78 protein-coding genes and 1 pseudogene are annotated in these 91,306 nt (G+C 68.5%); 61 read left to right on the top strand and 18 right to left on the bottom strand.

Going from position 1 to position 91,306, the window contains the following annotated elements; translation table 11 throughout:
• Positions 1-288 precede the first annotated feature (288 nt).
• Positions 289-1,113: a helix-turn-helix domain-containing protein gene (locus JWP60_RS19040; protein WP_299794901.1), complete on the bottom strand. Its 825-nt coding sequence runs from the start codon at positions 1,111-1,113 to the stop codon at positions 289-291.
• Positions 1,114-1,255: 142 nt separating this feature from the next.
• Between JWP60_RS19040 and JWP60_RS19035 the strand changes: the two genes are divergently transcribed.
• Genes JWP60_RS19035 through JWP60_RS19025 form a run of 3 tightly spaced genes read left to right on the top strand, consistent with a single transcriptional unit; the run spans position 1,256 to position 5,140 of the window.
• Positions 1,256-2,233 (top strand): tripartite tricarboxylate transporter substrate binding protein, encoded by a 978-nt coding sequence (locus JWP60_RS19035; protein WP_299794899.1) that lies wholly within the window; start codon positions 1,256-1,258, stop codon positions 2,231-2,233.
• A gap of 22 nt (positions 2,234-2,255) precedes the next feature.
• Positions 2,256-3,047, top strand: coding sequence for an enoyl-CoA hydratase/isomerase family protein (locus JWP60_RS19030; RefSeq protein WP_299794897.1), 792 nt, complete (start codon positions 2,256-2,258; stop codon positions 3,045-3,047).
• Positions 3,048-3,052: 5 nt separating this feature from the next.
• Complete coding sequence (locus JWP60_RS19025) at positions 3,053-5,140, top strand: acetate--CoA ligase family protein (RefSeq protein ID WP_299794896.1); 2,088 nt, start codon at positions 3,053-3,055, stop codon at positions 5,138-5,140.
• A gap of 98 nt (positions 5,141-5,238) precedes the next feature.
• On the opposite strand, the gene JWP60_RS19020 is transcribed toward JWP60_RS19025, so the two are convergent.
• Positions 5,239-6,132: an amino acid ABC transporter substrate-binding protein gene (locus JWP60_RS19020; RefSeq protein WP_299794894.1), complete on the bottom strand. Its 894-nt coding sequence runs from the start codon at positions 6,130-6,132 to the stop codon at positions 5,239-5,241.
• A 175-nt stretch (positions 6,133-6,307) separates the two neighbouring features.
• On the opposite strand from JWP60_RS19020, the gene JWP60_RS19015 reads away from it, so the two are divergent.
• Positions 6,308-6,793, top strand: a complete 486-nt coding sequence (locus JWP60_RS19015) for a tetratricopeptide repeat protein (protein ID WP_299794892.1) — start codon at positions 6,308-6,310, stop codon at positions 6,791-6,793.
• Between the two features lie 9 nt (positions 6,794-6,802).
• Here the strand turns inward: JWP60_RS19015 and JWP60_RS19010 are convergent, their stop codons facing one another.
• The 4 genes from JWP60_RS19010 to JWP60_RS18995 form a co-directional block, all read right to left on the bottom strand.
• Positions 6,803-7,186 (bottom strand): surface-adhesin E family protein, encoded by a 384-nt coding sequence (locus JWP60_RS19010; protein WP_299794890.1) that lies wholly within the window; start codon positions 7,184-7,186, stop codon positions 6,803-6,805.
• 73 nt (positions 7,187-7,259) lie between these two features.
• Positions 7,260-9,932 (bottom strand): cytochrome c peroxidase, encoded by a 2,673-nt coding sequence (locus JWP60_RS19005; protein WP_299794888.1) that lies wholly within the window; start codon positions 9,930-9,932, stop codon positions 7,260-7,262.
• A gap of 15 nt (positions 9,933-9,947) precedes the next feature.
• A complete protein-coding gene (locus JWP60_RS19000; RefSeq protein WP_299794886.1) occupies positions 9,948-12,194 on the bottom strand; it encodes a hypothetical protein in 2,247 nt (748 codons plus the stop codon).
• Positions 12,195-12,520: 326 nt separating this feature from the next.
• A complete protein-coding gene (locus JWP60_RS18995) occupies positions 12,521-12,829 on the bottom strand; it encodes a DciA family protein (RefSeq protein WP_299794913.1) in 309 nt (102 codons plus the stop codon).
• A 27-nt stretch (positions 12,830-12,856) separates the two neighbouring features.
• On the opposite strand from JWP60_RS18995, the gene JWP60_RS18990 reads away from it, so the two are divergent.
• The 3 genes from JWP60_RS18990 (at position 12,857) to cqsA (ending at position 18,175) form a co-directional block, all read left to right on the top strand.
• Positions 12,857-13,813, top strand: a complete 957-nt coding sequence (locus JWP60_RS18990; protein WP_299794884.1) for a M23 family metallopeptidase — start codon at positions 12,857-12,859, stop codon at positions 13,811-13,813.
• Between the two features lie 182 nt (positions 13,814-13,995).
• Entirely contained in the window at positions 13,996-16,791 is a 2,796-nt protein-coding gene (gene secA / locus JWP60_RS18985; RefSeq protein ID WP_299794882.1) for a preprotein translocase subunit SecA, read from the top strand.
• A 130-nt stretch (positions 16,792-16,921) separates the two neighbouring features.
• Positions 16,922-18,175 carry an alpha-hydroxyketone-type quorum-sensing autoinducer synthase gene (gene cqsA, locus JWP60_RS18980; protein WP_299794880.1) on the top strand — a complete coding sequence of 418 codons (1,254 nt, stop codon included), beginning with the start codon at positions 16,922-16,924 and terminating at the stop codon, positions 18,173-18,175.
• 166 nt (positions 18,176-18,341) lie between these two features.
• Here the strand turns inward: cqsA and JWP60_RS18975 are convergent, their stop codons facing one another.
• Both JWP60_RS18975 and JWP60_RS18970 read right to left on the bottom strand, forming a co-directional pair.
• Positions 18,342-19,316, bottom strand: a complete 975-nt coding sequence (locus tag JWP60_RS18975) for a response regulator (RefSeq protein WP_299794878.1) — start codon at positions 19,314-19,316, stop codon at positions 18,342-18,344.
• Positions 19,317-19,331: 15 nt separating this feature from the next.
• On the bottom strand, positions 19,332-20,660 hold the full coding sequence (locus tag JWP60_RS18970) for a HAMP domain-containing sensor histidine kinase (protein WP_299794876.1): 1,329 nt from the start codon (positions 20,658-20,660) through the stop codon (positions 19,332-19,334).
• 57 nt (positions 20,661-20,717) lie between these two features.
• Between JWP60_RS18970 and JWP60_RS18965 the strand changes: the two genes are divergently transcribed.
• From JWP60_RS18965 to JWP60_RS18955, 3 genes are read left to right on the top strand one after another with little or no spacing between them, the layout of a single operon-like run.
• The gene (locus JWP60_RS18965; protein ID WP_299794874.1) at positions 20,718-21,386 is read left to right on the top strand and encodes a LuxR family transcriptional regulator; all 669 of its coding nucleotides are present in this window, start codon (positions 20,718-20,720) and stop codon (positions 21,384-21,386) included.
• Positions 21,387-21,430: 44 nt separating this feature from the next.
• On the top strand, positions 21,431-22,363 hold the full coding sequence (locus JWP60_RS18960) for a hypothetical protein (protein WP_299794872.1): 933 nt from the start codon (positions 21,431-21,433) through the stop codon (positions 22,361-22,363).
• Positions 22,364-22,375: 12 nt separating this feature from the next.
• A complete protein-coding gene (locus tag JWP60_RS18955) occupies positions 22,376-23,149 on the top strand; it encodes a type III pantothenate kinase (RefSeq protein ID WP_299794870.1) in 774 nt (257 codons plus the stop codon).
• Positions 23,150-23,246: 97 nt separating this feature from the next.
• Here JWP60_RS18955 and JWP60_RS18950 read toward each other — a convergent pair whose 3' ends face one another.
• Positions 23,247-24,344 carry a M14 family metallopeptidase gene (locus JWP60_RS18950; protein ID WP_299794868.1) on the bottom strand — a complete coding sequence of 366 codons (1,098 nt, stop codon included), beginning with the start codon at positions 24,342-24,344 and terminating at the stop codon, positions 23,247-23,249.
• Positions 24,341-25,537, bottom strand: a complete 1,197-nt coding sequence (locus JWP60_RS18945) for a M20 aminoacylase family protein (RefSeq protein WP_299794866.1) — start codon at positions 25,535-25,537, stop codon at positions 24,341-24,343. Before JWP60_RS18945 ends, JWP60_RS18950 begins: the two co-directional genes overlap by 4 nt.
• Positions 25,538-25,621: 84 nt before the next feature.
• Between JWP60_RS18945 and argE the strand changes: the two genes are divergently transcribed.
• On the top strand, positions 25,622-26,788 hold the full coding sequence (gene argE, locus JWP60_RS18940; RefSeq protein WP_299794864.1) for an acetylornithine deacetylase: 1,167 nt from the start codon (positions 25,622-25,624) through the stop codon (positions 26,786-26,788).
• A gap of 6 nt (positions 26,789-26,794) precedes the next feature.
• Here argE and JWP60_RS18935 read toward each other — a convergent pair whose 3' ends face one another.
• The gene (locus tag JWP60_RS18935) at positions 26,795-27,925 is read right to left on the bottom strand and encodes an ABC transporter substrate-binding protein (protein ID WP_299794861.1); all 1,131 of its coding nucleotides are present in this window, start codon (positions 27,923-27,925) and stop codon (positions 26,795-26,797) included.
• Positions 27,926-28,062: 137 nt separating this feature from the next.
• On the opposite strand from JWP60_RS18935, the gene JWP60_RS18930 reads away from it, so the two are divergent.
• From JWP60_RS18930 to JWP60_RS18920, 3 genes and pseudogenes are all read left to right on the top strand, one after another.
• On the top strand, positions 28,063-30,126 hold the full coding sequence (locus JWP60_RS18930) for a molybdopterin oxidoreductase family protein (RefSeq protein WP_299794860.1): 2,064 nt from the start codon (positions 28,063-28,065) through the stop codon (positions 30,124-30,126).
• A gap of 17 nt (positions 30,127-30,143) precedes the next feature.
• Positions 30,144-31,220, top strand: a complete 1,077-nt coding sequence (locus tag JWP60_RS18925; protein WP_299794911.1) for an aminopeptidase — start codon at positions 30,144-30,146, stop codon at positions 31,218-31,220.
• Positions 31,213-31,482, top strand: a pseudogene (locus tag JWP60_RS18920) (polyhydroxyalkanoic acid system family protein); the annotation flags it as partial. The gene JWP60_RS18925 and the pseudogene JWP60_RS18920, both read left to right, overlap by 8 nt.
• Before the next feature lie 161 nt (positions 31,483-31,643).
• Here JWP60_RS18920 and JWP60_RS18915 read toward each other — a convergent pair.
• The 3 genes from JWP60_RS18915 to JWP60_RS18905 all read right to left on the bottom strand — a co-directional run bounded on the left by JWP60_RS18915 (position 31,644) and on the right by JWP60_RS18905 (position 33,272).
• Complete coding sequence (locus JWP60_RS18915; RefSeq protein WP_299794858.1) at positions 31,644-31,898, bottom strand: acyl-CoA-binding protein; 255 nt, start codon at positions 31,896-31,898, stop codon at positions 31,644-31,646.
• A gap of 79 nt (positions 31,899-31,977) precedes the next feature.
• Positions 31,978-32,439 (bottom strand): hemerythrin domain-containing protein, encoded by a 462-nt coding sequence (locus tag JWP60_RS18910; protein ID WP_299794856.1) that lies wholly within the window; start codon positions 32,437-32,439, stop codon positions 31,978-31,980.
• Between the two features lie 59 nt (positions 32,440-32,498).
• Positions 32,499-33,272, bottom strand: a complete 774-nt coding sequence (locus tag JWP60_RS18905) for a hypothetical protein (RefSeq protein ID WP_299794854.1) — start codon at positions 33,270-33,272, stop codon at positions 32,499-32,501.
• Between the two features lie 133 nt (positions 33,273-33,405).
• On the opposite strand from JWP60_RS18905, the gene rfbB reads away from it, so the two are divergent.
• The 35 genes from rfbB (at position 33,406) to JWP60_RS18725 (ending at position 73,979) form a co-directional block, all read left to right on the top strand.
• Complete coding sequence (gene rfbB / locus JWP60_RS18900) at positions 33,406-34,470, top strand: dTDP-glucose 4,6-dehydratase (protein ID WP_299794852.1); 1,065 nt, start codon at positions 33,406-33,408, stop codon at positions 34,468-34,470.
• Between the two features lies 1 nt (position 34,471).
• Positions 34,472-35,377 (top strand): dTDP-4-dehydrorhamnose reductase, encoded by a 906-nt coding sequence (gene rfbD, locus JWP60_RS18895; protein WP_299794850.1) that lies wholly within the window; start codon positions 34,472-34,474, stop codon positions 35,375-35,377.
• A complete protein-coding gene (rfbA, locus tag JWP60_RS18890; protein WP_299794848.1) occupies positions 35,374-36,261 on the top strand; it encodes a glucose-1-phosphate thymidylyltransferase RfbA in 888 nt (295 codons plus the stop codon). The genes rfbD and rfbA overlap by 4 nt, the downstream gene beginning before the upstream one ends.
• Positions 36,262-36,307: 46 nt before the next feature.
• Positions 36,308-36,856: a dTDP-4-dehydrorhamnose 3,5-epimerase gene (rfbC, locus tag JWP60_RS18885; protein ID WP_299794846.1), complete on the top strand. Its 549-nt coding sequence runs from the start codon at positions 36,308-36,310 to the stop codon at positions 36,854-36,856.
• Positions 36,853-37,725 (top strand): ABC transporter permease, encoded by an 873-nt coding sequence (locus tag JWP60_RS18880; protein WP_299794844.1) that lies wholly within the window; start codon positions 36,853-36,855, stop codon positions 37,723-37,725. Before rfbC ends, JWP60_RS18880 begins: the two co-directional genes overlap by 4 nt.
• A 76-nt stretch (positions 37,726-37,801) precedes the next feature.
• A complete protein-coding gene (locus JWP60_RS18875) occupies positions 37,802-39,133 on the top strand; it encodes an ABC transporter ATP-binding protein (protein WP_299794909.1) in 1,332 nt (443 codons plus the stop codon).
• Positions 39,133-39,720, top strand: coding sequence for an acyltransferase (locus JWP60_RS18870; protein ID WP_299794842.1), 588 nt, complete (start codon positions 39,133-39,135; stop codon positions 39,718-39,720). Before JWP60_RS18875 ends, JWP60_RS18870 begins: the two co-directional genes overlap by 1 nt.
• Positions 39,720-41,945: a carbamoyltransferase C-terminal domain-containing protein gene (locus JWP60_RS18865; protein ID WP_299794840.1), complete on the top strand. Its 2,226-nt coding sequence runs from the start codon at positions 39,720-39,722 to the stop codon at positions 41,943-41,945. Before JWP60_RS18870 ends, JWP60_RS18865 begins: the two co-directional genes overlap by 1 nt.
• Before the next feature lies 1 nt (position 41,946).
• On the top strand, positions 41,947-42,903 hold the full coding sequence (locus JWP60_RS18860) for a glycosyltransferase family 2 protein (protein ID WP_299794839.1): 957 nt from the start codon (positions 41,947-41,949) through the stop codon (positions 42,901-42,903).
• 109 nt (positions 42,904-43,012) lie between these two features.
• Positions 43,013-43,369: an EamA family transporter gene (locus JWP60_RS18855; protein WP_299794837.1), complete on the top strand. Its 357-nt coding sequence runs from the start codon at positions 43,013-43,015 to the stop codon at positions 43,367-43,369.
• A 23-nt stretch (positions 43,370-43,392) separates the two neighbouring features.
• Positions 43,393-44,931 (top strand): bifunctional glycosyltransferase/class I SAM-dependent methyltransferase, encoded by a 1,539-nt coding sequence (locus JWP60_RS18850; protein ID WP_299794835.1) that lies wholly within the window; start codon positions 43,393-43,395, stop codon positions 44,929-44,931.
• An 80-nt stretch (positions 44,932-45,011) separates the two neighbouring features.
• Complete coding sequence (locus JWP60_RS18845) at positions 45,012-46,670, top strand: hypothetical protein (protein ID WP_299794833.1); 1,659 nt, start codon at positions 45,012-45,014, stop codon at positions 46,668-46,670.
• 191 nt (positions 46,671-46,861) lie between these two features.
• Positions 46,862-47,554, top strand: coding sequence for an NAD-dependent epimerase/dehydratase family protein (locus JWP60_RS18840; RefSeq protein ID WP_299794831.1), 693 nt, complete (start codon positions 46,862-46,864; stop codon positions 47,552-47,554).
• Positions 47,535-48,509 carry a glycosyltransferase family 2 protein gene (locus JWP60_RS18835; protein ID WP_299794829.1) on the top strand — a complete coding sequence of 325 codons (975 nt, stop codon included), beginning with the start codon at positions 47,535-47,537 and terminating at the stop codon, positions 48,507-48,509. The genes JWP60_RS18840 and JWP60_RS18835 overlap by 20 nt, the downstream gene beginning before the upstream one ends.
• The gene (locus JWP60_RS18830) at positions 48,506-48,892 is read left to right on the top strand and encodes a GtrA family protein (protein ID WP_299794827.1); all 387 of its coding nucleotides are present in this window, start codon (positions 48,506-48,508) and stop codon (positions 48,890-48,892) included. Before JWP60_RS18835 ends, JWP60_RS18830 begins: the two co-directional genes overlap by 4 nt.
• A gap of 36 nt (positions 48,893-48,928) precedes the next feature.
• Entirely contained in the window at positions 48,929-50,302 is a 1,374-nt protein-coding gene (locus JWP60_RS18825) for an NAD(P)/FAD-dependent oxidoreductase (protein WP_299794825.1), read from the top strand.
• A gap of 4 nt (positions 50,303-50,306) precedes the next feature.
• Positions 50,307-52,031 carry a hypothetical protein gene (locus JWP60_RS18820; RefSeq protein WP_299794823.1) on the top strand — a complete coding sequence of 575 codons (1,725 nt, stop codon included), beginning with the start codon at positions 50,307-50,309 and terminating at the stop codon, positions 52,029-52,031.
• Positions 52,028-53,728 (top strand): hypothetical protein, encoded by a 1,701-nt coding sequence (locus tag JWP60_RS18815; RefSeq protein WP_299794821.1) that lies wholly within the window; start codon positions 52,028-52,030, stop codon positions 53,726-53,728. The genes JWP60_RS18820 and JWP60_RS18815 overlap by 4 nt, the downstream gene beginning before the upstream one ends.
• Before the next feature lie 7 nt (positions 53,729-53,735).
• Positions 53,736-57,269 (top strand): glycosyltransferase, encoded by a 3,534-nt coding sequence (locus tag JWP60_RS26790; RefSeq protein ID WP_363320908.1) that lies wholly within the window; start codon positions 53,736-53,738, stop codon positions 57,267-57,269.
• A 4-nt stretch (positions 57,270-57,273) separates the two neighbouring features.
• Complete coding sequence (locus tag JWP60_RS18800; RefSeq protein WP_299794819.1) at positions 57,274-59,604, top strand: hypothetical protein; 2,331 nt, start codon at positions 57,274-57,276, stop codon at positions 59,602-59,604.
• The gene (locus JWP60_RS18795; RefSeq protein WP_299794817.1) at positions 59,601-60,542 is read left to right on the top strand and encodes an NAD-dependent epimerase/dehydratase family protein; all 942 of its coding nucleotides are present in this window, start codon (positions 59,601-59,603) and stop codon (positions 60,540-60,542) included. The genes JWP60_RS18800 and JWP60_RS18795 overlap by 4 nt, the downstream gene beginning before the upstream one ends.
• Entirely contained in the window at positions 60,539-61,864 is a 1,326-nt protein-coding gene (locus tag JWP60_RS18790; RefSeq protein WP_299794815.1) for an NAD(P)/FAD-dependent oxidoreductase, read from the top strand. Before JWP60_RS18795 ends, JWP60_RS18790 begins: the two co-directional genes overlap by 4 nt.
• 5 nt (positions 61,865-61,869) lie before the next feature.
• Positions 61,870-62,259: a GtrA family protein gene (locus JWP60_RS18785; RefSeq protein WP_299794813.1), complete on the top strand. Its 390-nt coding sequence runs from the start codon at positions 61,870-61,872 to the stop codon at positions 62,257-62,259.
• A 1-nt stretch (position 62,260) separates the two neighbouring features.
• The gene (locus tag JWP60_RS18780) at positions 62,261-63,256 is read left to right on the top strand and encodes a lysylphosphatidylglycerol synthase transmembrane domain-containing protein (RefSeq protein ID WP_299794811.1); all 996 of its coding nucleotides are present in this window, start codon (positions 62,261-62,263) and stop codon (positions 63,254-63,256) included.
• Positions 63,249-64,709, top strand: a complete 1,461-nt coding sequence (locus JWP60_RS18775) for a UbiA family prenyltransferase (protein ID WP_299794809.1) — start codon at positions 63,249-63,251, stop codon at positions 64,707-64,709. The genes JWP60_RS18780 and JWP60_RS18775 overlap by 8 nt, the downstream gene beginning before the upstream one ends.
• A complete protein-coding gene (locus JWP60_RS18770; RefSeq protein ID WP_299794807.1) occupies positions 64,694-66,016 on the top strand; it encodes an FAD-binding oxidoreductase in 1,323 nt (440 codons plus the stop codon). Before JWP60_RS18775 ends, JWP60_RS18770 begins: the two co-directional genes overlap by 16 nt.
• A complete protein-coding gene (locus JWP60_RS18765; protein ID WP_299794805.1) occupies positions 66,013-66,753 on the top strand; it encodes an SDR family NAD(P)-dependent oxidoreductase in 741 nt (246 codons plus the stop codon). The genes JWP60_RS18770 and JWP60_RS18765 overlap by 4 nt, the downstream gene beginning before the upstream one ends.
• A 3-nt stretch (positions 66,754-66,756) precedes the next feature.
• A complete protein-coding gene (locus JWP60_RS18760; protein ID WP_299794804.1) occupies positions 66,757-67,716 on the top strand; it encodes a glycosyltransferase in 960 nt (319 codons plus the stop codon).
• Between the two features lie 61 nt (positions 67,717-67,777).
• A complete protein-coding gene (locus tag JWP60_RS18755) occupies positions 67,778-68,890 on the top strand; it encodes a glycosyltransferase (protein ID WP_299794803.1) in 1,113 nt (370 codons plus the stop codon).
• Between the two features lie 52 nt (positions 68,891-68,942).
• Positions 68,943-69,833: an acetylglutamate kinase gene (gene argB / locus JWP60_RS18750; RefSeq protein ID WP_299794802.1), complete on the top strand. Its 891-nt coding sequence runs from the start codon at positions 68,943-68,945 to the stop codon at positions 69,831-69,833.
• Between the two features lie 3 nt (positions 69,834-69,836).
• The gene (locus tag JWP60_RS18745; protein WP_299794801.1) at positions 69,837-70,538 is read left to right on the top strand and encodes a response regulator transcription factor; all 702 of its coding nucleotides are present in this window, start codon (positions 69,837-69,839) and stop codon (positions 70,536-70,538) included.
• A gap of 95 nt (positions 70,539-70,633) precedes the next feature.
• Positions 70,634-71,968, top strand: a complete 1,335-nt coding sequence (locus JWP60_RS18740; protein WP_299794905.1) for a sensor histidine kinase N-terminal domain-containing protein — start codon at positions 70,634-70,636, stop codon at positions 71,966-71,968.
• A 99-nt stretch (positions 71,969-72,067) separates the two neighbouring features.
• Positions 72,068-72,706 carry a nucleoid occlusion factor SlmA gene (slmA, locus tag JWP60_RS18735; protein WP_299794800.1) on the top strand — a complete coding sequence of 213 codons (639 nt, stop codon included), beginning with the start codon at positions 72,068-72,070 and terminating at the stop codon, positions 72,704-72,706.
• 127 nt (positions 72,707-72,833) lie between these two features.
• The gene (pdeM, locus tag JWP60_RS18730) at positions 72,834-73,520 is read left to right on the top strand and encodes a ligase-associated DNA damage response endonuclease PdeM (protein WP_299794799.1); all 687 of its coding nucleotides are present in this window, start codon (positions 72,834-72,836) and stop codon (positions 73,518-73,520) included.
• A 105-nt stretch (positions 73,521-73,625) separates the two neighbouring features.
• Positions 73,626-73,979, top strand: a complete 354-nt coding sequence (locus JWP60_RS18725) for a hypothetical protein (protein ID WP_299794798.1) — start codon at positions 73,626-73,628, stop codon at positions 73,977-73,979.
• Between the two features lie 140 nt (positions 73,980-74,119).
• Here JWP60_RS18725 and JWP60_RS18720 read toward each other — a convergent pair whose 3' ends face one another.
• Together JWP60_RS18720 and JWP60_RS18715 are read right to left on the bottom strand one after the other, a co-directional pair.
• A complete protein-coding gene (locus JWP60_RS18720) occupies positions 74,120-75,178 on the bottom strand; it encodes a malate/lactate/ureidoglycolate dehydrogenase (RefSeq protein ID WP_299794797.1) in 1,059 nt (352 codons plus the stop codon).
• A 127-nt stretch (positions 75,179-75,305) separates the two neighbouring features.
• A complete protein-coding gene (locus JWP60_RS18715; protein WP_299794796.1) occupies positions 75,306-76,832 on the bottom strand; it encodes an altronate dehydratase family protein in 1,527 nt (508 codons plus the stop codon).
• Between the two features lie 146 nt (positions 76,833-76,978).
• On the opposite strand from JWP60_RS18715, the gene JWP60_RS18710 reads away from it, so the two are divergent.
• From JWP60_RS18710 to JWP60_RS18700, 3 genes are read left to right on the top strand one after another with little or no spacing between them, the layout of a single operon-like run.
• A complete protein-coding gene (locus JWP60_RS18710) occupies positions 76,979-77,725 on the top strand; it encodes an SDR family oxidoreductase (protein ID WP_299794795.1) in 747 nt (248 codons plus the stop codon).
• The gene (locus tag JWP60_RS18705) at positions 77,722-78,462 is read left to right on the top strand and encodes an SDR family NAD(P)-dependent oxidoreductase (protein ID WP_299794794.1); all 741 of its coding nucleotides are present in this window, start codon (positions 77,722-77,724) and stop codon (positions 78,460-78,462) included. The genes JWP60_RS18710 and JWP60_RS18705 overlap by 4 nt, the downstream gene beginning before the upstream one ends.
• A 19-nt stretch (positions 78,463-78,481) precedes the next feature.
• Positions 78,482-79,333: a fumarylacetoacetate hydrolase family protein gene (locus JWP60_RS18700; protein WP_299794793.1), complete on the top strand. Its 852-nt coding sequence runs from the start codon at positions 78,482-78,484 to the stop codon at positions 79,331-79,333.
• A gap of 163 nt (positions 79,334-79,496) precedes the next feature.
• Here the strand turns inward: JWP60_RS18700 and JWP60_RS18695 are convergent, their stop codons facing one another.
• Together JWP60_RS18695 and JWP60_RS18690 are read right to left on the bottom strand one after the other, a co-directional pair.
• Complete coding sequence (locus JWP60_RS18695) at positions 79,497-80,309, bottom strand: amidohydrolase family protein (protein WP_299794792.1); 813 nt, start codon at positions 80,307-80,309, stop codon at positions 79,497-79,499.
• 5 nt (positions 80,310-80,314) lie between these two features.
• Positions 80,315-81,295, bottom strand: a complete 981-nt coding sequence (locus JWP60_RS18690; RefSeq protein WP_299794791.1) for a tripartite tricarboxylate transporter substrate binding protein — start codon at positions 81,293-81,295, stop codon at positions 80,315-80,317.
• Between the two features lie 472 nt (positions 81,296-81,767).
• On the opposite strand from JWP60_RS18690, the gene JWP60_RS18685 reads away from it, so the two are divergent.
• The 9 genes from JWP60_RS18685 to JWP60_RS18645 form a co-directional block, all read left to right on the top strand.
• Entirely contained in the window at positions 81,768-82,466 is a 699-nt protein-coding gene (locus JWP60_RS18685; RefSeq protein WP_299794790.1) for a TetR/AcrR family transcriptional regulator, read from the top strand.
• A gap of 6 nt (positions 82,467-82,472) precedes the next feature.
• Positions 82,473-84,269 carry an acyl-CoA dehydrogenase C-terminal domain-containing protein gene (locus tag JWP60_RS18680; RefSeq protein ID WP_299794789.1) on the top strand — a complete coding sequence of 599 codons (1,797 nt, stop codon included), beginning with the start codon at positions 82,473-82,475 and terminating at the stop codon, positions 84,267-84,269.
• Between the two features lie 110 nt (positions 84,270-84,379).
• Positions 84,380-84,796 carry a DUF2147 domain-containing protein gene (locus JWP60_RS18675; RefSeq protein WP_299794787.1) on the top strand — a complete coding sequence of 139 codons (417 nt, stop codon included), beginning with the start codon at positions 84,380-84,382 and terminating at the stop codon, positions 84,794-84,796.
• A 69-nt stretch (positions 84,797-84,865) separates the two neighbouring features.
• A complete protein-coding gene (locus JWP60_RS18670) occupies positions 84,866-87,268 on the top strand; it encodes a 3-hydroxyacyl-CoA dehydrogenase/enoyl-CoA hydratase family protein (RefSeq protein WP_299794903.1) in 2,403 nt (800 codons plus the stop codon).
• A gap of 57 nt (positions 87,269-87,325) precedes the next feature.
• On the top strand, positions 87,326-87,742 hold the full coding sequence (locus JWP60_RS18665) for an endonuclease domain-containing protein (RefSeq protein ID WP_299794785.1): 417 nt from the start codon (positions 87,326-87,328) through the stop codon (positions 87,740-87,742).
• Positions 87,739-88,944 carry an acetyl-CoA C-acyltransferase gene (locus JWP60_RS18660; protein ID WP_299794783.1) on the top strand — a complete coding sequence of 402 codons (1,206 nt, stop codon included), beginning with the start codon at positions 87,739-87,741 and terminating at the stop codon, positions 88,942-88,944. Before JWP60_RS18665 ends, JWP60_RS18660 begins: the two co-directional genes overlap by 4 nt.
• A gap of 145 nt (positions 88,945-89,089) precedes the next feature.
• Positions 89,090-89,899 (top strand): thioesterase family protein, encoded by an 810-nt coding sequence (locus JWP60_RS18655; protein WP_299794781.1) that lies wholly within the window; start codon positions 89,090-89,092, stop codon positions 89,897-89,899.
• Between the two features lie 4 nt (positions 89,900-89,903).
• Positions 89,904-90,641, top strand: coding sequence for an SDR family oxidoreductase (locus tag JWP60_RS18650; protein WP_299794779.1), 738 nt, complete (start codon positions 89,904-89,906; stop codon positions 90,639-90,641).
• Between the two features lie 94 nt (positions 90,642-90,735).
• Positions 90,736-91,306 (top strand): enoyl-CoA hydratase (locus tag JWP60_RS18645; protein ID WP_299794777.1); only part of this gene is annotated, 571 nt, incomplete at its 3' end.

The raw sequence follows: 91,306 nt of genomic DNA, 5'->3' as shown, positions 1-91,306 counted from the left end.
GCGTCGACAGCCTGGTGCACTGCCTGGCGGCACAGTTCGGCCTGGCGCATCCCACGCTGCGCGAGACGGTGCGGCTGGTCGATGCGCGGCTGGAGCGCAATCGCATGGAGCAGGAGGCGGTCGCGGCTTGACGTGACTCCGTAGGCTGGGCTGCCGAAGGCACCCCAGCGATCGCGCGCGCAATGCTGGGGTGCCTTCGGCAGCCCAGCCTACAACGGCGACGTTCGTGGGATGGGTTGCCGCAGGCACGCCACCGTTTCGCCGCACGCAATGGAGCCGGCCACCCCTTCAATCCCCACCTGTCCTTCGCAACTCCACCTCGATCCGCCGCGCCATCGCCAGCAGCACCGGCGCCAGCTCGCCCACCACCTGATCGAGCGGCTCGCCGGTCGAGACGCTCACGTTCACCACCAGCGGCATGCTGCTGCCCCGCAGGTTCGTTGCCAGCGCAACGACCTCCGGCTGCCACGACGCGACGCAGTAACCCTCCGCCTGCATCTGCTCCATCGCCTGCCGGATCTGCGCCGACAGCGCCGGCCATTGCGCGCCGCGCCGCCGCTTGAACAGCGCCAGCAAGGCCTTTCTTCGCGCTTCCGGCGCGCCGTACAGGTAGGCCCGCCCGAGCGAGGTCAGTTCGATCGGCACGCGCTGCCCCGAGACCACCTTGCGCAGCGCGGCGCGGCGGTTGTAGCGGATCGACTCCAGGTACACCATCTCGTCGCGGTCGGGCGCCGCCAGGCCCACGTTGACGCGGCTGGTCTCCGCCACCTGCCGCATGATGGGCGCGGCCAGTGCCAGCTCCGCACACCCTGAGCGCATCGCGTGCGCCAGGCTCAGCACACCTGGCGCGAGGCGGCAGGCGCGCGACTTCGCGTCGACCTGCAGCATGCCGGCGCCGACCAGCGTCTGGGTGAGCCGGCTCACGGTGGCGCGCGAGAGGCCAGTGCGCTCGGCCAGCTCCGCGTTCCCGAGCAGCGCAGTGCCGGGCCGGAAGGCCCGCAGCAACTCGATGCCGCGCTCCAGCGATCGATTCACGGGTGAACGGCCCGGCTTGGGCTCGGCCACGGTCGCGCCATGATTGCGCGCAGCCGCGCCGTCCGCAGTGGCTTTCATGGGCGCAGTGTAGAGCGGCGATTCCACTGCTTGGAATTCACCCGATGCGGGTTCGCCGCGCCGGGCCTAATCTCGGGCTGCGGCGTGGCGCATGCCCCGCCCATCGCAACACCAGCCCGTTCCGAGGCAGGAGACAAATCCCATGAGCTTTCGCATTCCTTCCCTTGCGCGCCGCCTTGCCGGCGCCTTCGCGCTTGCGGCCTTTGCTGCCGGCGCCGCCGTGGCCGCGTACCCGGAGCATCCGGTGCGCCTGGTCGTGCCCTTCGCGCCCGGTGGCGGCACCGACCTGATCGCGCGCACTCTCGGCATCGGCATGTCGCAGGCGCTCGGCCAGCCGGTGATCGTCGATAACAAGCCGGGCGCCGGCACGATCATCGGCACCGATGCGGTGGCCAAGAGCCCGGCCGACGGCTACACCCTGGTGGTCGCGTCGTTCGCCCATGCGGTCAATCCCAGCCTCATGCCCAAGCTGCCCTATGCCACCGGGAAAGCCTTCGCGCCGGTGATGCTGATCGGCCGCGGCCCCAACGTGCTGGTGGTGCGCGCGGACAGCCCGTTCAAGAGCGTCAAGGACATCCTCGAGGCGGCCCGCGCCAGGCCCGACAAGCTGACCTACGCGTCGCAGGGCAATGGCACCTCGGCCCATCTCGCGGGCGAGATGTTCGACAACCTGGCCAAGGTCAAGATGGTCCATGTCCCCTACAAGGGCGCGGGCCCGGCCCTCACCGACGTGCTGGGCGGCCAGGTGGACATGATGTTCGCGACCGCTTCCGCGGTGTCGGCGCTGGTCGAAAGCGGCCGCCTGCGCGCGCTGGCGGTGACGTCGCCGCAGCCGTCCGCGGCATTCAAGGGCGTGCCGCCGGTGGCCGAGAGCGTGCCGGGCTACGCGGTGGAAAGCTGGTACGGCCTGTACGCACCCGCGGGCACGCCGCCGGACATCGTCGCCAGGCTGAATGCGGCGGCGAAGAAGGCGGCGCAGTCGCCCGAGTTCCGCCAGAAGATCGAACAGGAAGGCCTGGCGGTGAGCGCCGGCTCGCCCCAGGAACTGGATGCCTACGTGCGCGGCGAAGAAGTTCGCTGGCGCAAGGTGGTCAAGGAAAACAACGTCAAGGCCGAATGAGCGCACGCGCAAGGAGCACACCATGAACGACTCGCTGATCCAGTTGCAGGTGGAGGCAGGCATCGCCACGCTCACCTTGAACCGCCCCGACAAGCGCAATGCGATGAGCGACGACATGCGTACGCAATTCATCGCAGCGCTGGAACGCGTCGCGGGCGACCAGGCCATCCGGGCCCTGGTGCTCACGGGCGCCGGCAAGGGCTTCTGCGCCGGCGGCGACATCGCGGGCATGGAGCGCCGGCTGAATGCCCCGGCCGGCGAAGTCGCGTTCAACGGCTGGCACCGCCAGCAGCGCGTGCATCACACCCAGGCCTTGCTGCACACCATGCCCAAGCCGGTGATCGCCGCCGTCAACGGTGCGGCGTCCGGGCTGGGCGCGGACACGGCGCTCGCCTGCGACTTCATCATTGCCAGCGAATGGGCCAGCTTCACCTGGTCGTACATCCACCGCGGCATCATTCCCGATGGCGGCGGCATGTACTTTCTGCCGCGCCGCATCGGCCTGCCCAAGGCCAAGGAACTGATCTTCACCGGACGCAAGGTGGACATCGACGAGGCGCTGGCTCTCGGTATCGTCGACCGCAGGAGCGGCGCGGACACGCTGGTGCGCGATGCGCAGGCCTGGGCTGCCGAATTGAGCAAGGGCTCGGCGACGGCGCTTGCCCTCGGCAAAGCGATCCTGGACCAGACCTTCGAACTGTCGGCGCAGCAGGTGTTCGCGCAGGGCAGCCAGGCGCAGGGCATCTGCTACACGAGCACGGAACATCGCGAGTCCGTCATGGCGTTCCTCGCCAAGGCCTCGGCCAGCCGGTGAACGCCATGGACGCGATCTCCCGTCTCCTGAAGCCGCGCAGCGTGGCCGTCATCGGCGCTTCCGGCGACCCGGCAAAGACCGCCGGCCGGCCGGTGGCCTACCTGTTGAAGCACGCCTTCGCGGGCGCGATCTATCCGGTCAATCCCAAGCTGGATCGCATCGCCGGCCTGGCCTGCTATCCCGATCTCGCCTCGCTGCCTGCGGTGCCCGACGTCGGCATCGTGCTGCTCGGGGCCGAGCGGGCGCACCTGGCCGTGCGCGAGCTCGCTGCGCGGGGCGCGGCCGCCGCCATCGTGCTGGCCAGCGGCTACAGCGAGACCGGCGAAGAGGGCGCGCGCCGGCAGGCGCAGCTCAAGGAAGCCGCCGGTGCCATGCGCATCCTCGGGCCCAACACGATCGGCCTGGTGAACCTCACGGACCACATCGTGCTGTCCGCCAGCGGCGCCCTGGAGATGAATCGCTTCCCGGTGGGCGGCATCGGCGTGGTGTCGCAAAGCGGGGGCATCCTGGGCTCGCTGCTGTCGCGCGCTGCTGCACGCGGCATCGGCTTGTCCAAGCTGATCTCGACCAGCAACGAGGTCGATCTCGAGCTGTCGGACTTTGTCTCCGCCCTGGCCGACGACGAGGCGACGCGTGTGATCGCGCTGTATGTCGAAGCGATCCGGCATCCGGACAAGTTCCGGGCCGCCGCGCTGAAAGCCGCGCGCGCCGGCAAGCCCATCGTTGCCTTCAAGATCGGTCGCTCGGAAGCGGGGGCCCAGGCCGCCGTCTCGCACACCGGTGCCATGGCGGGCGCCGATCGCATGTACGACGCGCTGTTTCGCCAGACCGGCGTGATCCGGGCGCAGAGTTTTGGCGATCTGCTGGACATCCCCGCGGCGCTCGTGGGTGGACGCAAGCTGCGCGGCAATCGCGTTGCCGTGCTGACTTCCACCGGCGGTGCCGGGACGCTGGTGTCCGACAGCCTCGGCGTGAGCGGCTTCGCCACGCCCCCGCCCGATCCCGCAACGGCGGCAGCCCTGCGCGCCTTGCAGACGGGCGATCACGCGGCGCTCGATCGCAACCCCATCGACGTGACGCTCGCGGGCCTGCAGCCGCAACTGCTGCGCGGCGCGATCGAGGTGCTGCTGGCCAGTCCCACCTACGACGCGCTCGCGATCATCGTCGGCTCTTCGGGCGTGGCGCAGCCGGAGTTGATGGCCGATGCGATCCGGCAGTGCCTGCCCCTGTCGGACAAGCCGGTGGTGGCCTACGTGAGCCCCCATGCGCCCGAAGCGACCGCGCTGCTCACCGAGCGGGGTGTGCCGGCGTTTGCCGCGGCCGAGAGCTGCACCGCGGCGCTGGCGGGGATGCTGCACGCCAGCCGCTGGCAGCCGCAGGAGCAGGACGCGGCCGTCGTGGCGAGCGTCGCGGTGGACGACCTCCCCTGCGGCTCGCTCGACGAAGCCCAGGCCAAGCAACTGTTCGCGCGCTTCGGCGTGCCCTGCGCGCGCGAGCGCATCGTGCAGACGGCCGATGAAGCGCAGCGCGCGGCGCGCGAGCTGGGCGGCCGCGTGGTGCTGAAGATCCTCTCGCGCGAGATCACGCACAAGAGCGATGTCGGCGGGGTCGCGGTGAACCTCGCCGCGGAAGAAGTCGGCTTGCGTCTGTCAGCGATGGCGGACGCGGTGGCGGCGAAGGCGCACGTGCGACCCGAGCGCTTCCTCGTGCAGGAGATGGTGGCCGGCGGCACGGAACTGATCCTCGGCATGCATCGCGATGCCTTGGGCACGGCCATCCTCCTCGGCATGGGCGGTGTCACGGCGGAACTGTTCCAGGACACCACGATGCGCCTGCTGCCGCCGCAAGGCGGATTGAGCCGCGCCGACGCGCTTTCGATGGCGCAGGAACTCAAGACCTGGCCGCTGCTGGATGGCTTCCGCGGCCGGGCGAAGGCGGATGTGGAGGCGCTCGTGAGCGCGATCGTCGCCTTCTCGCGCATGGCGGCGCAACTTGGCGATCGCCTGCTGGAGGCCGAGATCAATCCGCTGTTCGTGCTGCCGGCGGGTCAGGGCGTGCGGGCGGCCGATGGGGTGGCGGTGCTGGCGGGGTGACTGTGAACGGGATGTCATCCCGGGCTTGACCCGGGATCCACGACGGCGCCTGCACGAGCGCCGCATGGATTGCGGTTCAGGCCCGCAATGACAGCGCCTCAAAGTGCTGGCTTGTCCGACATCGCCTTGATGTTCTCCTGCAGCTCCTTGCTCATGGGCGCGTTCAGGTTGACCCCCTTGGGCGGGATCGGCGACTGGAACCACTTGCGATAGAGCTGCTCGAATTCGCCGCTCTTCATCAGGCCCACGATGGTGTCGTCCACCACCTTCTTGAAGCCCGGGTCGTCCTTGCGGAACATGATGGCGTACGGTTCCACTTGCAGCGGCTCGCCCACCACCGCCAGCGAAGCAGGGTTGGCGGCGGCGGCGCGCAGCCCGTACAGCAGGATGTCGTCCATGCCGAAGGCATCGGCGCGGCCGCCTTCGACCAGCAGCGCGGACTCGGAGTGGTCCTTGGCGGTGGAGAGTTCGAAGCCGAGTTCCTGGCGCTGGTTGGCGGCGCGCAGCACCTGGAAGTTGGTGGTGCCCGCGGTCGTCACCACGCGCTTGCCCTTCAGGTCGGTCAGCGACTTGATGCCGGAGTCGGACTTCACCAGGAAGCGCGTGCCGGTGTAGAAGTAATTGATCGCGAACGCAACCTGCTTGGCGCGGTCCGAATTGTTGGTCGTGGAGCCGCACTCGATGTCGACCGTGCCGTTCTGCACCAGCGGGATGCGGTTCTGCGAGGTGACGGGCACGGTGGCGACCTTCAGGTCCGAGCGGCCGGTCGCCTTCTTCACGTTCTCGACGATGCGCTGGCAGATCTCCCATCCGAAGCCGACCGGCTGTCCCTCCGCACCCAGGTACGAGAAGGGGATCGACGACTCTCGGTGGGCCACGGTGATCGTGCCCTGGCTCTTGACCTTGTCGAGCGTGGCCGGCACCTGCGCGAGTGCACCGAAAGAGAGCAGCAGGCCGCCGGCGGCAACGATGCGGAAGGGGGAAAACGCCATCAAGGGGACTCCTCGTCATAGGGACGGGCCATCCTAGCAAGGATGGTGCTCGGTCCGGACAGTGGTTGCCATGGCACCCGGCACTTTGGTGCCTGCAAACCAAGGGCCACAGGGAGTACGCTGGTCCCGGCGCTGCTCCGCCAGCGCCGGTCCGTCACTCCAACGAGGAGCAGCCATGAAGCATTCCCTGATCGCATTCGTCTGCAGCGCCGTCCTGGCCTGGCCGCTGGGCGCATCGGCCGCGGGAGGCGGCGGCGACGAACCGTCGACCTTGAAGAACCAGGACCCGGAATACGTGGCCGCGATGGACGCGGTGGCGCACAAGGACTGGCAACTGGTGGTCGACCGAATGGGCTCGTACATCAAGCGCAAGCCGGAAGACGCCAACGCCTGGAACGAGCTGGGCCACGCGTATCGGCTCACCGGCCGCATCGACGTGGCACTCGACGCCTATGGCAAGGCGCTGAAGATCGATCCCAAGCACCGCGGGGTGCACGAGTACCTGGGCGAGGCCTACCTGCAGAAGGGCGACCTGCCCCGCGCCGAGGAAGAGCTCAAGGTCCTCGACCAGCTGTGCTTCTTCCCCTGCGAGCAGTACCGCGACCTGAAGCGCAGCATAGGCGACTACAAGAAGAAGACCTCGGCGAGCTCCGGCTCCTGAACCCGGGGCTTACCGGCACGCCAGGTTGTAGGCATCGGCACGGGCGGAGCCGGCGGCGATGTCCTGCCATTCGCCATCGACGGTCATGATGTCGAGCGCGCGGCCCGCACCCATCTGCCCTTCGAAAGGCTGCAGCGTGATGATGCGGGTGCGGGCGCCTGCGCAGTCGTACGCCCGCTGGGTCATGGACGAACGGAACAGCGAGTCACTCACGGTGGTCGCGACCCGCTTGAAATCGTTCAACTCGGAGACGGTGACCAGGTCCCCCGTGCGCACCAGCGTCGCCGGGTCCAGGTAGGCGACGGCTTCGGTGTCGTCCGATACCTGCTGCCAGTCGGCCATGGCCGTGCCGCTCAGGATCGCGAGCAAGAGCGCGATTGCATGTCTTTTCATGGTTGCTCCAATGCTTCAAGAGTGAGGGAGCCACGCCCCGCGGGGCGTGGTCGCATCGTCATGTCGCTGCACCTTACGGGAGCAGCCCGCCAGGAAGCTGGACGCTGGTCGTCGAGGCGAGTCCGGGCGGCAAGTCCGGGGACTGCTTCGCCAGGCCGGGCGGCAAGGCCCCGGCCTTCTTGGCCAACCCGGGCGGCAGGAGACTCGGCGGCGTGAAGCCCGGGGGCAGCGGGATTTCCGCCGGCCACACGAACGCCGAAGGCCAGTCGACCAACGCCGCCGGCAGGCTGGTCTCGCCGTGCGGGAGCTGGTTCACCCCCTGCGGGATCTTTACCACCTGGATCGTGCCGGCCGGCTCGAACGAGGTGCCCACGTCACTGACCATGCAAGACCCCGCGCCCAGGCCGCCGGCGCCGACGTCGGGCAGATCCACGAACACGTCGATGCCCTTGGTGTCGCCCTTGCGGGTGAGCATCAAGGTGCTGTCGCCGAGGTGTCCGTTGGTGACGCGCAGGCCGGGATGGTCGAACGGCGCCTTCTGGCAGGCGACCCGCCGGTCCGTCAGCGCGCCGCGCAGGAACGCGACGAGGTCCGCCTTTTCCGCGTCGCTCAGGCCGAGCGGATGGATCGCCGGGTGCACGTTCGACAGACCGCCATCGGGAGCGACGCTGGCAGGCAGGCCCGTCGTGTCGTTGCTGTCCGGTCCGCGCCGGTCGCCGCCGCGGTTGTAGAACTCCACCACCTGCTCCAGCGTGAAGCGGCTGCCGTTGTGGAAGTACGGCTGCGTGAGCGCCACGTTGCGCAAGGACGGCGTCTTGAGGGCCCCGTCGACCGCGACGCTGGCCTTCGCCGGGTCTGGCGTCGTCCGGCATTGGTGGCCATCGCTGAGGATCGAGAACAGGCAGGCATCGACCGTGAAAGTGTCCGGCGTCGGCTTGCCGCGCAGCCGGCCGAGCCACTCCCGCGAGAAGGACAGCGGATTGCCGAACGGGTCGGAGCCGCCCACACCCACGTCCTCCGCGGCCGGCCGCACGCCGATGTTGTAGAAGCCCGAGTCGTACAGGCCCAGCCTGCCAGCGCCCGTGAACATCTGCTCCAGCAGGTTGGTCTCGCCCCGCACCGGCTGCAAGCGGCTGGCAGCGGAGGTGAATTCGGCCCCCCGGTGGCATGACGCGCAATTCGCCTTGCTGCCGCGGAACAGCGCGAGCCCGCGGATCTCCTGGGCGGAGAGCGCATTCGCATTCGGCGGACTGCCGGACCAGCCGATGAACCTGTCGATCGGCGCCTCGTCCGAGACCAGGGTGGACTCGTACAGCATGATCGCCAGGCCCCAGTACAGCGAGAAGTTCGTCTCCATCTGCGTGAAGCCGGCGTACGTGCCCGCCGCGTTCCACCATTGGGGCTGGAAGGCCACCTTGATCATGTCGGCATAGCTGCCCGTCAGCCCGGCGCCGGACGCGTGCCGCAGCGGGCCCAGCACCGAGTCGTCGACGCTGACCTTCTGCCCCGCCAGCGCCCGCATGGGCACCATCTTGCGTCCGAGTTGCAGGAAGGTCTTGCTGCCGCACGACATCTCGAAGTCGCTGAGCGCCGGTCCGACCGCTTGCGACGCGAGGCTCGCATTGGGCAGATGGATCGCGACCCAGCCCGCCGTGCCATCGCCCAGCGACTGCAGCACCTTGGCGCCCGGATCGCGATCGCCAAACGGGTTGACCCCATTGAACGAGTTGTTGGCGCGCCCGTCCCAGAAGTTGCGGTAGTTGTACGCGGCGTTGATCACGGTGGGCGTGTTGCGCGGCTCCACCCGGCGGGTCAGCGCGCCATGGACGCTGAACTCGTCGATCGGCCGGTTCGCGCAGATCTCGTCGCCGGTGGGCGTGAGCGAGCCGAACGGGCCGGAGAACGTGCCCGGTGACCCGACCACGTCGTTGCTGTCGAAGGTGACCAGCGAGTTGCGGTCGAACGCATTCTGCAGGCGATGGGTCGGGAAGTCCTCCGGCTTGACCGTGTAGTTGGGTCCGGTGCCGCCGGTGAAGGCCTTGTTGAACGCGTTGTCGTTGCCGCGCTGGCCCGGGTTGAACCCGTTGCGCAAGCGACTGTCCGCGCCGGCGGCGAAGTGGCAACTGGCGCACGCCTGGCCGTCGCTGCCGGCCCGGGCGTCCCAGAACAGGGCCTTGCCCAGGGCGATGGCCTTGCCCTTGTCACGCACGAAGGTCTCGATGCCTTCCGAGGGCGGCACCGGCACCGACTTGAGCGAGACCAGCGGCGGCACGAGATCGACGGTGCCGATCGCCACCTTCACCGCGGGCGTCGCGGGCTGGCCATTGACGGTGGCATTGGACGCCACGCCTTGCAGCTGCACCGTCCACTCGCCCGAGTCCGAGACGATGGGCTTGCCGATGACCATGCCGGTGGGCGCGCCGAGGATCGCGTCGAGCGAGACGGTGAACGGCTGGTCGCCCTTGGCGTCCACCGTGAGACCGGGCACCGTGGGAGCGCCCGGCAAGGCCTGCGTGGGATCGAAGGCCGGTGCCAGGTTCGCCGGCACCGTGAGGATCGGATCGGGATCCGGATTCTCCACGAGTGCGTCGATGCCCGCCCGTCCCGGTCCGCGCGCGGCGACCGGCGCGGTGCCGATCAACATTGCGAGGAAGAGGGCGAGCGCGCGTTGCCAGGGGCGCAGCCGCGCACTGCGCGCAGGGTCCCGTGGGCCGGCTGCGGAGCCGGCGCCTTGTTGGTGTGCCATGGCGGTGTCTCCTTCTTACTGGCAGGTGACACGCTTGGTCGGCGCGCAAGGCAGCGCCAGGATGGCGGCGGTCGAAGTCGTGCCACCCAGGCTCGATCGGATGAAGATCTCGTTGGGCGGAACCAGGCTGGGTTGGCCGCTGCCATTGCCCGTCGGATCGACGATGAACCCGGGCGCGAGCAGTTGCCAGCACGGCGACGACGTGGGACACACGGCCGGTGCGATCGGCGTGGCCCCGCCGAGCACCATGCTCGCGACGATGGGATTGCTGGTGCTGCCCGGCACGCCAGGAGACAGGTTGGTGTTGACCAGCGTCGCCTGCACGAACATGCCGGCGGGCGCCGGGTCGGCCGAAGAAGTCACGATCAGGTTGATCTTGCCCTTGTTCTGGCGGTTGTCCCAGGTGGAGGTGGTGACCGTCAGCACGTCGGGCGTGCCGACCACGGGCGGGAACACGCGGGTGCTCACCGCGCGCGCCGTGGGGCACAGCGAGCTGCGGAAGATCGGGTCGTCCATCGGCGGCGCCCAGGGGGTGGGATCGAGCTGGCCGGCGACGGGCGAGCCGGTGCCCGGGCCATCCACCGGGCCGGAGCCGCAGAACAGGAAGGGCAAGTCCTGCAGGTTGTTGGATACCAGCGCCTCGCCCAGCTGCAGGTTCTCCGCGAAGATGAACTGGAAGTTCGGCAACAGGTACTGGCCGGCCTGCAGGCCGTTGCCCGCCCGCACGGTGGTTCGGTTTTCCGGCGTGCAGGGTGAGCCGCCACCGGAGGTCAAGTTGCACATCGAGCGGCTCACGGCGCGGTAGTTGCGCGTGGGCGGCAGGAAGGCGCCGTTGTTGTTGGCGGGGGTCCGGAAGCGTCCGATCAGCGGCGTCGCGATCGGGCTCTGGGTGCCGAGCAGACGCTCGGTCACCGCGCCGGTCACGGGATCCTGGTCCAGCGCGAACAGGTCCACGTAGCTGAAAGCGTCGGTCGCGAAGCCGACGAACTTGACGCGGCCGGTAGCCTCCTGCGATACGCCGGCGACCGGACGCGCGTCGGTGCCGGCGAGCACCTCCTCGACGAAGGTGTACGAGGGCCAGGTGGTGGGGTAGGTATAGATCCCGACATTCGCCGCGATCGTGTGCGCCGACAGGTAGACCCCGTTGGCGTCGCTCTTGAGCGTGCCGTTGAAGATGATGTTGTCGCCGATCTCCAGGGGCACCTGCTTCATCGGGTCCCTCGGGCAGGTCGGGTCCGGACCGGGGCAGGTGACGCCGGCGGGCGCGGTTGCGTCAGGCGGATCCATGAGGTAGCTGGTGCAGTAACCCACGGCCGGATTCGCAAAGGGGCCATAACCGAACTCCGAGAAGTCCCGGCAGTTGTGCGCCAGGGGCCGGTTCGATTGCGGACATTCCGGATCCACCGCCCCGGCGCTGAAGGGGTTCACCCGGGGAACGCACATCGGGTAGCCGGTGGCGGCGTGGATCGTCGGGTTGTCGGTGTCCGGCGTGAAGCGCGGATCGAAGCCCACCTCCTCGACGCAGTTGGTGCGGCCGCTGCAGCCGCCCGGTCCGGCGTGCGCCAGGCCGTAGCGCCCGAGGGTGTCGTTGATGCGCACGCGCGTGACGCCCGCGGGCGTCGGGCTCGGGCAGCCGAAGGGCGCGACCGTCGGATCCACCGGCATGCCGCCCACCTGCATTTCACCGGTCGAATAATCGATGCAGCTGATCCTGCCCTGGCCGGCATTGAGCGCATGCTGCGAGATGAAGACCAGGCCGGCGATGTATTGCTGGTTCACCACGTTGCCCACCACGTGGATTTCGTACGAGGGCAGCGAGCCGCTGTACGGGGTGCCGGGCGTGGGCGCCGTCAGCAGGCCTGGCTGCGTCGCCGGCACCGTGGCACCGGGGACCGCGCCGATGCGGTCGTTCAGGGCCAGGCCGGTCTGCCCGGGCGGCACGATGTCGGTGGGCACCAGCGGGTTGCCGGCCGTGCGGAACAGGTCCGCCCAGGTCAGCGTGAAGGCCGGCATCTGCAGGATCGTGTTGCAGGGAATGACGATCCGGTGGCTGTTGACGGTGACCGTGCCACCGGCCAGCCGCGGATCCGTCGCCTTGCAGATCGCGCCGCCGGTGTCGAGCGTGGCCTCCTGGATGAAACCGGTGATGTCGAACTGCGCGGGCACGAGCGGCACCGCAGGAATCGCCGGAGCGATGAACGGATCGGCCTGCGCGCGAGCGTGCTGCGCCGCCCCGATCCAGAGCGTCGCTGTCAGCGACACGGCGACGGCCCATCGCCCTGTGGAAAGCCACTTCGAAGAAACACCCACGTAGCGCATGGTCCCCTCCAGAAAAAAACAAACGCACACCTAAGTTGCACGTCGTGTGCCACCTGCTAACAATTGCTGGACAGACGGCGAACGAAGGTGCCGCCCCAGAGGGAACGAAGGTCGAGACGGCGGACGGACGTTCGGGGGATGAAGCGGGGGAAACGGGCCGTATTCCCCGGCTTCGGGGGGATTGCCCCGGGGGCGGACCGTGCATTGCGGCGCTTGCCGGGCGCTATCAGGACAACCGGCGCCCGCAGCGGGATCAGCGGCCGCTGCGCTTACTTCTGGAGGCTTCCAAGCTTCAAGCGGATCGCGGTAACCTCATAACCGCGACTGTTGAGCTTCTGGAGCAGCACCGGCAACAGCTGCCTGAGCTTTGCGGCCGCGGCGCTGCTGTTTACCAACAGGCACCAGGAGGTCCCCTCGATGGGACCCGGGCGGATGGACGAACGCAGCGCCAGGGGGATGGACGACTCGATCGCCTTCAGGCGTTCGCCGGATTCGCGGGCCAGCTGAGTCAGCCGGGCCAGCGTCGGCGATTCCTCCGCGGCTTGGTGCAGGGGCACCGCGTGGTGGCGACGGGTCAGGGACAAAAGAAGGACGAGGGGAGAACGATGCAATTCATTATCACGGATGCCGGGCTGGCCAGGACCCGCGCGATTCATCTCAGTGGCACCCGCATGCTGCTGGCCATGATGACCCTGTCGCTGCTGCTGATGGCGATGGCCGCGGGCCTCTATCACTGGGTGTTCCTCAAGGGCGCGCGCGAGGGCTGGCCGGTGATCGGCAGCCTGGTGCGCCTGGTGGTGCACGACGAATTCGAGCAGCGCGATCGCTTCATGCGCGAGAACATCGACGCCATGGCCCGCAAGCTGGGCGCCATGCAGGCCCGCATGCTGCAGCTCGATGCGCTGGGCGAGCGGGTGGGCGGCCTGGCCGGCGTCAACACCAATGACCTGAAGACCGGCGACGGCCGCGGCGGCGTCCTGGTACAGGCGCGGCCGCTGTCGCTGCAGGAATTGCAGGCGACGGTCAGCGATCTCGACCAGATCACCGGCGAGCGCACCGACCTGCTCACGCTGATGGAGTCCCGCCTGATCGACGCGCGCCTGAAGAAGATGATGATCCCGACCCAAGCGCCGATTCCCTCCGCGCACATCGGCTCGCCGTTCGGCTGGCGCATCGATCCCTTCACCGGCCGCCAGGCCCTGCACACCGGCCTGGACTTCCAGGCGCAGGTCGGCACGACCATCCAGGCGGCTGCCGGGGGCGTGGTGGTCACCGCGCAGAGCCATCCCGACTACGGCAACATGGTCGAAGTCGATCATGGCAACAACCTGGTCACCCGCTACGCCCATGCCTCGCGCCTGCTGGTGAAGCAGGGCGACCTGGTCAGGCGCGGCCAGGCCCTGGCGCTGGTCGGCACCACCGGCCGCTCCACCGGCCCGCACCTGCATTTCGAGGTGCTGGTGCAGGGCGTGCAGCAGGATCCGCGCCGGTTCCTGGAGGCGGCGCAGGGCAGCGCGCCCGTGGTGGCGCAGGCCGCGCCGGCAGCCGCCCGCCCGCACTGAGGGTCGGGCCTCCGGATGGGGGCTGTCACCGCCGGCGGCTGCACAGTTAAAATCGCAGGTTTTGGCCGTCGTGGGTCGGGCCTTGCGGAAGGCGCCTGGCGGCTCCACCTGATCCTGCTGAACAACAAAAGGACTGCGCTGTCCGGTTTGCCTTCGGGCCGGCCGCGAAGACACCCGCGCCCATGGCCAACAACTTCCTGACCAAAATCTTCGGCTCCCGCAACGACCGGCTGCTCAAGCAGTACCGGCGGACCGTGGAGCAGATCAACGCTTTCGAGCCGAAGCTGGAACCGCTCTCCGACGAACAGCTGCGCGCCAAGACCGAGGAGTTCCGCGAGCGCCTGGCCAAGGGCGAGACGCTGGACGACCTGCTGCCCGAAGCGTTTGCCGTCGTGCGCGAGGGCTCCAAGCGCGTCATGAAGATGCGCCACTTCGACGTGCAGATGATGGGCGGCATCGCGCTGCACCAGGGCAAGATCGCCGAGATGGGCACGGGCGAGGGCAAGACCCTGACGGCGACGCTGCCGGTGTACCTGAATTCGCTCTCGGGCAAGGGCGTGCACGTGGTCACGGTCAACGACTACCTGGCCAATCGCGACGCGATGTGGATGGCCAGGCTGTACAACTTCCTGGGGCTGTCGGTGGGCGTGAACCTGCCGCAGATGCCGCGCGAGCAGAAGCAGCAGGCCTACGGTTCCGACATCACGTACGGCACCAACAACGAATACGGCTTCGACTACCTGCGCGACAACATGGTGTACGAGACCGGCGACCGCGTGCAGCGCAGCCTGAACTACGCCATCGTCGACGAGGTCGACTCGATCCTGATCGACGAGGCGCGCACGCCGCTGATCATCAGCGGCCAGGCGGAAGACCACACCGACCTGTACCTGCAGATCAACAAGGTCGTGCCCCTGCTCACCAAGCAGGAAGGCGAGGCCGATCCGCGCACCGGCGAGGGCGTCACCAAGCCGGGCGACTTCACGGTGGACGAGAAGACGCGCCAGGTCTTCCTCACCGAGGGTGGCCACGAGAACGCCGAGCGCATCCTCGCCAACCTGGGGCTGATCCCCGAAGGCGCGACGCTGTACGACCCGGCCAACATCCAGCTGATGCACCACCTGAACGCGGCGCTGCGGGCCAACCACCTGTACCACCGCGACCAGCACTACGTGGTGCAGGACAACGAGATCGTCATCGTCGACGAATTCACCGGCCGCCTGATGCAGGGCCGCCGCTGGAGCGAGGGCCTGCACCAGGCCGTGGAAGCCAAGGAAGGCGTGCAGATCCAGCCGGAAAACCAGACGCTGGCCTCGATCACCTTCCAGAACTACTTCCGCCTGTACGGCAAGCTCTCCGGCATGACCGGCACGGCCGACACGGAAGCGTACGAATTCCAGGAGATCTACGGCCTCGAGACCGTGGTGATCCCGCCCAACCGCCCGAGCAAGCGCGACGACCAGCTCGATCGCGTCTACAAGACCTCGCGCGAGAAGTACGAGGCGGCGATCCACGACATCCGCGAATGCTACGACCGTGGCCAGCCGGTGCTGGTGGGCACCACCTCGATCGAGAACTCGGAAATCATCGCGCAGCTGCTGGAGAAGGCGGCCCTGCCGCACCAGGTGCTCAATGCCAAGCAGCACGCGCGCGAGGCGGACATCGTGGCGCAGGCCGGCCGGCCGAAGATGGTGACCATCGCCACCAACATGGCAGGCCGCGGCACCGACATCGTGCTGGGCGGCAACGTCGAGAAAGCCGTGGAGGCCATCGAGCTCGATGAGACCATCGATCCGGCCGCCAAGCAGATCCGCATCGCCGAACTGCGCAAGCAATGGGAGCAGGATCACCAGCAGGTGGTGACGCTCGGCGGCCTGCGCATCATCGCCACGGAGCGGCACGAAAGCCGCCGGATCGACAACCAGCTGCGCGGCCGCTCGGGCCGGCAAGGCGACCCGGGCTCTTCGCGCTTCTACCTGTCGCTGGACGATCCGCTGATGCGCATCTTCGCGGGCGACCGCGTGCGTTCCATCATGGAGCGCCTGAAGATGCCCGATGGCGAGGCCATCGAAGCGGGCATCGTCACGCGCTCCATCGAGAGCGCGCAGCGCAAGGTGGAAGGCCGCAACTTCGACGTGCGCAAGCAGTTGCTGGAGTACGACGACGTCTCCAACGACCAGCGCAGGGTGATCTACCAGCAGCGCAACGACATCCTCGACGCGCAGGCGCTGGGCGCCCAGATCCAGGCGCTGCGCGAAGGCTGCTTCGAGGACCTGGTGCACCAGTACGTGCCGCCGGAGTCGGTGGAAGAGCAATGGGACCTGCCCGGTCTGGAGAAGACGCTGGCCGAGGACTGGGGCATCGCCCTGCCGCTCACGCAGATCGTCGAATCGTCGGCGGCCATCACCGACGAGGACATCGTCGAGAAGGTGGTCGCGGCCGCCAACGAAGCCTTCGACGCGAAGGTGGAGATGATCGGCGAAGCCAACTTCACGCACTTCGAGCGCATGGTGCTGCTGCAGACCATCGACTCGCACTGGCGCGAGCACCTGGCCGCGCTCGACTACCTGCGCCAGGGCATCCACCTGCGCGGCTACGCGCAGAAGCAGCCGAAGCAGGAATACAAGCGCGAGGCCTTCGAGCTGTTCGGGCAGATGCTCGATGCCGTCAAGAACGAAGTGACGCGCGTGCTGATGACCGTGAAGGTGCAGTCCAGCGACCAGATCGAACAGGCCGCCGACGACCTCGAGCAGCGCGCCGAGCGCATCGCCAACGTCACCTACACCGCGCCGACGGACAGCGGCGAAGTGCAGAGCGTGCTCGATGAAGCCACGGCCGTGGCGCAGCGCCCGCAGGGTGCAGCCACCGCCGCGGGCTTCGCAGCCGCGGCCGGCGGCATGCCCCGCGTGGGCCGCAACGATCCCTGCCCCTGCGGCAGCGGCAAGAAATACAAGCAATGCCACGGGCAATTGACCTGAGCAGCAGGCGCGGCTAAGCCGCTGGAGTAACGTTCTGTAAGCACCCTGTCATTGTTGACAGGGGTGCTGGCGCTCAAGCGGGCGTCTTTGCCTCCAATGGAAGACTTCTGAAAACAACAGGGAGTTCTCCATGGGCGTCGTTGCCAATAAATTCACCAATTCGCCCCCCATCCCTGCCGCGGAACCGGGCCTGTCCTCCCACCTGCGCAAGCGCATCGAAACGCAATTCCGCGAGCGCTGGGAAAACGAGTGGGGCCGCAAGTTCGTCACGCACGGACGCGCACCGGGGACCGATGCCGTGCGCCTGGACGGCAACGATTACCTCTCGGTCACCGGCCGCCCCGAGATCCTGCAGGCGCAGCTCGATGCGCTGCGCCACAACCGCGAGTTCATCGTGCAGTCCGGCGTGTTCCAGCTCGATGGCAGTCCCACGTCTCGTTTCGAGGCGGCGCTGGCCGAGTACGTGGGCAAGCAGGGCGCGCTGCTGTGCCAGTCCGGCTACACCGCGAACCTCGGGCTGATCCAGGTGATCGCCGATGCGCAGACGCCGGTGTACCTCGATAGCCTGGCGCACATGTCGCTGTGGGAAGGCGTGCGGGCCGCCGGTGCGCCGGCGCATGCGTTCCGCCACAACGACCCCGACCACCTGGCCAAGATGGCCAGTCGCCACGGCCCCGGGCTGGTGATCGTCGACTCGGTCTACAGCACGACCGGTGCGCTGTGTCCGCTGGAGCAGATCGTGGAAGTGGCCGAGGCGCAGGGCTGCATGATCCTGGTGGACGAGTCGCACTCGCTGGGCACGCACGGGCCGCAGGGACGGGGCTTGTGTGCCGAACTCGGGCTCACGCATCGGGTGCACTTCATCACGGCGAGCCTGGCGAAGGCCTTTGCCGGGCGGGCAGGCTTCTTCACCATGCCCGACGAACTGCGGCCTTACCTGATGTGCCACAGCTATCCGAGCATCTTCAGCTCCTGCCTGCTGCCGCACGAGATCGCGGGCCTGGCGGCCACGCTGGAGGCGGTGCGCGAAAGCGATGCGGCGCGTGTTTCCCTGCGCCGCCACACGCAGCGCATGCGGCAGTCCCTGAGCGACCTGGGCTATCCGATCCATCACGGCAGCGAGCAGATCATCTCGCTGGAGGCGGGGCCGGAAGTGGATACGCTGGCGTTGCGCGATGCGATCGAGGCCCGCGGCTTGTTCGGGGCGGTCTTCTGCGCCCCGGCCACCAGCCGCAACCGCTCGATGGTGCGCCTGACGCTCAATGCCTCGTTGACCGACGCCGAAATGAGCCACGTCGAAGCGGTGGCGCAGGAAGTTGCGCCGCTGGTGAAGCCGTGGGAATGGCCGATCGCGAAGCGTCAGCGGGCGAAGGGGGCTGAGTGAGGCTGGAGGCGGTACAGACCGTCTTTGAACGCAGAAAGCGCAGAAGTGACGCAGAAGACGCAGAAAAAGACAGAAAAACCATCAAGGGATCCTTGGGCTTTTCTGCGACTTCTGCGCAACTTCCGCGTCTTCTGCGTTCAGAGAAGACCTTTCCGCACCAGCGATGTCAATCCTGCACGTGCCGTTTCGGCTGCCTGGCCAGCCACTTGCCGTAGCTGTTGTCCGGGTCCGGGCCGCTGGGGGTTTCGACCGGGAAGAGCGCGCCCAGCAGCGTGCCCTCGCCCACCGGGAAGGCATTGACCAAGGCAATCGGCTGCGTCGACGACAGCGCCTGGCGCAGTTCGATGTCGGCCAGCTTGGCGCCGCTGCGGATCTCCTCGACGCCGGCCGACCCCACGTTTGCGACCTCCGCCAGTTCCGCCAGTGCATGCAGGCCCTGGCGCGTCTCGAGCTGCAGCCAGCCGATGCGGCCCTGTGCGTCCATGCCCAGCACGCCGAAGGGAGCGCCGATCACCACGTGCTCCACCCAGTTCTTCGCGCAGAAATTCGTGAGCCACGCGTCGACGCCCGGTGCGCGCAGCAGCGTGCTCTGCTCGGGATTGAGCGTCGAGCGCCAGATCTGCGCATGCCGCGCATGCGACGTGAACAGCAGCTGCTCCACCGCTTCGATCAGGCGGCGCGAGATGTCCTGCGTCTGCTTGGGAATGAACTGGTCGATCAGCCCGCGGTTGAACGCGCGCACCGCCACCTGCTCGTCGGCCTGGCCGGTCAGCAGCACGCGCGCGCCCGGCCAGTCGCCGAGTTCGGCCAGCACCTGCAGTCCGTCCATGCCCGGCATCGAAAAATCCACCACGCACACGCGCGACAGCGCATACCGTTCGGTATACCGTGACCAGTAGGCCAGCACCTGCGGGATCAGGGGCTTGCCTTCGCGCCACAGGCCGATCAGCTGCTGCTGGTTCCAGGCGTCCGCCTCCCAGAAGGGCGGCTCCTGCAGCAGGTGCGCAATGGCCTCCGTGGGCCGCACGAACAGCTTCAGGTACCAATGCCGCGGCAGCACCAGGGCGAGCATCTCCAGGTAGTCGGGGTCGTCGTCGAGGAAGACCACGGTACCCGGGCGATGGAACAGGGGAAACGTCATGCGAGGTGCATTGTCCTATGCGATGGGCAACTCGATCGTGAACACCGCTCCACGGTGCGGTGCGGACTTGACGCGAATGGCCCCTTGCGCGCCCTGCACGACGCGCTGGCAGAAGGCCAGGCCCAGGCCATGACCGGTACCACGGTCCGTCGAGAAGAAGGGCTGGAAGATCCGCTTGCGCAGGTCGGGGTCCATGCCCACGCCGTTGTCGGTAAAGACGATGCGGCCGCGATTGCCGTTGTTGCCGACCTGGATCAGCAGGTCGCCCGGCTGGCTGGCCGAGGACGCGGCCGCCAGCGAGCGCAGCGCGTTCTTGGTGAGGTTGTCGACCACCTGCGAGAACAGCTGGCGGGAGCCGAGGAAGTGGAAGTCGTCGTGCACCTGCACCACCACCGACTGCCGCTCGCGCGTGCTGCGGTACGGGTAGTCGGCGACGGCCGAGCGCACCAGTTCGCCGGCGGCGATGCGTTCGGCGTTGCCGGCCAGCCGCATCAGGCGCGCGTTGGTGATCTGCATGTCGATCTGGTGGTTCATGTTGCGCACCAGGCTGTTGAGGCGTTCCGCCAGCAGCTGCAGGCGTTCGCCGCTTTCGCCGGTGTGCTGCGGCGCCTCGTTGCGCAGCGCCTCGCCAATCAGCTGCATCGTGGCCAGCGGCGTGCGCAGTTCGTGGGCCATGATGCCCATGGTGCCGAGCGTCGAATTGAGCTGCTCGCGCCGCAGGTTGGAGGAGGAGATGCCCAGCGTGAGCGCCATGAACCAGCAGAAGGCCAGCACCACCGTGTTGGTCAGCGCATGCTCGAGGCCGATCGCGGGCGTGGGCGGCCCGAAGGCCTCGAACATCAGCCAGGCGATCACCAGCCCACTGGCGGCGCCGGGCGTGGCAATGCGCCAGTCGGTGAGGTGGTAGTAGATCAGGAACATCGCGCCCAGGCTGGCCAGCCAGACCGGGTTGCCGCTGTTGCAGAAGTACATCCACGAGAAGAACCAGGGCAGCGTCAACCAGAAGAGGACGCTGAAGGTCACGGCGGCGCTGCGGCTGGGCGGCGAGGCCGTGACGCCGGGGATCACCAGCAGGCTCAGGCCGGCCAGCGCCATCACCAGGCGCAGCATGAGGCTCTCGTAGGGTTGCGGCAGCCAGTCGCCCCACGCGATCCAGAACAGCGGATGGCCGACCATCGTCGAGACGCCGAGGGCGCGGATGCGCCATTGCGAGGGATGGAGCACGGGCTCCATCAGCGGCCGCAGCAGTTCGCTCGATGCCCAGAGGCGCAAGCGGTGGTTCAGCGATTCGAATATCGCGCGCGGCGGCATGGAGTAGGGTGGCCGGTGCAGATCCTCATTCATGGGCGGTGGTCCGAAGGTGATATTGTCACAGCCCAGCGGTAGTTCCGAAGAAACGCAATGGGGATCCCTGTTAACTTTGACAGTGTCAGCCTCGACGGCATCCTCAGCGACTGGGTGGCTGCCCTGCGCGAGTTCTCCGTCGAGGCGGTCGCCGTGCTCGGGCCCGACCCCTTCGGGGGCAGCGACGACCGCCAGGTGGTCGCCGTGCATCCGCCCCTGGTGACCGAGGCCGCATCGGCGTTGGCCGAAAGCCGCGACTTCGGGGCGCGCTGGCGCGACTCGGATGCACCGCTGGTGGCCTGGCAGACCATCGCCAAGTCCGATCCGCAGCGCACCAGCCGCTGGCGCATGCTGTGGCTCGCGCATGGCTACCAGACGGTCGTGCGGGTGGAGTTTCCGCTGCCGGCCGGCCGCGCCTTCGAGTGTTTCATGTTCAGCCCGCGCGAGCTCACCGGTCGCACCGAGGCCGCGCTGCTGGCGTGGTCGGCCCTGAATATCTGGCCGCTGGTGCGGCGCTCGATCGTCGCGGCGCGCTCCACGCTCAGCCCGCGCGAGCGCGAATGCCTGGAGCTTGCCTTCGAGGGCAAGACCGCCCGCGAGAGCGCTCAGCAGCTGCATTGCAGTGAGCGCACGATCAACTATCACCTGGCCAATGCGATGAGCAAGCTGCGGGTGGACAACAAGATGGCGGCCATCCAGCGCGCCTGCTGGCTGGGTGCGATCTAGGGTCTTCCCGGACCCAGCTCATCCTCCGGGATTACCATTGCGCCATGTTCGACGACTCCCATGACCGGACGGCATCCCTGATGACGCCCGCCAGGCTGGCGCAGATGAAGGCGCGGCCCAGGCCGGCGCCATCGCCCGCCGCCTGGCTCGACCAGTTGGCCACGGGGGCCGGCGCCGGTCACGTCCGCCGCCTGCTGGACCTGCGGCATCAGCTCTCCGCGCTGCTGCACGCCGGCGAGGTGCACACCATCGCCGGCGCCTGCCAGGCGCTGCACGAGGCGCTGGACGAGGTCGATTTCTCGCTGGTGCAGCCGCGCGGCTGGATCGCGCGGCTGGCCGGCGGCGGCAAGGAGGCGACGGCCCGCTTCGCGGCGCAGCAGGCGCGGGTCGTGCAGGCCGGCGACGCGCTGGTCGGCGAAGTGCGCACGCTGCAGAAGGAGCAGGAGGTGCAACGCACCGCGGTCGAACGCACCTTGCTCGATTGCGAGGTCGAACTGCGCGCGATGGAGAAGATCCTGGAGCAGGGTACGCGCTGGCTGCAGGACATGCGCAGCCAGCTCGAGGCGCGGCCGCCCGAGGCCGACGAGGCCGCGCAGCGGCAGTTGCGCGATGACACGGCGCGCTGCGATTTGCTGGTGACACGCCTGCAGTTGTTGCGCACTGCGGCCACCGCGGCGCAGCAGCTGCTGCAGCATGGCCGTGCGGCCTGCAGCGCGCGCACGGCGCTGGCGGCGCGCTGTCGTCATTCGCTGGATGAAGAGTGGCCGGCCTGGCGCCGGCAGGCGGCCAGCCTGGCCGACGAGGCCGCGGCGCGGGGCTGTACCGGCGAGGGCGTGGAAGCCGCGCGCGCCGCGCTGGCCGCCCTGCGCACCGCCTTGCAGGCCGCAGGCGCGCAAGCGCGTGCCGTGCAGGTGCAGGACCGCGCATTGGCCGACGAGGTCGCTGGCCTGCAAGCGCCGCTGCAGGCGGCGGCCTGAGAAAGCACGCGGATGCCCTTCCTCGCAGTGGACATCGGCAACACGCGCCTGAAGTGGGCCATGTATCCCGATGCCGCGGTCGGCGCCGAGCCGATGGCCACGGGCGCGGAGTTCCTCGAAAACATCGACAAGCTGGCTGACGGCGAGTGGTCGCAGCTGCCGCCGCCGGACCGCATGCTGGGTTGCTGCGTCGCAGGTGACGCGATCAAGCGGCGCGTCGAGGAGCAGATGGAGGAGCAGTGGATCGTCCCCGCCCACTGGGTGGTGGCCAGCGCGGCCGAGGCCGGCATCGTCAATGGCTACGACCATCCCACGCGCCTGGGCGCCGACCGCTGGGTCGGGATGATAGGCGCGCGCCAGCGCATGCTGGCCTGCGGGCCCGAGCGGCCGATGGTGGTGGTGATGGTGGGCACGGCGGTCACGGTGGAAGCGGTCGACAGCGAGGGCCGGTTCCTGGGCGGCTTCATCCTGCCGGGCCACGGCATCATGCTGCGCGCGCTGGAAAGCGGCACGGCGGGCCTGCACGTCCCGACGGGCGAGGTGCGGGTCTTTCCCACCAACACCAGCGACGCGCTCACCAGCGGCGGCACCTTCGCGATCGCCGGGGCCATCGAGCGCATGGTGCAGCACGTGCGGCATCGCTGCGGCGCGGAGCCGGCCTGCTACATGACCGGAGGCGCGGGCTGGAAGATGGCCCCGCACATGTCGGTGGCCTTCGAGTTGCTGGAGAGCCTGATCTTCGACGGGCTGCTGGTGATCGCGAGTTCGCGGGCGGTGGCTTTGTAGAGTTTCGTAGGCTGGGCTGCCACAGGCACCCCAGCGCTTGCGCGCGGATCGCTGGGGTGCCTGCGGCAGCCCAGCCTACGATGCAGCGCGCCCTACCCTAGCCAGCCAGGCCTTCCACCGCCTGCAGCAAGGCCTCCCGCCCCTGCGCCACGATCTGCTCGCGCCACCCATCGGTGTCGGTATAAAAGGCCGCCAGCATCTGCGCGCGGATGGGTTGCGCCACTTCCGGCGGCGCCTCCGGATGGCGGTTCAACCACTGCTCGCCGCGCAGCGCCTGGAAGGTTTCCATGACCGGCACGGTGCCGTATTCCAGGGCCATGCCGGTGTACTCCGCCTGCGGGCACTCGTCGTAGACCGACGTGAACATCAGCCCGGTGAGGAAGGCCGACGTCGACGAGCCGTCGTAGATCGAGGTAACGGGGGTGCGGCCCTCGCCGCCCCACCAGGCGCTGGCGCGCGCAGTGGCCGCGGGGTCGTCGCGGCCCGCGTAGATGCGCTCGCCCACGCCGTTCGGGCCCAGGCCGGTGTGCAAGTCGATCCATGCAATGCGTGCCGCGCGCCGCCCATGGGTGCGCAGCACCTCGCGCAGTGCCAGGTTGCTCCAGGTCGGTGCCCGACCGCCGTAGAAGAGGCCGTCGGCAAACTCGTACTGGCCGCCCGAGATCGCCGCCTGGTAGGCCTTCTCGCCCTTTTCGGCGACGTAGCGGCCTATGGTGCGCATGTTGTCCTCGGCGGGCGGCCACTGCTCGGGAACCAGCAGCGAATGCAGTTCGGCGTACGCGGGGTTCTCCGGTAGCGGCCGCGAAAAGTCGTGGAAGTTGCGATTGAGGTCGACGTTCTCGTGCGTCGTGCGCCGCATGAACGAGAAGCCGTAGGGATTGAGCGCGTGGATGTACAGCACGGCGACGCCGGCCTCGCCAGCGCGCGCGCGAAACTGCGCATCGCGCAGCGCCGCCACCTGCACGCCGCTGCCGCAGTAGCCCTCGACCCCGTGGCAGCCGCTGCTGACCACCAGCAGCTTGCCGGCACTCGGGTGCCCGTGGCGGGCGACGTCCATGGCCAGCGGCTCGCCTTGCAATCCGGTCAGCGGATGCGGCTTCGCTTCGACCAGCAGGCCGGCCTCCCCGGCCGCCTGCAGGAATTTCTCGCGTGCCTCGGCGTACGAGCGGGCAAAGGGGGAGTCGACCCCGCTCATGCGCGCTCTTTCGCCAGCCACTCCTCGGCCAGCCGCACCCAGTAGGTGGCGCCCAGCGGAATCAGGTCGTCGTTGAAATCGTAGCTCGGGTTGTGCAGCGTGCAGGGACCGGCACCGTGGCCGAACTCGCGGTGCGAGCCGTCGCCGTTGGCGATGAAGCAATAGGCGCCGGGCCTGGCCTGCAGCATGAAGGCAAAGTCCTCGGCGCCCATCGTGGGCTCCTGCGTCAGCACGTTGTCGGCGCCGACGATGCCGGTCATCACCTTGCGCGCGAATTCCGCCTCGGCCTGCGAATTGACCGTGGCCGGGTAGTTGCGCTTGAACGCGAACTCGCAGACCGCGTCGTGCGCCGCGCACATGTGCTCCGCGATCTGCTGCATCCGCTGCGCGATCAGGTCCTGCACCTCTTCGCGGAAGGCGCGCACCGTGCCCTGCAGCTCGCACGAGTCGGGGATCACGTTGGTGGCCGCGCCGGCATGGATCATGGTGACCGACACCACGCCGGCATCGATCGGCTTGAGGTTGCGGCTGACGATGGTCTGGAAGGCCTGCACCATCTGGCAGGCAACGGGCACCGGGTCGATGCCCAGGTGGGGCATGGCGCCGTGCGCGCCCTTGCCGCGGATGGTCACCTTGAATTCGGCGGTCGACGCCATCACCGGCCCGCCGCTGACCGCGAAGCGGCCGACCTGTCCGCCCGGCCAGTTGTGCATGCCGAAGACGGCGTCCATCGGAAACTTCTCGAACAGGCCGTCCTTGATCATCTCGCGGGCGCCGCCGCCGCCTTCTTCCGCCGGCTGGAAGATCAGGTAGACGGTGCCGTCGAAGTGGCGGTTCTTGGCGAAATGCCGCGCCGCGGCCAGCAGCATCGCGACGTGGCCGTCGTGACCGCACGCATGCATCTTGCCGGCGTGCTGGCTGGCGTGCGCGAAGGTGTTGAACTCCTGCATCGGCAGGGCGTCCATGTCGGCGCGCAGGCCGACCGCGCGCTTCGAGCTTCCGTTTTTCACGATGCCGACCACGCCCGTGCCACCGAGTCCGCGGTGCACGGGAATGCCCCATTCGGTGAGCTTGGCGGCGACGAGGTCGGCCGTGCGCACCTCCTCGAAGCACAGTTCGGGATGGGCGTGAATGTCGCGTCGCACGGCGGCCATGGACGCGGCTTCGGTGACGATGGAGTCCAGGAGCTTCATGGGGTGGGGAGACTGCGGAGGGAGGCTTGCAGTCTACCGAGCTGCAAGTCGCGTGCCTATCAGGACTTTCCGGGACAATGGCGCATGGCAGTTTCCCCCAGGGCACCGCGGGCCCTCGAACTCGCGCGCACGCTGGTCGGCTTCAACACGGTCAGCGCCAATTCCAACCTCGACCTGATTCACTGCATCCGCGACGTGCTCGCGCCCCTGGGCGTGAAGTGCCGCCTCAGCTACAACGCGGAGCGCACCAAGGCCAACCTGTTCGCCACGCTGGGCGAGGGCAAGCCGGCCGGCATCGTGCTGTCCGGCCACACCGACACCGTGCCCTGGGACGGGCAGGACTGGTCGGTCGATCCCCTGGGCGGCGTGGTGCGCGACGGCCGCCTCTACGGCCGCGGGTCGGCCGACATGAAGGGCTTCATCGCGACCGCGGTGGCGCACGCGCAGTTGTTCCTCGAGAGCGATGCGCCGTTCGCGCTTCACTTCGCCTTCAGCTACGAGGAAGAGATCGGCTGCTTCGGGGTCAAGGAACTGATCGCCGACCTGCGCGAGGCGGGGATCGCACCGCTGGCGTGCATCGTCGGCGAGCCCACCAGCATGGTGCCCGCCATTGCGCACAAGGGCGTGTACCGCTACCGCTGCTGCGTCCGCGGCAAGGAGGCGCACTCGTCGCTCACGCCGCAGTCCGTCAACGCCATCGAGATGGCGGCGCGCGTGGTCGGCCGCGTGCGCGACCTGGCCGAGGGCTTCGAGCGCGAGGAGCCGCGCTACGACGGCTTCGACGTGCCCTTTTCGACCGCGAGCGTCGGCCAGTTCCATGGCGGCATCGCAGACAACGTGGTGCCGCGCGACGCCGAGTTCCGCTACGAATTCCGCGACCTGCCCACCGCGGATGCACGCGCGATGCAGGAGCAGGTGGTGGCCTATGCGCGCTCGCTCGAGCCGGCCATGCAGAAGGTGGCGCCGGACACCGGCATTCGCTTCGAGACGATCTGCGAGATCCCGAGCTTCCTCGGCTCGGCCGACGACGCGGTGACGCGGCTGGCCATGCGCCTGGCCGGCGAGCCGCGCACCACGCAGGTGGCCTTCGGCACCGAAGCGGGGATCTTCAAGGGCGCCGGCATCCGCACGGTGGTGTGCGGGCCGGGCAGCATCCGGCAGGCGCACCAGCCCGATGAATACGTGAGCCTGGAGCAGTTGCTGCGCTGCCAGGCGTTCATGGAGGGCTTGGCCGAAGTGCGGGGTTTGTGACCGCCCTCAGGTGCGCACGCGGCCGTCGGCCGTCAACATCGACAACTCCACGAACTTCGACGCGACGTGGTCGGTCGGCGAGAACGAGACGTTGAAGCCGCCGAAGGATGCGTTGCCCAGGCTCTCCAGGCCGGCGATCAGGCCGTCGCGGGTGGGCTTGGGCGACCCGCGCTTGAGGCCCTCGACCATCGCCCTGGCCGCCAGGTAGCCCTCCATGCTGGAGTAGTTGGCCTGGTAGTCCGCGCCGCCCTTCTTCACCGCGTCGATGAATTCGCGGGCGATCGGCCGGGCCGTGCTGTAGGGGGAGGGCACGACCTGCGAGACCACCACGCCAGCGGCATCCTTGCCCAGTTCGTCGGCCAGCGCCTGCGTGCCGACGAAGGACACGTTGAAGAAGGTGCCGCCGAAACCCGCTGCCCGCGCCGCGCGGATGAAGGCGGCACACGACTTGTACGCGCTCACCTGCACCACCGCATCGGGCTGCGCCGCCACCAGCGTCTTCACGGCCTGGGCCACGTTCACCGAGTTGCGCTCCACCGTCGCGGTGGCAACCGGCGTCATGTTGCGCGTCTTCAGCGCCAGCAGCACGCCGTCGAGCCCGGCCTTGCCGTAGGCATCGTTCTGGTAGAAGACCGCGATCTTCTGCAGCCCCAGCGAGGTGAGCTGCTTGACGATCACCTCGGTCTCGTCGTTGTACGAGGCACGGATGTGGAAGGCATAGCGGTTGAAGGGCTGGCGCAGCGCCATCGCGCCGCTGAAGGGCGCGCAGAACGGCACTTTCGCGGCGGTGGCCAGCGGCAGCGCGACGAGGCTCGTCGGCGTGCCGATATAGCCGAACAGCGCAAGCGGATCCTCGGCGATCAGCTTGCGGGTGTTGTCGGCGCAACGATCGGGCTCGTAGCCGTCGTCGAGCTTGGCCAGCTCGATCGGGCGGCGATGGACGCCGCCCTGGGCGTTGACCTGCTCGAAGTACAGCCGGGCGCCCTGGTGGAACTGAATTCCCAGCTGGGCGGCTGGGCCGGTGAACGGCGCGGACTGCGCAAAGAGGATGCGCTCGGTTTGCGCACGCAGGGCGGGAGCGCCCAGCAGGGCGACGGCGGCCCCGGCGGCACGGGTGAAAGTACGGCGGTTGAGCATGATGTTGGAATTGTCGTGTCCGGGCTGTCGTTTCGCTGTCCGGGAGGCCAGCGGGCTTGCGGTCATTTTCCTAAGCCCACGCGGGTCTGAATACCATCCGGAAGGCGGGTCCTCCCCGGCTGCACGACAATCAACGCATGGCGTCTCCCCCCGTTTCCGGCTCTTCCGCGCCTGTCCGGCAGGTGCGCGGCGCCTGCCCGCACGACTGCCCCGACACGTGCGCGCTGCTGACCACCGTGCAGGACGGCGTTGCCCTGCGCGTCCAGGGCAATCCGGCGCATGGGCCCACGGCAGGCGTGCTGTGCAACAAGGTCGCGCACTACGCGGAGCGCACCTACCATCCCGAGCGGCTGCTGCAGCCGATGCGCCGCGTGGGACCCAAGGGCTCGGGCCAATTCACGCCCGTCTCCTGGGACGAAGCGCTGGACGCCATCGCCGCCCGCCTGGGCGCCATCGCCGCGCGCGCCCCGCAGGCGATCCTTCCCTACAGCTACTGCGGCACCATGGGCCTGGTGCAGGGCGAGAGCATGGCGGGGCGCTTCTTCCACCGCCTCGGCGCCTCGCTGCTCGATCGCACCATCTGTTCGTCGGCGGGCGGCGAAGGTCTCGTGCAGACGCTCGGCGGCAAGGTCGGCATGAAGGTGGAGTTCTTCGCCGAGGCCAAGCTGATCATCATCTGGGGCAGCAACTCGATCACCAGCAACCTGCACTTCTGGCGCATTGCGCAGGAAGCCAAGCGCAATGGCGCGCGGCTGGTGTGCATCGATCCGCGCCGCAGCGAGACCGCGGAGAAGTGCCACGACCACGTGCAACTGCTGCCCGGCACCGATGCCGCCCTGGCGCTTGCGCTGATGCACGAACTGATCGCGCACGACTGGCTGGATCACGACTACATCGCGCAGCACACGGTGGGCTGGGAGGGCCTGCGCGAGCGCGCGCTGCGCTGGACGCCCGAGCGCGCGGCGGCGGTCTGCGGCATTCCGGCGCAGCAGATCCGCGAGCTCGCGCGCGCCTACGGCACGACCAGACCGGCGGCCATTCGCCTGAATTACGGCATGCAGCGCGTGCGCGGCGGTGGCAATGCGACCCGTGCCGTGGCCAGCCTGCCGGCGCTGACCGGGGCGTGGCGGCATCGCGCCGGCGGCGTGCTGCTTTCCAGCAGCGGCTTCTATCCGGCCGACCGGGCCGCGCTGCAGCGGCCCGACCTGCTGGCGGGCCAGCGGCCGCGCACCATCAACATGGTGACCATCGGCGATGACCTGCTGCGCCCCGCGTCGCCCGCGTTCGGGCCGGCCATCGAGGCCGTGCTTGTCTACAACAGCAATCCGGTGGCCGTGGCGCCGGAGTCGGGCAAGGTGGTGCGCGGCTTTGCGCGGGAGGACCTGTTCACGGTGGTGATCGAGCAGTTCCGCACCGACTCCGCGGACTATGCGGACTACCTGCTGCCGGCCACCACGCAGCTGGAACACTGGGACATCCACCCGTCCTATGGCCACACCGACGTGCTGTTGAACCGGCCGGCGATCGCGCCGGTGGGACAGGCCCGCAGCAACACCGACGTGTTCCGCGCCCTGGCGGCGCGCATGGGTTTCACCGATCCCTGCTTTGCCGAGAGCGACGAGAGCCTGTGCCGCCTCGCCTTCGGCGATCGCGTCGATTTCGAGCTGCTGCTGCAACAGGGCTTCGCCAGCCTCGCGCTGCCGGACGCGCCGTTCGCGGCCGGCGGCTTTCCCACGCCGTCGGGACGCTGCGAATTCTTCAGCGAGCGGCTGGCGCGCCAGGGGCTCGATGGCCTGCCCGATCACGTGCCCAATCACGAGGTGGCCGGCAGTTCGGCGCGCTATCCGCTGGCGATGATCTCGCCACCGGCGCGCAACTTCCTCAATTCCACCTTCGTGAATGTGCAGAGCCTGCGCGACATCGAGGGGGAGCCGGTGCTGGAGCTGCATGCCGACGATGCCGCGGCGCGCGGCATCCGGGACGCACAGGTGGTGCGCGTCTTCAACGACCGGGGCGAGTACGTGTGCAAGGCAAGCATCTCGCCGCGCGCCCGCCCGGGAGTGGTCAACGGGCTGGGGATCTGGTGGCGCAAGCTGGGGATCGCCGGCACCAACGTCAACGAACTCACCAGCCAGAAACTGACGGACCTGGGCCGCGCGCCCGTGTTCTACGACTGCCTGGTCGAAGTCCGTCCCGCGTGAGAAAGAAGGTCCTGTTCATGGGTGCGGCGGCAGTGGCAGGGGCGGCATGGGCGGCGACGCTGTGCCTCTCGGGATGTGCGAACCTGGGCTATTACTGGCAGTCGGTCGAGGGGCACCTGAGCATCATGCAGGCCGCGCGCCCGGTGCGCGACCTGCTGCAGGAGCCGCAGATCTCCGACCGGCTGCGCCAGCGGCTCGTGCTGTCGCAACGCATCCGCGATTACGCGGTGCGCGAGCTGCACCTGCCCGACAACCCGAGCTACCGGCGCTATGCCGACCTGCATCGCAGCGCGGCGATCTACAACGTGACCGCCGCGCCGGCCTATTCGCTGGAGCTCAAGACCTGGTGCTTCCCGGTGACCGGTTGCGTGGGCTACCGCGGCTACTACAGCGAAGCGAAGGCCCGCGCCGAGGGCGACCAGCTCGCGCAGCAAGGCTACGAGGTCAGCGTCTATCCGGTCACGGCGTATTCCACGCTGGGCTACATGAACTGGGCGGGCGGCGATCCGCTGCTCAACACCTTTCTCGGCTATCCGGAAGGCGAGCTCGCGCGGCTGATCTTCCACGAGCTGGGCCACCAGGTGGTCTATGCCAAGGACGACACCACGTTCAACGAGTCCTTCGCCACCGCGGTGGAACGCCTGGGCGGCACGCGCTGGCTGCAGACGCAGGCCGGCGAGGCCGCACGCCAGGAGTACGCCGCCTACGACGAGCGCCGGCGCCTGTTCCGCGAGCTGTCGCGCGTCACGCGGGAGCGGCTGCAGGCGCTGTACGACACCCCTGGCATGACGCCGCAGGCCAAGGAAGAGGGCAAGCGCAAGGTGATGGAGGAGTTCCGCACCGAGTACGCGCAGATGAAGGCGAAGGCCGGCGGTGAACCGGCGGTCTGGCGGGGCTACGACCGCTGGGTGCGGGAGGCGAACAACGCCTTCTTCGGCGCGCAGGCGGCGTACGACGAACTCGTGCCGGGCTTCGAAGCGCTGTTTCACGCGCAGGGCGATGACTTCCCGCGCTTCTACGCCGCGGTGAAGAAGCTCGCGGAGCTGCCCAAGGAAGAACGACACCGACAACTGAAGGAGGCAGCCGGTGGCTGATATTCGCATCGTGCGCGAGCATGCAATGGGACTCGCGCAGGCGCGCCGGCTGGCCTTGCGCTGGGTCGAAGTGGCGCAGAAGAAGCTGCAGATGGAATGCAACTACGTGCAGGGCGAGACCGGGGACGTGGTGCGCTTCCGGCGCGCGGGAGCCAGCGGCGAGTTGCGGGTGAACGAGGCGCGCTTCGAGCTGGTCACGCGCCTGGGCCTGTTGCTGGGCGTGTTCCGGCATCGCATCGAGGGCGAGATCGTGAAGAACCTCGACCAGCTGCTGGCCAGCGGCGATCCGCTGCAGGCTTTCGAGCAGGGCCTCGCGCGGCACGAGGCAAAGCACGCGGCCCGGCACGGCAGGCCGCACGCCGAGCCCGGGCGGACGCCGGCCAAGCTGCCCGCGGCGGGGCAAGGCCGACTGAGCTTGCCTTTTCAGCCGAGGGACTGGATCAGCGCGACGTACTGGCGCTTGGCCTCGTCGCTTTCCGTGCCCTTGCAGCCGTTCCACGCGTCCCATTTCGCGCGGCCGATCATGTCGCCGAAGCCGGGCTTCTTCTCGGTGACGTCGCCGACCGTGGCCTGTTTGTAGAGACCGTAGATCTTCAGCAGCGTGGTGTTGTCGGGACGCTCGGAAAGTTTCTTGGAATCAGCGACAGCGGCTTCGAAGTCCGCGTTGAGATCGGCCATGGGGGCTCCTGTTGTGAAGCCGGTGATCTTAGTTTCTGCGGCGGCAAGCTCCGAAGGGCAGTCCGCAGCGAATCCGGCTTCAAGCCTCCTGCTTGATTCGCAAGGTCGTGAATTCCGCCTCGTAGTCCCTGGCCAGCGACAGCTTCTGTTCCTCCGTCAGCACCTCGCCGGCCTGCGGGAAGAACTTCTGCTCCTCCTCGGTCAGGTGGTGCTCGATCTTGGCGCACAGCTTGCGGCAGCACTCCTGCCACTCGGCCGCATGCGGGTCGACCTCTTCCAAGTGTTCCACCATCTCGTCCATCTCGTGATGTTCGGCGATGCCGTGGCGCGACAGGTCCATCGCCTCGTCGTGCTGCATCAGCGGCACGTAGAAGCAGCGCTCCTCCGCCGTCTCGTGCGCCGCGAGTTCGGCCTTCAGTTCCTCGAAGACGCGCTGGCACTCATCGGTAGCGGGCTTGGCTTCGAGCAGGCGCGCCGACAGCTCGCGCTGCGTGCGGTGGCTCACCAGGAGCGCCTGGAAGATGTTCATCGGTTGATCCATGCCCGGCATTCTGCGGTCCGGCTGAGCCGCACCCTGTAGTCTGCCGGCGCATGCGCCCGTCAGGCAGCCAGCTCCGTACGGGCCAGCTCGACGTCGAGGCGCTCCATCGCGTCTGCCGGCTGCAGCGCGGCCGCCTGTGCATAGAGCCGCGCCGCCTCGCGCAGCTTCTTCTCGCCTTCCAGCATGACCAGGCCGTTGGCGTATTCGATCAGCGCGATCGGCGACTGCGGGTGGATCTGCAGCGCCACCTCGAACATCCGCAGGCCGGTGTCCTTCTTCGCGCCATAGGTCATGTTGCCGATCAGCGATCCCACCTTGTCGATCACCTCGGAGTGGAAGGCCCCCAGCGCCACGTGCGCGTCGGCGTGGCGCGGCTGCAGGGCGATGGCGCGTTCCAGCGCCTCTTTCACCTTGCCGCCCAGGCCCTGCGCCAGCGCCTTGGCCACGCTGATGCGCTGGCTGTAGCGGCCGAGCGCATAGGCCTGCCAGTACCACGCGTTGGGATTGGCCGGCTCCTTGCGCGCCTGCACCTCGGCGCGCTCGGCCGCCTGCAGCAGCAGCTCGAAGCGGGCCTTTTCCCTTTTCTCCAGGTAGTTGGCGTAGATGCACGCGGCCTTGTTCGCCACCGTGATGCCGGCGCCGCCGGCGCGCAGCCCCACTTCGTGGGCCTGCTGGAATTCGCCGTTGTGGAAGAGCACCCAGGCGCGCAGCACCTCGGGGTCGACGGGCAGGGGTTCCGCGTCGCCAGCATGCAAACGGGTCCAGGCGCGCCGGATGCCCTCGGCGTCGTGCTGGTAGGTTCCCGCGTGCGGGAAAGCCGTCCACTGGACCATCGTGCCTGTTCTCCGCGGATGGAGTTCAGCGAGGGTACCAGCAGATGGGCGCGGTGCGTGGCCGCGGGCCACGCCCAAGCGGATGACATAATTCGGGCCTGCCCGCAGTGCGGGGCACAAGGGAGTGGGATCAATGATCGTCGTCACGGGCGGGGCCGGATTCATCGGCTCCAACTTCGTCCTGGACTGGCTGGCCGCGGGTGGCGAGCCGGTGGTGAACCTGGACAAGCTCACGTACGCGGGCAACCTGGAAAACCTGCGTTCGCTCGACGACGACGCGCGCCACGTGTTCGTGCAGGGCGACATCGGCGACCAGCCCCTGGTCGAGAGCCTGCTGGCCCGCTACCAGCCGCGGGCGGTGCTGAACTTCGCGGCCGAGTCGCACGTCGACCGTTCCATCCACGCGCCCGGCACCTTCATCGAGACCAACGTGCTCGGCACGTTTCGCCTGCTCGAGGCCGTGCGCGGCTATTGGGCGGCGCTGGCCGGCCCGGCACGCGAGCAGTTCCGCTTCCTGCACGTCTCCACCGACGAGGTCTATGGATCGCTCGCGCCGCAGGATCCGGCCTTCAGCGAGCAGCACCGGTACGAGCCGAACAGCCCCTATTCCGCCAGCAAGGCGGCCAGCGATCACCTGGTGCGGGCGTACCACCACACCTACGGCCTGCCGGTCGTGACGACCAATTGCTCCAACAATTACGGGCCGTATCACTTCCCCGAGAAGCTCATCCCGCTGATCATCGTCAACGCGCTCGCCGGCAAGCCCTTGCCCGTGTACGGCGACGGCCAGCAGATCCGCGACTGGCTGTACGTGGGCGACCACTGCAGCGCGATTCGGCGCGTGCTCGCGGCCGGCCGCCTGGGCGAGACCTACAACGTGGGCGGCTGGAACGAGCAGCCCAACATCGACATCGTGCACACCGTGTGCCGGCTGCTCGACGAATTGCGCCCGCGCGGCGACGGCAGCCGCTACGAGACCTTGATCACGTACGTGAAGGACCGTCCCGGCCACGACCGCCGCTACGCGATCGATGCCCGCAAGATCGAGCGCGAGCTGGGATGGAAGCCGGCCGAGACCTTCGCCAGCGGCATCCGCAAGACCGTGCAGTGGTACCTGGCGCACGGCGACTGGGTGCAACGCGTCCAGAGCGGCGCCTACCGCGAGTGGATCACCACGCAATACGCGCAGGCGGCGTGACGTGCGCGTCCTGCTGTTCGGGTGCGAGGGCCAGGTCGGCTGGGAACTGCAGCGCAGTCTGGCGCCGCTGGGCGAGCTGACCGCGCTCGGCTCGGCCGGCAACGAGCGTTTCCGCGGCAATTTCACCGACACCGCCGGCGTGGTGGCGACGGTGCGTGCGCTGCGGCCCGATGCCATCGTGAATGCCGCCGCGTACACGGCAGTGGACCGCGCCGAAAGCGAGCCCGATCTCGCGCTGCAGGTCAACGCGATCGCCCCCGGCGCCATCGCCGCCGCCGCCGCAGATGTCGGGGCATGCATGGTCCATTACTCCACGGACTACGTCTTCGACGGCAGCGGCACGCGGCCCTGGCGCGAGGACGATGCCACCGGCCCCCTGAATGCCTACGGCCGCAGCAAGCTCGAAGGCGAGCGGCGCATTGCCGCGTCGCTGCCGCGTCACCTGATCCTGCGCACCAGCTGGGTGTATGGCGTGCGTGGCGGCAACTTTGCCAAGACCATGTTGCGCCTTGCACGCGAGCGGGACAGCCTGACGGTCATCGACGACCAGGTCGGCGCCCCGACGGGGGCCGACCTGCTGGCCGACATCACCGCCCACGCGCTGCGCGCGCTGCAGCGCGATCCCGCCAAGGCCGGCATCTACCACGCCGCGGCCGCTGGCGAAACCAGCTGGCACGGCTACGCCCGGTTTGTTGTGGGGCAGGCACACCAGATGGGCGAAATACTGCAAGCCGGTGCTGAACAGGTGCTGGCCGTGCCATCCTCGGCGTTTCCGACGGCCGCGCGGCGACCCCATAATTCGCGGCTGGACACGACCCGTCTCGCCGAGGCCCTCGGTCTCCGCATGCCGCCCTGGCAGCAGGGCGTGGCACGAATGCTGCAACAAAGCCTCAACAGAAGTTCATGACCCGTCGCAAAGGCATCATCCTCGCCGGAGGCTCCGGCACGCGGCTGCATCCGGCCACTCTCGCGGTGAGCAAGCAGTTGCTGCCGGTTTACGACAAGCCGATGGTGTACTACCCGCTCAGCACGCTGATGCTCGGCGGCATCCAGGACATCCTGGTGATCAGCACGCCGCAGGACACGCCGCGCTTCGAGCAACTGCTGGGCGACGGCTCGCAGTGGGGCCTGAACCTGCAGTACGCGGTGCAGCCCTCGCCCGACGGGCTGGCGCAGGCCTTCCTGATCGGCGAGCAGTTCATCGCCGGCAATCCGAGCGCCCTGGTGCTGGGCGACAACATCTTCTACGGCCACGACTTCCAGCCGATGCTGCAACAGGCCGATGGCCAGCAGCGCGGGGCTACGGTGTTCGCCTATCACGTGCAGGATCCCGAGCGCTACGGCGTGGTCGCCTTCGAACGCGGCGGCAAGGCCAGCAGCATCGAGGAGAAGCCCGCCGAGCCCAGGAGCAACTACGCCGTGACCGGCCTCTACTTCTACGACTCGCAGGTGGTGGAGATCGCCAAGGCCGTGAAGCCCAGTGCGCGCGGCGAGCTGGAGATCACCAGCGTCAACCAGGTCTATCTCGCGCATCGCGAGCTCGACGTGCAGGTCCTGAAACGAGGGTATGCGTGGCTGGACACCGGCACGCACGAGAGCATGCTCGAAGCCGGCCAGTTCATCGCGACGCTCGAGAGGCGGCAGGGCCTGAAGATCGCCTGCCCCGAGGAGATCGCGTGGCGCAACGGCTTTATCAACGATGAGCAGTTCGAGCGTCTCGCCCAGCCCCTGGCGAAGAATGGCTACGGCCAGTACATGCTGCGCCTGCTCGGGGAGAAGCAGCCCCTCTGAAGGGCGCGGCTCTGCCCGTGCCCTCCCGTCCGCCCTGCCTTGTCCGATGAAAGCCACGCCGCTCGCCATTCCCGCCGTCCTGCTGCTCGAGCCCCAGGTGTTCGGGGATGCGCGCGGCTTCTTTTTCGAGAGCTTCAACCAGGCCCGCTTCGAGGCCGCCACCGGCCGCAGCGTGCAGTTCGTGCAGGACAACCATTCCTGCTCGGCCCGGCACGTGCTGCGCGGGCTGCACTACCAGATCCGGCAGCCGCAGGGCAAGCTGGTGCGAGTCACCCGCGGCGAAATCTTCGACGTGGCGGTCGACCTGCGGCGGACCTCGCCCACCTTCGGCCGCTGGATCGGCGAAGTGCTGTCGGCGGACAACAAGCGCCAGCTCTGGGTGCCCGAAGGCTTTGCCCACGGCTTCGTGGTGCGCTCCGAGACCGCCGAGGTGCTCTACAAGACCACCGACTACTGGGCGCCCGAGCACGAACGCACCATCGCCTGGGACGATCGCGATCTCGCCGTCGACTGGGGGCTGGCCGGGGCCGAGCCGACCCTGTCGCCCAAGGACCGAGACGGCAAGCCGCTGGCGCAGGCGGAGCTCTTTCCATGAGCGCGCCGCTTCCCTTTCCGGGCGGGCAGGCCCTGGATCCGCACGCCGCGCCCCCGACCTCGCCCGCCTTCCTGGCGCGCAGCCTCCTGCGCCAGCGGGAACTGATCGTCCAGATGGTGCGGCGGGAAGTCGTGGGCCGCTACAAGGGTTCGGCGATGGGGCTGGTGTGGTCCTTCTTCAATCCGGTGCTGATGCTCGCCGTGTACACCTTCGTGTTTTCCGAGGTGTTCAAGGCGCGCTGGAACACTGCCGGGGCAGAGGACGGGAAGGCGGTGTTCGCCATCGTGCTGTTCGTGGGCATGATCGTGCTCGGCCTGTTCACCGAGGTGCTGAATCGCGCGCCCACGCTGGTCCTGCACAACGCCAACTATGTGAAGAAGGTGGTGTTCCCGCTGGAGGTGCTGCCGGTGGTCGCCGTGGGCGCGGCCCTGTTCCACGCGCTGGTGAGCCTGGTCGTGCTGCTGCTCGCGCAGGCTCTGGTGCCTGGCGGCACGCTGCACTGGACGGCGCTGCTGTTGCCGCTGGTGCTGCTGCCGCTGGTGGTGCTGGCCACCGGGCTGGCCTGGCTGCTGGCGTCGCTGGGCGTGTTCCTGCGCGACGTGGGCCAGACCATCTCGATCGTGACCATGGTGCTCATGTTCCTGTCGCCGGTGTTCTATCCGGTGACGGCCGTGCCTCCCCGCTTCCGGGTCGTGATCGAGGCCAATCCGCTCACCTTCATCATCGAGCAATCGCGCGCGGTACTGGTGTGGGGCCATGCGCCCGACTGGGCGGGGCTGGCGCGCTACATGGCAGGCGCGCTGCTGGTCGCGTGGCTGGGGTTTGCCTGGTTCCAGAAGACGAGGAAGGGCTTTGCAGACGTCCTTTGAGCCAGCGACGCCGGCCACTGGCGCCGGCCGGTCGCAACCGCAATCCGCGGGCCGCCAAGGCGCGGCCGGCGCGCGCCTGGACGCGCCGGCCGCGCCCGGCTTTGCCCTGCGCGTACAGCACCTGAGCAAGTGCCATTCGATCTACCAGCAGCCGCGCGACCGGCTCAAGCAGTTCCTGCTGCCGCCGCTGCGCAACCTGCTGGGCCAGCCATGCAGGCACTACTTCCGCGAGTTCTGGGCGCTGCGCGACGTTTCGTTCGAGGTGGCGCGCGGCGAGTCGGTGGCCATCATCGGCCGCAACGGTTCGGGCAAGTCGACGCTGCTGCAGATGATCAGCGGCACCCTCAGCCCCACCGACGGCACGGTGCAGACGCAGGGCCGCATCGCGGCGCTGCTGGAACTGGGCTCCGGGTTCAACCTGGAATTCACCGGCCGCGAGAACGTCTTCCTCAATGGCGTGATCCTGGGCATGACCGTGCGGGAGATCGAGCAGCGCCTGGACGACATCCTGGCCTTCGCCGACATCGGTGCCTTCATCGACCAGCCGGTGAAGACCTATTCCAGCGGGATGTACGTGCGTCTCGCCTTCGCGATCCAGGTGCACGTGAATCCCGAGATCCTGATCGTCGACGAGGCGTTGAGCGTGGGCGATTTCTTCTTCCAGCAAAAGTGCTTCGCTCGCATCCGCCGCATGCGCGAGGACGGGCTCACGCTGCTGTACGTCTCGCACGACATGGGCACCGTGCGGGACCTCTGTCCGCGCTCCGTCTACCTGCGCCAGGGGCAGGCCGTGTTCATCGGCGACACGCAGGAAGCCGTGCGCCGCTACCTCTCGGAGACGGACGCCGGCCGCAGCGAGGGCGAGCCGGTGGCGCGCGACGCCGGGGCGCGGCGTGGTGGCCGCGGCAGCGAGCCGATCGAGGCCGCGCTGGCATCGGCGGTCTGGCGCAGCCCCGAACCCGACACCTCGCGGCTGCTGGCGGTGGTGCTGCGGGACGGCAATGGCCAGCCCTGCACCAGCGTGCGCATGGGACAGAAGCTGGCGGTGCAGGTCTTCTTCCGCACCCCGGCTACCGAGGCGGGCCATGTCTCGCTGATCCTGCGCAACAAGTTCGACCAGATCGTCACCTGCACCGGGTCCTATTTCCTGGGCCTGGAGGCGCTGCGCGCCGCCCCGGGCCAATGGGCGATGTTCGAGATGAGCCTGGACTGCACCATCGAGGCCGGCCTGTATTCCATGGACGTGAGCTTCGGCCTGCCCGCCGGCCCCAACCAGGGGCGCGTGCTGGAGAGTACCGGTTGGTTCGGGCCGATGCAGGTACGCTGGGATTACGAGAACGAGCCCGCGCCCTTCCTCGGTCAGGCGGGCCTGCCGGTCGCCGCGCGCTTCGAGCCCGAGGTGTCCTGATGGCCCAGCACCTGATCACGCCACCCTCGCTCATGACCGCGCTGTATCGGTACCTCGCCGACCGGCTGACGCCACGCGCGCACGTGCCGCACCGGTGGGAGCTGAAGAACCGGTTCCTGCGCAAGCTCGGGGCGACGGTGGGCCGCGGGGTCGCCGTCGACGAAGGCTTCGAGTGGCTGCTGGCTGCGGGCCGCCTGGTCCTGGAGGACTACGCGGTGATCGGCAAGAACGTGCACGTCTACAATTTTTCCGACGTCACGATCGGCCGGTTCGCGATGTTCGCCGCCGACATCGTGATCTCCAACGGCGGCCACGACAAGGACAGCTTCGTTCCCTTCTCCGGGCCGCTCACGATTGGCCGGGGCGTGTGGATCGGCGTCGGTGCGACGATCTCGGGCGCCAACCTGGTGGTCGGCGACAACGCGATCGTCGGCGCCGGTGCGCTGGTGATTGACGACGTCCCGCCCGGTGCGATCGTGGCGGGCGTCCCCGCCAAGGTCATCGGCTACCGCAACTTGCCCGACAAAGTCTGGCACCTGGGCAATACCTGGTTCTGCCCTCATACGTTTGAACCGCTGGACTCCTGATGCGATCTTTCGAACTGCCTTCCCTGCCGGCGAACTGCACGCTCGGGCTGAACTACAGCGGCATGCACGACAGCGCCATCGCCATCGTGGCGCCCGGCGGCCGCCCGGTCTTCGCTGCTTCCCTTGAGCGCTTGAGCCGGGTCAAGCAGGACGGCCGCCCGCCTTGGGCCCTGCTGGACGGGCTGCCCTGGGACCGCATTGGCAAGGTTGCGGTGTCGACCGAAGCCGCGTTTGCCTGGCCGCAGCCGGAAGAAAGCCGGCTGCTCAAGGCGCGCCTGCCCCAGGCGCGTACCGACGGCCTGCGGCATCCGCCCGCCTTCTACGACTTCCTCGAGCGCCTGCCCTGCGCGAAGGAGTTCGTGCCCCACCAGGTCGCGCACGCGGCTTCGGTGTTCTGGGGCAGCGGCTTCGACGAGGCGCTGTGCCTGACCTATGACGGCGGCATGTGCAACAGCCCGTGGTTCGGTGGCCTGTTCCAGGCCACTCGCGCGGAAGGCCTGCGCGTGCTGGACCAGTTCAGCGCGCTGCACTACGCCAAGATCACGTCGCTCTATACCTTTGTCACGGCGCTGCTCGGCTTCACGCCGAACAAGCACGAAGGCAAGATCACCGGCCTGGCCGCCTACGGCCGTCCCACGGAGGCTTGCCGCCAACTGCTGCGGCACTGGTTCGAGGACGACTTCTTCGGCATTGAAGCGGTGATGGAATGGGTGTTCGCGTACGACGACCAGCAGGTGCCGATGCTGGTGACCAGCGAGGGCCGGATCGAGAGCTACCGCGCCGAGGCCGCTGGTTTCAGCCGCGAGGAGCTGGCCGCCACCGTGCAGGCCGTGGCCGAGGACCACATCGTGGGCCTGCTGGGGCAGGCGCGCGACCTGGGCTGGCGCAGTCCCAACCTGTGCCTGGCGGGCGGCTTGTTCGCCAACGTCAGGATCAACCAGCGGGCGGTGGAGAGCGGTTTCGAGAGGCTGTTCGTGGCGCCGCCGATGACGGACGACGGCACGGCGCTAGGCGCCGCCTGGCATGTGCAGTCGCGCGAGCCGGGCTTCGCGCCCGCAGCCACCCACACCATGTTCCTGGGGCCGGCCTATGGCGCCGGGCAGGTGCGCGAGGCGCTGCGCAGCGAAGGCGTGCGCTTCCGCCAGGTGGAGCAGCCGGCGCGTGAGATCGCGGCGCTGCTCGAGGCCGGCGCGGTGGTGGCGGTGTTCCAGGGCGCCTCGGAGTTCGGTCCGCGCGCCCTCGGCAACCGCTCGATCCTGGCGCAGGCCACCCAGGCCGACATCAACCAGCAGCTCAATGCGCGCCTGAACCGCACCGAGTTCATGCCGTTCGCGCCGATGACACGCGCCGAGGATGTGGCGCGCTGCTATGTCGATTCGGAGCGCGTGGCGCACGCGATGGAATTCATGACTGTCACCGTCGACTGCACCGAGGCCATGCGCGCCGCGTGTCCGGCGGTCGTGCACGTGGACGGCACCGCGCGGCCGCAGATCGTCACCGCCGAACACCATCCGCTGATCCACGCCGTGCTGACGGAATACGTGCAGCGCACCGGCGTGCCGGCGATCGTCAACACCTCGTTCAACATCCACGAGGAGCCGATCGTGTGCTCGCCACAGGATGCGCTGCGCGGCTTCTTCGAGTCCGGCCTGGACTACCTCTACCTGGACGACGGCATCCTGGTGGCCTTCGAAGACAATCAGACGCTGGCCCTGCGTTACCTGCAGGAGCGCGTGCGCCAGCCGGCGCCCAAGGCGAAAACCGGCGCGCTGCTGCTTGGCCTGCAGTCGCGCCGTATGGCCGCACTGCAGGCGGAGCTGGAAGTGAAGGAAACCGAGATCCACGAGAAGGAGAGCGTCATCCACGAGAAGGAGGCTGTCATCCATGAAAAGCAAGCAGCGCTCGAGAGGCTGACCGACGACCTGCAGGTGCTCACCGGTAGCCTCCTCGACAAGGAGGACGCGCTGCTCGGACTCAGTGGCGACCTGCAGGGTTTGACCGCCAGCCTGCACGAAAAGGAAGATGCGCTGTTGCGCCTGCACGCCGAGATGCAGGTGCTGACGGGCAGCCTGCAGGAGAAGGAGTTTCACCTGCAGGAGAAGGAAGGGGACCTGCAGGAAAAGCACCGGGCCCTCATGGACCTGACTGGCAGCCTGCAGGAAAAGGAGGCCGTGATCCGGCAGCTGCAGCACGCCTTGGCCGCGGAGCGTTCCGGGAGCATCTGACATGCAAGATCTCAAGCATCCGTTGCGATATTTCCGCAGCGCCGGCCAGGGCGCGCGCGCGCGACTGCGCGCCATCTTCGCGTTCCGGCTGGGACGCCTGGTGCAGTTCCAGCCCCAGGTGATGAAGTTGCCGGCGCACTACTACCGCCCGGTTCGGCTGGGCAAGGCGTCGAAGATCTCGCTGGTGACGCCCTCGTTCGGGCAGGCCTCCTACATCGAGCGGACGCTGAGCAGCGTGCTCGACCAGAACTACCCCAACCTCGAATACATCGTGCAGGACGGGGGCTCGCAGGATGGCACCGTGCCTGTCCTGGAACGCTACGCGGACCGCCTCGCCTCCTGGGAATCGCGGCCGGACCGCGGCCAGTCGCACGCCATCAATCTCGCTTTCGCCAAGACCTCGGGCGAGATCATGGGCTGGCTCAATTCCGACGACCTCCTGCTGCCCGGCACGCTGGCCTACGTGGCGCGCTACTTCAGCCGGCATCCCGAAGTCGACGTGGTCTACGGGCACCGGATCCTGATCGACGAGCAGGACCGGCAGATCGGCCGCTGGATGATGCCGCCGCACGACGACGAGGTGCTGTCCTGGGCCGACTACATCCCGCAGGAAACCATGTTCTGGCGCCGGAGCATCTGGGAGAAGGCAGGCGGGCAGGTCGACGAGTCCTTCCGCTTCGCGATGGACTGGGACCTGATCCTGCGCTTTCGCCAGGCGGGCGCGCGCTTCGCGCGCTTGCCGCGCTTCCTTGGCGCGTTTCGCATCCACACCGCGCAGAAGACCTCCGCCGAAATCGGCAGCACCGGCATCCAGGAGATGACACGCTTGCGCGAACGCATGCTCGGGCGCGTTCCGGGCGACGCGGAGGTGTGGTCCGCGGTACGCCCCTACCTGCGGCGGCACGTGTTTACCGACCTGGTCTGGAGGATCCGCAGGACCTTGCGGGTGCCCACCTAAGCGAGGAGGCGCGAACCCCCATGGCGAAGCGCGAAGGGCGAACCAGCCCAACTGCTACGATCGGCGCCCGGCGCTTCCAACCCAACATCACAAAAGAGATGCCCCGCTCATGAAAGCCACGTCCATCTGGCTGCCGCTGTTCGCAGCGTCGATCTCTGCCTGCGGACAGATCCTGCTCAAGTACGCCATGACGCAGGTCGGGCCGCTGAACTTCTCTCCTGAAGTGTTGCTCCGGGCCTTTCGCCAGCCGTTCCTGCCCGTCGCACTGCTGATCTACGGACTGGCCCTGCTCATGTGGCTGGAGGTTCTCTCCAAGACGCCCTTGAGCGTCGCGTACCCGGTGCTTGCCGTCACCTATGTGCTCGTTCCCCTCATCTCGCAATTCGTGTTCGACGAGAAACTGCAGAGCAGTCACTATCTCGGCATGTTCCTGATCCTCGCTGGCGTGGCCTTGATCGGCCGCTGACGTCTTCTCAAAAAGGCTTCTCCATGAACAGTCCAGAGCTCCGCCTCAAGGTCTTGATCTTCATCGTGGCATACGACGCCGAGAGCACGATCCGGGGCGTCCTTGACCGCATCCCGAAGACGCTATCGGCCTCGTACGACGCCGAGGTGCTGGTGATCGACGACTGCAGCAAGGACAGCACGGCCGAGGTGGCGCAGCAGCACGTCGATGCCGGATACCCTTACCCGGTGACCGTCCTGCGCAATCCGGTCAACCAGGGCTATGGCGGCAACCAGAAGATCGGCTACCGTTACGCCATCAATCATCGCTTTGACGTCGTGGTGCTTCTGCACGGTGACGGTCAGTACGCGCCTGAGAAGATCCCCGATCTGGTGCTTCCGTTCACGTTGAAGCCGGGCCTGGGTGCTGTGTTCGGCTCCCGCATGTTGACCAAGGCAAACGCACTGCGCGGCGGGATGCCTTTGTACAAATTCGTAGGCAACCAGGTGCTCACGTGGTTCCAAAACCGGCTGCTCGGTTCCAGGCTTTCCGAGTTCCACACCGGCTACCGGGCGTACTCCACCGCCGTGCTCGCCGGTGTTCCATTCGAATACAACACCAACGATTTCCACTTCGACACCGAGATCATCGTCCAGTTGCTCTTCTCGCGGGCCCCGATCGAGGAAATCGCGATCCCGACCTTTTATGGCGACGAGGTGTGCCACGTCAACGGGCTGAAGTACGCGGGTGATGTGGTCCGCGCCTCGGTGAAGGCCCGGCTGATCTCCCTCGGGATCTTCTACGACCCGAAGTTTGACGTGGCGCCGCCCTGGATCCGCAAGTACGTCAGCAAGCTGAGTTTCTCCAGCACCCATTCGCTGGCATTTGGCCTGGTCGCTCCGGGCAGCCGCGTGCTCGATCTCGGGTGCGCCGACGGCTACCTGTCCGAGGCGCTGCATGCACAGAAGCAATGCACCGTGGTCGGCACTGACCTCGAGCCAGAACGCGCTATCTCCGGCTGCGAGTACCAGCGCTGCAACCTGAATAGCGAACTGCCGGCGGTGGACTGGAAGTCGCTGGACGAAGTCGTGATGCTGGACGTGATCGAGCACCTGGCCGAACCGGAAGAGTTTCTCCGGCGCCTGCGCGCAGCGCTCAATGGCAACGCCCGCGCGCGGGTCATCATGAGTTCGGGCAATGTCTGCTTCTTCGTCACCCGCCTCATGATGTTGATGGGGCAGTTCAACTACGGCAAGCGCGGCATCCTGGACATCACCCATACCCGCCTGTTCACGGTGGCTTCCCTGGAACGCATCCTGCGTTATGCGGGCTACCAGATCGAAGCCAAGCGGGTCGTTCCCGCTCCCTATCCCTTGGCGGTCGGACTCAATCGCCTTTCTCGTACTCTTCTTACGGTCAATTCATGGCTTGCACGAATCCTGCCGGGGCTGTTCGCCTACCAGACGTTGATCGTGGCACGGCCGCGGCCGACGCCGGAATATCTGCTGCAACACGCAATCCGGCCGGCGGCGGGCCGCACGGCGCCGCAACGCGAGAGCGACGCCATGCATTCGGCTCCATGAAGGCAAGGGATTTTCTCCAGACCGTGGCGCCCCTTTCGGGGCGTCACCTTGTTTGGTACTGGGCTGCGGTCATCCTCGTCATGTCCAAGGTGCTTTGGGGCATCTGGTGGCGGGACACCACCTATGGAGATACGTCGGCGTACTTCCTGGACGCCTCCAGCTGGGTGAGGTCCGGGCAGGTGAACATCCTCTGGTCGCCGCTTTACACTGCTTATTTCGGCTGGATGGAAAGCCTGTTCCAGGATGCCCGTGCGGCCGTGCTGGTGCATCGCGTTGCCCTGGTTGTCGCTACCACGCTGCTCGCAGCCTGGGCTGGCAAACGCTACCTCGGCCCGCTGCTCGGCTTCCTGGTGGCCCTCTGGTGGGTGGCGCTTCCCATCCACTACGACACGCTCTACGAAGTACACCTGTTCGGGGCGGTCGTCGCGTTCTGTGCCGTGGGGATCTGCAGTTCGGAGTCGGACTGGCGTCTGCCACTGCTGGTCGCGCTCTATGCCCTCGCCACGGTTCTCCTGCGCAACGAGAACATCATCTGCTTCGGCATGCTGGGCCTGTACTTCCTGTTTCGCGTGTACCAGCGTGTGCGTGTCGGTGACCGGGCCGGAGTGCGCCGGTATGCCTGGCGCGGGGGCGTGGTCGCGGTCTTCACGCTGCTCGTAGTGGCCTACTTCTACCAGATCTCCACCCTCCAGGGATGGCGGCAGATCAACGAGGCTTCGGCGCCCAAGCACCGGCTCAACATGTGCCAAGTCTACGCGTTCGGCTACCAGCAACGCTACTCCGACTGGACGCAGAGCCCCTGGACGGAATGCCAGACGCTGATGAAAAGGGATTTCGGCGACGAAAGCCCCTCGATCACCGAGATGTTGCTGGCCAACCCCGGCGCGACGCTGGAACACTTCGCATGGAATCTCTCGCTGCTGCCAGCCGGCCTGCAGGTCCTGGCATTCAACGCGACCTCGTTCAGCGGCAATCCGGACTACGCGCCGGTCATGAAGAACGACGTCTACCCCACGGTCCTGGCGATGGCGGTCGTCGCTCTCGCCGTCGCGGCAGCGGTCTTTGCCTGGCGCCGGCGCCGCGCGACGCCGACCCCCTTGAGCGCACGCGACGTGGATTTTCTCGTCCTGCTGGTGGCAAACATCGCGGTGGCGCTGGCCGTTGTCCTGACACAGCGGCCCCGCCCATCCTACCTGCTTGGCTTTGGCTTCATCCTGCTCGTGGCACTCTGCCGCCTGTTGCGGACTGCGTGGCCGCGGGCGACGGTGGCCCTTGACAAGCTGTTCGTGGTGGCGGCCATCGCCGCCGTCCTCGCGGTTCCCAGCTATGCGTCATTGAACCTTCCCAGCATGACGGGCCGGCTGAACGAGCTTTACACGCTGCTCAAGGACCACAAGTACCTGCTGTGTCGCAACGGACATGAACTTGCGATCGGCGAGTACACCTCCGAACTGCGCAACTACATCTGCGGTTCGGCCAGCGTGACGGCGCTGCCCCTGGAATCCATTCCTGCAATGAACACCATGAACTCCGGGTCCATCGTCGCGGAGTTGCAGCGGCGCCATGTACACGCGGTCATCTTGGATAACGTTTTTCTGCGCGGCAAGACCAGGGTCAAGGACTGCCACGAACTGGATGCGGCATTTGCCGCGGACGGCTGGTTTCGCATGGCCTTCTCCGGCGACGGCAAGGGCTTCTGTGACGCGGCTTACCTGAACATGCGACCATCGCCGTATTGAGGACGGCAGGACCCGCGTTCGCGCACCAGAGATGCTCGGTGAAATGCGGCAGCCCGGCCGGGGCTCGCCGCGCATGGTGGAGGGAGTAGAAGTTTGATGATCGTCGCGTGTGTTCGAGTGCTGGCGTCGCACACAGGGGGGGGGCTGCGCCGTGGTGACTTGCCGATGCCGAGTGCGCGGGTGGGTGCGCCATGATCGTCGGCAACGGTCTCCTGGCGAATGCGTTTCGTCGGTTTTACGAGGAAGCGGAGGACGTGGTCGTCTACGCCTCCGGCGTGTCGAACTCGCGCGAGATGCGAGGTGAGGAATTCCTGCGCGAGCGCCGGCTGCTGGAGCAATTCGTCGACCGCCCCGCGCTGCTGCTTTACTTCAGCACCTGCAGCATCAACGACGAGGAGCTCGCCGGCACTCCCTACGTCACGCACAAGAAGGCGATGGAGGAACTTGTGCGCGGGTCGCCCCGGTTCGCCATCTTCCGCCTGCCGCAGGTGGTGGGCCGCACCCGCAATCCCAACACGCTGACCAATTATCTGTACGGCAAGGTCTCCACGGGGGAGCCGTTCGAGGCGTGGACGCAGGCGCGCCGCAACCTGATCGACGTCGACGACGTTGCCTGCATCGTGCGCAAGCTGCTGCAGGACGGCGGCGGGGAGGGCAGGATCACCGAGATCGCTTCGCCCTTCTACACCTCGATCCCCGAACTGGTGCGCGTGTTCGAGGCCGTGCTCGGTCGCGGGGCGTGCTACACCAGGCGAGAGGCCGGAGGCAGCTATCCGATCGACACCAGCATCGCCGTCGCGGTCGCCGCGGCGTGCGGCGTCCGATTCGACAGCACCTACGTTCGCCGGGTCATTGAGAAGTACTATGGTTCCGACGCGTCCTGAGCTGTCCATCGTCGTGCCGGTCTACGGCAGCGAGGCCGTACTGCCCGAGCTCGTTGCGCAGATCGAGAAGGAGCTCTCCGCCGCGCCGGACGTCGCCCCCAGCCACGAGATCATCTTCGTGTGTGACCGCTCGCCCGACGACAGCTGGCGCGTGATCCAGTCCCTGAGCGCGCGCTATCCCACGGTGAACGGTATCCTGCTGCGCATGAACGCCGGCCAGCACAATGCGCTGATGGCGGGCTTCGGCCGCGCGCGCGGCCGCGTGATCGTCACGATGGACGACGACCTGCAGCATTCGCCCCGCGACATCCCGGCGCTGGTGCGGCAGCTCGACGCCGGCCACGACATCGCCTATGCGCGCTTCAAGAACCGGCAACACAAGGCGTGGAAGGTGATGGGCAGCCGCCTGAACAACGCGGTTGCCGACTACCTGCTGCAGAAGCCGCACGATCTTTACCTGTCGCCGTTCCGGGCGATGAAGTCGGAGATCCGCGACGAGATCCTCAAGTACCGCGGCCCTTACGTGTACATCGATGGCCTGATCCTGCAGGCGACCCGCAACATCGCGACGGTGGACGTCGACCACCACGGGCGCTTCGCCGGCACCAGCCGGTACGGCATGCGCAAGTCGGTGTCGCTGTGGCTGAAGATGGCCACCAACTTCTCGATCGTGCCGCTGCGGCTCACGTCCCTGCTCGGGATGATCTTCTCCGGCCTGGGCTTCCTGCTGGCGCTGTTCTTCGTGCTCCAGCGCTTCACCATCAACATCATGCCGGTGGGCTGGTCTTCGCTGATCGTCACGCTGCTGATCCTGGGCGGCGCGCAACTGCTCGCGCTGGGAATGATCGGCGAATACCTCGGACGCGTGCTCCTGACCATCAACGGCCGGCCGCAGTACGTGATCGACCAGACGGTGGGCCTCGCGCACACCACCAGCACGGAAGGAACCCGGTGAGCCAGCTTCTCCTGTATTGCATCTGCGGCGGCCTCGGCGTCGGCACGGACTACGCCACCTACTACCTGCTGGTCACGGCGGGCGTCGGCTACCAGGTCGCCAACGTGGCGGGCTACCTGGCCGGCACGCTCCTGAGTTTCTTTCTCAACCGGCGCATCACGTTCGGCGTCAAGAGCAAGGTGCTGCGGCGGATGGCGATCTTCTTCGGCGTGGCGGCGGTCGGCTTCACGGCCTCGGCGGCCATGCTGTGGGTGCTGGTCGACCACCTGCGCATGGACGCGCGCATCGCCAAGCTGCTCACGCTGCCCTTCGTGGTGCTGATCCAGTTCTCCCTCAATCGCCGCATCACGTTCAACGAGACACCGCAGCAATCGCCCGCGTGAGACCACGCGGGCGCCCCCCAGCAGACCAGACAGACAATGACCGAAAAGAAATACGACGCGGTGATCGTCGGCGGCGGCTTCGCCGGACTCACCACCGCTTACGCGCTGGCCAGGCAGGGCCGCAGCGTGCGGGTGATCGAGGCGGACGATTCCGTCGGCGGGCTGGCAGGCACCTTCGAATTTTCCGACGGCGTGCGCATCGAGAAGTTCTACCACCACTGGTTCAACAACGACGTGTTCGTGCCGGAGCTGGTGAAGGAGCTGGGGATGGAGGGCAACATCGTCACCCTTCCGAGCCGCACCGGGATGTACTTCAACGGCCGCATGTGGAAGCTCTCCACGCCGCTGGACCTGCTGCGTTTCACCGCCTTGTCGCTGGTCGACCGCTTCCGCCTCGGCCTGCTCGTGCTGCAGGTGCGCCGTATCAAGGACTGGAAGACGATCGAGCACCTGAGCATCCGCGAATGGCTGGAGCCGCTGTGCGGCAAGGGCGTGTACCGCGTGGTGTGGCAGCCGCTGATCGAGTCCAAGTTCTCGGTGTTCGCCGAAGCCGTGAACGCGGTATGGATGTGGAAGAAGCTGGTGCTGCGCGGCAGCACCCGCAACGCCAAGGGCGGCGAGGAGCTGGCCTATTTCAAGGGCGGCTTCGGCCGGCTCGCCGAAGCCATGGTGGCCGAGATCCGGCGCCTGGGTGGCGAGGTGAGCCTGGGGCAGGCCGTGACCGGAGTGCGCAGCGAGGGCGGCCGGATCGTCGCGCTTGGCACGAACGGCGGCGAGGTGCAGGGGCGTGAGTTCGTCTTCACGCCCGCCTTTCCGATCATCGCCGACATCTTCGAAGGCAGCGCGCCCGCGCCATGGCTGCAGAAGCTGCGGCGCGTGAAGTACCTGGGCAACATGTGCCTGGTGCTGCGCCTGGACCGCAGCCTCTCGGACACCTACTGGCTCAATGTCAACGATGCCGGCTTCCCGTTTGTGGGAGTGATCGAGCACACCAACTTCGACCTGCCCGAGAACTACAAGGGCTCGCACATCGCCTTTCTCTCGCGCTATCTCGCGGTGCAAGATCCGGTCTGGCAATACAGCGACGAGCAGTACCTGGAGTTCGCGCTGTCGCACCTCAAGCGCATGTTCCCCAAGCTCGATCGCTCGTGGGTGCAGGACTTCCGCGTGTGGCGTTCCGAGTACGCGCAGCCGGTGACCGAGCGCGACTACTCCAGTTACGTGCCCGGGGTGGAGACACCATTCGCCAATGGCCACGTCACCACCATGGCGCAGATCTATCCCGAGGACCGCGGCACCAACTACGCGATCCGCGAGGGCAGGGCAATGGCAGCCCTGGTGGCCGAGCGGCTGGCGCAGCCGCTCAGGGACCGCAGCGGCGCCGCCCTGCCGGCACCGGTGACAACCTGAGGCGATGATGGACGCGTCACAACAAGCGACCAACTGGGTGGCAACGGAACCGACCAATACCGCCGGGACCTGGATCACGAAACCGGTCCTGGTGCTGCTGGCCCTGATCGCATTGCTGGCCCTCTATGCAACCTACCTGAACCAGGTTTACTACTCACGGCAGGGGCCCTTCTACGACTCGATGTCGTACACCACGCAGCTCGCCAAGGTGATGGGCACCGTGCGCGCGCAGGACATGAAGGCCGCGCTGCGGGTGGCGATTGGCGGCCAAACCGTCTTCTTTCCCTGGCTCGAAGGGGCGCTGCTCGCGCTGTTCGTCAACCCCGTGCGCGAGCAATCGGTGCTGATCCAGTTGCCGCTGGTGCTGGCGCAGGCCCTCGGTTCGTACTATTTCTTCCGCCGCATCGCGCGCTATCCGCAGGCGGTGTGCGTGTGCTTCGCGATGGTGACGGTGTCCTTCCTCGCGGTGTTCCGGGTGAACGGAGGACTGTCCGACCTGCGCCTGGACCTTTCGCAGGCGCTGGCCTTCGGTGCCGCTGTCGCCTTCCTGTCGGTGGCGCGCGTCACGCAGCGGCTGCGCGACTGGCTCATCTTCGGCGTAATCCTCGGCGTGGCCTTCCTGTTCCGCGCCACCACCCCGGTGTACGCAGTGCTGCTGTGCGGCGTAGCCGCCGTCATCGACTTCATCCTGTACCGCAGCGAGTTCAAGCCGCGGCTGGCGCGCTACTTCGTCGGCGGCGGCGTGGCGCTCGCCATTTCGGGATGGTTCTACGTCGTCAATTTTGCCTACCTGCGTTACTACTACCTCGTGTGGAACTACGACGCCAACGCGAGATTGCCGCTGAGCCAGAGCGTCTACCACCTGCGCTTCCTGGTGAGCCAGCACCTGGGCAAGCCGATCTGCCTGCTGATGGTGTTCGTGTTCCTCACGCAGTTGTACTCCCGCCATGCGTCCCGCCAGTCGTTCCGCAGCGGGCTGAACTGGCTGCCGATGCTGGCCGGCCTGCTGCCGCTCTGCTTCCTGGTGCTGTTCGGCGCGGCGCTGAATCCCTATGTGTCGATGGTGGCGGTTCCCGGCGCCTTGCTGTTCGGGCTGGCTCCGTACGCGGCGAGCACCGAGACCGTGTGGAGCCGCCGGCGGACCGTGAGCTACGTCGTGGCCGGCGCGGTGGCGGTGCTCGTGGCGGTGCCCGTGGCCATCGACACACACTCGCGCGCAGCGTCGCCGTACACGCCGACCATGGACGGCCTGACGCAGCTCACCAACGCGATCCACCACGACCTGCAGATGCGCAACAGGGATCTCGTCAAGTTCGACGTCGCGTATGCCGGTGGCCTGGACTCGGTCGCGGTCGTCAACTCGCTGGTGTTCGAGCAGGGCTACGTCTATGACATCACCACCCGTTCCACCCGCGACGGGCTGGCCATCATGGCGAGCGAGATGCGCGGCCCGGGTCTGCTGGCGAACCCGATCCAGTGGAACGCGCTTCCCGGCGCGACGGGCCAGGACAAGATCCACACGCTGGCCGCCGGCACGCTCAAGGATGCCGATTACCTGATCGTCCCGGAGAACAGCACCCACTTGCAGCCTGGCCTGCCCAGCACGCCCTATGCCTTCGCGTACCGCGACTTGCTGACGTCGAGCCCCGGCGTCACCCGCGTGGTCGGGCCCATCCGCATCTCGCCCATGGAGTCGGTATCGGTGTACTGGAACGAGCACGCCCATTGACCACCAGCCCCATGTCCGTGCCGCAGGCAGCGCTGCCGGTCTCCGCCCGCACGACCGTGCTCGCCATGGGCCTGGCCGTGGTAGCGCTGGCCGCTTTCGCCATCTATCTCAACGGGCTCTACTACCGCTCCTACGGCCCCTTCTACGACTCGCTGTCGTACATGAACTTCATGGCCGAATTGATGGTGCGCGCTCGCAGCGAAGGCGTGCTCTCCGCCGTGCGCCTGGGCAGCGTCAATTCGACCGTGTTCCTGCCCTGGGTGGAATCGGCCTTGCTGGGGCCGCTGCTCCAGCCTGCCCGCGCCGACGCGGTGCTGTTGCAACTGCCGCTGGTCGGGGCGCAGGTCGCCGCCGCCTATCTGTTCTTCCGCCGCGTTGCCTGCTACGAACGCCCGATGGCGGCGGCGTTCGCGATGCTCACCGTCACGTACGCGGCGGTGTTCTTTTTCAACGGCGGACTGTCCGACCTTCGGATGGACCTCGCGCAGGCGCTTGCACTCGGCACGGCCGGCGCCGTGCTGGCGGTGGCGCGGGCGACCGGAGCGCGCCGGCATTGGTTTCTGCTGGGCGTTGCACTCGCCGCCGCGCTGCTGTTTCGCGCGACCAGCGCCGTCTACGTCGTCCTGCTGCTGGTCATTGCCGGCGTCACCGACCTGGTCGTCGCCCGAGTCGATCGCCGTCGCCGCCTGCTCGACTACCTGGCAGCCGGCGTCACGGCCGCCGTCCTGGCGGGCTGGTTCTACGTGCTGAATTTCCAGCTGCTATACGAGTACTACACGGCGCGCAATTACGACGCGCTCGCGCGGCTGCCGCTGCCGCAAAGCATCGGGCACCTGCGCCTGGTGTTTGCGACCCACATGGGCCTGCCGGTGGCCGTGCTGGCAGGCGCGGTGTTCCTCGGGGCCGTCTGCCAGCGCGTGGCGAGTCGGCAGCCCCTCGCGCGCGGGCTGAACTGGGCCATGCTGCTGACGGGCCTGCTGCCGGTGGGCTTCCTCATCGCCTTGGGCACCAGTCTCGGCAATCCCTACGTCTCGATGACGTCGGTGCCTGGCCTGCTGATGTTCGCGCTGGCACCGTATGCCGGGCGGCCGGGCTCTGCGGCCAATGTGCACCTCGTGGGCGCTGCGGTGCTGGCCACCTGCGCCGTGGTGGTCATCACCGCCTGGGGCGGCGTGCGGACCCACACGACCAACGCCGACCCGTGGCGACCGCTGGCGCCCGCCTTGCAGAACATCACCGGCGCGATCGACGCCGACCTGGCGGCGCGCGGCAAACGCGAGGCGTCCTTCGAGGTGACGTACGTGGGCACGCTCGATTCCACGGTGGTCTTCAATTCGCTGATCTTCGATCGGGGCTTCGTGCCGCTGAACGGCTCGAACGCCATCAAGGGCCGGGTGCACCTGAAGACGGCCGACCTCGGTGTCAGCTTCGCCAACCCCTACGACTGGAAGGCGCTGCCGGGTGCGAGCGACCAAGACAAGGTGGCGGGCCTGGTCTCCGACGCGGTGCGCAATGTCGATTACCTGATCTTCCCGGAAGACGGCAACACGCTGATCGAGCACCACCCGATCAATCCGTACGCAATCGCCTACCGCGACCAGATTCTGGCGCGCGGCGGCTTCACTCGCATCGCCGGTCCGGTTCGCGTGTCCGGGATGGAGCGCGTGTCGGTGTACCGCAACGACAACCGGAAGTGATGCGCCCATGAACGTGCTGTTCGCGTTCTATGGCGATCTCGCGAGCAACAGTGCGGTCCCGCTGGGGCTGCACTCGCGCGAGCTCACGGCCGCGGGGCACCGGTGCGCAGTGGCCGTGGCGCAGCACGGCCAGCAGCCCGAAGCGGCCCCGTTTCATGGCCGCGTTGTCTCGCACCAGGAGGCGCTGGACGCGCCGCAGCAACTCTTCCCCGACGGCCGCCCCGCGGACGTCGTGCACGCCTGGACCCCGCGCGAGAACGTGCGCCGCTTCGTCACTGCCTGGCTCGCACGCCATCCCGCGCCGCTCGTGATGTACCTGGAAGACAACGAGGGCTGGATCGCACAGCAGGTGCTTGGCGTGAGCGACACCGAGGCGCTGCTGCCGCTGCACGACGACGAGATCGCCGCGCGCCTGCCCGCAGCGCTGTCGCATCCCTTGCGCTTCCACGACTTCATCGGCCTGGCCGACGCTGCGGTGGTGCTGCAGGACAAGCTCGCGGTCGACGTGCCGCCCTGGGTGCCGTGCCATACGGTGCTGCCGGGCGTCGACCTGCAGGCGTTCGCGCCGCACCCCGCATCCCCGGCCCTGCGCCGGCAGTACGGCGTGGGCGCGCGTGAGCGCGTGATCGTCTATCCCGGTGGCCTGAACGACCATACGCGCGCCGGCATCGAGACGCTCTGCCGCGCGGTGGGCCTGCTCAATGCGCAGGGCCAGCGCTGCCGGCTGCTGCGCAGCGGGCCGTTCCCGCTGGACTTCCTCCCCGACCTGCCGCCCGAGGCGCGCGAGGCCGTGTCCGACCTGGGCGTGCTGCCCCGTGCCGATTTGCCCGACCTGCTGGCCCTGGCCGACGTGCTGGTGCAACCCGGCAAGCTCGATCCCTTCGAAGACCTGCGGCTGCCGGGCAAGCTCCCCGAGTTTCTGGCCATGGGCAAGCCGGTGGTGCTGCCCGATGCCAACGTCGCCCACCTGCTGGCCGACGGCGAGAACGTGCTGCTGACGCACACGGGCACGGCCGAGGAAATCGCGCGCAAATGCAGCCAGGTCTTCGCCGATCCGGCGCTCGCACGCAGGCTGGGTGAGGGCGCCCGCCGCTTCGCGCAATCGGCCTTCGATCCGCAGGCGCAAGCCGCCAAGCTGCTGGCCGTGTACGAGCAAGCGGTGCGCGGCTTCGACCCGCAGGCCGCGCAACGCCTCTGGGGATCCGCCACGCAGGAGACCCCACCGGCATCCTTGCTGGCGCAACGATTGGGGCAGCTCGCCGCCGCACCGGCGTTGCCGTTGGCGATGGATGCGCGCGCCCTGCTGCAGGCGCACCAGCAGCTCTGCGCACAGGCCCAGCGTCGTCTCGAGGCGCTGCAATCCGGCGCCACTGCCCGCGAGCTGCGGGCCGTGCGCGAACGCAACGAGGAACTCGAACGCGAGGCGCAGTCGCTGCACGCCACGCTGCGCGAACGCGACGCGGCCGTGCTGCGGCTGGAGCACGTCGCCGAGCAGTACGCGCAGGCGCTTGGCCGTGTCGACGAAAGCGTCGCCAGCGGCACTCCCCGCCTGCTGCGGGTTGCGTCGGTCCGCGCCCGGCAGGCCATGGGCATGGCCAGGCGCGTGCAGACCCTGGTGCGGCAAAAGGGGGGCGCCCGGGGCTTTGCCGCCGCAGCCTGGCGCATTGCGGCCAACGAAGGCTGGGGCGGCGTGCGCCGCCGCACTGCCTGGCTCTATGCGCCCCATCGCACGGCCACGGCCCGCCTCGACCCCGAGACGCCGCCCGACCGCAACGACTACCAGGAGTGGGTGCGGCGCTACGACCAGCCGACGCCCGAGAGCCGCGCCCGCCTGCGGGCACAGGCCGCGGCGCTGCCCGTGCGGCCCCTCATCTCCATCGTGATGCCGACGTACAACTCGCAGCCGGGCTGGCTGCGGGAGGCGATCGCCTCGGTGCGGGCGCAGGTGTACGAGCACTGGGAGCTGTGCATCGCCGACGATGCCTCGACCCGGCCCGAAGTGCGCGAGATCCTGCAGCGCGAAGCAGCGGCCGACCCGCGAATCAAGCTGCGCCTGCTGGAGCGCAACGGCCACATCTCGGTGGCCTCGAATGCGGCACTGGAGATCGCCAGCGGCGAATGGATCGCGCTGCTCGACCACGACGACCTGCTGGCGGAAGGCACCCTGTTCTGGGTGGCCGATGCCATCGCCCGAAACCCGCGTGCGCGGCTGATCTACTCCGACGAGGACAAGGTCAGCGCCGAGGGCCAGCGCGTCACGCCCTACTTCAAGTGCGACTGGAACCTCGACCTGTTCTACACGCACAACCTGGTCACGCACCTGGGCGTGTACCACGCGGACCTGGTGCGGCAGGTGGGCGGCTTCACGGTCGGACTCGAAGGCGCGCAGGACTACGACCTGGCGTTGCGCTGCGTCGAGCACATCGCGCCCGACCAGGTGCACCACATTCCGCGCATCCTGTACCACTGGCGCATGCACGGCGAGAGCACGGCGCAGTCGCCCGCGGCCAAGCCCTATGCCGCTGCGGCCGGCTTGCGCGCGCTGCAGCAGCACCTGCAACGGCGCGGGGTGGACGCCACCGTGAGCCAGCTGCCATCCGGCTTGCGCGTGCAGTACGCCCTGCCGGCGCAGCCGCCGCTGGTGAGCCTGGTGATCCCGACCCGCAACGGCGTGCGCCTGCTGCGGCGGTGCGTCGAGAGCATCCTGCGCAAGACGGCCTACGCGCACTACGAGATCATCGTGGTGGACAACGGCTCCGACGATCCGGCCACCCTGAAGTACCTGGAAAAGTTGCGCTCGCAAGCCAAGGTGCGCGTGCTGCGCGACGACCGTCCGTTCAACTATTCGGCCTTGAACAATGCGGCCGTGCAGCTGGCCGGCGGCGAGCTGGTGGGCCTGTTGAACAACGACCTGGAAGTGATCTCGCCCGACTGGCTGTCCGAGATGGTGGCGCTGGCAGTGCAACCCGATGTGGGTGTCGTGGGCGCGCGCCTGCTCTATCCCAACGGCACGCTGCAGCATGCGGGCGTGGTGCTGGGCGTGGGCGGCATTGCCGGCCACGCGCACAAGAACCTGCCGCGCAAGGCCTATGGCTACTTCGGGCGGGCGTGCTCGCTGCAATCCTTTTCGGCGGTGACTGCCGCCTGCCTGGTGGTGCGCAAGGCCATCTACCAGCAGGTCGGCGGGCTCGACGAAGAGCAACTGGCCGTTGCCTTCAACGACGTCGACTTCTGCCTGCGCGTGCGCGCCGCCGGCTTGCGCAACGTGTGGACGCCGTTCGCGGAGCTGTATCACCACGAGTCGGCCACGCGCGGCCTGGACGACACGCCGCAAAAGCAGGCCCGCTTCGCCCACGAGGTGCAGACGATGAACGAGCGCTGGGGCGAGCAGCTGCGGAACGACCCGGCCTACAGCCCGAACCTCACGCTCTCGTTCGAGGACTTCAGCTTCGCCTGGCCCCCGCGGCTGCCGCCGGCGCTCACTACATCCGTGGCTGCAGCCAGCGAGCCGCCCGCGCAGATGGCGCCGCAGAACGGGTGAGGCCATGAGCGAACGGCTGTCCCCGCGTCGCCTGCGGGTCTCGCTCCCCTGGGCGCTTGCCTTCCTGCTGGCCTCGCTTTGCGCGCTGGTTCCCTTCTTGCCCGGCATGCCGGGCGAGGGCCTGGACCTGTCCTGGGAACTGGCCATGAACCAGGCGGTAGCACAGGGCCTGGTGTTCGGTCGCGACCTGGTCTTCACCTTCGGCCCCTATGCGGCCGTGTACTCGCACATGTTCCATCCGGCCACCGATGCGCGGATGGTGTGGGCCTCGGTCGTGCTTGCCGTCGCACTGGCCGCAGTGCTGTCGCTGCTGCTGCGCAGAGGCTGGCGCGCGCGGGTGGCACTGCTGCTGATCCTGTCCGGCCTGATGTATTCGCGGGACGCGCTGTACATGTTCTACATGGTCGCGGCGGGCGCCTTGTGCGAGCAGCTGGGTCGCAGCGACGAGGGCGCTGCACCGGAAGGCCAGGGCGCCATCGCCGTCACGTTGTTCCTGCTGTTCGCGCCGCTGGGACTGCTGCCGCTGGTCAAGGGGTCGATGCTGGCGCCCGCCGCCTTGATCGCTGCGCTGGCCTGCGCGCTGTGCGGCGTGCGTCGTCAATGGTGGGCGGCGCTGGCCGTCGTGCTCGGGCCGGTGGTGGGCGGGGCGATCGCCTGGCACCTGGCCGCCCAGCCCTGGAGCGGCTTGCGCGATTACCTGGCCGCGATGCTGCCGATCGTGGCCGGCTACACCGAGGCCATGAGTTCCACCGGCAAGCCCGTGGAGATCCTCCTGTTCCTGCTCGCCGCCGGTGCGATGGTGTGGACCCTGGCCCGGCGCGACGCCCCCCGCGCCGAACGCGCACTCCTGCTGCTGATGTTCGCGGCCGGCCTGTTCCTCGCATTCAAGTCCGGCTTCGTGCGGCACGATGCGCATGCCGGCATGGCCGGCCTGTTCCTGCTGCTGGCGTGCTGCATCCTGCCCTGGCCCGTGCACCGCGTCGGCAACACCGTGACCCTCGCGCTGGTGCTGCTGGCCTCGGGTGAGATCGACCACCGTTACTTCGACACCACCCCCGCCCGCTTTGCGGCGCAGGCGTGGCGCACCTACGCTGAGGCCTGGCAGGGCCTGCACCGGCGCATGACCGCCCCCGACAGCCTGGCCGCCGACTACCAGGCCACGCTGCAGCGCCTGGCCGCGCGCTCCGCCTTCGGCCGGCTGGCGGGCAGCACCGACGTCTATTCGCACCAGCAGATCGAAGTGATCGCCCCCGGCAACCAGTGGAGCCCGCGGCCGGTGCTCCAGAGCTATTCGGCCTACACGCCCGACCTGGCCGAACGCGATCGCCAGCACCTGGCAGGCCCGCGGGCGCCCGACCAGGTGGTATTCCGGGTGGAGGCCATCGACGGCCGCCTGCCGCCCCTGGAAGACGGCCCGAGCTGGCCCGAGCTGCTGGCGCGCTACGAGCCCGCGGACCTGAAGGGCGACGCCCTGCTGCTGCGCAAGCGCGCGGCGCCGCGCACGCTGGCCGACTGCGGCACGCAGCGTTTGCGGCATGCGCTGGGCGAGACCGTGAACCTGCCTGCCGGGGATTGCGCCGCTTTCGTGCGCTTCGACCTGCGTCCAAGCACGCTTGGCGCCGTTTCGGGCCTCTTCTACAAGCCTTCCCAGCTGGACGTGCAGCTGCAAATGGCGGACGGCACGCGACGCAAATATCGGCTGATTGCCGGCATGGCGCGCGCGGGCCTGCTGCTGTCCCCGCTGGTGGAGAACGCAGCCGACTTCGGATTACTCTATGCCGGTCCGGAGCAACTGAATTACAAGGGCGTGCGGTCGCTGGCCGTCACCGCGCGCAACCCGTCGATGTGGAACGCCAGCTACACCATCGAATTTCGCGGGCTGCGGCTGCCGCCCGATCCGACCGCGCTGCGCCTGTACGCGCAGCAGGAACCCGCGCGCGCGGCCGCCGAGGGCGTGGTGCAGCCGGCCCCCGGCTGCATGGCCAGCATGGACATCCTCAATGGCGTGGGCGCCGACCAGCCCTTCTCCGCCGGCCGCATGATCATGGCGCACGGCTGGCTGGCGACGGCGCAGGGCCAGTCGCCGGCTCAGGTCTTCCTCGTGCTGACCGATGCGGCGGGCCGGCACTTCCTGATCCCGGCGCAGCGCACGCAACGCCCCGATGTCGCCGGGCATTTCGGCAATCCGGCGCTGGCAGGCTCGGGCTTCGAGGCCAGCGGCAGCGTGGCGGCCCTGCGCGGCGCCTTCCACCTCACCCTCGGCTACGAGGACCAGGGGCACATCAAGACCTGCCCGCGCATCGACGTGCCCGGCGTGCTGAGCGGAGCGCAGTGATGCAAGGCAAGGTGATCCTCACGGGCGCGGCCGGCCTGGTCGGCCAGAACCTCACGATCCTGCTGCGCGAGCTGGGTTACCGCGAGCTGGTGGCCATCGACAAGCAGAAGAACAACCTCGCACTGCTGGCACGGCTGCATCCGGACGTGCGCACGGTGCTGGCGGACCTGGCGGAAGCGGGCGACTGGCAGCAGGAGTTCGCGGGTGCCAGCGCGGTCGTGATGCTGCATGCGCAGATCGGCGGCCTCGAGCCGCAGGCCTTCGTGCGCAACAACGTGACGGCCACGCAGCGCGTGCTCGATGCGGTGCAGCGGTACGGCGTGCCGTGGGTCGTGCACGTCAGTTCCTCGGTGGTGAATTCGCTGGCCGACGACGACTACACGCGCACCAAGCGCCAGCAGGAGGCGGACTTCGTCGCCAGTGGCGTGGCCGGCTGCATCCTGCGGCCCACGCTGATGTACGGCTGGTTCGACCCCAAGCACTTCGGCTGGCTGGCGCGCTTCATGGAGCGCGTGCCCGTGTTCCCCATCCCGGGCCACGGCCGCTACATGCGCCAGCCGCTGTACAACCGCGACTTCTGCCGCGCGATCGAATGGTGCCTGCGCGAGCGCCCGCGCGGCGCGGTGTACGACCTGGTGGGCCAGGACCGCATCGACTACGTCGACATCATCCGCACCATCCGCCACGTGAAGGGCCTGCGCACGCCGATCGTGCACCTGCCGCGGCCGGTGTTCGCGGCGCTGCTGCGCGCCTACGGTCTGTTCACCCGCCAGCCGCCCTTCACCGCGGCGCAGCTGAAGGCCTTGACCGCGGGCGACGACTTCCGCGGGGTTGACATGCGCAGCACCTTCGGCTTCGAGCCGACGCCGGTGGCGGCGGGCCTGCGCGAGACCTTCACCGATCCCGTGTACGCGCAGTACGCGGTGGAGCGGACATGAGCAGCCCGCGCAAAGTCGCCGTGATCGGCGCCGGGCCCATGGGCCTGGCGGTCGCCTACGAGCTGGCGCGCTCCGGCGACAGCGTCACCGTGTTCGAGCGCGATGCGCGCATCGGCGGCATGACGGCGGCCGTCGATTTCGGCGGCGTGCAGATCGAGCGCTACTACCATTTCGTGTGCGGCCCGGACGAGACCACCTTTGCCTGGCTGCGCGACTTCGGCCTGGCGGACCGGCTGAAGTGGGTCGACACCCACATGGGCTTCTACTTTCGCGGCCAGCTGTACGACTGGGGCCACCCACTCGCGCTGCTGCGTTTCCCCGGCCTGAACCTGGTCGAGAAGGCGCGCTACGCGCTGCACGTCATGCGCGCCAAGGGCGTGCGCGACTGGCGCCCCTACGACGCCTTTTCCGCCACCGAATGGCTGCAGCGCTCGATCGGCCAGCACGCCTACGATGTGATGTGGAAGCCGCTCTTTCACTACAAGTTCTACGAACACCAGGACAGCCTCTCGGCGGCCTGGCTGGGCACGCGCATCCAGCGGGTGGCGCGCTCGCGCAAGAGCATTTTCCAGGAGCGCCTGGGCTACCTCGAGGGCGGCTCCGAGGTCCTGATCGCCGCAGTGGCCCGGCGCATCGGCGAACTCGGTGGCCGCATCGCACTGGCTGCAGCGGTGCAGGAGATCGTCTCGACTCCGGATGCGCAGGGCCGGGAGCGCGTCAGCGGCGTGCGCGTGGCCGGCGAGCTGCAGCCCTTCGACCAGGTGGTCTCCACCATTCCGCTGCCTTACGTCGCGCGGCTGGTGCCGGCCCTGCCCGCGCGCGAGCGGCAGCAGATCGAGGCGATCCGCAACGTCGGTGTCGTCTGCGTGCTGCTGAAACTGAAGCGCCCGTTCACGCGCAACTTCTGGACCAACATCAACGACCCCCGCATCGAGATCCCGGGCCTGATCGAGTACAGCAACCTCAATCCGCTGGGCGCGACCATCGTCTACGCGCCCTTCTACATGCCGCAGGGTCATCCCAAGTACCAGCGTCCCTTCCCCGAGTTCGTGCAGGAGACCATCGCCGCGATGCAGGTGATGCGCCCCGACTGGGATCCCTCCGAGGTGGTGGACAGCATGGCTTCCCGCTACGAGTTCGCGCAGACGGTCTGCTCGCCCGGCTTCCACGAGGCGCTGCCGCCGATGCGCAGCGCGCTGCCTGGCCTGTTCCTGGCCGACACTTCGCACTACTACCCGGAGGACCGGTCGATCAACGAAAGCATGCGCCTCGGCCAGCAACTCGCCGGCCTGGCGCGCGCTGCGCGGACACTGCAGGAATGATGGCCATGCCCGGTGCCCAGTTCTTTCGTTTCCTGCTGGCTGGCGGGGTCGCGGCCGCGGCCAACTACGGCTCGCGCTTCGTCTTCAGTGCCTGGCTGCCTTATCCGGCGGCCATCGCCTGCGCTTATGCAGTGGGCATGATCGTGGCGTTCGCGCTGATGCGGCGCTATGTGTTCTTCGCCGGCGGCCAGCCGATGGCGCCGCAAATCGCGCGCTTCCTGGCCGTGAATGCCCTGGCGCTGCTGCAAACCTTGCTGGTCAGCCTGCTGCTCGCGCGTTGGCTGCTCTCGCTCGTGGATGCAGATCGCGCCGAAGCCCTGGCCCACCTCGCGGGCGTGGCCGTGCCCGTCTTCACCAGTTTCCTTGGCCACCGCCACGCCACCTTCCGTTCCTGAAATGACCGCTGCCGCCCCGCCCCGCAACCAGCCGCTCGCCGCCACCGGCGCGCCGCGCGGCGCCCGCCTGGCGCTGTGGCTGCTGCTGGTGGTTGGCGTCTACCTGGCCATCGCATGGGCGGTCGGCGGGCAGGACACGCTGGCCTCGGCCCGCCGCATCGGCGCGCGCTGGATGCTGCTGGGTGCGGCGCTCACCACCCTCAACTTCGCGCTGCGGGCCTTGCGCTGGCACTTCGTGCTGCGCGCCACCGGGGCGGTGGTGCCAGCACTGGCCGGCAGTGCGATCTACCTGGCCGGCATCGGCCTGAGCCTCACGCCGGGCAAGCTCGGCGAGACGGTGCGCAGCGCGTTCCTGGTCCGGCACGGCGTGGCGGTGGGCACCAGCCTCGCGGCCTTCGTGGTCGACCGGATCTCGGACGTGCATGCCGTGGTGCTTATCGCGCTGTTCGCCACGGCGGGCTACCTCGGCTGGCGCGACCCGGCGGTCCTGCGCTGGGGTTGGCTGCTGCTGGCCGTGGCGCTTGCTCCCATTGCACTGAGCCTGCTGGCGCGCAGCCCGTTGTGGCCGCGCCTGATCGCCCTGCTCGCGCGGCGGCAGCGACTGCAGCGCGTGGCCGACTGGTTGTCCCGGGCCGGCGGCGACTTCCCGCGGCTGTGGCGTCCGGCGATCGCACTGCCCTCGATCGTGCTGTCGCTGCTGGCCTACGGCCTGCAGGCCGCGACCTTTGCCGGCATGGTGGCCCAGGTGGCGCCCGGCCTCAGCCCCTGGGTCGCCGCTTCGATCTTCGCCTCGGCGACGCTGGCCGGTGCAGCGAGCTTCATTCCCGGCGGGATCGGCGCGATGGAGATCGCGCTGGTCGTGATGCTGGGCAGCCATGACGTGCCAACGGCCAGTGCCCTGGCCGCGGCATTGTGCTTGCGCGCCGTCACCTTCTGGTTCGGCCTGCTGCTGGGCGCGGGTGGCCTGGCCGTGGCCGGAAGGGTGCGTCATGGATAGGGCGCAGGGACTCGCACCGGCCGACCTGGCACTGCGCACCACGCCGCTCTGCGTCGACCTGGACGGCACGCTCGTGTGCGGCGATACGCTGGTCGAAGGCGCGATTGCGCTGCTCAAGCGCGCGCCCTGGCTGCTGCTGGCGACGCTGTGGTGGCTGCTCGGAGGCAAGGCGCGGCTGAAGCGCGAGATCGCCGCGCGCCAGCCGCTCGATGCGGCCCGGCTGCCGTATCGGCAGGACTTCCTCGCGTGGCTGCGGGTGCAGGCCGGCCACCGACCGCTGTACCTCGCCACTGCGGCGCACCGCTCGATCGCCGACGCGGTGGCGGCGCACCTGGGCCTGTTCGCCGGCGTGTTCGCCACCGGCGACGTGAATCTTTCGGCCAGGGCGAAGGCGCGGGCGCTGAGCGCCGCCTTCGGGGAGCACGGCTTCGACTATGCGGGCAACGACCATGCCGACCTGCCGGTCTGGAGCGCGAGCGGCGGCATCGTGGTGGTCGGCGCCAGCGCGCGAGTGGCGCGCGCGGCTGCACGGCTGGCGCCCGTGCTGGCGCAGTTCGATCCGGCCCCGACGCCCTGGCAGCGCCTGTTGCTGTGGCTCCGGGCGCTGCGCCTGTACCAGTGGGTCAAGAATCTGCTGGTCTTCGTGGCGCCGCTGGCAGCGCACACGCTCGACGACCCGGATTCGCTGCTGCGCACGCTGGGCGCGCTGGTGAGTTTCGGCCTCGCCGCCTCGGCGGTCTACGTGTTCAACGACGTCGTCGACCTCGACGCCGACCGGGCGCATCCGCGCAAGCGCCTGCGCGCGTTTGCGGCCGGCCGGCTGCCCGTGACCCAGGCCCTGCTGGCCTCGCCGCTGCTGATGGCGGCCGGGCTTGCTCTGGCGCTCTCGCTGGGCCAGGGCTTCGCCCTGGTGCTGCTGTCGTACGCGGCGCTGACGACCCTCTATTCGCTGTGGCTGAAGCAGAAGCTCTTTCTCGACGTGGTGGCGCTGGCCGGCCTGTATTCGGTGCGGGTGGTCGGCGGGGCCGTGGCCTCGTCGCTGCCCCTGTCCTCCTGGCTGCTGTCGCTGTGCGCCTATGGCTTCCTCTCGCTCGCGCTGGTCAAGCGCTTCGCCGAACTGAGCGCGATGCGGCAGGAGCAGCGCACCGCGCTGTCCGGCCGCGCCTACCGGGTCGAGGACATGCCGGTCGTGATGGCGCTGGGCTGCGGCGCCGGCCTGCTGGCGTCGCTGGTGATGGCGCTCTATGTGGACAGCGAGGCGGGGCGCATGCGCTATGCCCATCCCGAATTCCTGTGGGGCCTGTCACCGCTGATCATCGTCGGCCTCGGCCGCCTGTGGCTCGTCGCCGGCCGCGGCGCGATGCACGACGACCCCATCGTGTTCGTGGCGCGCGATCGCGCATCGCTGTTGCTGGTGGCGATGGCGGCGATCCTCGCATGGGCGGCGCTGTGACCGCGCACACGCCGGTGCGTTCCTGGGGCTTGCCGGGTCCCTTTGCGCATCGCGTGCTGCAGCCCGCTTCGCTGGCCGAAGTGCGCTTGCCGGCGGACGACAGCTGGCTCGCGCATGGCCTCGGGCGCAGCTATGGCGACGTCGCCCTGAACGCGGGCCATACGCTGGTGTGCACGCGCTGGCTGGATCGCTACCTTGCTTTCGACGCCGCCACCGGCGTGCTCGAATGCGAGGCCGGCCTGCCGCTCGCGCGCCTCGTCGAAGACCTGCTGCCGCGCGGCTGGTTTCCGGCCGTCGTTCCCGGGACGCTGCAGGTGACTGTCGGTGGCGCGGTTGCCAACGACGTGCATGGCAAGAACCATCACGCCATGGGAAGCTTCGGCGATCACGTGCTGGGACTCACGCTCAAGCGCAGCGATGGCAGCGCGCTCGAATGTTCCCCCGACGAGAACCCGCAGTGGTTCGAGGCGACCGTCGGCGGCCTCGGCCTCACCGGATTGATCACGCGCGTGCGGCTGCAACTGCGCCCGGTGGCGAGCGGCTGGATGCGCGTGGCCGTGCAGCGCTTTCGCGGCCTCGATGCCTTCTTCGCGCTCAACGCGCAGGCGGAAGCGAAGCACGAATACGCCGTCGCCTGGATCGATTGCCTTTCCGGTGCCGATGCCTTGCGTGGCGTGCTGCTGGCGGGCGACCACGCCGATGCGGCACCCGACGCGGCGCCGCGCTTCCCGCCGCCGCCGCGTCGCGCGGGCGTGCCACTGACACCGCCGTTCTCGCTGGTCAATCCGCTCAGCCTGCGCGCCTTCAACAGCGCCTACTTCCACCGGGCGCCGGACCGTGCCGAGCTGCTGCAGTCCGTGTGGGACTACTTCTGGCCGCTCGACCGGCTCGCCAACTGGAACCGCATCTACGGGCCGCGCGGGCTGTTGCAGTACCAGTGCGTGCTGCCGCCGCAGTCCGCCGAGACGGGCGTGCGCGAGCTGCTGCGGCTGCTGCGCGCGGCGGGCTCCGGCTCCTTCCTCGCGGTGCTCAAGACCTTTGGCGCGCGCCCGCCCCGCGGCCTGCTGTCCTTCGCCCGCGCCGGCCTGACGCTGGCCCTCGATTTCCCCGACACGCCACGCGTGCGCTCGCTGTTCACGCAACTCGATGCCTGCGTGGCGGCAGCCGGCGGCGCGCTCTATCCGGCCAAGGATGCGGTCGGCTCGCCAGCGTTGTTTCGCTCGGCCTATCCGCGCTGGGGCGAGTTCCAGCGCTGGCGCGACGCCGGGGTGTCCTCGGGCTTTGCCCGCCGCATGGAAGCTGCATGAAGATCCTGATCTACGGCGCGAGCTCGCGCATCGCCCACGAATGTGCCCGCCTGTGGGCACGCGATGGCCATGCCCTGGTGCTGTGCGGCCGCAGCGCCGACCGACTCGAACCGGTGGCCGCCGACCTGCGCGTGCTGGCGGATGCGCCCGAGCGGGTGCGCACCGTGGTGCTGGACCTCGCCGACGACCTCGCCGCGCGCCAGACCATCGCCGACGAGGACGCGCGCGCCGGTGGCTTCGACCTGCTGCTGGTGGCGCACGGCTGGCTGCCGGACCAGGCGGCGGCGCAGCGCGATCCCGCGGTGCTGCGCGCGGCTATCGAGATCAATGCGCTGTCGGTGGCGCAGCTGTGCGAGGCGGCGGCGGCCCTGTTCGAGGCGCGCCAGCGCGGCACGATCGCGGTGATCGGCTCGGTGGCGGGCGATCGCGGGCGCCAGTCCAACTACGTGTACGGCGCCAGCAAGGGCTTCGTCGAACGCTATTGCCAGGGGCTGCGCAACCGGCTGCATGCGGCCGGCGTGGCCGTGGTGCTGCTCAAGCCCGGCCCGACGGACACCCCGATGGCGCGGCAGCTGGCGCGCCCGGGTCGGCTGGCCGATCCGCGCGACGTGGCGCGCGCGATCGTGCGCGCCATCGCGCGCCGGCAGAGCGTCGTCTATACCCCGGGCATCTGGCGCTGGATCATGACCGTGATCCGCTGGATCCCCGAAAGCGCGTTCGTGCGCCTGAAACTGTGAGAAATGCCTGAACTGGTGCGCCTTCCGATCGTCCATGTCCTGCTCGCCACCTACAACGGCGAGCGCTTCCTTTCCCGGCAGTGGCACAGCATCGCCGCGCAGCAAGGCGTGCGCGTGGTGCTGCACGTCGGCGATGACGGCTCGACCGATCGCACGCTGGAGATCCTGCGCGCGCTGGCCGCCGAAGCCACCGGTGCGATCGCGCAAGTGCACTGGCTGCAGGCGCCGCCGCGGCGCTCCGCCGCGCGCAATTTCCTGGTGCTGCTGGCCGATGCGGTGCAGCGCTGCCCGGATGCGGCCTGGTTCGCCTTCTGCGACCAGGACGACGTCTGGCTGCCGGGCAAGCTGCAGGCCGCCGTGGCCGTGCTCGCCCCCTACGAGCACGATGCCCGCCCGGCTCTCTATGGCGGCCGGACCGTCGCCGTCGACGAGGAGGATCGCGAGGCCGGCCTCTCGCCCCTGTTCGAGCGGCCGCCCACCTTTCGCAACGCCATGGCCCAGAGCATCATGGGCGGCAACACGATGGTCCTGAATCGCGCGACTGCGAGGTTGCTGACCGACGGCCCGCTGCCCGAGGTGGTCTCGCACGACTGGTGGACTTACCAGCTGGTGAGCGGCGCCGGCGGCTTCGTGCACTACGACCGGCAAGCTTTCGTGCGCTATCGCCAGCATGGCAACAACGCGGTGGGCAGCAACCTCGGCTGGCGCGCCCGCATGCTGCGACTGCGGCGCCTGTTGCGCGGCGATTACCGCGAATGGAACTGGCTGCATGTGAAAGCGATGGCCGACCGCGCGGCCGCCCTCACCGCCGACAGCCGCGAGGTGCTGCAGGCCTTTGCCCGCGCGCGCGAGGCGCTGCTGCCCTGGCAGCGGGCGGTGTGGCTGCGGCGCAGCGGCGTGTTCCGGCAAAAGCCCGGCGAGCAGCTGATGCTGTGGCTTGCGTGCCTGCTTCGGCGGATGTGATGAGTGCCGTGCCCGGCAGTGATGCCACAATGCCGCGTTCCCTTCCGACCACGATGACTGCATGCTGATCCTGCTGATGTTGGCCGGTTTTGTCTCGCTGCTGGGCTGCGGCGTGCTGCTGCGCGCCGGCCAGGAGGCGTCCCGCCGCTACCTGGCGCTGGCCGCGCCGCAACAGTTCCACGTCGGCCACGTGTCGCGGCTGGGTGGCGCCGCCATGCTGCTGTCGTGCATCGTGGGCTGGCTGTGGATGTCCGTGTCCGAGCCGTATCTGCACATTCCCAACAGCATCGTGTTCCGGCTCGACGCGGCGTTGACCTGGTGCGTGATCGCGCTGCTGGGCGTGGTGTCGGGCGTCGTCGAGGACATGACCCACCAGCTCAAGGCGCGCTGGCGGCTGGTTTCGACCACCCTGGCGGCCTTGCTGGCCGTGATCGTGTTCGGGCTGACGCTGCCGCGGCTGGACCTGCCGGGCATCGACTCGCTCTGGACCATGACGCCCTGGCCGGGCGTCCTGCTGGCGGTGATCGCCGTGTCGGGCCTGCCGCACGCCATCAACATCATCGATGGCTACAACGGCATCGCCGGGCTCGTCTCCCTGATCTGCTGCATGGCGATTGCCTACGTGGCGCTGGCGGTGGGCGATCGCGAGCTCGCTGGCATCGTCGTGGTCCTGGGCGGGGCGACCGCCGGCTTCCTGATGTGGAACTACCCGCGCGGATTGATCTTCGCCGGCGACGGTGGCGCCTACCTGTGGGGCGTGGTGATCTCCATCACCACCCTGCAGCTGGTGCAGCGCCACCCGGAGGTCTCGCCCTGGTTCCCGGTGCTGCTGCTGGCCTATCCGATCTGGGAGACGCTGTTCTCGATCTGGCGCAAGTCCACCCGCGGCCAGTCGCCGGGGCTGGCCGACGGCTTGCACTTCCACCACCTGATCTTCCGGCGCATCGTGCGCCAGGTGTTCCACGACGACGCGGCCCGGCGCATGCTGATGCGCAACAACCGCACCTCGCCTTACCTGTGGGCTTTCACGCTGTTGTCCGCGGCCCCGGCCTGCCTGTTCTGGGCCAGCACGCCAGCGCTGATCGCCTTCACGCTGCTGTTCGTGGTGACCTATCTGTGGGCCTATCACAGCATCGTGCGTTTCCGCATGCAGCGCTGGATCCCGCGCCGCTGAGGTGCCGGGGCCCGGCTTGCGGCACAATTTGCAGGCCTCCACCCCCCCGCCCATGAACGACGTCACCCATATCGCCCCCCGCGACAAGGCCGAGATCCTCGCCCAGGCGCTGCCGTATATCCGCAACTTTCATGGCAAGACCATGGTGATCAAGTACGGGGGCAATGCGATGACCGACCCCGAGCTGCAGGCCGACTTCGCCGAGGACGTCGTGCTGCTCAAGCTGGTGGGCATCAACCCCGTGGTGGTCCACGGCGGCGGGCCGCAGATCGAGCAGGCCCTGAATCGCCTGGGCAAGAAGGGCGAGTTCGTCCAGGGCATGCGCGTGACCGATGCCGAGACCATGGAAGTGGTCGAATGGGTGCTGGCCGGCGAGGTGCAGCAGGACATCGTCGGCTTCATCCACAAGGCGGGTGGCCAGGCGGTCGGCCTCACCGGCCGCGACGGCGGCATGATCCGCGCCCGCAAGCTGAAGATGGTCGACCAGAAGGACCCGTCCAAGGAACACGACGTCGGTCAGGTCGGCGACATCGTGGAGATCAACCCCGGCGTGCTGACCGCGCTGCTGGAAGACGACTTCATCCCCGTGGTCAGCCCGATCGGCTTCGGCGACGAGAACGAGAGCTACAACATCAACGCCGACGTGGTGGCGAGCAAGCTGGCCGAGGTGCTGCGCGCCGAGAAGCTGGTGCTCCTGACCAACACGCCGGGCGTCCTGGACAAGTCCGGCAAGCTGCTGGTCGAGCTCTCCGCCAAGGAGATCGACGCGCTGTTCGCCGACGGCACGATTTCCGGCGGCATGCTGCCCAAGATCAGCGGCGCGCTCCATGCGGCCAAGGCGGGGGTGAATGCGGTGCACATCATCGACGGCCGCGTGCCGCACGCGCTGCTGCTCGAGATCCTCACGGATCAGGCCTACGGCACCATGATCCGGGCCGAATAGAGCATGCGACTCCTCCTGGTCGAAGACGACGTGATGGTGGCCAGCGGCATCAAGCTGGGGCTGGCCAACGCCGGTTATGCGGTCGACTGGGTGGGTAGCGGCGAGCGGGCCGAGGAGGTGCTGCGCAGCGAGCTGTTCGATGCCGCCATCATCGACATCGGCCTGCCCAACATGGACGGCCTGGAGCTCACGCGCCGCCTGCGCCGCCCGGAGATGGCCAGCCAGAACACGCCCGTGCTGATCCTCACCGCGCGCGACGCCTTGCACGATCGCGTGCAGGGGCTGGACCTGGGCGCGGACGACTACATGATCAAGCCCTTCGAGCTGCCCGAGTTGCTGGCGCGCCTGCGCGCGCTGCTGCGCCGATCGCAGGCGGCGACTTCGGCGGTGCTCTCGTTCGGGCCGATCGAGCTCGATACCGCCAACCGGCGCGCCACCGCGCAGCGCAATGGCCAGTCGGTGGCCATCGAGCTGGGCCCGCGCGAATGGACGGTGATGGAGTACCTCCTGATCAACGCCCCCAAGCCGGCCAGCAAGGACAAGCTGCTGCAGGCGCTGACGGGGTGGGACAAGGAGATCACGCCGAACGCGGTGGAGGTCTACATCTCGCGCCTGCGCGGCAAGCTCGAGCCCTATGGCGTGGCACTGCGCTCGATCCGCGGCTTTGGCTACCGGCTGGAGCTGCGCCCGGCCGAGAGCGAGTGAAGCTCTACTTCCAGCCCCCGGGCGCGCGCCGCGCGGGGCCGCGCACGTCCGAGGTGCTGGGCGTCACTTCGGGGCTGCGGCGGCGCCTGCTGATCATGCTGATCGCACCGCTGGTGCTGCTGGCCGTGGCCAACGCCTGGCTGGAATTCCGCTCCGCCGACAACGTGGCCACGCAGCAGGACCAGCGCCTGCTCGCATTGCTGCCCCTGCTGGCCGACTCCGTGATCGGCAGCAACGACGAACAACCGCTGTTGATGCTGGCGCCGCCGGTGGAGGAGTTCCTGAAGGAGCGCCCCGGCTCGGCCGCCTATGCCATCCTGGATCTCGACGGCAAGACGCTGCTGGGCGAGAGCTGGCTGGCCGGCCTGCCACCGCCGAACAGCGAGCCCGAAGTGCACAGCGAGGAGCACGAGGGCGCCACCTGGCGCATCGTGCGCCAGCGCCAGCCGACGGTGCTGGGCGACGTGGTGATCGCGGTGGCCGATGGCTCGGATCCGCGCCAGCAATGGGTGCGTTCCATCGTGCTGCGCGTGCTGCTGCCCAACCTGGTGCTGATCGCCGCCGCCGCCTTCGCCGTGGGCTGGGCGGTGCGGCGGGCGCTGCGGCCGCTGCTCGCCCTGAAGGAGGCCGTGGAGCGGCGCTCGCCGCGCGACCTGAGCGCCATCGACGAAGGCGCCTCGCCCGAGGAGGTGCGGCCGCTGGTCGAATCGCTCAATCGCCTGTTCGGGCTGGTGAACGCGCAGGCCGAGAGCCAGCGCCGCTTCGTCGCCGACGCTGCGCACCAGCTGCGCACGCCCATCGCGGGCCTGCAGGCGCAGGTGGAGGCCTGGGCCCAGGCCGCCAGCGCACGGCCGGTGCAAGACACGCTGGCGCTGCCCACCGACCAGGTCTACCGCCTGCGCTCCGCCACCCGCCGCACCTCGCAGCTGGCCAACCAGTTGCTCGCGCTGTCCCGCGCCGACGCCCGCGCGATGCAATCGCAGCCGCAACTGCGTGTGGACCTCAAGGCGCTGGCCGAAGACACGCTGGAAAGCCACCTCGACGCCGCCACGGCGCGGCACATCGACCTCGGCCTGGATGCCGAGCCGGTGCAGGTGATGGGCCACGAGTGGCTGCTGCGCGAACTGCTGTCGAATCTGGTCGACAACGCCGTGAAGTACAGCCACGAGGGCGGCTGCGTGACCATCCGCTGTGGGCGCCGCGGCAGCCAGGCCTTCCTGGAAGTGGAGGACGACGGCCCCGGTGTCGCGGCCGCCGAGCGCCCGCGCATCCTGGAGCGTTTCTATCGGGTGCAGGGCACGCTGGGTGAAGGCAACGGCCTCGGCCTGGCGATCGCCGAGGAAATCGCGCGGGTGCACCACAGCCACCTGCAATTGCAGGCCGGCGCCGCCGCGCGTGGCTTGAAAGTGACACTCCCGTTCCCTGAGTGACGGTGGCGCGTGGCTGCTGGCCGTCCTCCGGATGGGCTGGGTGGATCCCATGGTCGGGTATGCGAGAATCATTCGGCAATCGCTGACCTGCCCCAATCCATGTCCCACGCCGAGCTCGACTCCCCCGTACCCACCCCCGAAGGCGAGTCCGCCCCGGTGGCCGTGGTGCGCAAACGTCCCAAGCCGGGCGAGCGCCGGGTGCAGATCCTGGAGGCGCTGGCCACCATGCTGGAGCAGCCGGGTGCCGAGCGCATCACCACCGCGGCCCTGGCCGCGCGGCTGGAGGTGAGCGAGGCGGCCCTGTACCGGCACTTCGCCAGCAAGGCGCAGATGTTCGAAGGGCTGATCGAGTTCATCGAGCAGAGCGTGTTCACCCTGATCAACCAGATCGCCGAACGCGAGCCGGCCGGCGCGGGCCAGGCCGGGCGCATCGTGGCGATGCTGATCCAGTTTGCCGAGAAGAACCCGGGCATGACGCGGGTGATGGTGGGCGATGCGCTGGTGTTCGAGAACGACCGCCTGCAGCAGCGCATGAACCAGTTCTTCGACAAGGTCGAGGCCTCGCTGAAGCAGTGCCTGCGCGCGAGCGCCGACGCGGCCACGCCGACGGTGGATGCGGCCGTGCGCGCCTCGGTGCTGACGGCCTTTACCGTCGGGCGGCTGCAGCGCTTTGCGCGCTCCGGGTTCAAGCGGCTGCCGTCGGAGCATCTGGACGCATCGCTGGCGCGGATGTTGTAGCCTGTCATTTGCGTTCGGCCCCGCTGCGGTAGGCTGGGCTGCGCGCAGCGCACCCCAGCGGCAGCGCTGGGGTCGCCTCCGGCAAGCCCAGCCTGCGAGCAAGAGCCGGCATCGCTTGCCTCATTCCATGCTCAGAATCCGCCTCGCCGGCCAGGATGCCCTGCTGCATCCCAGCGGCACCCTGTTCCTTTCCGCCTGGCGCACGCTGCTGGTCGCCGATGCGCACTTCGGCAAGGCCGTGAGCTTTCGCAAGCTGGGCGTGCCCGTACCGCGCGGCACCACCGCCGGCACGCTCGACAAACTGGATGGCGCGCTCGCGGATACGGGTGCAAGCCACATCGTGTTCCTCGGCGACTTCCTGCATTCGGTGCGCTCGCATGCGGCCGGCACGCAGGGCGTGCTGCACGCGTGGCGTGAGCGCCATCCCGATCTTGGGCTGACCCTGGTGCGCGGCAACCACGATGACCGCGCGGGCGATCCGCCGGCCGCCCTGCGCTTCACCGTGGTCGACGAGCCGCTGCGGCTCGGCCCCTTCGCGCTGTGCCATCACCCGCGGCCGGTGGCCGACGCGTACGTGCTGGCGGGCCACTGGCATCCCTGCATCAGCGTCACGGGCCGTGCGTTCGAGCGCCTGCGGCTGCCCTGCTTCTGGCTGGGCGACGACAGTGGCCAACTGCCGGGCCAGGCCATCGGCGTGCTGCCGGCCTTCGGCAACTTCACGGGCATGCACCGGATCGAGCCGCGCGCGGGCGATCGCATCTTTCCGATCGCCGGTGAGCTGGTGCGCGCGCTGCCCGTGCTGCCTGTGCCGTAGGGCGCGTGTCGGTGGGCCGCCGACATCGGCTATCGGTGCGCGCTGGCGAGCGGCACCACGGCTGCGCCTTGGAATAGGGCGGTAATCATTCCAAGGAGTTCACACATGAAAGTGCAACGTGCTGGCCTTGCCGTCGTCGCCGTCGCTGCGTTCCTCTCCCTTCCCGTCCTGGCCGAAGGCGTCAGCACCGGCACCGGTGGCATGGTGAGCTCGGGCACCGGCCTGGCCGTGCAACCGGCCACTGCCTCGGTGACCGTCATGCCGTCGACGGCGTCCGCGATTCCCAGTGCCCGCCTGATGCCCGGCGGCGCGATGGTGCAACGCAATTCCACCACCGTGCTCGGCGGCCCGGCCGGCGACGTGAGCGGCAGCCAGAGCATCGTCACCGACTACTGGGTCAACGTACCCCCGAGCGCCGAGCACCGCACCGACTTCCGCCGCTGGCAGAGCTTGAGGTAAGCGCGTCGGGCAGGGATGTCGTTGCGGGCTTGACCCGCAATGTGTCGCAGTGGGATGTCATTGCGGGCTTGACCCGCAAGCCAGGGCGGCGCTGGCACGGGCGCAGCATGGATCCCGGGTCAAGCCCGGGATGACATCCTTTATTCCACCGTCGCCCCGACCTTCTTCCCCGCCGCGACGATCTCGCGCCAGGTCTGGTCGTCGACCTCGATGCCGGCCGCTTCGCGTTCGCGCCGCGCCTTGCGCTCCGGTTCGCCGGCCAGCATCACGCCTTCGCTGTCGGGCGCCGGCGGACTTTGCTTGAGCCACTCGACGAAGGCCAGTGCCTCGCGCTCGAATTCGCTCTGCGTCCCCAGCCTGGCCGGATCGACGACGATGGTGAACATTCCGTTGATCACCGCCCGCAGGCTGTCTGCCGGCCGGTGCCAGGTGCCGCTGCCGGTGAGGGCGCCGCCCAGCAACTCGCAGGCAATGGCCATGCCGTAGCCCTTGTGTTCGCCGAAGGCCAGCAGCGCGCCGAACATGCCACCCGGTTGCGGCACCACCACGACGCCGGGGTTGGTCGTCGGCCGGCCCTTCTCGTCGATCAGCGTGCCCGGCTCGACCTGCCGGCCCTCGTTGTACGCCACGCGCATCTTTCCCTGCGCGACGCGGCTGGTCGCGAAGTCCAGCACGAACGGCGGCTGGCCCGGCAGCGGCACGCCGACGCAGAAGGGATTGGTGCCGTAGCGCCCGTCGCCGCCGCCCCAGGGCGCCACCACCGGGCGCGACTGCACGTTCACGAAGTGGATGGACACCAGCCCGCGCTGCACCGCCATTTCGGCGAAATGGCCGATGCGCCCGAGGTGATGCGCGTTGGCCAGCGCCATCACGCAACTGCCGGTCTCCTGCGCTTTCGCAATGGCGCGGGCCATCGCCTGCTCGCCGACGATCTGCCCGTAGCCGCGCTGGCCGTCAATGGCGAGCAGGCTGGGCGCCTCCAGCTTCACCGCGATGCCGGTGTTCGGCTTCAGGCCGCCTTCGAGCACCGCATCGATGTAGCGCGGCACCATGCCGACGCCATGCGAGTCGTGGCCGCTCAGGTTGGCCAGCACCAGGTTGGCGGCGACCGCCTGCGCTTCTTCGCGCGTGCTGCCAGCGGCGGTGAGGATGTCGGTGACGGTGGTGCGCAGGTGCGCGGCGGGGAGGGTCTTGCTCATGGGTCTCCTTCGAGTTTTGATATTTGTTCGGATGTCCGGATGTCATTGCGGGCTTGACCCGCAAGCCACGACGGCGCATGTCCCGGCGCAGCATGGATCCCGGGTCAAGCCCGGGATGACATCCTCGTCACATCACCGCGCCCACCTGCCACGGCACGAATTCATTCTGGCCATAGCCGTGCCGCTCGCTCTTGCTGGCCTCGCCCGAGGCAGTGGCCAGCACGAGGCGAAAGATGCGTTCGCCCATTTCGGCGATCGAGGCCTGGCCGTCGATGATCTCGCCGCAGTTGATGTCCATGTCCTCTTCCTGCCGCTGCCAGAGCGCCGTGTTGGTGGCGATCTTCAGCGAAGGCGAGGGCGCGCAGCCGTAGGCCGAGCCGCGGCCGGTGGTGAAGCAGATCATGTTGGCGCCGCCTGCCACCTGGCCGGTGGCGCTGACGGGGTCGTAGCCCGGCGTGTCCATGTAGACGAAGCCGTGCGCGGCGACCGGCTCGGCGTATTCGTACACCGCCTCGAGGTTGCTGGTGCCGCCCTTGGCGACCGCGCCCAGCGACTTCTCCAGGATGGTCGTGAGCCCGCCTGCCTTGTTGCCGGGCGACGGGTTGTTGTTCATCTCGCCTTCGTTCACCTGCGTGTAGTGCTCCCACCAGTGGATGCGCTCGACCAGCTTCTCGCCGACCTCGCGGCGCACCGCGCGCCGCGTCAGCAGGTGTTCGGCGCCATAGATCTCCGGGGTCTCGGAGAGGATCGCGGTGCCGCCATGCGCCACCAGCAAGTCCACCGCTGCCCCGAGCGCCGGATTGGCGCTGATGCCCGAATAGCCATCGGAGCCGCCGCATTGCAGGCCGATCGTGATGTGCGCCGCGCTGCAGGGCTCGCGCGTCGCGCGGTTGGCCGCGGGCAGCATGTCCTTGACCAGCCCGATGCCCTTCTCCACGGTCTTGCGCGTGCCGCCGGTGTCCTGGATGTTGAACACTTGCAGCGTCTCGCCTTCGCGCAGGCTGCTGTGCGCGAGCCAGGCGTTGATCTGGTTGGCCTCGCAGCCCAGGCCGACCACGATCACCGCCGCGAAGTTGGCGTGCGTCGCGTAGCCGGCCAGCGTGCGCTCGAGGATCTGCATGCCCAGGCCCTGCGTGTCCATGCCGCAGCCGGTGCCGTGCGTGAGCGCCACCACGCCGTCGACGTTGCGATAAGCCTCCAATGCCTTCGGATTGGTCTGGCGCGAAAAGTGGTCGGCGATGGCGCGGGCCGCGGTCGCCGAGCAGTTGACGCTGGAGAGAATGCCGATGTAGTTGCGCGTGGCGACGCGACCATCCGCGCGCTGGATGCCCATGAAGGTGGCTTCGCGCGCTGGGGGCTGCGGCTTCACGTCGGCGCCGAAAGCGTAATCGCGTTCGAACGCGCCCGCCTCGGGGCCCATCCAGAGGTTGTGCGTGTGCACGTGCTCGCCAGCAGCGATCGGCTTGCTGGCAAAGCCGATGATCTGGTTGTAGCGGCGCACCGGCTGGCCGGCCGCGATGTCGCGCACGGCGATCTTGTGGCCCGGCGGGATCAAGCCGCGGACAGTGACGTTTTCGACGGTCGCGCCGCCCACCAGTTGCGAGCGGGCAATCAGAACGTCGTCGGCGGGATGGAGGCGGATGAAGGGGGTCATGGGGCTCCGTGGGCTGGGCTGCGCGATGCTCGACGCCAGCCTACACCAAGCGCGCACCGGGCGCCTTTCTGGAAGTCCCGAGCGTCCACGACCGGTGCGCACGGCGACAATCGCCCGCACCCCAGCCCCTGGGAAGGAGCACGAACGTGCGACTGAAGAACAAGACCGCCCTGGTGACCGCCGCCGGCCAGGGCATAGGCCGTGCCAGCGCGCTGGCCCTCGCCGCCGAGGGCGCGCAGGTGTGGGCCACCGACGTGAACCCGAAACTCCTGGACAACTACGCGCGCATCGCCAACGTGCGCTGCGTGCAGCTCGATGTGCTGGACAAGCAGGCGATCGCGCGGGTGATCGCGGCGATGCCGGCGCTCGACGTGCTGTTCAACTGCGCCGGCTTCGTGCACAGCGGCAGCGTGCTGCAGGCCAGCGACGAGGAATGGAACTTCGCCTTGAACCTCAACGTGCGGGCGCAGTTCTGGGCCATCCAGGCGGCGCTGCCCCGCATGCTGCAGAACCACGAAGGGCAGGGCGCCGGCAGCATCATCAACATGGCCAGCGTGTGCAGCAGCATCAAGGGCCTGCCCAATCGCTTCATCTACGGCACCACCAAGGCGGCCGTCATCGGCCTGACCAAGAGCGTGGCCGCCGACTACGTGGCCAACGGCATCCGCTGCAATGCGATCTGCCCGGGCACTGTGGACACGCCCTCGCTGCAGGAGCGCATCAACGCCAATGCCGATCCGGTGGCGGCGCGCGCCGCGTTCGTCGCGCGCCAGCCGATGGGACGCCTCGCCACGCCGGAGGAGATCGCGCCGCTGGTGGTGTATCTCGCCAGCGACGAATCGCAGTTCGTCACCGGCCAGGCCTATCCGGTCGATGGCGGGATCACGCTATGAACCGGCTCGATTTCGCAGGCCGCCACGCGGTGGTCACGGGCGGCGCGACCGGCCTGGGCTTCGCCATCGCGCAGCGCCTGGTCGCCTCGGGCGGCCGCGTCACGGTGTGGGACCGCGACGAGGCCGCAGGCCAGCGGGCCGCGCAGGAACTCGGTGGTGCGTTCGTGCCGGTCGACGTGGCAAGCGAGCACTCCGTGCGCGCCGCGGTGCAGGCCACGCTGGCGCGCGAGGCCAGGATCGATGCGCTGGTCAACAGCGCGGGCATCACCGGCCCCAACACCAAGGTGTGGGACTACCCGGTCGATGCCTGGCGGCAGGTGATGGAGGTCAATCTCACGGGCCTGTTCCTGTGCTGCCGCGAAGTTGTGCCGGCGATGCGCGCCGCCGATTACGGGCGCATCGTCAACATCGCTTCGGTGGCGGGCAAGGATGGCAATCCCAATGCCAGCGCCTACAGTGCCAGCAAGGCGGCGGTGATCGCGCTGACCAAATCGCTCGGCAAGGAACTCGCGGATACTGGCGTGCGCGTCAACTGCGTGACGCCGGCGGCGGTGAAGACGGCGATCTTCGACCAGATGAGCGAGGCGCATATCCAGTTCATGCTCTCGAAGATTCCCATGGGCCGCTTCGGCACGCCCGAGGAAATCGCGGCGCTGGTGGGCTGGCTGTGCACCGAGGAGTGCTCGTTCTCCACCGGCGCGGTGTTCGACCTCTCCGGTGGCCGTTCGACCTATTGATAACAACAGGAAAGAAACAATGAAACTCGTACGCTACGGCAACCCCGGCCGCGAAAAGCCCGGCCTGATCGACGACGAAGGCAAGCTGCGCGACCTGAGCAGCATCGTGCCCGACATCGGGCCGGAGCAACTGGGGCAGGTGGGCCTCACGCGCATTCGCAAGGCCAATGCGGCCAAGTTGCCGGCGGTGCGCGGCAATCCGCGCTTCGGTTGCCCGATCGCCAAGGTGCCGAAGTTCATCGCCATCGGCCTGAACTATGCCGACCACGCCGCGGAAGGCGGCATGCCGATCCCGTCCGAGCCGATCGTCTTCATGAAGGCGACCAGCTGCATCCAGGGACCGAACGATCCGGTGATGCTGCCGCGCGGATCGGTCAAGACTGACTGGGAGGTGGAGCTGGGCATCGTGATCGGCACGCGCGCGCAGTACGTTCCCATGAGCAAGGCGCTGGCGTACGTCGCGGGCTACACGATCGTCAACGACGTGAGCGAGCGCGAATACCAGCTGGAGCGCGGTTCGCAGTGGGACAAGGGCAAGGGCTGCGACACCTTCGGCCCGATCGGCCCGTGGCTGGTGACGGCCGACGAGATCCCGAACGTGCAGCGCCTGGGCATGTGGCTGGACGTGAACGGCCAGCGCATGCAGACCGGCAACACGCGCACGATGATCTTCAACTGCGCCAAGCTGGTGAGCTACTGCAGCCACTTCATGACGCTGGAGCCGGGCGACGTGATCACCACCGGCACCCCACCCGGCGTCGGCCTGGGCATGAAGCCGCCCAGGTATTTGAAGAAGGGCGAAGTGATGACGCTGGGGATCGAGGGCCTCGGCGAGCAGCGGCAGATGGTGGTGGCGTACAAGGCGAGTTGACGCTCCCGGATGTCATTGCGGGTTGGACCCGCAATCCACCCGGATGTCATTGCGGGCTTGACCCGCAATCCACGACGGCGCTCGGGCACAGGCCGTCGTGGATCCCGGGTCAAGCCCGGGATGACATCCAATACACGCATCCCATCCTGCGTGACCAACACCCTCACGCATACAGCCGCGCCCCCGCCTCGCGCACCCGCTGCGCCTGCGCATCCCCCAGCGCCCGCACCACCGGTTGCCACAAGCTTGCATACGCCGGCAGGGCCTGCGGCGCGAAGCTGGTGTGCGGCCAGTCGGAACCCCACACGATGCGCTCGCCAAAACATTGGGCGATGCGGCGTACCAGTGGCTGCAGCGCGCCATAGGGCGCGGTGGCCTGCAGGCGATACCAGCCCGAAAGCTTGATCCACGCGCCCGCATCCGCCAATGCGCGCAGCGAATCCCAGGCCGCGGTGTCGTCCACGTGGGCCGCGGTCAGTCCGGAAAGGTGATCGAGCACGAAGGGCAGCCCGCATGCTTTCTGCCAGGCCTCGATCTGCGGCAGCTGCGCGGGCTGCGCATACCACTGCAGGTGCCAGCCACGCGCCTGCACGATCGGCACCAGCCGCTCGAGCAATTCGGGCACGGCCTCGAGCGTGCTGCCCACGGGCGAGACCAGATTGAAGCGCGCGCCGCGCACGCCCGCCGCATGCATAGCGTCGAGGTCCGCGTCGCTTTCCTCGCCATGCAAAACCACGACGCCGCGATGCCGCCCCGTGGCTGCGCGCAGGGCCTGCAGCATCAGCGAGTTGTCGCTGCCGTAGACGCTGGGTTGCACCAGCACCAGGTGGCCGCAGCCGTGCGCCTGCGCCACCGATTCGATCTGCGCCAGCGGCCGGGGCACCGGCGTGTAGTGAGCGCCGGGCGCGGTGCCGGCGCCGTCGAAGACATGCACATGACAGTCCCAGCCGGCAGGCAATGTGACAGGGTTGGCCATCGCGTTCAACCGATGGTGATCTTGCGCTCGCGCACCACGCCCGCCCACAGCGCGCGCTGCTTGTTCAGGAAGTCGGCCGCCTGTGCCGGGCCCCCGCCGAAGACCTCGCCACTCAGGGCGCGCACGCGGGCCAGCACCTCGGGGTCGGCCATGGCCCTGGCGATCGCCGCAGCGAGGCGCGCACGCACCGCGGGCGGAGTGGCAGCGGGTGCGAGCACCGGATTCCATTCCAGCACCTCATAGCCCGGCACGCCTGCTTCCTGCATCGTCGGGATGTCCGGCAGGGCGCGGGCGCGCTGCCGGCTGGTGACGGCCAGCGGCCGCAGCTTGCCGGCCTGGATGTGGCCGAGGGACGAAGCCACGTTGGCGAAGAACAGCGGCACCTGGCCGCCGATCACGTCGTTCATCGCCGGGCCGCCGCCCTTATACGGCACGTGCTGCAGGGTGACGCCCGCGCGGTCTTCGAACAGCGCTCCGGCGAGATGCTGCGCCGAGCCGTTGCCCGAGGAGGCATAGGCGATCGCGCCCGGCCTGGCCTTGGCCGCACGCACCACGTCGGCGACGGTCTTCGCCGGGAAGGCGGGGTTGCACACCAGCACGTTGGGAAAGAGCGCCAGCACCGCCAGCGGCGCGAAGGCCGTATCGGTGTCGTAAGGCAGCTTGGCATAGAGCGCCGGGTTGACCGCGAACGACGATGCGTCCAGCAGCAGCTGCGTGCCGTCCGGCGTGGCGCGCGCCACCATGCCCGCGGCGATCTGCCCGCCGCCGCCCGGCTTGTTGTCGACGACCACGGTCTGGCCCAGGGCCCGCGACATCGGCGGTGCGATCAGCCGCGCCATCAGGTCGGCGCCTCCGCCCGCCGCATAGGACACCACCAGCGTGATGGTGCGTCCGCCGGCAATGGTCTCCTGCGCTCGCGCGAGCATGGGTGCGGCCACCAGGGCGCCGGTGGCGGCCAGCAGGCGGCGACGCGATGCATGGGTCATGGAGTTTCCTTCCAGTGCCTACGGATGTGCCGCAGCATCTTAGCCGTCGCGCCTGCTGCGGTCGCCTCGGGGACACCACGTACGCAGGGGCGCGCCAGGGACTGGTCAGGCACGGGCGTCGGCCCGGTCGAGGGCTGGCCGCAGTCGCTTCGCTCGGTGGTGCACCTCATGCTCGGCTCCGGCTTTCCCATGTTCGTGGCCTGGGGCCCGAATCTCGAGATGCTCTACAAGGGACGGTTATGCGGAGATCCTGGGCAAGAAGCACCCGGCGAGTCTCGGCAGCCGCCCCCGAGCAGCTGCTGGCAGCGATCGCCGCGCGCTTCGGCGCCTGAGCCCGGTTCGGTCTTGCTCCCTCCCCTTCCGGGGGAGGGCTGGGGCGGGGGCGCTCCGGCCTTGGCGCTTTCTCTTCTTCCGCATCCGCCCGAAATGCTGCAAAATAGAACGACCGTTCGTTTTATTCATCCAGCCTGCCATGTCCGTCACCCACCTGCCCGTCAAGCGCACCCGTGCGCGCGAAGGCAAGGCCCTGCAGAAGGGGCAGCAGACCAAGGCGGCGATCGTCGATGCAGCCCTGGGCCTGGCCACGCAGATCGGGCTGGAAGGCCTGTCCATCGGCGCGCTGGCCGAGGTCACGCAAATGAGCAAGTCCGGCGTGTTCGCCCACTTCGGCTCGCGCGAGGAACTGCAGATCTCCGTCATCCGCGAATACCACCAGCGCTTCGAGCAGGAGGTGTTCTATCCGGCATTGAGCCAGGCGCGCGGCCTGCCGCGCCTGCGCGCCCTGTTCGCCAACTGGATGCAGCGCACTTCGGTCGAACTCGACTCGGGCTGCATCTACATCTCGGGCGCGGTCGAATTCGACGACCGTCCCGGGCCGGTGCGCGATGCGCTGGCCGGGTCGGTGCAGACCTGGCATGCCGGCATGAAGCGCGCCATTGCGCTGGCCAAGCAGGAGGGCCACCTCGATGCCTCCACCGACGAGGAGCAGATGCTGTTCGAGATCCACGGCCTGATCCTCGCGCTGCACTACGAGGCGCGCTTCCTCAAGAACCCCGGCTCCATCGCCCGCGCCAGCGCGGGCTTCGAGAACATCCTGCAGCGCTGCGGCGCCGCGGCTTCCCCCCCGTCCCCGATCAAACCCGCCCGACCCGCCAAGAGCGCCAAGGAGTAAGAACCCATGCCCACGTACACCCCGCCGCTGCGCGACATGCAGTTCCTGATCCACGAGCTGTTCGACGTGGCCAACGAGCTCAAGCCGTGCCAGCGCCATGCCGACATCGACGCGGACACCATCAACGCGGTGCTGGAAGAGGGCGGCAAGTTCGCCGCCGAAGTGACCTTCCCGCTGAACATCGGCGGCGACACCGAAGGTTGCGTGCTCGACCAGCAGACGCACGAGGTCAAGACTCCGACCGGCTTCAAGGATGCGTACGCGAAGTTCATCGAAGGCGGCTGGCCGGCGCTGTCCGCCGACCCCGAGTACGGCGGCCAGGGCCTGCCGCTGGTGCTGAACCAGTGCCTCTACGAGATGCTCAATAGCGCCAACCAGGCGTGGACGATGTACCCGGGCCTGTCGCACGGCGCGTACGAGGCGCTGCACCAGCACGGCACCGACGACCAGAAGAAGATGTACCTGCCCAAGCTGGTCTCGGGCGAGTGGACCGGCACCATGTGCCTCACCGAGCCGCATTGCGGCACCGACCTGGGCCTGCTGCGCACCAAGGCCGAACCGAAGGCGGACGGCACCTACAGGATCACCGGCAACAAGATCTTCATCTCCGCCGGCGAGCACGACATGACGCAGAACATCCTGCACCTGGTGCTGGCGCGCCTGCCGGATGCGCCGCAGGGCAGCAAGGGCATCTCGCTGTTCCTGGTGCCCAAGTTCATGGTCAATGCCGACGGCTCGCTGGGCGCGCGCAATCCGATCTTCTGCGGCGGCCTGGAACACAAGATGGGCATCCACGGCAACGCCACCGCGCAGCTCGTGCTCGATGGTGCCGTCGGCACGCTGGTGGGCGAGCCGAACAAGGGCCTGCCCGCGATGTTCGTGATGATGAACGCGGCGCGCCTGGGCGTGGGCAACCAGTCGCTGGGCCTGACCGAAGCCGCTTTCCAGAACGCGCTGGCGTATGCCAAGGAGCGCCTGCAGATGCGCTCGCTCTCGGGCGTGAAGGCCAAGGACAAGCCGGCCGACCCGATCATCGTGCACCCCGACGTGCGCAAGATGCTGCTCACCGCCAAGGCGTATGCGGAAGGCGGCCGCGCGCTGGCGATCTTCTGCACGATGCTGATCGACAAGGAGCTGTACCACCCCGACGAGAAGGTGCGCAAGGACAGCGCGGAACTGGTCGCGCTGCTCACGCCCATCGTCAAGGCCTTCCTCACCGACAACGGGCACATCGCCACCAATGCCTGCATGCAGGTGTTCGGCGGCCATGGCTACATCAAGGAATGGGGGATGGAGCAGTTCGTGCGGGACAACCGCATCAACATGATCTACGAAGGCACGAACACCGTGCAGTCGCTCGACCTGCTGGGACGCAAGATCCTGGGCAACAACGGCGCCACGCTCAAGAAGCTGGGCAAGCTGGTGGCGCAGCTGGTGGAGGAAGAAGGCGTCAACGAGAAGATGGCGGAGTTCATCAACCCGGTGGCCTACCTCGGCGAGCAGATGACGAAGTTCACCACCGAGCTTGGATTCAAGGCCTACCAGAACCCGGATGAAGTGGGCGGCGCGGCCGTCGACTACCTGCGCGTGCTCGGCCACCTGGTGTTTGGCTATTTCTGGGCGCGGATGGCGCAGGTGGCCTTGAAGAAGATCGAGTCCGGCGACACCGATCCCTTCTACCAGGCGAAGCTGCAGACGGCGCGCTTCTACTTCGCGCGCCTGTTCCCCGAAACGGCCACGCTGATGCGCACCGCGCGCGCTGGCGTGAAGAATCTCATGGACACCGACCTGGCACTGGCATGAACAGCATGAAGACCCACTGCGAACAACGGCCGAAAATGGATGTCATCCCGGGCTTGACCCGGGATCCAAGCGGCGCTCGTGTCGCGCGTGGATTGCGGGTCAAGCCCGCAATGACATTCCTGGGGCTCCTCCTGGTAGCTGGCGGCGTGTTCGCCCAGGTCTCACCCGTCGGCCTCTGGCGCAGCATCGACGACAAGAGCGGCGAAGCGAAGGCGGAGATCCGCATCAGCGAATCCGGCGGCGTGCTCACCGGCCGCATCGAGAAGACCCTGAAGAAGGACGCCAAGCCCACCTGCGAGGAGTGCAAGGACGAACGCAAGGGCCAGGCCATCCAGGGGCTGGAGATCATCCGCGGGGCCCGCAAGGCCGATGGGCAGGACGTGTGGGAGAACGGCAAGATCCTCGACCCCGAGAACGGCAAGGAATACACGCTCAAGCTCGCGCCGGTCGACAACGGCCAGAAGCTGCAGGTGCGGGGCTACCTCGGCCCGTTCTACCGCACGCAGACCTGGGTGCGCGTGCAGTAACCGGGAGCCATCGACATGAACAAGGACCAAGACGAACAAGCCGCCGTGCAGGCCGCGGCTGCCAGGGCGATGGCCAACCGCTTCCTGGTGAGGAAGGTGGCCGTGCTGGGCGCCGGCGTGATGGGCGCGCAGATCGCGGCGCACCTGGTGAACGTGAAGGTGCCGGTGGTGCTGTTCGATCTGCCGGCCAAGGACGGTGCGAAGAACGGCATCGTGACCCGGGCCGTCGAGAACCTGAAGAAGCTCAAGCCCTCGCCGCTGGGGGTGCCGGAAGACGCTGGTCTGATCCAGCCCGCGAACTACGAAGAGCACATGGCGCTGCTGGGCGAATGCGACCTGGTGATCGAGGCGATCGCCGAGCGCATGGACTGGAAGCTCGATCTGTACCGGAAGATCGCGCCGCACATCGCCAAGCATGCGATCGTCGCGTCCAACACCTCGGGCCTGTCGATCACGAAGCTGTCCGAGGCGCTGCCCGATGCGCTCAAGCCGCGCTTTTGCGGCATCCACTTCTTCAACCCGCCGCGCTATATGCTGCTGGTGGAACTGATCGCCACGCCGACCACGCGGCCCGGGATCCTCGACCAGCTGGAGACCTTCGTCACCAGTGCGCTGGGCAAGGGCGTGGTGCGCGCCAAGGACACGCCCAACTTCATCGCGAACCGCGTCGGCATCGCCGGCATGCTGGGCACGATGCGCGAGGTGGAGAAATTTGGCCTGTCGTTCGACGTGGTCGACGACCTCACCGGCAAGAAGCTGGGTCGCGCTTCCAGCGGCACCTTCCGCACGGCGGACGTCGTGGGCCTGGACACGATGGCGCACGTCGTCAAGACGCTGCAGGACACGCTGTCGCCCGAGACCGATCCCTTCTATGGCAGCTTCGGCACGCCGCCGGTGCTGGCCAAGCTGATCGCACTCGGCAACCTCGGCCAGAAGACCAAGGCCGGCTTCTACAAGAAGGTGGGCCGCGACATCCTGCGCTTCGAGCTGGAAAGCGAGGAGTACATTCCCGGCGGCCAGAAGGCCGACGAGGTCTATGGCCGCATGCTGAAGAAGCCGGCTGCCGAGCGCCTGAAGCTGCTGCGCAATGCGACCGGACCGCAGGGCCAGTTCCTGTGGGCCATTCTGCGCAACAGCTTCCACTACGCCGCCGTGCATCTGGCCACGATCGCCGAAACCGCGCGTGACGTCGATCAGGCGATGCGCTGGGGCTTCGGCATGAAGCAGGGCCCGTTCGAGCTGTGGCAGGAGGCGGGCTGGCTGCAGGTGGCGCAGTGGATCCAGGAGGACATCGCGGCCGGCAAGACGCTCTCGAACGCGCCGCTGCCCGAGTGGGTGTTCAAGGGCCCGGTCGCCGACGCGGGCGGCGTGCACACCGAGCAGGGATCGTTCAATCCCACCAGCGGCAAGTTCGCGCCGCGTCGCGTGCTGCCGGTGTACCAGCGCCAGCTGTTCCTCGAGCTGCTGCGCGGCGAGGCGGGTCCCCGCTTCGAGGCTGCGGGCACGACGCTGCACGAGGACCGGAACATCCGCTTGTGGACGCTGGACCACGAGGTGCTGATCGTCAGCCTCAAGACCAAGATGCACACCATCAGCCCCGAGGTGTGCGAGGGCCTGCAGCAGGCGGTGGAGATGGCCGAGAAGGACTTCCAGGGCATGGTGATCTGGTCTGGCGATGAACCCTTCAGCGCCGGCGCCGACCTCGAGTCGACGCTGCCGGCCTTCATTGCCGTGGGCGTGGCGGCCATCGAAGACGCGGAAGGCTTCATGCAGCAGACGATGCTGCGTCTGCGCTATGCGAGCGTGCCGGTGGTGTCCGCGATTCGCGGGCTGGCCCTGGGCGGTGGCTGCGAGCTGGGGCTGTATTCGGCCAGGCGCGTGGTGGCGATGGAAAGCTACATGGGCCTCGTGGAAGTGGGCGTCGGCCTGGTGCCGGGGGCCGGCGGCCTCACGTACATCGCGCGCCGCGCCGCGGAGAACGCGGCGAGCAGCACCGACCGCGACCTGTTGAAGTTCCTGACCGAGGGGTTCACGGCCGCCGCGATGGCCAAGGTGGGCACGAGCGCGATCGAGTCGCGCAAGCTAGGCTACCTGCTGGAGAGCGACATCGTCGTGCCGCAGAAGGACGAACTGCTGTACATCGCGCTGCAACAGGCGAAGTCGCTGTACGACGCGGGCTACCGCCCGCCGCACAAGCGCCTGTTCCCGGTGGCGGGCCGCAGCGCGAAGGCGACGATCCAGGGGCAACTGGTGAACCTGCGCGATGGCGGCTTTGCCAGCGCGCACGACTTTCATATCGCTTCGCTGATTGCCAATGTGGTCACGGGCGGGGATGTGGACGCCAATACGCTGGTGACGGAGGAATACCTGATGACGCTGGAGCGCCAGGCCTTCTGCGCGCTGGTCCAGCACCCGAAGACGCAGGAGCGGATCCTGGGGATGCTGAGTACGGGGAAGCCGGTGCGCAATTGAGGCTGCCCTGTCTCCCTCCTTCCCCCTCCGGGGGAAGGCCGGGATGGGGGCGCTCCCATGCGGAACCAGGCCTTCTCCACCACGCACGGCAACGCCCGCAAATTGCGGGCGGGCATGACCGACTCGGAGCGGAAACTCTGGTCGAAACTGCGCATGGAGCAACTCGGGGTGAAGTTTCGCAGGCAGCACCCGCTCGGTAACTACGTTGCGGACTTCGCCTGCTTGGCGCCGAAACTGATCGTGGAACTGGATGGCTCGCAGCATGCCGACCAGGTGGAGTACGACGCCGATCGTGATGCATTCTTCCGCGCCCACGGCTTCGCGGTCCTGCGATTCGCGACCAACGAACCGTTGACGAACATGGATGGCGTGCTGAGCGTCATCGCCGAACAACTCGGGCTGGTGGGCGAGCGCCCCCATCCCAGCCTTCCCCCGGAGGGGGAAGGAGCCAACAGCCAGGAGCCTGACCAGTGAAACAAATCCAGGACGCCTACATCGTCGCCGCCACCCGCTCCCCCATCGGGCGCTCGCATCGTGGCTTCTTTCGCAACATGCGGCCGGACGAACTGCTCGCCAGCGTGCTGAAGTCCGCTCTCGCGCAGGTCCCGACCCTCGACCCGCACGCCATCGAGGACATTGTCTGCGGCTGCGCGATTCCCGAAGGGCCGCAGGGGCTCAACGTCGCGCGCATCGGCGCCGTGCTCGCGGGCCTGCCGAAGTCGGTCGGCGGCATCACCGTGAACCGCTTCTGCGCCTCCGGGCTGGCCGCCGTGCAGATGGCGGCCGACCGCATCCGCGTCGGCGAGGCCGACGTGATGATCGCCGCCGGCACCGAGAGCATGAGCATGGTGCCCATGATGGGCAACACGCCCTCGCTGTCGCCCACCATCTTCTCCAACCCCGACGACATCGAGAGCTACGGCATCGCCTACGGCATGGGGCTCACCGCCGAAAAGGTCGCGCGCCAATGGAAGGTGAGCCGCGATGCGCAGGATGAATTCGCCTACCGGTCGCACATGAAGGCGATCGCCGCCATGAAGGCCGGCGAGTTCGGCGATGAGATCACGGCCGTCGAAGTGGCCGAGCGCTCGCTCGACCTCGCGTCGGCCGAAGTCAGCATCGCCACCCGCAAGGTCAACCTCGACGAAGGCGCGCGGCCGGACACGACGGTGGAAACACTCGCCAGACTCAAGCCCGTGTTCGCGGCGCGCGGCAGCGTGACGGCGGGCAACAGCTCGCAGACTTCCGACGGCGCCGGCGCGCTGATCCTGGCCAGCGAAGCGGCCGTCAAGCGCTTCGGGCTGCAGCCGCTCGCGCGTTTCGTCAGCTACGCCAGCCGCGGCGTGCCGCCCCAGATCATGGGCATCGGTCCCATCGAAGCCATTCCCGCGGCCCTGAAGAACGCCGGCCTCAAGCAGGACGACATGGGCTGGATCGAACTGAACGAAGCGTTCGCCGCGCAGTCGCTGGCGGTGATAGCCACTCTGGGTCTCGATGCGTCCAAGGTCAATCCCATGGGCGGCGCCATCGCACTCGGCCACCCGCTCGGCGCCACCGGCGCGATCCGCTCCGCGACGGTGGTGCATGCGCTGCGGCGCAAGAACCTGAAGTACGGGATGGTGACGATGTGCGTGGGGATGGGGCAGGGGGCGGCGGGGATTTTCGAGCGGGTTTGAGCCGCCGCATTCCCTTCTTTCTCCCTCTCCCGCTTGCGGGAGAGGGCAGGGGTGAGGGCAGCGGCGCCGGCATTGCACGCACCCTCACCCCCACCCTCTCCCGCGCGGCGGGAGAGGGAGTGAAGTCCACCCCTCACGAGGCCGCATGACCGCACCCCACCCCTTCGACAACGCCATCTCCCTGCAGCCGCAAGGCGACGGCGCGTGGCAAGGCCACACCAGCCCCCCCTACGCCAACTTCATCGGCCCCTTCGGCGGCATCACCGCCGCTCAGTGCCTGCAGTCCGTGCTGCAGCATCCGCAGCGCCTCGGCGACCCGGTCGCCTTCACGATCAACTTCGCTGCGGCGCTGGCCGACGGCGCCTTCAGCCTGCACCCGCGCCCGGTGCGCACCAATCGGTCCACCCAGCACTGGATCATCGAGATGCGCCAAGGGGATGAACTCGTCGCCACGGCCACGGCGCTGACGGCCGTACGCCGACCCACCTGGGGTGCGCACGAACTGCGCATGCCCGAGGCGCCGCGGCCGCTGGACGTGCCGCGCACCACGCGGCGTGGCGTCGCCTGGCTGGAGCGCTACGACATGCGCTTCGTGCTCGGCGTGTTGCCGCGCACCTGGGAAGGACAGGGCAGCGATGACAGCACCAGCCGCCTCTGGGTGCGCGACGATCCGCCGCGGCCGCTGGACTTCGCTTCGCTCGCGGCCCTGTGCGATGTCTTCTTCCCGCGCATCTGGCTGCGGCGCGCGCGGCAGACGCCGCTCGGCACCGTCAGCCTGACGATCTACTTCCATGCGTGCGCGCAGCAACTGGCTGCGGCCGGCTCCGGATATCTGCTGGCGCAGGCGCGCGGGCAGGGCTTCGCGGGCGGATACTTCGACCACGCCGGCCAGGCGTGGAGCGAAAGCGGCGAGCTCCTGGCCACCACCCACCAGGTCATGTACTACAAGGAGTGAGCCCATGGCAGCAGCAGCCGCGCGCCGCATCGCGCTGGTCGTCGGCGCGGGGGACGCCACGGGTGGCGCGATCGCAAAGCGCTTTGCGCGCGGCGGCTACACGGTGTGCGCCACCCGCCGCACTCTCGACAAGCTGCAGCCGCTGATCGAGGAGATCCGCGCGGCCGGCGGCGAGGCACACGGCTTTGCCTGCGACGCCCGCAACGAGGACGAGGTCGACGCACTGTTCGACGACATCGAGGCGCGCATAGGCGCGATCGAAGTCTTCGTCTTCAATATCGGCGCCAACGTGCGCGCCGGGGTGCTGGAAGAGACCGCGCAGAAGTACTTCAAGATCTGGGAGATGGCCTGCTTCGCCGGCTTCCTCAACGCGCGCAAGGCGGCCCGCTGCATGGCGCCGCGCGGCCAGGGCACGATGCTGTTCACCGGCGCCACCGCCTCGCTGCGCGGCTCCGCCGGTTTCGCGGCTTTTGCCGGGGCGAAGGCGGCGCTGCGCGCGCTGGCGCAAAGCCTGGCGCGCGAGCTGGGGCCGCGCGGCATCCACGTGGCGCATGTAGTGGTCGACGGCGGCATCGACACCGCCTTCATCCGCGACAACTTCCCCGAGCGCTACGCGCTGAAGGAGCAGGACGGCATCGTCAACCCGGACCACATCGCCGAAACCTACTGGATGCTGCACACGCAGCCGCGCGACGCCTGGACCCACGAGCTGGACCTGCGGCCGTGGATGGAGAAGTTCTGATGCAGCCCGCCATCGCCTTCTACTTCGACGTGGCCAGTCCCGCCGCCTACCTCGCGTGGCGCAACATGGTCGATTTCCTCAAGGAAGCATTGCAATGAGCGACATCCTCGTCCACGCCGAATCCGGCGTGATGACCCTCACCCTCAACCGGCTCGCGCGCAAGAACGCGCTGACGGCCGAGATGTATGCGGCACTGGCCGATGCGATCGAGCGGGCGCGCGACGACGACAGCGTGCGCGTGCTGCTGCTGCAAGGCCACGAGACGGTCTTCTGCGCCGGCAACGACATCGGCGACTTCCTGAACGCGCCGCCCTCGGGCCAGGACGCACCCGGCCTGCGCTTCCTGCGCGCCATCGCCACCTTTCCCAAGCCGCTGCTGGCGGCCGTGTGCGGGCCGGCCGTGGGCATCGGCACGACCATGCTGTTCCACTGCGACCTGGTCTATGCCGGCGACAACGCGGCCTTTTCGCTGCCCTTCGTCAATCTCGGCCTCTGCCCGGAAGCGGCGGCCAGCCTGCTGGTGCCGCAGATGCTGGGCTACCACCGCGCGGCCGAGGCGCTGATGCTGGGCGAGCCCTTCATGGCGGAAGCGGCGCAGGAAGTCGGCCTGGTCAATCGCGTGCTGCCGCCCACCGAGGCCAACGGCTACGCGAGCACGCAGGCGC

It is taken from the genome of Ramlibacter sp. (assembly GCF_028291745.1).
Taxonomy (GTDB): domain Bacteria; phylum Pseudomonadota; class Gammaproteobacteria; order Burkholderiales; family Burkholderiaceae_C; genus Ramlibacter.
Note: the sequence above shows the minus strand (reverse complement) of the source record. Positions and strands in the feature narration are given on the sequence as shown.

Bases quoted from the DNA above. Each gene is read 5' to 3' on its own strand.
- JWP60_RS18930 (WP_299794860.1), top strand. From the start codon at position 28,063: ATGGCGTCTCCCCCCGTTTCCGGCTCTTCCGCGCCTGTCCGGCAGGTG.
- rfbC (WP_299794846.1), top strand. From the start codon at position 36,308: ATGAAAGCCACGCCGCTCGCCATTCCCGCCGTCCTGCTGCTCGAGCCC.
- JWP60_RS18680 (WP_299794789.1), top strand. From the start codon at position 82,473: ATGCCCACGTACACCCCGCCGCTGCGCGACATGCAGTTCCTGATCCAC.
- JWP60_RS18975 (WP_299794878.1), bottom strand. From the start codon at position 19,316: ATGACGTTTCCCCTGTTCCATCGCCCGGGTACCGTGGTCTTCCTCGAC.
- JWP60_RS18675 (WP_299794787.1), top strand. From the start codon at position 84,380: ATGACATTCCTGGGGCTCCTCCTGGTAGCTGGCGGCGTGTTCGCCCAG.
- pdeM (WP_299794799.1), top strand. From the start codon at position 72,834: ATGCTCAGAATCCGCCTCGCCGGCCAGGATGCCCTGCTGCATCCCAGC.
- JWP60_RS19030 (WP_299794897.1), top strand. From the start codon at position 2,256: ATGAACGACTCGCTGATCCAGTTGCAGGTGGAGGCAGGCATCGCCACG.
- JWP60_RS18865 (WP_299794840.1), top strand. From the start codon at position 39,720: ATGCGATCTTTCGAACTGCCTTCCCTGCCGGCGAACTGCACGCTCGGG.
- JWP60_RS18765 (WP_299794805.1), top strand. From the start codon at position 66,013: ATGAAGATCCTGATCTACGGCGCGAGCTCGCGCATCGCCCACGAATGT.
- argE (WP_299794864.1), top strand. From the start codon at position 25,622: ATGGCAGTTTCCCCCAGGGCACCGCGGGCCCTCGAACTCGCGCGCACG.
- JWP60_RS18825 (WP_299794825.1), top strand. From the start codon at position 48,929: ATGACCGAAAAGAAATACGACGCGGTGATCGTCGGCGGCGGCTTCGCC.
- JWP60_RS18855 (WP_299794837.1), top strand. From the start codon at position 43,013: ATGAAAGCCACGTCCATCTGGCTGCCGCTGTTCGCAGCGTCGATCTCT.
- JWP60_RS18910 (WP_299794856.1), bottom strand. From the start codon at position 32,439: ATGGATCAACCGATGAACATCTTCCAGGCGCTCCTGGTGAGCCACCGC.
- JWP60_RS18700 (WP_299794793.1), top strand. From the start codon at position 78,482: ATGAAACTCGTACGCTACGGCAACCCCGGCCGCGAAAAGCCCGGCCTG.
- JWP60_RS19005 (WP_299794888.1), bottom strand. From the start codon at position 9,932: ATGGCACACCAACAAGGCGCCGGCTCCGCAGCCGGCCCACGGGACCCT.
- JWP60_RS18715 (WP_299794796.1), bottom strand. From the start codon at position 76,832: ATGACCCCCTTCATCCGCCTCCATCCCGCCGACGACGTTCTGATTGCC.
- JWP60_RS18740 (WP_299794905.1), top strand. From the start codon at position 70,634: ATGCTGATCGCACCGCTGGTGCTGCTGGCCGTGGCCAACGCCTGGCTG.
- JWP60_RS18655 (WP_299794781.1), top strand. From the start codon at position 89,090: ATGACCGCACCCCACCCCTTCGACAACGCCATCTCCCTGCAGCCGCAA.
- JWP60_RS18925 (WP_299794911.1), top strand. From the start codon at position 30,144: ATGGGTGCGGCGGCAGTGGCAGGGGCGGCATGGGCGGCGACGCTGTGC.
- rfbA (WP_299794848.1), top strand. From the start codon at position 35,374: ATGACCCGTCGCAAAGGCATCATCCTCGCCGGAGGCTCCGGCACGCGG.
- JWP60_RS18950 (WP_299794868.1), bottom strand. From the start codon at position 24,344: ATGAGCGGGGTCGACTCCCCCTTTGCCCGCTCGTACGCCGAGGCACGC.
- JWP60_RS18755 (WP_299794803.1), top strand. From the start codon at position 67,778: ATGCTGATCCTGCTGATGTTGGCCGGTTTTGTCTCGCTGCTGGGCTGC.
- JWP60_RS18850 (WP_299794835.1), top strand. From the start codon at position 43,393: ATGAACAGTCCAGAGCTCCGCCTCAAGGTCTTGATCTTCATCGTGGCA.
- JWP60_RS18860 (WP_299794839.1), top strand. From the start codon at position 41,947: ATGCAAGATCTCAAGCATCCGTTGCGATATTTCCGCAGCGCCGGCCAG.
- JWP60_RS18725 (WP_299794798.1), top strand. From the start codon at position 73,626: ATGAAAGTGCAACGTGCTGGCCTTGCCGTCGTCGCCGTCGCTGCGTTC.
- secA (WP_299794882.1), top strand. From the start codon at position 13,996: ATGGCCAACAACTTCCTGACCAAAATCTTCGGCTCCCGCAACGACCGG.
- JWP60_RS18745 (WP_299794801.1), top strand. From the start codon at position 69,837: ATGCGACTCCTCCTGGTCGAAGACGACGTGATGGTGGCCAGCGGCATC.
- JWP60_RS18905 (WP_299794854.1), bottom strand. From the start codon at position 33,272: ATGGTCCAGTGGACGGCTTTCCCGCACGCGGGAACCTACCAGCACGAC.
- JWP60_RS18705 (WP_299794794.1), top strand. From the start codon at position 77,722: ATGAACCGGCTCGATTTCGCAGGCCGCCACGCGGTGGTCACGGGCGGC.
- JWP60_RS18870 (WP_299794842.1), top strand. From the start codon at position 39,133: ATGGCCCAGCACCTGATCACGCCACCCTCGCTCATGACCGCGCTGTAT.
- JWP60_RS18780 (WP_299794811.1), top strand. From the start codon at position 62,261: ATGACCGCTGCCGCCCCGCCCCGCAACCAGCCGCTCGCCGCCACCGGC.
- JWP60_RS18955 (WP_299794870.1), top strand. From the start codon at position 22,376: ATGCCCTTCCTCGCAGTGGACATCGGCAACACGCGCCTGAAGTGGGCC.
- JWP60_RS18820 (WP_299794823.1), top strand. From the start codon at position 50,307: ATGATGGACGCGTCACAACAAGCGACCAACTGGGTGGCAACGGAACCG.
- JWP60_RS18960 (WP_299794872.1), top strand. From the start codon at position 21,431: ATGTTCGACGACTCCCATGACCGGACGGCATCCCTGATGACGCCCGCC.
- JWP60_RS18770 (WP_299794807.1), top strand. From the start codon at position 64,694: ATGGGCGGCGCTGTGACCGCGCACACGCCGGTGCGTTCCTGGGGCTTG.
- JWP60_RS18760 (WP_299794804.1), top strand. From the start codon at position 66,757: ATGCCTGAACTGGTGCGCCTTCCGATCGTCCATGTCCTGCTCGCCACC.
- JWP60_RS18785 (WP_299794813.1), top strand. From the start codon at position 61,870: ATGCCCGGTGCCCAGTTCTTTCGTTTCCTGCTGGCTGGCGGGGTCGCG.
- rfbB (WP_299794852.1), top strand. From the start codon at position 33,406: ATGATCGTCGTCACGGGCGGGGCCGGATTCATCGGCTCCAACTTCGTC.
- argB (WP_299794802.1), top strand. From the start codon at position 68,943: ATGAACGACGTCACCCATATCGCCCCCCGCGACAAGGCCGAGATCCTC.
- JWP60_RS18800 (WP_299794819.1), top strand. From the start codon at position 57,274: ATGAGCGAACGGCTGTCCCCGCGTCGCCTGCGGGTCTCGCTCCCCTGG.
- JWP60_RS18990 (WP_299794884.1), top strand. From the start codon at position 12,857: ATGCAATTCATTATCACGGATGCCGGGCTGGCCAGGACCCGCGCGATT.
- JWP60_RS18945 (WP_299794866.1), bottom strand. From the start codon at position 25,537: ATGAAGCTCCTGGACTCCATCGTCACCGAAGCCGCGTCCATGGCCGCC.
- JWP60_RS18775 (WP_299794809.1), top strand. From the start codon at position 63,249: ATGGATAGGGCGCAGGGACTCGCACCGGCCGACCTGGCACTGCGCACC.
- JWP60_RS18695 (WP_299794792.1), bottom strand. From the start codon at position 80,309: ATGGCCAACCCTGTCACATTGCCTGCCGGCTGGGACTGTCATGTGCAT.
- JWP60_RS18840 (WP_299794831.1), top strand. From the start codon at position 46,862: ATGATCGTCGGCAACGGTCTCCTGGCGAATGCGTTTCGTCGGTTTTAC.
- JWP60_RS18650 (WP_299794779.1), top strand. From the start codon at position 89,904: ATGGCAGCAGCAGCCGCGCGCCGCATCGCGCTGGTCGTCGGCGCGGGG.
- JWP60_RS18880 (WP_299794844.1), top strand. From the start codon at position 36,853: ATGAGCGCGCCGCTTCCCTTTCCGGGCGGGCAGGCCCTGGATCCGCAC.
- cqsA (WP_299794880.1), top strand. From the start codon at position 16,922: ATGGGCGTCGTTGCCAATAAATTCACCAATTCGCCCCCCATCCCTGCC.
- JWP60_RS18845 (WP_299794833.1), top strand. From the start codon at position 45,012: ATGTCCAAGGTGCTTTGGGGCATCTGGTGGCGGGACACCACCTATGGA.
- JWP60_RS19015 (WP_299794892.1), top strand. From the start codon at position 6,308: ATGAAGCATTCCCTGATCGCATTCGTCTGCAGCGCCGTCCTGGCCTGG.
- slmA (WP_299794800.1), top strand. From the start codon at position 72,068: ATGTCCCACGCCGAGCTCGACTCCCCCGTACCCACCCCCGAAGGCGAG.
- JWP60_RS19010 (WP_299794890.1), bottom strand. From the start codon at position 7,186: ATGAAAAGACATGCAATCGCGCTCTTGCTCGCGATCCTGAGCGGCACG.
- JWP60_RS18970 (WP_299794876.1), bottom strand. From the start codon at position 20,660: ATGAATGAGGATCTGCACCGGCCACCCTACTCCATGCCGCCGCGCGCG.
- JWP60_RS18690 (WP_299794791.1), bottom strand. From the start codon at position 81,295: ATGACCCATGCATCGCGTCGCCGCCTGCTGGCCGCCACCGGCGCCCTG.
- JWP60_RS18685 (WP_299794790.1), top strand. From the start codon at position 81,768: ATGTCCGTCACCCACCTGCCCGTCAAGCGCACCCGTGCGCGCGAAGGC.
- JWP60_RS18720 (WP_299794797.1), bottom strand. From the start codon at position 75,178: ATGAGCAAGACCCTCCCCGCCGCGCACCTGCGCACCACCGTCACCGAC.
- JWP60_RS19025 (WP_299794896.1), top strand. From the start codon at position 3,053: ATGGACGCGATCTCCCGTCTCCTGAAGCCGCGCAGCGTGGCCGTCATC.
- JWP60_RS18935 (WP_299794861.1), bottom strand. From the start codon at position 27,925: ATGCTCAACCGCCGTACTTTCACCCGTGCCGCCGGGGCCGCCGTCGCC.
- JWP60_RS18670 (WP_299794903.1), top strand. From the start codon at position 84,866: ATGGCCAACCGCTTCCTGGTGAGGAAGGTGGCCGTGCTGGGCGCCGGC.
- JWP60_RS19020 (WP_299794894.1), bottom strand. From the start codon at position 6,132: ATGGCGTTTTCCCCCTTCCGCATCGTTGCCGCCGGCGGCCTGCTGCTC.
- JWP60_RS19040 (WP_299794901.1), bottom strand. From the start codon at position 1,113: ATGAAAGCCACTGCGGACGGCGCGGCTGCGCGCAATCATGGCGCGACC.
- JWP60_RS18665 (WP_299794785.1), top strand. From the start codon at position 87,326: ATGCGGAACCAGGCCTTCTCCACCACGCACGGCAACGCCCGCAAATTG.
- JWP60_RS18965 (WP_299794874.1), top strand. From the start codon at position 20,718: ATGGGGATCCCTGTTAACTTTGACAGTGTCAGCCTCGACGGCATCCTC.
- JWP60_RS26790 (WP_363320908.1), top strand. From the start codon at position 53,736: ATGAACGTGCTGTTCGCGTTCTATGGCGATCTCGCGAGCAACAGTGCG.
- JWP60_RS19035 (WP_299794899.1), top strand. From the start codon at position 1,256: ATGAGCTTTCGCATTCCTTCCCTTGCGCGCCGCCTTGCCGGCGCCTTC.
- JWP60_RS18835 (WP_299794829.1), top strand. From the start codon at position 47,535: ATGGTTCCGACGCGTCCTGAGCTGTCCATCGTCGTGCCGGTCTACGGC.
- JWP60_RS18790 (WP_299794815.1), top strand. From the start codon at position 60,539: ATGAGCAGCCCGCGCAAAGTCGCCGTGATCGGCGCCGGGCCCATGGGC.
- JWP60_RS18915 (WP_299794858.1), bottom strand. From the start codon at position 31,898: ATGGCCGATCTCAACGCGGACTTCGAAGCCGCTGTCGCTGATTCCAAG.